The sequence below is a fragment of the Levilactobacillus tujiorum genome (assembly GCF_012641185.1).
Lineage (GTDB): Bacteria > Bacillota > Bacilli > Lactobacillales > Lactobacillaceae > Levilactobacillus > Levilactobacillus tujiorum.
This window is the reverse complement of sequence record NZ_JAAXLK010000001.1, coordinates 57,672-173,014: the sequence shown is the minus strand read 5'-3', so window position 1 is coordinate 173,014 and position 115,343 is coordinate 57,672. Positions and strand designations below refer to the sequence as shown.

The window sequence follows — 115,343 nt, the reverse complement described above, 5'->3', positions numbered from 1 at the left end:
TTTATTGACTGGGTTTTGGTGGTTCAAGGGTCCTTCTGGTTGGACCGGACTTTTGTCTTCAAGCACAAGTCCAATACGCCTTTCCGTGAGATGGGAACCTTTTACAGCACGCGGATTGCGACCTACCTTATTGAATTTGTCCTCCTATGGTTAGGGATTTCTGTGATGGGCGCCAACGGCACGATCACTAAGATCATTGGTCACGCGGTGGCCGTTACCGTTAACTACTTCCTATCAATGAAGGTTGTCTTCAAGCACAAGCCAGCCAAGGAAGCCACCAAGTAAATCAACATAAAGCGGTCATCTCGCTGGAGACGGCCGCTTTTCATTTTAAATAAAGGTTGGAACTACTCATGTCACTCGCACTATTCCTTACCAGTATCGGGATCTTCTTCGTCACCGACACGGATGATTTAATCGTCCTGTTGTTGCTCTGGCTCGCTGCCAAAGGCCGCGCCCAACGCCGTGCCATTATCATCGGCCAGTATTTGGGCATCACGACCTTAATTCTGGCCGCCTGGATTATCAGTCGGGGAATGCTTCATTTTAATATCACCCACTGGACCCACTGGCTGGGGCTGGTGCCCTTCATTCTCGGCCTGACGGGACTGATTAATTGGTGGTCGACGCGGCACCGGCACACGCCCCCACGCCTAACCCAGATCGTCAGCCTACCCGTCGTCTGGTCACTGACCATTGGTAACGGTGGCGACAATCTCAGCATCTATATTCCCTTCTTCACGCGATTAACCCTCACGGAATTTGGGGCCGTCTTGCTGGTCTTTCTAGCAATGATTGGCCTCTGGTTGTGGATCAGCCAGCGGTTGGCCCGCTCCGCGTCAGCGACGGCCTTCTTTGCACGGTTTGGCGCTTGGCTGTCACCGCTGCTCTTTATTCTGGTTGGTCTGATCATTCTCTTTTAAAATGTTTCATGTGAAACAAAACGGTTCGCCCGACAGTCTCATCTGTCGCGGCGAACCGTTATTTTTTATCATGTTTACCAGAACAATTGCCCCGCCTGCCAGAGGAGATAGCCCCCATAGAGCATGACCACAATTCCGGAAAGAATGTTGACCCACAACATTAACTTCTGCGGGAGCCGTTCCTTTAACAAGCCTAGCACCAGCGTGATTCCCGCAAACCAGATCGCCGTGGCCGTCACCACCCCGGTGATAAACGGCAAGACTTCTCCGTCAGCCAAGGTACTGCGCAAGGCGCCAAACATCAGGCTCGTGTCGATGATCGCCTGCGGATTGGCCCAGGTAACTACCCAGGCATTGGCCAGCGACTTGCCCATGGGCATGGCTTGACTGGAACTGGCCAAGCGAAAGCTACTGGCCGAGCGCAGGATGCCAAATCCAATCCACAGGACCAACAGTCCCCCAACCAACATGATCACGAGCTTCACGATTTCGTGGGACCCAATCAAGGCGCCCATCCCAAAGAACGCGGCCAACGTCAATGCCGTGTCGGCAAACCAAACCATCACGGCCACAATACCAGCCCGCGATAGTCGTTGATTAATGGCGTTGTTAAATACGAATAAATTTTGCATCCCGATTGACGAGACTAACGCGATACTTAATAACAGCCCGCGGAAAAACATCGACATAAACTTATATTCCCTTCGTTTCGTTCTATTTTAAGTGCACTATTTAAAGATGATACACCACCTGAATAAAAAAAGCAGCCCCAATGAGCTACTCCTGTCCCACGATTCAGTGTTCGGCCATTACTAAACCCAATCTTGGCCCGTGAAGCCCGTCTTATCCGCTGCTGTGATTGGCCGAATGACTTGGCACGGATTACCCGCCGCAATCACATTTGCCGGAATGCTGTGCGTCACGACGCTATTGGCCCCGATGATGGTGCCATCGCCGATCGTGACGCCGGGCATAACCGCAACGTTAGCCGCCAACCAGCAGCGATTGCCAATCGTAATCGGCTTAGCGATACAGCCACCCGTTTGCCGTTCGACTGGATCAAAGAGGTGATTGCTGGTATACAGCCCCACTCGTGGGCCAAACAAGACGTCATCGCCAATCGTGATCCGGCCACCATCCAACATGGTCACGTCATAATTGGCGTAGAAGTTCTGCCCCACGTGAATGTTCGCGCCGAACTCACAGCGAAAATTAGGGTTGACCACCGGATTGGCCCCGGCACTCCCCACTAAAGCGGCAAAGAGCCGGGCCCGTTCGTCCGAATCATCAGTCGCATTCAAGACATTCGTTTCAGTCGTTGCGCGATCTCGGGCAGCGATCAGCACGGGATCAAGGTCATCATACGGTTTACCCGTTGCCATATAAGCAAACTTTTCTGGTAAGTTCATCAGCGCCACTCCCTTTTACAGCCCATCATACAGGTTCTAAAAAAGCGGCGCAACTCGCCTCACTCTTCCAAAGTCCCCCGTAATACCGCCAATACCTGAGCTTGCGTCGGCGTCAAGACGTGCGAGGTCCGATATGCAATGCTCGAAATAAACTCGGGCTGTTCATCATCCAGCAAATCCAAGCGCACGACATCACTGCGCCGCTGATCGACCAATCCCGTGAGATAAGTCACGCCGACATTTTCCGCCACTAGATTCATAATAATGTGGGTATCTCTGGCGCGAAAGACCACGTCGGGCCGAAAGTGATTGCGCCGCGCTAGCTGATTAAAGGCCGTATCGTGGATAAAGCTGTTATTAAAGAGCACAAACTTTTCGTGGCGTAACTCGCTGAAATAAATCCGTTTGCGCTTCGCTAGGGGATGGCGCGCTGAGACAAAGATATTGAATGGTTTGCGGTCAAATTCCTCGGCGACCAACGTTTGATACGCCAACGGTTCCGTTGACCCCAGCAAGGCCAAATCCACTTGCCCATCGCGCAAAGCATTCCGTAACCAAATAGAGCCGCCATCGATCGTTTCGATATTTTCCAGCATCCCTTGTGCCTGCAAATGAGCGGCCACCCGTGGAAAGTAATGATTCTCAATAATTGGCGGTAACCCCAGGACTGTTCGTCGTTGGGTGAGTCGGTTAATCTCTTGGTGCGCCAAGTCCAGTCGCCTTAGAATTTCAGTGGCGTGAACGGCCAGCTGCTCGCCACTAGCGGTGACCGTGAGATCGTGATGGACGCGATCCCGTAGAAATAATTTAGTCGCAAATTCCGTCTCTAATCGCTTAATCGCCGTGGTAATCGTAGGTTGGGTGACGCCAAATTCTGCAGCAACTTGCGAAAAGTTTTTCAACTTAATTAAGCGGTCAAAATATGCTAAATCTTTGGTGTTCATTTTAAAATCCCCCTATGACGGTCTTGATAGGCCCATTATAAATTATTTTTATAACGACTGCCAGATTTGACTATGCTTTTTATCACCGTCTATAGTATGACTTGTAAAGTTAATCATGACTTGGAGGGATTTCATTTATGACCACAACCACTGCTTCAATCTTAAATAACCCATTTTTAAACAAAGGCACCGCGTTCACTCAGGCGGAACGTCAAGCCCTTGGCTTAGTCGGCACGTTACCTAGTCACGTTCAAACACTAGACGAACAGGCCACTCAAGCCTATGCGCAATTCCAAAACAAACCCAACAACCTCGAAAAGCGGATCTTCCTGATGTCCCTGTTTAATGAAAATCGGACGCTTTTCTTCCGCCTGATGGATGATCACGTGGTAGAATTCATGCCAATCGTCTACGATCCAACCGTAGCTGATTCCATTGAAGAATATAGCCACCTCTTCACTGACCCCCAAAACGCTGCGTTCATCTCCGTTGATGACCCCGACAATATCGAGGCTTCCCTGAAGAACGCCGCTGATGGCCGCGACATTCGTTTAGTTGTCGTTACTGATGCTGAAGGAATCCTTGGCATGGGCGACTGGGGCGTTAACGGTGTCGACATTGCCGTGGGTAAGTTGATGGTGTACACCGCCGCAGCCGGCATTGACCCGGCACAAGTGCTCCCCGTCAGCATCGACGCTGGGACCAACAATGAAAAATTATTGGCAGATCCCCTCTATTTAGGGAATCACCACAAGCGCGTCTCTGGCGATCAATACTACGACGTCATCGACCGCTTCGTTACCGCAGAACAGAAGCTATTTCCGGAATCACTCCTGCACTGGGAAGACTTTGGGCGTTCCAACGCGCAGGTCATCCTCGATAAGTACAAGGATAAAATTGCCACCTTTAACGATGATATCCAGGGAACTGGGATGGTCGTTTTAGCCGGGATTCTCGGTGCTTTGAACATCTCTAAAGAAGACATCAAGGATCAAAAATTCGTCACGTTTGGTGCCGGGACTGCCGGCATGGGAATTGCCAACCAAATCCTAGACGAATTGAAGCGGGCCGGTCTCTCCGAAGACGAAGCTCGCAAGCACTTCTATGCCGTTGACAAGCAAGGCTTGCTCTTCAATGACACGCCAGACTTAACTGCTGCCCAGAAGCCATTTACGCGTGATCGCGCTGAATTCGATAACGCCGACGACTTGACCAATTTGGCCGCGGTCGTTAAAACCGTGCACCCAACCGTATTAATCGGAACGTCCACGCAACCGGGCACCTTCACCGAAGACATCGTCAAGGACATGGCCGCTCACACGGAACGTCCCATCATCTTCCCCCTGTCCAACCCTACCAAGTTAGCCGAAGCAACCGCCGCTGACCTGATCAAGTGGACCGACGGTAAAGCGCTGATCGCGACGGGAATTCCCGCTAGTGACGTTGATTACAAGGGCACCACTTACCACATCGGCCAAGGCAATAACGCGCTGATGTACCCCGGCCTGGGATTCGGCTTGATCGCTGCTAAGGCGAAGGTCTTAAACGGCGAAACGCTCTCTGCCGCTTGCCACGCCTTGGGCGGTATCGTGGATACGACGCAACCAGGCGCCGCTGTTTTACCACCCGTTTCTCAACTGACCGAATTCTCACAAAAGTTAGCTGAAATCGTGGCGCAAAGCGTCGTTGACCAAAAGCTCAACAAGGAACCCATCGCCGACGCCAAGCAGGCTGTCGCTGAGATGAAGTGGGTCCCCGCATACCAAAACATTGATTAACCATTAACCAAAATCACAGTATGATCCTTGTGCCAGCAGGAGTTGGCTCTCTCAATTCCTGCTGGCACAAGTCATTCATAAGCATTGCATCCTATTTAATTGTGTCATTCATTTTAATTAATACTTTACCGTACCAAACATAAGAGAAAGAAGGCTGTCCCTCGTGGCTGTTTTATGGAATTCAATTCAAAGTGTCCTCGTCGTGGTCCTCATCATGATCCTTGGCTTCGTCCTTCGTCGCCAAGGCTGGTTCGATGACCAATTTGGCGGAACAATTTCTAAGTTTATCAAAAATATCGCACTACCCGCATCAATCTTTGTCTCCGTGTTGAGTCGCTTGACCCGCGGACAACTGGTTTCCTTTTCAGGTTACCTCGTCTATGCGTTTCTCGCGGTCATTATTGGCTATATCATTGCCTTCGGTTTAGTCCGAATCATGCACGTCCGGCCCGGGCGCAAAGGGATCTTCATCAACGCCATCGTCAACGCCAACACGATTTTCATTGGTTTACCCTTGAACATTGCGCTCTTCGGCGATCAAAGCATGACGTACTTTCTGGTCTACTATATCGTCAATACCGTCTCGACTTGGGCCTTCGGGGTCTTCTTGATTTCCAACGACGATCCTACCAAGCCGAAGGAAAAGCACCACAACCACATTAATTGGAAGAAAGTCATCCCCATGCCGTTAGTCGGCTTCCTGGTCGCATTAGTCTTCCTGTTGCTCAACATCCCCGTCCTCAAGGTCAGCTTTATTAATTCCACGCTGACTTACGTCGGTGACCTGGTGACGCCACTATCCTTAGTCTACATTGGGATTGTCTTGGCCGACGCCGGCTTGAAGAGTATTCACTTCGATCGCGATACGATCGTTGCCTTGCTGGGCCGATTCGTCCTCTCGCCAATCCTGATGGTCGGAGTCTTACTGGCCGCCGGGCACTTCGGGGCGACGTTCCCAACGATGGCTTCTCAAACGCTGATCGTCCAATCCGCTACGCCAATGTTAGCGGTACTGCCAATCCTTGCCAATGAAGCCCACGGTGATGTCGAGTACGCCACCAATGTGGTCACGACCAGTACCGTCCTGTTCATTGTTGTGGTACCAGTCCTGATGTCGTTGATTCAATTTATCTAGTGACTCACGAACCACTATCGTTAACTTTTAAAGAATAAGATTTTACGAAATAGAACACTTCCTGGCTGACCAAGCCGACGAAGTGTTCTATTTTTATGCGAAAATTCGTGAATCTCACGAGCGCTTTCAGTAACACACAAATAGCGGCGCATCCAACTAAGCCGCGCCGCTATTTGATCACTAAAAAATACTGCTGGCTCCCTTTTAACCTTTTAAGAGGGCTAGCAGTATTTTTGTATCCGATTCAATGACATATTCAACGGCAATTGCTTATAGTTGGTTGCCGCTAGTACTTAGTGTCATGGCTTAAAGTGGTAATAGCCGAAGGTATTTGTAATGGCTCACTTGTTTAACAAGCAACCTAATCCTGTGCGTGGACATCAAATGCACCTAACAGCTGCTCTTCAATGCCTGGTGCATCAGGATTATGGCGGCCTTTTCCTGTATCAAGCAATCGCAATTGATCCATCTCATCCGAGGTTAATTCAAAGTCAAAAATCTCTTGATTGCTTTTAATTCGGGACTCATGCACCGACTTAGGAAAGACGATAATTCCCTCTTGATGCTCAAAGCGTAGAATGACCTGCCCAGCGTCCTTACCATACTTTTCGGCTATGCGCAAAATGGCAGGTTCTTTCAATAAAGCCGTATTTCCCTGTCCAAGCGGGGCCCATGCTTCCAAAGTCACACCATCTGCTGCCATCAGCTTCCGTAACTCATGTTGCTGAAAATAGGGGTTAAATTCAACCTGATTGACTGCCGGTACCGTATCAAAACTGGGAATGACCTGTTGCCAAATCTTAGGCGTCATGTTCGACACACCAATCGAACGAATCTTGCCTACTGTCTTGGCTTCTTCCAGTGCTTGCCAAGCCTCGGTAACTTTACCATAAGGTTGGTGAAGCAAATACAAGTCAAGATAATCTAGTCCTAGTTTCCGTAACGAGTTGTCAATCGCTTTTTGGGCATCTTGATACGCATAGTCTTGTAGCCAAAGCTTTGATGTGACCCAAACCTCATCACGAGCAAGGCCGCTGTCACGAATCGCCTGACCAACTTCTTGCTCATTGAAATAGGCAACAGCTGTATCAATATGCCGGTAACCGGCCGCCAACGCTTTCTTAACCGCCTGATAGGTTGACCCATCGGCTGGAATCTGAAATGTGCCAAATCCAAATGAAGGAATTTCCTGACCATCGTTAAGTTTAAAATTAGGAATGCTTGTTTCGTTCATTTGCTCCATTCTCCTTTATAAAACCTCTTTAAGATTAGCGTTTAAGCATACAAATACATGCGGTCTCTAACGGGATGCTCAATAAGTCGTCACGACGGCCGCCACGATTTGCCACTTACCCTCAACCTTGCTGACCGTCATCACCGTGTTCAACGGCCATTCATGTTGCCGGCTTCCGTGAATGCTGGCCACAACGCGGTTTTGCCCGGTGACTTGCCAGCCATCCGCCGTCGCTTCCATCGTCACATGATCTTCCACCGATGAGAAATAGCGCATCGTGCCTTGTTTGATTTCACGTAACCACTCGGCGCGGGGCTGAACATAGCCCGTCATATGCGTCAACGTAAAGGTTGGTGCCAACAGCTGATCCAACGTCACGGTATCGTCTGCTGCCATCGCCGTATTGAAGGCACGATACAAGTTTAAAATTTCATCGTTCATTCATCGGACTTCCTTTCAGAACATCAAACGCCTCATTATTTCCGGTTAATGCCCAAACTATCACGAGAACCCAACGTCTCATCGTGAGCCAAGCGGACCACGAGATCCGCAATACTCTGGCGTGAAACGTCATGACCACCAAAAGGTTCCCCCTTCTTGGTCACTTGGTAATCCGTGTCACTGCCATTGTCAAACCAGCCCGGACGAATCACGGTGTAGTTGAGATCAGACGCCTCAACGACATCAGCGGCCGCACGATAACCTTGTAACATGGGATTGTTGCGCAGGTTACCACTGGCACCCAGACTTGCTGGAATTTCGTTATAAATTCCCATCGAGGCGATAAACAAGAGGCGTTGTACGCCCGCCACGTCCATGGCAGCTACCAGGCTCTTCGCCATACCAGATAAGTTTCCACTCAACGCTGCGAAAACCACGTCTTGCCCACGCAATGCCGTTTGCAACGTCGCTTCATCGGTCACACTGCCAGCAATTGCCTGTTCACGATCGGATAAACGGCCTAAACGGTCCGTGTTCCGGGCCATTAAAGTCAGCTGATCATCCGTGTGATCCAAGAAATATTGCCGCGTCACACTGCCGACTGACCCCGTTGCACCAATAATTAAAACGTTTGTCATGATTCATTTCCTCCGTTCATTTTTGAATACCGTTAGTATAGCCCCTTGCAGTAACTTCAAGGCAAGGTTTATTTAAAATTAATCTACTTTTTTATTTTGACCGCCGCTCACCCGGTACGATCAGCACGACAGCGGCAATCAGCGCGACCAGCAGTAAACCTGCTCCAACTAATATTGCGTGCTGAAAGCCTTCAACGTGACCACCAAATAGATCTTGGGTCGTCACCAGAATCGACAGGCCAACTGACCCCCCAATCTGATGCATGACGTTAACCACGCCAGAGGCAGCACCCGCGTCGGCTCCTTGGGTATGCGCTACGCCGGCTGCGGTAAAGGGACTTAACGAGAATCCCTGGCCGATTCCAATCACGACCATGGGCGCAGCAATCCCCCACCAGTAGCCAACAGACGAGGTGAACCCGCTTAACCACAACATCCCCACTGCGGTTAACGCAATGCCCGCTACCAGCAAGCCACCATTGCCCCATTTGGCAGTCAGTCTTGCCACCTGTAACGCTACGATAAAGTTAACGATGGTCAATGGGAAGAAGGCCACCCCTGCCATCAACGCACTAAAGCCTAATTGATTCTGCATCAGTTGCGGTGTGATAAACCAAAAGCCCATCATGGCGCCTAAATACAGAAAACGGCCAATATAAGCGCCGATTCGTTCGCGATCAACAAATAGTCGGAGTGGCATGATGGGTTGGGCTGTCCGACGTTCTTGATAAATAAACCCTGCCAAGCTAATCACGGCCACTACCAAGGCAAGTAGCCGCGCCTGATTCCCAATAATGCTGTAAACTAAGGCACTCATCCCCACCAAGGAGCTAAGCGTCCCCCACCAATCCAGGCGGCCGCCCTGGCCATGATCCAACCGTAAATGTTTAGCGGCCAGATAAAACATCCAGATACTAATCGGCACGTTCATGAAGAATCCCACGCGCCAAGTCAATAGACTAGCAAAGACGCCACCAATGACCAGACTAACACTAGCACCAATCCCGGCCATGGCGCCATAGTAAGCAATCGCTTTGACACGTTCGGCCCCTTCATAGGTGTCCATCAAAATTGCCAGGGTTGTCGGTGCTAAAATGGCTGACCCAATCCCTTGAAAAGCTCGTGCTGCGATAATCATGGGGGCATTAACTGCCAGTCCAACTAGCAATGACCCTAAACCAAAGATTATCAATCCCAATTGAAAGACGCGCCGCCGACCAAATAGATCTCCAGCACGACCGCCCAACAATAGGAAACCACCAAAAGTTAGTGAATACGCACTGCTAACCCAGGAAAGTGTCGCCTGGTTAAGTGCCAAGTCATGCGCAATCTTAACGGTTCCCGTAAAGATAATTGAATTATCCAGGAGAATCATAAAGTAGCTCATTAGAATAACCAACAGAATCCAATCAAACCTTTTTCGTTGTGCCATGTCATTACCTCTCGTTCTTCAAGTGAATGATTAGGAGTTTAGACCTTCATCTGTACTTCAAGGCAAGACTTATTTTTCACTTTTTAAAAATACTTGTTAGTTATTAGACGGGCATTAGTTATTAATAATAAAAGAGGATGTTCACCTCACGCAAACATCCCCAGTTATCTTTCAATCTTAAATGTTACCGATCAATCACGAGTAGTGACTTGATCGCTTTCCGCTGATCCATGGCGGCGTAAGCATCTGCCACATGGTCCAAATCAAATCGCTGCGTGAACACCTTCCCGGGGTGAATGTCACCCTTTAAAACGGCCGCCAATAGCACGTCGCGATCATAAGTCGTCACTGAGGCAATGCCGCCGCGTAGGCCAATATTCTTCCAGAAGAGCTGGTTCGTATTCATTTCCGCCTTCTGAGGAACACCGACTCGGCCGACGACCGCACCAGCCCGGGCAACTTTAACGGCCGTGTCCACAGACTGAGCCGTACCAACACATTCCAACACAGCGTCGGCACCCGCACCGTCAGTCAAGTCCATCACGCGTTGAACCGCTTCATCGCCACGCTCAGCTACGATATCCGTGGCGCCAAATTCTTTGGCTAAAGCCTGACGATCCGCATGCCGACTCATGGCAATAATTCGTTTAGCACCACGAAGTTTAGCTGCGATGACGCCGCAAAGGCCCACAGCGCCGTCACCCATGACGACCACCGTATCACCGTCCTTGACTTCAGCAGTTGCCGCTGCGTGGTAACCCGTTGCCATGACGTCAGCCAATGTCAACAGGTCATTGAGTTGTGCATCTGAGTAGTCACTAGGTTGGCCGGGAACCTTAACCAGCGCCCAGTCAGCGTTCTTAAATCGTAAGTATTCGCCTTGGTAGCCAACAATCTCATCATCGGTCCGCGCGTTTTCACAATTCCCATCAAAACCTGCCAAGCAAGCCGCACAGTGACCGCAGCCGTGAGTAAACGGCGCAATCACAAAGTCACCCGGTTTCACATTGGTGACGGCACTACCCACACTTTCGACAATCCCAATGGCTTCGTGCCCCACTGGCGTATTCTTCTGCCGATCATTAATGCCACGGTACCACCACAGATCGGAACCACAAACACAGGCACGGACAATCTTTAACACGGCATCCGTTGAGTTCTTGACCGTTGGTTTAGGTAATTCTTGTGCTTCAACTTTTCCTGGTTCAACAAAGACTGCTGTTTTCATTTCATTAACCTCCACTACTTATTCGATAATTTCTGCCACCACTTGGCCACCGCTTGATCCGCCTGTGCCAGCTCACTAGCCGCGACACCTAAGCCAGTAGCGACCGGTAAATTCGGGACTAACTTCGCAAAATCAGCCTCATACTCACCCGGTGTGCCCGCATCCGTATAGAATGGCGCCACCGTACCGCGATACCCCTGCAATTGCTGCAAGAATGACCGCACTGGCGTCGCGACCTTAGCTGACCATACCGGCCCACCGATTAACAGCAACTGATACTGATCTAGTCGCGGCCACTCACTGGTTAGCGTTGGTAGCTGGTCACTTGCTAGCTGTTGATTCGCAACATCGGCGGTCGCATACATGTCGTTCGGAAACGTTCCTGCCGCCACGGTTAAATCCAGTCGATCTGCGCCAGTCGCCCGTTGGATCGCCGTCGCCAATTGCGCCGTATGGCCAGACCACGAGTAAGCCACGATTAAGACATTTTCTGCCATCTAAATCCCTCCATCACTATTTGCCTCATTAGACCCAGTTTAGACCTTGAAGTGGACTTTAAGGCAAGCTCTTTTTCCAAAATAAAAACACTTGGCCATCTTGGGCACAAGTGCTGATTGATCACCGGTAAACGGGGGTGTCACCATCCGTTCCGGCTTTGGCAATGCCTAAACTACTCCGACTATGAGACGTTGGCTGCTTCACAATCCCGACGATAAGATCGGCAATACTCTTTCGGGAAATCGTCGTTCCCTTAAAGGTTTCCCCTTTCTCCGTCAGCTCATAATCGACTTCATCGTTATTCGTCATATAGCCAGCCCGAATAATCGTGTAATTCAACGGTGATGTTTCGATTAACTTAGCGGCGCGCCGGGTGTCTTCCATCACGTCGTGGCCGATGGATGCTTCCAACCAAGCATCAAATTTAGCGGGCAATTCATGATACAGCCCCAACCCCGTGATGTAGATCAACCGTTGAACACCCGTCTCTTCCATAGCGCGAACAATGTTCTGGGCCATGGGTTCAAAGCGACCACCGAGATCGGCCAATACTAAATCCTGACCGGCCATCGCGGCCTTCAGCGTGGCGTAGTCATTGACATCACCCTCGACCACCGTTTCACGCGCAGCCGTCACATCCTGCAAGCGACTAGCTCGCCGCAGATAGAGGGTTAACGCCGCATCAGTTTCCGTCAATAACCGCGCACGGACCAACTGGGCAATTTGCCCGTGGGCACCAAGAATTAGAATTTTCAAAATAAGACCCTCCTTAAATTATCTAAATCTGAGTCTAAACCTTAGAGTAGACTCGAAGGCAAGCATAAAATGCGTTAGACCATCCGACTATACGGATCAACCACCAAGGCTTCAGACATCAAGACCTCGGTGTAAACGTCATGTAGTAAGGCCACGTCCACGACATGCTGTCGGGCTTGCTCAGTTAAAAACGCCCTTTCACTGGCAAATGCTTGCATCATTGCCCAACGTTGGTCACGACTTTGCAAAAAGTTAATGGCTTCACGGTGACTGATAATTCCTCGCCATCGCCGTAAATACGAGCGTAACGGATTCGTCTTAGTCTGGTCTTGCAGATCATAAACGACTAACCGCTTAACCGCTGCCGGTAAATCCAATTCCTGAACACGCTGAATCCCAACGGCCGTCATTTCTTGTCGAATTCGCGCCAGAATTTCATCTTTGACCAGCGCATCCCCATCTTGAGGCAGCAACCATCTAAATAATATTGTTGGAACCAGCATACTCAGCACAATCACAACCGTTTCCACTAAAATCACTTGACGAAACCAGAACGTTGACACCATGCCAGCAATTGAGAAGGTCATGGCCAGCGTGACTGTCCCATGGACGCCACCCAAAGCAAAGACCCAGCTGTTTAGCCACTGACGTTTCATGGCAAAACCATAAGCGTAGACTAACCGACAGATGAGTAAGCCACCGTATATCATTAAGCCAAGCCACAACCAATCCAACGATTGGAACATTTGCTGATGCTGACTCTGGACAATCCGTTCCAGACTAATTCCCAAGATGACAAAAACGCCACCATTTAGAATTTCAGAACTAAAATTCATGAGCTGCGTCCCCAGATACATTTGCCGGGGTGCCGTGAACCGACTACTATTTGCTTCCCCATTGTGAATGAGGCCCGCCACAACGACCGCAATAATTCCCGAAACATCTAGCCGCTCGGCCACCAAATAAATAATGATCGGCGTTAGTAAATAAACCAGGGTTTGTGACGAAATGACATTTCCTTCCGTACGGACGAGCGCTTGCCGGAAGAGCATAAATGCTACCGCCAAAATACCGCCCACAAAAGCACCGCCCAAAGCTGATACTAAGAGCTTGACTAAATTCTGTCCGAATGAAAATTCACTGGTCTTAACCCAGATTAGTCCCGCCTGTAAGAGGATTAAACCAGTCGCATCATTGAACAATGATTCCATCTTTAACTGGTCGCCCAACCGCTGGCTGATTTTACGGCCAGTAATGACCGACTCGAATGCCGTCGCATCCGTTGGCGTGCTGATAGCGACCATGACTAACGCCAATGGTAGACCTACCGCAAATCCCTGATGAACGCCCACTGTGACAACTATTGCGGACACAATCGCCAAAATAAAGGCCGTGCCGAGAATACTGGGAATCCCCTTGCCAACCTTAACCATCGGCGTTACTTGACCCTCAAAGAACAAGAGTGGCGCTAAAATTAACATCATGAAGATGTCATTTTCAAAAGGTAAAACTAACTGATTTAGACTAGGCATTAAGGCAACGACAATCCCCGCACCTAATGCTAAATAATTCTTTGAAATTGGCACCCACTGCGCCAATAGATTCGCCATTGCAACGGTCACTAACAAAATAAAGGTCGATACAAAAAACGCCATTCTGTTATCCTCCAATTTGTTTACTGAAGACCCAAAGGGAGATCAGCAAGTCTGATCTCCCTTTGCATTCATCCTTATAATGACGGAAGTTCTTTTCAAACACAACGGTTACACGCTATAACTGTTAACGACTCAGTGAATATCCGTCTCATCATTTTTCGCATCGCTTTCACGATCAACCTTCGCTGCATGTTGCTTTTCCAACTCGCGCAGCTCCTCTTCCGTTTCCTGCATATGATCATAGAAATGGTTGAGCTTATAGTTCAAATGGTCAATTGCGGCTTGCAGGTCATCTCGCTTTTCTTCCATTACTGCTAACTGTTCCTGCAACAATGCTTTTTGTTCTTTGGTATTGTCTTCCTGCGCATCGAAGAGCTCAATGTAGCGCCGTAAATTTTCAATACTCATGCCGGCTGCCCGCATCTGCGTGACAAACTTAATTCGCCGGATAATCCGGGTATCAATATCCCGATTACCTACCTCAGTTCGATCGATTGGCGGAATCAAGGATTCCTTTTCATAGTAGCGAATGGCGGCAGAGGATACCCCCGTTTTTTCACTAGCTTCTTTAATATTCATTTCGTTTCACTCCCTAACAAATTAATAGACTGGTCGGGTTTGCCCCTCAGTATCAGGATCTGCTATCCCAATACTATCACGACTGTACTTACTTGGGTCAGCAATAATGGCTAACACAACATCTGCGATACTTTGGCGGGACCCCGAAACACCATCATATGGCTGATTGCGGGTCGTGACGGTATATTTGATGGCCCGATCATTGAGCCACGGCAACCGTAACGTCGTGTAATCTAATCCTGAATCAGCCAATAGCTCATCGGACTTTCGCGCTGGTACCATGCCATCACCGATCATCTCAAGGTTCCAGCGGCCGAATTCACCACCGACTTCATCATACAGGCCTAAAACATTCGTAAAGATCACGCGGGATACTTGATTGGCCTGCATTCCCGCAATAACATTCTTCGTCAACCGATTTTGCCGGTCATGATCGACCACGGCGACAAATACTAAGTCTTGGTCAGCCATCGCAGCACGCACGGCCTCTGGATCAGTAATATCTCCTTCCACCAATGTCACCCGCGGATTGGATTGTAAATCAGCTAACCGCTCAGCATCTCTGAGGAAGAGGGTCAGCGATACATCAGCAAAGCGGTCCTCTGTTAAAATCCGCTGTTCAACAATTCTTGCGATTTGGCCATTCGCTGCTAAAATCATTACTTTTTTTGTCATGACTAAGACTCCTTTGTCTGTGTTAACCAGCGTTTAAAATCACTGGTCGTGTGTTCTAATTCCACATCGTGAATACTATAGTTAGGCAGAATCGTGGTGCTGTCTGGCGTTAGGCGTTCCAATACCTGCTGAGTATCACCCGATCCATACCCAGCATTAGTCGAGAACGACGCAACTCTTTTACCAGCCAACTGATTGCCAAACTGAATTAAAAACTGACGCATTGGGTTAGCCGGCGTCATCGCCCAGATCGGATGGCCCAATAAGATGAGATCATACTGGCTTAAATCTGGGAGGTCAGTCACCCTTAGTGGCGGCCAAACTTGCCGCTCACGTTCCGCCGTTGCCCGTGTAACACTAGCTTGGTAATCGCTAGGATATGGCCGAGCGACCACTAGCTCGTAAAGGTCAGCTTGCAGATAGCGTTGGGCCAATTCTGCCTGTGCTTCTGTATTTCCACTTCGAGAAAAGTAAATAATCAAAGTTTTCGCCGTCGTCGTTAACTGCCGGCTTGGTTGTTGCTCCCGATTGGTATCTTGCCCATCAGACCGAGCTCCACGCCCTTTCGGTAAACGTTTCGTCATGGCTCGTTACTTCCTTTCTGCTCACTCGAATGACCTTAGGTTAAACCTTCATGTACACTTCAAGGCAAGAGAAAAGTGAAAAAAAGATGATTTTAAAAAATATCATCTTGGATAATGCCTTATTCAATTTAGCTTAGTCTGCCGTGAGACCCCCGCCAGGATTAGTGAAATTACCATTAAACTATCTATCACTTTCACTTAAGAAGTCACGGGTTCTTGTTAAGCTATGCGTTCGCAAATAATTTCCCAGGTTATTTTTCTAATTAACCAGCGATTCCTTCTTAACCTTGCTCCCGTAATCCTGCCCAGAATCCCAGTGCGATATCCATCATTTGAGGCAACAAGAGTAAGGTTAGCACAACAACTGCAACCCCCAAAGCCACCCGCGACAAGGGGTAAATATGTTGCCGTTGCCGCTGATAAATTAATCCCGGCAAAACTATCGTTCCCAATAAAATTGGAGTCTGAATCCAATCTGTAACGGTTGTAACTGAAATCCTCACTCCCAATAAAATAAATGCGCCAAGTATCGCTATTCCTAAGCTAATGATGACTACTAATCCCAAAGGACGTACTGGCGGCTGTTCTAAAGACTGCATCAACCGATCATCCCCACGAATCATCTCATCAATCGTTACGCCAAAAACATCACTGAGTAAAATAATATTTGCAAAACTAGGTAACGCACTCCCTTGTTCCCACTTAGAAATTGACTGACGAGAAATATTAAGGTGCTGCGCCAGAATTTGCTGCGACCATCCCCGCTGTTCCCGTTGCTTTTTTAACTGTTCACCGATTGTCATCCAATCCCCTCCTCAACGAATAAATCCAGTCTACTCGATTTAAACACTGGTGGCCCGCATACTTTAGTTGCAACATCCATTTTGACAACTATAACCCGGGTTTATTTCAATATTTTCCACCATCAAAGAACGTTTGTTCGTTTATTTTCGTAGCTATTTCCGGTATACTTAACTCATCTAAATTTCGCAGGAGGCCCGGTTACAGCATGCACAAATTTTCTAAACTTAGCATCGGTCTCATCGCCTTTCTCACCACTCTTTTCGTTGGCACTCGGCCTATTAGCGCGCAAACCGAAAAGCCCAGTGCACTGGTTAAGGTGGGAAACTTCACGGCTAGTACTGACTTTCTCAATCTCAGTCAATATTTTGAAGTCACGCGGACCATTAAAATTAAGGTTAACTATGTCCCTACGCATAAAGTTGCGCACGCCATCAGCCGTGACTTTACGCTGCCGGCCGGTACGATTGTGGCTGGGAATCTTACGAGCACTAAATCTGGTGACTTTCTCGTGCCCACATTACAACTTTATTTAGCACGACTAAGCTACCCACTCATTCATCAAAATGCCCCCGCCGGCTACACCATTGACCCCGGCGCTGGTGCTTACGATCCCCAAGCAACCCTCAAGGCAACGGACAAGCTCACAGCCTTCAAGCGGATTTCAGCACCCAAATTTATGCCGGCCTACAGCCACGGTGATCTCTACTTAGGCGGTGCCAAGGCCGCACTCAGTGCCGAGGAAACGACGACCGCCAGCATTCGCGTTACGCCAGATGGTTACGTAGAATATCTAACGTACGATACCAAAGCTAACGCCGGACTGGGCTTCATGCAAAAGCCCACGGGCATGGCTAAGATCACGAAAACCGATTTTCATGATCCCTACCGCAAGCTATACTTCAGTCAGAAAATTAAGGGATTAACGAACAAACGGGTCAGTCACTCCGGCCCCTATCAATATCAACTCACGCTAAAAAATCTTCACGACCCTCAGCATAACGCCGGTAATGAAGATAATGGAATCGCCGGAACCTTCGACAGCCTCTATCGCATTAGCGGCCAGACGTACTTTACGTTTATCGGATATGACGGCGTGAGCGGCTAACTAAAAACGACGCGTCCAACTGACTGGACACGCCGTTTTTAATCGGCAAACTTCTCCGCAAAGGGGATCATCACCCGATCCAGCAATGCATGATTCAGGGTTTGCGACCACCACTCATCTGGAATAGTCGCGAGCTTATTTTTAGCCACAATTAGGCTTGCGGTCACCGTGGCTATCGTATCAGTATCGCCACCTAAATTAGCCGCTGTTAATATGGCTGTTTTCAAGTCGTCACTGTTGAGCGCTACCCACAATGCCGCCTCCAAAGTATCAACCACATAGCTGGATGACTTAATTTCAGCTACGGGTAGTTGACCAAAGTTCGGTAAAAACAAACGCTGGTAGGCTTCAAGTTCAGCTATAATAGCTGAATCATCCTGAATTTCCCGCACGATGCGGTCGTGTACAATTTCCAGTGCTGACGCAACCGATTGATCCAAAAATAATTCGCGTAAAACTTCTAAGAAGATTAGGCTGCCTAAGACCGACCGTGGATGTCCATGGGTAAGCGCCGTATAATTCCGGGTGATTTGTACTCGTCGCTGAAAATTCGTTTCATTCTGAAGCACCACTGCTAATGGCGCAATTCGCATCAAAGCACCGTTTCCGTTGGCAAACTCGGCAGTATCCCCACATTCTAACGCGGGTAACCGATTAATCGCATGGTTGCGGACCGCGTGAGCGCAGGTACGCCCCACATCAAAAGTCACACCGCGTGGCGTCCAATCGCCATACATCATGTAGGCTTCAAACTTATTAAGCAGGTCATCGTAGCTCCCGCCCTCCACTAAGTTCTGAAGTAAACACAATGTCATCGACGTATCATCTGACCAGCTACCACGAGGCTGTTTCCACGTTCCCTGACCGGTCATTCCTGTCAGCTGAAACGTCCCCCGCTGGCGCATTTCTACCGGAACACCAAGTGCATCGGCAACTGCCGCGGCCCTGAGAAAATTTAAAATCTGTTGCTGAATCATTGCTCATCGTCTCCCAACTATTCTGCGATTAATCGTTCATACTCTGTAATCAACCGCTTTGGCATTCCCCTCAAATCCTGCTATACTCAACCCCAAACACCAAGGGAGGTCCCCATTATTAGAGGAAAGACCATCAAGCTGATTCTAGCGATCATCATTCTCGGCGCCACCGCCAGCATTTGTTTACGTCACTGGGGCACCCGAGCAGAAGCACTGCCGACACCAGCTATCCGCGTCCAACTAGTAGCAAACCAGCCGTAGCCAGCATTTTCTAATTTAAGCCTGAATATCCAATCCCAAGGCGGCAGCAAACGTCACCGCTTGTAAGGGGTCAATCTTACAGCCGCGCACGAGGCCCGGTGTAAAGGTAATCGCCTCAATTTGGCTGGTTCGCAAATCCACCAATTTCAGACGGCTTTCCGTGAAATCGGCGCGATTCAACTCACACCGGTTAAAGTCTAACCGTCGCTTCACGGTCATCATCTGAAAGCTCGCCTCTACCAGCCGGGTTTCGGTGAAGGTAACCCCAGTCAAAACGGCTTCCGCAAAGTTCGCATAGTCTGCCCGCGAATCAGTGATCGTCACATCTTTAAGCCGAGCACTGGTAAAATCACTTCCCAGTAGCTGACACCCCGTAAATTCACAGCGATAGAGATAGCTCTGCTGAAACTCACAGTTCAGAAACTGACAGCCACGAAAGGTACAGTCTAGCCATTCACTGTTCTTAAAATCCGTCTGTTGAAAGCGACATTTCTCAAAACTAACTGCCTCTACGCGGATCTCTTGATTGGAATAAGTCAGTTCACAATTCACATACTGATTTTCTGGCTCCAGCGCATCTAACGACAGGGTTTCATCCGTAATTACTGCCATCTCATCGTCTCCTTCATTTCAATAAACCCAGCATAGCACTAAAGGGACCCCGCCACGGTGATTTACCGTCACAGAGTCCCTTTTGTTTCACATGAAACATCAACGCAACTGATTTTGACGACGCATTCCCCACACATTTGGTAGAATAACCGCGCCAATAATAATGAATACGCCTAGAATTTGTAGGCCATCTACCCGTTCACCTAAGACCAAGAACGCAATGGTAATCGAGGCTGGCAACTCCAACGATGAGAGAATCGGACCAATTCCCAGCTCGAGATATTGCATGAAGATCGAATAGGCCACCAGTGGAAAGACCATCGAGAAAATGGCAATCCAGAAGGCCCACTTAATCGTATCAAACGTGACTGGTGCCGAGACAATCTGTGGTCCCCAGACAACGGAGATCAATAGAAAGGCGCCCACACACAATAGCCAAGTCTTACTTAGCGGGTCCAAATTGTTGCCGAGCATCGCGGTAAACTGAATCGTGCAGGCATACGCGCAAGCCGCCAAGAAAGCCAGAAATAGGCCCCATAACGACAGCGGCTGGGTGATCGGGAAGAGTCCCGCGGCTAGAACCGTCCCCAGTAAAACCAAAATAATACTGATGACCTGCAGTCGTGACGGCCGCCGTTTATGTAAAATACTTCCCAGTAACACTGACAGCCAAACCGCCTGCATCAACATCACCGCCGCAGCCGCAACCGGAATCAACTTCAGCGACTGGATATAAAAGGTATTAGTAAAGCCAGAAGCCGTTCCCGCTGCCATCACCGCCAGCAATTGTTTCCAGTTCGTATGCTGATACCGGAGCCACCGCCGTCGCGCAATGTGAATGACGCCTAGAATGACCACGGCGCTGAGAAACGACCAGAACAATAGTGGCCCATTGACCACGCCCTCACTCCGGGCAATCTTCATCAATGTAGCCGGCACGCCAAAGCTAATCGCGCCCAACGCTACAAAGAATGGTGCTATTTTTCGCAAAAATTTTCACCCCGTTCAATAAGTTTCACCCTTACATTATACGCCTTCTAACCTGGCTCTGCCCACTCCCCCCTGCCACGCTATACAAAACTGACGCGGCCGATCGGTCTTCATCGATCATCCGCGTCAGTCCCCGTTACGCTATCACTTGATCATGTCGATGCCAGTAAAAATACCCCAATGTTCCCAAACTAAAGACGAGTACCATCCCGGCTAAAATTTCACAGACTCCCGTGATGGACCCACCCAATGAAATGGTGTGCCGCAGTCCCGTCATCGCGATGGTCATTGGCAAATATGGATGGAACAGCTGATAAAATGAATTGGTTAATTCAATCGGATAAGTGCCGCCAGAAACACCAATCTGAAAGATCATAAAGATTAACATCAGCCAGGCGCCCGTCAATCCTAACCATAGTCGGAAACAGGTCACCAGACTAAAGAACGCGAGGACAATGAGCAAACAGAGCAGATAGGTCTTCCCCGGTGCCAGCGGCCGTAAGCCATTAATGTACCATACCGCTAACCACATACAGCTTGCCGCTAACAGAACGAAGCCCCACAACATACTCATTTTATCCAGCCAAGCCATCAGAAAGTTACGGTAGTTGCCGCGGCGCTTACCCGCGTCATAGATGATGTTAAGGGTAATACAGCCCACAAACAGTGAAATTACCATGAAATACGGTGCCATCCCCGTCCCGTTATTCGCAATGGGCGCGACGTCATGTTGTTTCAACCGAATCGGCGCCGCCAACGCTCGTAATTGTCGCGGCGTCCGTGACTGGGTCGCTTGATTTCCCCGCACAATTCCCTGAATGATCGCTTCATTCATCGCAGCTGTCGTTGCTGCTGGCACACCCGCCACACTGGCTCGGGTGGTTCGTTCAAGTTGTTGCGTAGCCAGTCCCAACCGCTGCTGAGCGCGCTGAGCTTGGTATTGGGCGGTCGTTAACTCACTTTGAACGACTGCGTGATTCAACTTGGCCTGTAACTTTTGCATCGCCGTATTCCCCATCTTGGCGGCCACCGCACTACGGCCCGCATTCGTCTGATAGGTCACTTGGATCGTCTGCGGGTGCGTTGCCAACCGTGCCAGCTGCCGTGAAGTCGTTGATGGGATCGTCAACACCAGGTAAACCTTGCCCGTCCACAGATCATGCTGGGCTTGATGCGCACCTAGTTGCCGAAAATCCAGCGATTTATTCCGCAATAACTCATGAGTCACCGTCCGTCCCCAGTGAACCGAGGTCGGCCGATCTTGGTTCACGACCGCCATAGGCAACTGCTTAAGCTGCCCGTAAGGATTCCACACCGACGCCAAAAACGTCGCTGCATACACCAACGGAATCACCAAAATACCCAATAGAATTCGCCAAACTGCCGGGTGCTCTCTGATATAGGTCCATTCGTGAAAAGCCATCTTCCCATCTCCCCCTTTTTCAAATGAGCGAACGAATCATTCATTCGAAACTATGCTCAGTGTAGTCGTCCTACCTAGAAAGTCACTTTTGACCTTCTCTGGGTCGGGCGTTGGGGTAGTGAGATAACTTTGGCCCTCACTCATAACTACGTTGAAGCATCTCCCGAACAATCGTAATCATGTGATCGTCTTCGCCGTGGAGCATGTCAGATTCAAAGCTGTCGTAGCGCTTGTGAGCGCACCACCAGAAGATGAGATCGACAATCACTTCCGCGTTACGTTGGGGATCATTCAGTTGCGGGCGGGTCCGTTGCAAGAAACTCCCCACCTGTTGATAAAGCGTCTGACGTTGCTGGCGATACAGGGCGGCTAAGGCGGGATTAACTTGGGGATTATGTTCCAAAATCAAGAAGTATTGCCCATAGCGTTTAAAGGCTGTAAACAAAGCCGTTAACAAGTCCGTAAAGCTCACGACTGACCGTTGGGTTAACTGGTGGTTCCAATCTGCATAGGCGGCTTGCGTACGGTTAACTAATTCTCGTAGATCGACCGGGGCCAGCGGATAGGTGAGCCGCACCTCCTTAGTCGTGGGAAGCGTCGTCAAAAAGACATAGTCCAATAAGGCCGCCTTGCTGGTAAATAACCGGTAGAGCGTCCCCACGGCCACCTGCGCACGCTGGGCAATCATCTGCATTTGCGTTTCGTGATAGCCCGGCTGAATGAATAATTCACTCGCCGCTGTATAAATACGCTGTAACTTTTCCTCGTCCGTCATTTCTGATCACACTCCTTTACCTTTATCTAACCATGTTTGGCCAACTTCTTGCCGAAATTGCCTCTCAGCGTCCGTCTCTGCTGCGCTGACTTTACTAACTCCCTGGCAACCATCGTCACGGTACTCTGGCTTTTCTTAAGCAGCTACGGTATAACTAATGTAGCGCTTACATTAATAGGCGTTGTCGAAACGAGGTGTCTCATTTGCAACTAGACTTACGGTATCTCCAGGCCATCAATGCGCCGGCCATCGTCTTCAAAACTGAGCAATCCCAGTTGGAGATCACCTTTAAACAAGGTAAGATCTTAACGTCGGGCTACGTCACCGTTTTCCACGAAATTCCGAATCGCGATAGCCCGCTAACTATCTTTCAACACAGTCAGAATCTATTCTCGGTTTGCCTACGCCACGCTGACTACTGTTACATTCTGGGGCCGATCTTACTCACCGATGCCACCAGTCCGGCTACGGATACGCCGAATGCCCGGACCATTTACTTGCCACAATTGCTGAGCACCTACGCCATCTCGTGGCAACAATGCTTGAATCAGATTCTCGCGCTCGCTCAGATTATTCAGTTGCCCCTCGATTCGGACGCCGTGACCACCGCTTTCGATCACGCGGTGCCTTCCAACCAATTCAATGACAAGCTCATTCTAGTTAATTTCGAAGACGAGGGTGCCCACGTCAGCTATGCCTATGAAAAAGCCCTCAAGACCGCGGTGGAGCTGGGCAAACCCTCAATGGTCCACGATGCTTTTATCGGCCTCGTGAACTCCGGGCGAATCGGGATTCTCGCCGATGGCAGCGACCTGCGGAACATTAAAAATTGGGGCATTATCAGCGTATCCGTCACGATTCGCGCGGCCATCCATGCTGGCATGGACTTTGATCAAGCGTACTCACTCAACGACCACGACGTCCGGACGCTGGAATCACTGACCACCTACGACGATGTGATGAGTGCCATCGAGAGTATGATTAAAGACATGGCACAACGGGTCCACCAGCTGCACGCCGTCCACCTGTCAGCTCCCGTCCGCCGCGCCTATCAGATCATCATGAACAGCCCGGAAACTACCGTCACGATTGCTCAACTAGCCAATCAGCTGGGCTTGTCGCCACACTATTTATCCGCTCTCTTTCACACGGAAATCGGCGTCACCTTGTCGCGTTTCAAGATTCTAGTCAAGATCAACCGAACCATTGAAATATTGCAAACGACGAACCTACCGCTCTCAGAGATTGCGGCTATTCTCAATTTTGCCGACCAAGCCCATCTGACCCGTGAATTCAAACGCTTCGTCGGCTGCCCGCCTAACAAGGCCCGCAACAATCCCCACCTCACCGAAGACTGGCACCTCTACAACTTCACCAGCATTAACGTTGGCTAATTATTAATAATAAAGGATTGATTAATTGTGATTACTAAACTCACCACCCTGACCGCAGACCAGCAAAACCGGCTCATGACGATCTGGCTCCAGGGTAATTTAGACGCCCATCCCTTTGTGGCCGCGACTTACTGGCACCAGATGGCACCGCTTGTGGCCACTCAACTGGGCGCCGCTACACTTTACGTCGCCACCACGGAACACCAGATCGTAGGCTTTGCTGGGCTGGACGACACCTACATCGCCGGTATTTTCGTAGACAGCGCTTATCGACATCAAGGGTTCGGTCACGCCCTACTCACGCGACTCCAAACTGACTATCGCCAGCTCACTTTGAGCGTATACCCTCAAAACCAACGGGCCGTGGCGTTTTACCAGCAACACGGTTTCACGCTAGGTGAACAAGCCGTGGATCCCGATACCGGTGTGCTGGACCAGGAAATGCACTGGCAGCGTTGAATTCGAACTATTCACCACAACTCAAAAATCGACTTTTTCAGAAATGTAGCCGTTCTGAAAAAGTCGATTTTATTTTGATCATTCGCATAAATGACCGTTCACTAATTAGGCTGGTACATCTCGGCCACTTCTTTAGCCGTGGGGTAGGACTTCTGCGTCCCCCGACGTGTCACCGTGATTGCCGCGTATTCATTCGCGTGGCGTAAGGCCTGCGGAATCGTCTCGCCCTGGGCGAAGTAGTGGGCAAATGAGCCGATGAACGAATCACCCGCACCAGTGGTATCAACCGCCTCAACCTTAACGGCATCAATCAGTTGACTCGTCGTGGCACTTACCCACAGCACCCCGCGGGAGCCAATCGTGACCAAGACATTCTTGACGCCCATATCAACCAGCCGTTGTGCGGCGCGGGAAATCTCGTCCATGGAGGTCGTTGGCAGTCCCGTTAACGTCGCTAACTCCGTTTCGTTCGGCGAGAAGAAGTCCACCCGACGAACGTGTTCCATGTCCAAATGACTATTCGCTGGCGCGGGGTTTAATAGGATGGGAACGCCGTACTGCTTAGCCAGGTCAATGGCGTGATAGTTCGTTTCCAGCGGAATCTCCTGCTGAAGCACGATCAGCTTGGTGTTGCGAATCAAGTCGAGATGCTCATCTAAGACGGCCGGCGTTAATTCGCTATTAGCCCCTTTGACGATGAGAATCCGGTTATCCGCCGTGGGGTCAACAAAGATGGGCGCTGCACCACTACTTTTACGACCTACGCCCACACCAGTAACGTCGATATTGGCCGCCTTAAAGTTACCCAACTGTTGTTTGCCAAAACTATCGTTGCCGACCATGGAAATGAAACTGACCTGAGAGCCCAACCGCGCGGCCGCTACGGCTTGGTTGGCGCCCTTGCCACCGAAGCCCATCGAGAAGTCTTCCGCCTCAACAGTTTCTCCCGCCACGGGCATGCGGTTGATATACGTCATGAGATCAATCATGTTTGACCCGATTACTAACACGTCACTTTTTTTCATACCTGGACACCTCTTTACTTTCTAACCTAACACAATTTCTCACTTATGTAAACGCTTACAAATAAATCCACACTTACGGAAATCGGCGGAGTCGTCACCACTCATTTACCCGCTTTTCATGCCTAACATCATGCTGGTACCCGATTGACTAACATTTTGATTATCAGTATGATGGGATATGTTGTGCAATTTTAATAGAATAGAAGGCCGTTTAATGTCAAAGGAAATTAAGCAATCGTTATTTATCATGGTATTTGGCACTTTCTTCGGCATCCTGTGCTCTACCCTGATGAACGTGGCGCTGCCAACGTTCATGACCGTCTTCCACGTCAACTCATCCACCGTCCAGTGGATCAGCAATGGTTACATGCTGGTGAGTGCGATGATGATCCCGGTGAGTGCCTACCTGATTAAGAAATTCACGTTTCGTCAACTCTTCATCTTATTTTCCGCCATCTTTCTGGCAGGAACTTTACTGGGCAGCATCGCGCAAAGCTTTTGGCTGTTAATCCTCGGCCGCATGATTCAGGCTACTGGATCGGGCGTGATGATGCCGCTAGTGAATATCTTGGCGATTCGCTACGCCGCTCCGACTAAGAAGGGCGCTGTCATGGGGCTGGTCGGACTCGCTTTCAACTTTTCGCCCATCATCGGACCAACCTTATCGGGGGTAATCTTGACGTACCTGTCGTGGCGCTACCTGTTCATCCTCGTCTTACCCTTCATTCTGCTGGACCTCATCTTAGCTTACCTCCTGCTCCCTAGCATCCCGACAAATGAATCCCCGACGCTGGATCGGTGGGGGCTCTTCTTGATTAGCTTTGGGGCACTGGGTCTGCTGTGGAGCTTCTCCAATGTCGGGCAGTACGCGCTCACCTCACCCTTCGTCACCGTCCCATTCGTTATCGGTGCGGTGCTGACCACCATCTTCATTCGGCAACAATTACATAGCCCGAACCCCTTGATTAATCCACGGATTTTCAAAAACGGGCAATTTTCGACCGCGACTAGTCTAAACGCCCTCATCGTCGCCACCATGTATGGGAACACCATCCTACTCCCCTTACTGATCCAGTCGATCATGCATCAAAGTCCGATTATTTCTGGGATTGCGCTGCTGCCCGGTGCGTGTCTGACGGGAATCATGTCCCCGATCAGCGGGCGCCTCTACGATCGGTACCCGGTGCGGCGGATCGTGACGGCCGGGCTGTTAATCGACTGCTTCGGTACCATTATGCAAGCCTTCATTGACGTCAACGCTTCGGTAGCGATGTTGACCCTGGGCCAAACGATTCGCCAGCTGGGACTTGTCTTAATTTTGATTCCGATCCAGACGCACGCTTTGACCCATCTGCCCAACCGGCTCATGGCCGATGGCGTGGCCACGTTCAACACGTTGCGCCAGATCTCCGGGTCATTTGGAACGGCGATTATCATCGCCACGATCAACCTGGCTACTAAATTTTTCACAGCTCACCCGAACGCCCCACAGATAGGAATTCAGGCCGGCTTCACCATGTGCCTCTTCTTCCTAATTATCGCATTAGGCGTGTCGGCCAAACTCATCACGCTCCGCAACGTCGAATAAGGTTGACTTCCCACGGCACCCGTGCGATACTATCCCATGGTGCCAAACCACGGTAAGGGAAAGCGATCGGTGCGCAAGCATTCCGAAGGTCGCCGCACCTTACCACAGCAGTCCCGAGTAGAACGCGGGGCTGCTTTTTTGTGCAGAGAGTGAAGCAAGGCGCTTAGCTTCTGAGCATTAGGGAAATAAGGGGCTTCTGTTCGGCTATGCCGGACAGGAGTCCCTTATTTTGCTAAGCGGAAGAATCTGGCTTGTGGAACGCGTTTCGGAAGCTGCAAAATTCCGATGCATACTGGCGAGAGTAAATCTAACGCCCCAAGCCAGTATAACCACTAACAACCGAGCCGGTGCTTATTGGGGTTAAGCGGAGGGGGCTACCCGAAGGAACGCGTTTCAAAAGCAGCCAAACGCGTCTCCTCAATGACAAGTTCCCCCCTACAGCTCATCATTTGGCTTATAATCCGCCCAATCTGGCCGCGGTGTTCCCTTGATCTCGGCCTGTTTAATAGCCGAGTAAAAGGCAACCTTTTGGGTGATATGACGGTGATACCGCTCCAACTTGGCCAGTTGCTGGGAGACACTGACCTCGTGTTCATTCAGGACCGCTAAGATCTTATCCAAGTCAGGCCCCGTTTCTTGATAACTCAGCAATTCTTGCAGCTCACTCATACTCATACCAGAATTTTTAAAGCAGACGATACTATTTAATTTTTCAAGATTCGCTTCATTGTAGACTCGGTGGTTTCCACGCTGGTGAACATCCGGGATTAGCCCCAGCCGTTCGTAATACCGCAGCGTTGACGGCGCTAGATGATATTGCTGAGCAACCTCTGAAATCGTTAATTCTGTCATACTTGATCAGTCCTATCTTTGCAAATTAAAAACTTTACTTGAAGTACACTTCAAGTGCTATGCTTAAAATAATCAGAAGGGAAGGTTAACCACTATGGAATTTAGAAAGTTGGGAAAAACCGGGTTTAATATCAGCGAGGTATCACTCGGCACTTGGCAATTAGGCGGTAAATGGGGCGCACCCTTTGACGAAAAAGACGCGCTCGATACCTTAGAAGCGGCCTACGATCGTGGCGTTAACTTCTTTGATACCGCCGATGGCTATCAAGATGGCATGAGTGAAAAGGTCGTTGGCCAATTCATCAAACGTCACCCTGACGTCCACTACTCAACCAAGGTTGGACGGAAAGAAATGCCACTGACTGAGGACCATTTCAGCCCGAAGGCCATCAGAAGATACGTTGACGAATCTCTGCAAAATATGCAGGTTGATTCCCTCGACCAAGTCTTACTACACTGTCCCCCAATGAGCATCTATTACCAACCCGAAACGTTTAAGACCTTAGATGATCTTAAAAAGGAAGGTAAAATTGCCAACTACGGTGTCAGTGTTGAACGGGTGGAAGAAGCCATCAAGTCCCTGGACTATGACATCTCCAGTGTTGAAATCATCTTCAACATGTTCCGCCTCCGCCCCGCTAAGCTCTTCTTTGATCTTGCTAAGAAAGCTAACGTCGGCATCCTGGCCCGTGTTCCCTTGGCTAGCGGCTTGTTAACTGGGAAATTCACCGCAGATACTCACTTTGATCCAGCGGACCACCGGATGAACAACCGGGACGGTCAACATTTCAGCAAGGGTGAAACCTTCTCCGGCGTGGATTACTTAACCGGTGTCAAGGCCGCTCAAGAACTGAAGAAACGTCTGGGTACCGACAACTTGGCTGATACGGCCTTGCGGTACATTCTGATGTTTGACGCCGTTTCCGCTGTCATTCCAGGTGCCAGCAACCCTACTCAAATCGAACGTAACACGCACGCCGCTGAACTGAAGCCACTGACCGCCGATCAAATGGCCATCGTGACGGACGTTTACGACAAATATATTAAAGACCCTATTGAATACATGTGGTAAATCCTAAAAGTAGCCGGCAAACGCCAGCTACTTTTTTCGGTCATCATTGTTTCACATGAAACATCACCAAAACACGGTCCAAGGTCCCGCTCTCTCTAACCCAAATAATCCGCCGAATGATGTTCGCGGCGCTGCGTCTTGCGATAGGCACTGGGCGTCAGGCCCGACCATTTCTTAAACTGCTTGCTAAAGCTGGCCTGACTGCTAAACTTCATCTGCATAGCAATCGCTTCAATCGAGTTTTCACCAATCTCTAGCAAAACCTTGGCCCGGCTAAATTGCCGCTCATTGGCGTATTCGCTCGGCGTAACCCCATAAATTCGTTTGAAGATCCGATGACCATACGTCGTACTAACGTTGAGATTGGCACAAACCGTTCGGAAAGTGCGGCGGGCCCACTCATCGTCAAATAGCCCGCTAGCCAACTTTTGTGCCAAGATGACCTCGCGCTCGGAATATTCCTGCACGGTGGTCATCACCGGCTGGGCCTGCGATAGTGCCATCATGAATTTTAGGAAGATGATTTCCACTTGAAACTTACGCGTTTGGCTCTGACCAGGCTCATCTTCGAGGCTAACCATCGCCCGCGTCAACTGGTGCGCCGCCTGACTAACCGCCGAAGTTCGCGGCGCCACCACATTGCCCAAGTTTTTGATAATCTGGGTCTTCAACTCCAGGTCGCCAACGTTAAAGTGGAAACAGAAGAATTGTAGTCGGTCCCCGCTAAAGTTAAAGCTTTCATGCGGCGTCTCGGGGGTAATGATGATGGCTTCCCCCGCTCGGATGACCAAGCGACGTGGCCCCATAAACATGGTGACACTCCCCTGCGTGACCGCGATCAGCTCAAATAACTGGTGCTGTTCCCGGGGGTAATGCCAACTGGGAAAGTTGCGCTGAAAATGCCCCGCGTACAGGTAAATATTCGATTCAACCGTCTGAAATACATATTGTTGGGCCACGTGCTTCGTCTCCTTCGCCACTCATTTACTCCCTCTCAGCCTACCATCTCCTACTAACCACCGCAATCAGTTTTAGTTGCCATTTGGACAAATTCAAGGTAGTAATTGCCATGGACGACTTATCTGTAAGCGGTTACGATGAAAGGGTAGTTAGGGCTTAATTCTTGGACTTTTAGCCCCATTCAGTGTCAATTCCACAACGATTACGTCTAATTGGAGGCAGTTTAGTGATGAGAAAATTTAAGAACGAATTTTGGACCACAACTTCAGGTGATCTGACGCAACGACGGACGCCGCTGACCACCCCAGATTATCAAACCGATAGCGCTGAGGCTAAGAAGATTATCATCGACCCCACCGACAAGCATCAGGACTGGCAAGGGGCCGGCGCAGCAATTACCGATTCCGCGGCCTACCTACTGTGGCAGGTCATGAACGCCCAACAACGGCATGATTTGTTGACAGAACTCTTCGACCCCGAGCAAGGCGGCTTCTCGAGCGTCCGGGTACCACTCGGCTCCTGTGACTTCCAAAGCCAAGAATACTACACCTACGACGATATGCCTTACGGTGAGCACGACAACAAGCTGGAACACTTCTCCATTGGTGAAGGTCAACCCGGCGCACCGGACGCCACCAAAGACTTAAAGAACATCGTACCCGTCCTACAAGAAATCTTACAAATTAATCCTGCGCTGAAAATCATCGCCTCTCCTTGGTCTGGTCCGGCTTGGATGAAGAACACTGGTCACTTGACCCACGGTGGGCACCTGCGTTTTGGCGAATTCACCGGTAATGGCTACACTGAGGAAAACCGGTTTGAGTACATTTATGCCCAATACTTTATTCGTTATATCGAAGAGTATCAAAAACTGGGGATCCCAATTTACGGCCTGACGATTCAAAACGAACCGTCTAACGCCGCCCACTGGCCAGCCATGATCTGGACAGTCCCTGAACTGGCTAATTTTGGGTACAAGTACCTGCGGCCAGCTTTGAACCGGTCATTCCCTGACACCAAACTCTACTTATTAGATGACAGCTTCCACGCGCTGACCAAGCCAATCGAAGAAGAAGTTACGCCCGCCCAAGCAGCGGCCTTTGATGGCTTAGCCGTCCACACCTACTCCGGTCCATTTGAAAATATGTACCACGCCAACCGGACTTACCCGAACTGGGATGTCGTCATGACGGAACGGCGGTGCATGATGACCGACGATCCTGAAGAGGCTGCTCACATCATGTTCGGCGTCATTGGTAATTGGTTAGTTCACAACGGGTTGAGCATGATCACCCTCTGGAACCTCGCCTTAGACGAACGGGGCTTGCCAAACGCGGCCGATTCCACCGGTCGTGAAGGGGTGGTAACGATTGACCACACGACTGGGAAAGTTCAACGGAATTTGGAATACTTCATGCTTCGCAACTTCGGTCAAGACGTCCCAACCGGCGCCAAGGTCATCGGCTCGACCAACTACACCAAGGACGGTTACACGGGGAGCTTAGGTTCCGTGGCCTTCTTAGGCACGAACGGCGATATTGTCGCCCACCTTTACAATCCAACGGGCACGCCGATCAAAGCGGCCATCACGATTAACGGCAACGGCAATCAGTGGCAAGTCGTCTCCGTTCCCGCCTATGGCACCGTGACATTGCATAAATCTGATGACGCCATCAACACCTCCACCATCCCCGCTGATGATGACTTCGCACTGAATCCAACGCCCGCTAACCATGACGACGTTGCGCCTGGTCAAAGCGAAGGCAGTCAATTGGTTCGTTAAATTTTAAGTGATCCGACAAGAACTTGGGAGAAGTCCTGAGTTCTTTTTTTGGTTTATCGCCATGTTCTTTAGCCCGATCACCTCCGTTCTGAGAAACGGCTCTCCGGATTGGTGCCCTCTCTAACCTCTTCCAACAACTTTAGACTCGGCGTAGCAAATCTCCTTAAATACCTGATACGTCAATGTTTAACTAATCGTAATTGATAACAGATATGTAGCCGAGAGTGAGCCAAATTTGGACTCAGCCGTGGGATTTTCAAGCACTCTACTTGAAAATGGCGACTTGAAGACGGGTTCTTCGGCTTCAAGCGAGGGTGGAGACCGGTCTTTGGCTCCAGCCGTCCTCCCCACAGCGTTCCAGTCCAAATTTGGCGAACGGTAAGGCGGACTTATATTATCTACTTGTAGTCATCAATTATGCTATGATTAAAGCCTAATTCTTCCCGAAAGAAGGCCACTTGGACCATGAAAATTATCATCGCTCCCGCTAAAAAGATGGTTGTTGACACCGATACGTTCGCTTGTGAGGGGCGGCCACAGTATCTGGATCGCACCCAGCTCATTCTCGATCGTCTGCGCCAACTGAGTTATCCGGAAGCTAAAGTACTCTGGCACTGTAGCGACAAACTGGCCCAGCCCAACTACGATTGGTTACACCAGCTGGACTTAACTCGCCAGTTGACGCCCACCTTGTTGGCTTTTAGCGGCATTCAATATCAGTACATGGCTCCCGACTTGTTCACGGCACCCGCTCTGAACTACGTCCGCACCAACCTAAGAATTCTCTCCGGTTTTTACGGCATCTTACGGCCGTTTGATGGCGTCGTTCCCTATCGCCTAGAAATGCAATCGCGTTTACCAGTAGCCGACGCCCCCAACCTCTACGCCTTCTGGGGAAGCCAGCTTTACCAGGCGCTCACGCCCACGCCGGAACCCATTATCAACCTGGCCTCACGGGAATACGCCAAGACCATCACGCCTTACTTGGCGCCCAATCAGCCCTTCGTGACGGTAACTTTCGGCAGTCTAGTCGCCGGAAAATTGAAGACTAAAGCTACCCTGGCCAAGATGGCGCGTGGTGAAATGGTGCGTTTCTTAGCGGAACGGCAAGCCCAACACCTTAACGACGTGGCGGCCTTCAACCATCCCGATTGGGCCTACGCACCGGAACGTTCGACACCCGACAATTTCGTCTTTATTTATCAAAAAACAGCTAATTCTCATAGCCCGAAAAATCTCTGATAACCATAAGTGGCGGTGAAGCCTACTGAGAAACCCTCTCGGTGGGCTTTTTACTGGCCCGTTTAGCGAAATGCCGCATATCCCCCTATACTTCTACTAACACCAAATCGGCTGATTTTGTTGCACCCTACCGGAAACTTTTGGCGAATTTAATGCACTACGATGTTTCACATGAAACAAAAGTGAGATGCACCAACCGCCAGTTAGCTGAAATTGCGGAGACGAAAAGGACCTGCGACGGTTGTCCCAGACCCCAACATTTTTCAGTCAATTTTAGCTACGCCGGTTCGCTTGACTGACACGGTGTTCGTGAGATTGTCCATGACTGGACAGGTGTTTTCGGCAAACGTCATAAACCCCTGACACTTTTGCTTGGACTCTTCCGTATCGAAATGAACCGCTACACCAACGACCTTTAATGTCAAACTCAAACACCCACCGCTCTCTGATTTACCAGAAGAAAGCGGTGGGTGTCTTTTTAATCTGCTAAGAATCGGTGAATCCCACACTCAGTCATGCTTTGCCAGCCAGGTCGTCAATCGTGCCAAATAGGCTGCGGGCTCCTCGATAAACGCCATGTGCCGGCTGTGGGCGAATAGCGTCCATTCCACTTGTGGCAAATGATCCACCATCGTCTTCGCCACCAGTGGGGTACAGAGATCGTTAACGCCACTGGTCACCAACGTGGGCACCGTCAGCTTGGTGAGCTGCTCAGTGTACTCGTAGTCGCTGAGAGTCCCAGTCGGACAGTATTCATTGGGCCCCCAAGCAGTGGTGTACGCGGTGGTCCCACTACGCTTCGGCCAGCGAAGAAATTCTGGCGATGCTGCCGTGACGGGCCCCGCAGCATGACGTTCCATAAAGTGTCGATTGGCCGTCACGTAATCGGGTTGGGTAAAGTCACCGGTCGTTTCCGCGTGGGCAATGGCGGCTTGGTCATCGGGCGCCATGAAGCCAATCATTCGATGCTGCTCTTGCGCCCAAAGTTTAGCTGAGGACAACGTGCTAGCCAGCGTCAGGCTCTGAATGCCTTGGGGGCGATGATCACAGAGGTAAATAATGGCGAGCATCCCACCCCATGATTGACCGAGCAAGTGAATTTGCTGCAAGCCTAAATACTGACGTAACGCTTGCAGCTCCGCCATCCACGTTGCCGCGGTCCACAGACTGGGATTGTCTGGCATATCCGATTTGCCACAACCCAGCTGATCATACATTACCACTGGACGCCCCGTCTGCGCCGTGAGCTGGTCGAACGCCTCGAAGTAATTGTGAGTTGACCCCGGGCCGCCGTGAAGGAGAAGGAGTGGTGTTTGACCGTTGTTCAGATCTCCCACCACTCGGTAGTACGTTTGATAGTTTTGAAATGGCATGAAACCTTCTGTAATTTGCATAACTGCACCCCGCTTTTAATCTAGTTTACCAGGAACCGCCATTACTGAAAATGGGTGATGCGGCTGCTGGGCTGTGTGCCTTACGCTCAATGATCCCATAAAAAATGACCAATGCCGGATTAGCATTGGTCATTTAACGATTAATCCTGTTCATCTTCGGTTACGGCGTCAACGGGCTTATCCTGTTCCTTATCTGGAAAGAGCCGCAGCATGATTTGCTTAAAAAAGTCTGACGCATAGCCGATCACAAAGATTCCTAATAGCATCGAGCCGTAGAGCTGAACGACAAAAAGCGACCAGTTATGAACCGTGATGTTGGTAATAATCAGCATCGTGGTTCCCCACGCAATCAACCAAGCTGGTACAATCGTGAATTTCATAATCGTCCCCTGTAAGAACAAGACGACGAAGGTCAGCAAGCCAAACATGATCGCGCTAGGCCACAGCGGTGCAATACTGGGAATTTGCAGAAGCCGAAAAGCAATCAGCCCCCAGAGAATCCCCAGTGCAAAGCTCAACAGAATATTCCACAGCTTATCTTTCGGAAAACCGGCCCCAAAGAAATACGACACGGCAACGAAGGCCGCGGAACCCATCCACAGTGACAGTCCGCCCATAATCAGACTGTAAACCAACGTGAACAAGCCCACGCCAATCGCATCGAACCAGACCTTTTTACTAATTTTCATGAGCTACCCCTTTTACGTTAAAACGTTTGCATAATTTGTGTAATTGTCAGTTTACAGGATTGGTGGAAAGAGCGCAAGGAAAACGGGTAAAACGTTGTAACCTTTTCTCCTAGTTAACTGAGGTAGGTTGCTTATTGTTAATTAGTTATTAATAATAAGGAGGGGAATCGCCTAACTTCCCGGTGATGCCCCTCCTTATTATCTACTTGCTGAATTCAGCGCTACTAGCCTAACGAACCGCGTATTTCCAAGCGTGATAATACGTGTACAGACCAGCTGACGACATATACTTAACGGTCTTTCCTTTGAGCTTCTTGGTGCCCGTGTAGAAAAAGTTAAAATCGTCCTCGTAAGCTGCGTAGAAGCCAAACATCTTTTTACGCTGCAACGTCTGACGGTATACGTAAAGTTTCTTTCCGGTCAGCGTTTGATCGTGATGCCATTTTCCATGCTTATGGGGCTTGGAATACCATTTAACCTGGTGCTTCTTCACGATGATCTTGCTGGCCCCGATATTGCGATCCCAGTTGTACCACGTTCCCCGCGAACGAACTGGGGTTGTCCGCGTGTACTTAACACCACGCAAAGTCTTAGGTGAGCCGTAGGATTTAGCTGCGGCCGGCTGCGTCATGCCCATCACGCCACCCGTCACACCCAAGATAATCAGTGCGCCGAGCCAAGCAACTTTTTTAACCATAACGTCCCTACTTTCCACAATTATGTCTTTTGAACTGGTCGGCCATTGAAGGCGCCTCTCAATTTTTAATTATATCCATTACCCACGACAAATTATGACGTTTCATCGAAAAACGTCGTGATTTTAGTGGTTAAAATCACGACGTTGCTATTTATTACTTAATTATTAAAAGGTTACATGACCGCCCGAACGACCATCATATCAGACGACAGAACTAGTCCGTTTTAAACTTCAAAATCTGATCAGCATATGCCTCAATGTCGTGTTGCGGGTTTTCTTGGTCAATGGTCTTACGCCAAGCTGGATCAATAGCGGCTACCCCATTCTTGGCACCACAGATCGCAGTCGCCATTGCCCCAATCGTATCGGTGTCGCCACCGAGGTTCGCACAGAGCAACGCACACCTCTTCACATCGCGGGTGTAGTAGGCAATAGCCAGGGCCGCTGGAATGCTTTCTGAAATCATCGTGCCAGTTCCCACAACCTCATAAATTGCCTGGCTGAATTTTACTTCATCGTCGCTCAACTCGTGGGCTAACTTTACTCCTAATCGCAGACGGTCATGGGTCTTAGCCGCCCAGGTTGGTTGACCCAATTGATAACCTAAGTCATTAGCCTCAAGAGCATAGGTAATAATGTCATCCCATGAATAATCGGCCATCGCAGCGGTCACCGCACCAGCGATCATACTAGCCCCGCTCACTGCGACATCACTAGAATGGGTAATGCGACTAACCTCATAGACCATCTGAACCAGTTCGTTAATTTGGTCTGGCGTAAATAGCGTTCCAATCGGCGCAATCCGCATTCCGGCACCGTTGGTTAAAGCCGTGGCTGTCACTGGCGCTGGATCTTGTCCAGCTTTGATTGCCTTCAATGCTGCTTTACTACTAGGCCCCAGAATATTATTATCCCAAGCACCTACCGCATCTGCCCAAGCCATCACGTGTTTGACTAAATTTTTCTGATCCGGTTGCCAATTCGTCTCAATTAATGAATCTAAAATAGCTAACGCTTGATTAGTATCATCCGTATATTGCCCTTTAGTAAAGTTCAAGGCAATATCATTGTTCTGTGGACCGTCCAAAAATTTAGTGATTAGGCCACCAAACTGCTGGCGAATCTTTTCAACCGGCCACAGCTCTGAAGGCATCCCCATGGCGTCACCAATAGCCTGCCCATAGATGGTTCCCAACACTTTATCACGATTTCTTTTCATAGAGAACTCCTCCACCCACTAAAAGGATTGACTATTTCATAAAAAACAAGCAGCCATCACCAACATCACGATTACTGCTTGCATGATTCCTTTAATTTAATTTTGCCAACTCAGCCACCGTATACACATAATCCACGTGGGCCATCGCCGGCACGTCATCCCAATGGACTGGATAACCGGCGCCGTGAGCACAGAAGACAGATCCCGGTGTATTCTCCAAATCCCCCACTGGATCGTAGTCTTGCGCGGCGATAACCGCCGTTGCGTTATGACAAGGGCGGTAGCCGTCAATCAAGCACTCCAGCTGACCCTTGCCATGGGTATAGGCATTAACCTCCTGCACGTATCCCTGCATCTCCGCGACTGGCGCAGTACCGGTCAACACCGTCATATCGTCTCCGCCGACCGTGGCGGCATCCGGCGTATCAAATTGACCGTGCATTCGCTGAATATCGGTCATTGCGCGACCAACCTGATCCTGGCCGACCTCTAGTCGGAACCGATACCACGGCTCTAGCAATTGGGCATGGCCCTGCGTTTTTGCCATCATCAGGCCCTGGCGCACTGCCCGCCAAGTCGCCTCACGGAAATCACCACCCACGGAATGTACGATGCTAGCTCGGCCGCTCACCAACGTAATTTTAACGTCAGTTAGCGGTGAGCCTGTCAGCACGCCCAGATGTTCCTTGGCCCGTAAACTCGTCAGGACCTGATGTTGCCAATTTTTACCTAGGACCTCTAGGTCACAGTCCGTTCCGAACGTCACACCACTTCCGCGCGGCGCCGGTTGGATGAGTAAATGAACTTCAGCATAGTGCCGTAACGGTTCGAAGTGCCCAACCCCTTCCACGGCCTGCGTGAGCGTCTCCTTATAGAGAATGCTGCCCGCACCGAAGCCTACGTCCAAGTGGAACCGTTCATGTAAAATCTGCTGGAGAATTTCCAATTGAACGGCCCCCATGATCTGCACCCGAATCTCTTGTAAATGGCTTGACCAAGCGACGTGTAACTGGGGATCTTCATCCTCGAGCTGCCGCAAAATGGTCAGGCATTCGTGTAAATCGTGGTCTTGCGGATCCAACGTATAATTTAATACTGGCTGAATCTCCGGCGTTCTGCCAGCTGACTGGATGCCCAACCCCTGACCGGGATGTGTTCCGGTTAGATTAGGAATAGCACACACCATCCCCGCCGAGACAGCCGGTTGAATGGTGAACTTAGCCCCATTGTAGACGCGAATCTGATTCACCTTTTGCTCGTCAAGAATCGTCGTTTTGTTGGCTAATTTTCCGCCCGTCAGCCGCAACCAGGTTAACCGTTCCCCCTTATCGTCATGGGATATCTTAAAGACCTTTGCGCCAAAATCAGCGGTATACTGCGGTTCTTGCGTCCATTGTTCTAACCCAGCCAAGAGGGTATCCACACCATCAAGCTTTAAGGCCGCGCCAAAGTAACAAGGAAAGATTTCGCGTCGACCAATCATCTGGCGCACCGTCTCATCAGCCACAGTGCCTGAATCCAAGAAGTCTTCCAGCACCGCATCGTTTTGCATGGCAATATCTTCATAGGCCGTCGCTGGAATCTTTCCATCAGCGGTCTGATCATCATTAAAGGCAATGCATCCGGACGAAAAGACCTGCTGGAGCTGATCCAGTACTCGTTCACGATCGGCGGTATCTGCATCCATTTTATTCACAAAGATAATGGTCGGCACCTGATAATGGGCCAGTAAGCGCCATAATGTCCGCGTGTAACCCTGAATACCATCCGTCGCCGAGACGACCAAGACAGCATAGTCCAAGACGCTAAGCACCTGCTCCGTTTGGGAGGCAAAATCCACGTGCCCCGGTGTATCCAGAAGGGTCAGATCTAAATCGTTAACTTGTAAGCTCGCTTGATGCGAGAAAATTGTGATTCCGCGTTGCTTTTCCAAATCATCGGGATCTAGGAAGGCGTCGCCGTTATCGACGCGCCCTAATTGCCGCAACGCACCCGACCGATACAACAGTGCTTCAGATAAGGTCGTCTTCCCAGCATCGACGTGCGCAACGATCCCGGCTACGATATGCTTCATGGTTGGTGTACTCCTTTGGGTTGCATAATTTAAATTAAGTCCATCGACTGGTCAGCGCATTTTGGCACGACCAATCGTTTCTCATAATTAATTATACTATCCCAACCACGATTAACGAAGACTTGCGTACAATCCCACCGGAAGTATCACTCTTACTTACCTTAAGCAGCGGCTCGGTGATGTTTCACATGAAACAAAGCTAGGGACCCAACACCACCGTCCAATCTAGCTTCGTGGTATACCTACCCGGCTGAAAGGCCCCATCGGATACCTTAACGTTCAAATGATCTCCTTGCGCTTCACCAATCGGCGACACCAAAGTCCCCGCTGGCGTAATTCCCACTACCTGATTGGCCGATGACAATGTTTGCGATAGGCCATCACGTTTGGTAAACATCAGTGTGGCCGCCAAATTCGTTGCCCCATTATTCAGCGCCGCCTCCTGTCGCAACTCGACTTGACTGGCCGCCTTAACCCGTCGATGATCGGTCACGTCCAGCAACTCCCCATCTCCTAGTGCCTTACCCGGCAGTTCCTGACCAACGTTAGTCATCGTTAGCTGACCAAAATCCACATCATTTGCCGTTGCACTGAGCTGACCGTCCGTAAAGTTCAAGATCACATCATTTCCCTGATAGGTATCCAACACATGACTCCGACTGGTATCGGCATAGCCCATCAGCTGGACGCCCGTCTTATAGACGAGATTGTTCGTTTTATGGGTCGTAAATTTTATGGAGAAGCTATGCGTCTTAATGTCCGTGAAGCTCTGTCCACTAACGACCACAACTACGTCCATTCCTTGAACCACCGTATAATAATGGGCCGGTTGCCCGTCAACTTTGGCCGTTGTATCCGTCGCATCACCCGGAAGCTTAATCATAAAGTCACCATCGACGAGTCGCGACTGCGCATTCTTATCCGTCACTGCTCCCGTGATGACACAGGTATCCCCGTTAATCACGTTAGTCAGCATCGTTGGCGTATTGCCTTTATCATCCGTCAGATTTCTGACCGTACTCGTCACCGTAACGGCCGGCGTGCGATCCGGAATCACTGTTAATTTTGCCCGCCCCGTCGTCAACACTTGGTCGACATCGTCGCTCACCTTAATCTCTGCATAATAGTTGGCTTGATCGTCAGCCATTGTCGTCGCCGGCGTCGTGTAGCTCAGCTGCGTGGTCCGACTGACAACGGTATCGCGACCATCCGTCGCCACTCGATGCCAGGTAACGAGTGCGGGGGCTTGTTCAAATTTTCCCCGCACCCGAAAAGTTGCTGTCTGCCCTGCCGCTACTCTTTGATCGTCCAGCCCGCCACCAATCGAAATCGACACCGCGGCGGTTACTTGCCGACCATTATCGTTAGTCATCGCCCCCGTGATTTGGACAGTGCCCACCTTGCCCGATTTATTAGCCGTCACGAGTCCCTTCGATGTGACCGTCGCTAAGCTCGGATCTGAGCTCGTCCAATCCAAATTACCGGTCGCATTAACCGGCGTTGGCGTTGCGTGTACATAAGTTTGCTGGGCTCTTTCCTGATTGTTATAGAGATAATCACTGTCCGCAGTTACTGATAGTCCTGTAGCCGGCACGGGGTCCGGTAGCGTCGTTAAAGCGGCCACTCGTGAATAGTACGTGGGTGTCACAAAGGGAATCGGCGAGCCAAAAAAATATTGAAAGCGTTGCTGGTAATACACCGTGCCCACCTTGGTTGGCGTAACCTCCAAGTCGGCCGAGCTGGCACCATTGACATCGGTCCATTGTTTGCCTTCATTTGTGGATTGAGCCCATTGAAAATGATCTGAAGCAAATATATTCACGGCACTCAGCAGTGAATGCACCGTCGATGTCGTTAAAATACGCGGATGGTTCACCGACGTATAGCTATCGTCTGGCTGCAAGTTGAACCCCGTTGTCAGGTAAAAACCTAACATCCCAATTGGGGCGTCGCTCTGAGTACCTTTCCCTGGAATCGTTGTCGCCGCCTGAGCGACCAGCCCCTTCCCCGTTCTAAATTGTTGATAAAAATCAGCTATCAGTAACGTTGCCAGTACGATTGTTAGCCATCGTACCCCCTTACTTCCTAGCAAGATTAAGCCTTCTTTCACAATCCTCGAGTTAGTATATAGCTCATCTCATTATCAGCCGCATTAGACGTTAGCTGGCCGCAGATAATGTCACTACTACTTTATGTGCCCTAGTCACTTCATCGATAGAATCGGTAAAGCTTAAACAAACGCGATTTATTTCATGACCTTAGTATAAGGGTAGTTGCACCCGAATACCATCATAACGGTTTATAATTTTAATTATAAAGTAACATCAAAAAAGAGACCCAGGGACAAAACCCCTGGGCCCCTTCTCGCTTCAACTATGAACCGCACTCATATTGTCTATTTGGGCTCTGCCACAATTCCCAAATCCAACATTGACTGTGCCGTCGCGATAATGGCCGCTCTGGCAGATCGCGGATGCCAATCTAGCATGCGAACCGCCTTGGCATTACTGGTGCCCGCATACTCACCAACGATGGACGCAATCATCCGCAGCTCCGGCTTTACCAACGCTGCCAATTTGACCACGCTGTTCGGGATCGTCTTCGTTGGTAGCTTAGCCGCAAATTGTGGGAAATTTTCTCGTACCACGTTGGCTACATCCAACATCGACAAGGTTTCACCCGTCGTCGCTAAGAAACGTTCCCCCGCTGCTTGCGGCGACGTCATAGCTAAAATGTGAAGACTGGCAACGTCCCGGACATCCACGTATCCCGAATCTACCTTAGGCACAGCCTTAAGTTGACCTTCCAGCAATTGACGAACCTGCACATTTGAATGCGAGTAATCGCTGGCCAGCACTGGTCCCATCACACCAACCGGATTGACTGCCGCTAATTCCAGGCCATTCCCCTGCTCGCGAACAAACTGCCACGCGGCCCGTTCTGCCAATGTTTTGGACTTCTGATAAGCGTGAACCTTTTTGACCGTGACGTCTGACCAATCCGCCTCGGTATAAGGTGTTGTATGATGCTTATGCCCAGCAAATACGGCACCATAGGCAGAAGTCAACACGACCCGCTTTACCCCTGCATCCCGCGCTGCCCGTAAGACCCGCAACACACCGTCGACGGCTGGTTGAATCATCTCATTTTCGTCCTTAAACACCCGATTGGGAGTAGGCGAAGCCACGTGAATGGCATACGTAGCCCCTTGTAAGGCCTCCGTCCAATGCGTATCATGCGTCAAATCCGCCTCAACAAAACTTAAATCACTGAAGTTCGTCACGCCGCCATTGGCAAGCATATCCCTGATCAACCCAGCCTTTCGTAAAGAACGCACCGTGGTTCTCACTACAAACCCCTGCTGCAACAACTGTAAAATAATATGCACCGCGATAAAGCCACTTCCACCGGTAACCACGACTAACTGCTTCTTCATTTTTATTCGCACTCGCTTTCGTTTCACTTGTAACGTCTGTGGAAGTAGCATACAATGACAGCAGTACCGATTCAAGCAAATCTCAAGCATCTCTGACAGAATGGAGCAAATGTAATGGCAGCGACAAATCATGCACAGGCAATCAAACAAGACTCACAAAATTATTTGGCCACTGCCCTGTTGCAGCTTTTAGAAAACAAGGATCTCAGCGATATAACCGTCACGGCAGTGGTTAATCGTGCCGGTGTCAGTCGGATGGCGTTCTACCGTAATTTCACCACGCTCACAGATGTGCTAACTGCCTACTTCGAACCGATCATCACTGCTCAGTTCGATGACGTTCTGGCTCACGTGCCTCAAAACCAAAAGCTAGCGGCACTGGGCAAGTTCTTTCAAACGTTAGCACCGACGCTTCAGCTCTCAGTCGATCGTGGCTTCGAAGGGGTCTTTCAACAACTCTTTGAGCAAAACATGCGGCGATTTTACACGGTAACCACCGCCTGGACTGACGTGACTGCTACTCAACAAAAATATTGGACACAATTTATGACTGCCGGTATCTATCGTATTTGGCGGGAGTGGCTACTTGGTGGTCAATCAGAATCGTTGGCTGAAATTCACGAACTGATTGCGACCTTTCAAACGGCAACCATGACTGCGCTCAAATCTCAATCAAGCCGTTAGCTCCTTATTCAGAGTCGTCAAAAAAGGCAACGCCTCCCTTCATATCAGAAGGACGGTGTTGCCTTAATTTGTCTTAATTAGCGATTGAAATCTCCCAAATACCAGGCCAACTTTTAGCCCTAAAATGGGACAGAATCGCGAATTAGCTCAGACACGTATCTTGTGGTAGCTTCAACAATTGTGGTTTACTAAAGTAGTAGCCTTGCTTTAATCGAATACCCAACTTTTTGCTCAAACGATTATCAGCTTGATCCTCAATTCCTTCGAGTACCAAGCGTAAATCATATTCGGCGCTGATTGCGTGCCAGAAGTGTAATTTCTGCAAAATGTGTGGGTCTTTGAAATCTCGATTGAAGTTTTGCAGCGCAAATTTAATCTCTGAGGCTAACGGCAATAGCTCCTGGACGTCCTTGAAATAATTATCACCAGTACCGACATCGTCCAGGGACAATTCCATCCCCTGATCGATGAAGCGCTTCAACTGGGGCAATAATTCCGCGGTCGTGTATTTCTGCGGGCCATCATCTTCCGTTAACTCCACCACTAATTTCGTCGGATAGAGTTGTTCCTGACTCTTAATAATGGCGTTGGTAATCGGCGTCGTCATCAACTGTTCTCGACTCACGTTAACTGAACAATAGCGCACCTTGAGGGATAAGACCTTGGTGGTATCAACTAACAGGTCCGCAATGATTTGTGGATCAATCGCCGAAAAGGATTCTGGCAAGCGCCAGCCAGCCGGGGTGAGTTGTTTCATCAGCAATTCGTAGCCAAAGACAGATTTAGTTGCGGTATCAATTTGTGGCTGAACAAAGTAACGGTAAGTAGTTTTCAAAAAAACACCCCCCTAAACGGATAGTTTGCATTAACTATAACAACAGTATACTATAAAAGACTGAAATAAGTTAAAAAAGAAAGGGTTTATAGAAATGAAAGTCGTCGTTATTGGTTGCACTCACGCCGGCATCGCCGCCGTGAAGCAAATTCTTAAATATTATCCAGAAGCAGACGTGACTGTCTATGAACGGCAGGCTAACATTTCCTACCTTTCATGTGCCACGTATTTACATATTAAAGGGACTGTTCGGGCCCTTTCAGACGCTCAATATCAAGACCCCCAAGACTTCATCAAACGCGGGGTCGATTTACAACTCAATCATGACGTCATTCGTATCGATGCCCACGCCCACACCCTACTGGTTCAGGACCTCAAAACCAAGGACAAGACGTCGACGACCTACGATAAATTGATCATGGCAACCGGCTCAATTACAGCAATTCCCGCAATTCCGGGTGTCGAAAATCCTAAGGTCTTACTCTGCAAGACTTACAGTCAGGCCAACAACATCTGTGAGTACTCGGCCCCTAAACAAAAAGTTGCCATCATTGGGGGCGGGTACGTAGGGATCGAACTGGCCGAAGGATACATTGCCTCGGGCCACGAAGTCCTGCTGATCCAACAGCCCCACGATCTGTTGGACCAATACGTCGAACCGGTGATTGCCGATAAAATTACCAAGGTGCTCACGGATAAAGGCGTCCAAGTCCTGACGGATACGCGGGTTACCGGTTTTAAGGATACTGATGATGGCAAACTGCTATTAAGCTCCGAAGCCGGTGATCTCAAGGTCGATATCGCCGCAATCAGTGCCGGGATTATTCCGCAAACGGAACTGCTACAAGGACAGGTCGCCATGACCGCTAATGGCGCCATCATTACTGACGATTACATGCAATCCTCCGATCCAGATATTCTAGCCGCCGGAGATTCCGCCGTCAGCCACTACAATCCCACTAAGACGGTCACCTACGCCCCGCTAGTCTCCCACGCGATTCGGCAAGGCGCACTGGCTGGTATCAATGTGTTCGAACGGCGGCTACGCACCATTGGAACCCAAATTACAACGGGTATGCAAATGTTTGATTACACGGTCGCTTGTACCGGCTTAACTATGAGCCGCACGCGCCAAGCCAAGCTCAATGCCACCAGCGTAACGTACACGGCCCCTTACCGGCCTAGTTTCATGCCTAACGCCTATCCAATTACCGTCGTGTTAATCTACGATCGTAATACCCGCAAGGTTCTCGGCGCTCAGCTCATGTGTGAGCACGATGTTTCGCAAGCGGCCAATACCGTCTCCGCCCTCATGCAAAATGGCGGGACCATCGACCAATTGGCCATGCTCGATACACTCTTCTCACCTAACTTCAACGACACGTTTAATTACCTCAACTTGGCTGCTCAAAAAGCCGTTGAACAGGAGCACGGTTACCTACGAACTTAATCATTCTCTACTAAAAACACACCGTCAGTCGCTTTTGACTGATGGTGTGTTTTGTTATTGTTATTGCGCTAGGCTGATTGCGTCAGTACCTGTTGCCACTGGCCAATGATGCGGGGCATTTGGAAATCCTTGGCCCGTTCCAACGAGCGCTGCGCATAGCGTTGCCGCAACATCGGATTCTCAATCAACAGATCCACAGCTTGCCAGAGTGCCGCCACGTCTTGCGCCGCCGTTAATAGTCCATGCTGACCGCGCTGCAGGTACTCGGCCGAGCCCGTATTTTCCATTGCTGCTACCGGCAGTCCGAACCCCATGGCCTCGCCCATGACGAGGGGCAGGCCCTCCCAGCGCGACGTCATCACGAAAATGGAGGCGCGTTGATAATGGCGACGCAACGCCTGATCCTGTAGGGCCCCGCGATAGATAATTCGGTGGCTGACCCCCAGTTCTCGCTGTAACCATTTGAAGGTCGCCATATCCGCCGGCTTCCCGTGACCCGCAATCGTCAGTTGCCAATCGCGCGGTAGCCACCGGGCCAGCTCAAGCAGATAATCAATCCCCTTATGTTGAATATCAATTCGCCCCGTAAACGCAATTGTATGGCTTTGCAGGTCAGCGCGTTGTCCCGCCGCTCCTAGTGTTTGCGGATTATAAATTTTGACGGTGTGGGGATTGAACTGGGCATAATTAGCCAGATCGGAATCCGTCAACACCACGACGGTATCGGCAGCCGCCAACCCCGCCCGTAACTCCGGCAGCATCTGGACATAATACTGTTCAAAATACGTCTTGAAGTTATTGTGAATCCAAGCGATCACATTTAGTTGCGGCAACTGCGCCTTAATGACCGGCGCAAAACTAATCAACAAGCCGCCAGGTAAAATAACACTATCATACCGCCCCGCCGTCAGCGTCTGCAGGAGATCCGTCAACTGGGGCTGATAGGTCTCCAGTGGGCGGTCACCAAAATAGTTCGTGACTCTGGGTGAAATTGGTTGCGATGTCACCAACAGTGGCGCACGTAACGCATAAAATGCTGGCGTTTCTGCCAAAGAATAGTAGGTCACGTCCATCTGCCGGGCCAACTCGTTGCCAACGACGGTAGTCACGCGTTTGAGCCCACCCATGATTAAATTTTCAACGACGATCAGCACTTTCATCCCCGTCACACTCCTTTTAGTGGGATTGAGCTGATTATACGGGGTGCCCCACCAATCGCCTGACAAAAGGGCTAGGAAGGGGCGGTGAACTTCCTAATTTCAGAAAATTAGTCTTATAATTGAGACAAGTCAAAAAGGAGGAATTGACCTTGATTACTTATCACTTACTCACCCCACAAAGTTCCGCATGGGCAACCGCAGCTAGCCAGATAGGTGCCATCGACTGGCCCGCTGGTGGCCACTTAGCCAAGCTCATGCAAACGGCAACGTGGCAGCCGTGGGAACGCGTCGTCTATGCGACTGACAACGGCCAACTAGTGGGCTGTTGCGCGCTAATGGCAGAAGATATTGTCCCAGATACCCCCTATTCTCCATTCGTCAGTACCGTCTACGTCAACCCGGATTATCGCGGTCAGGGGATTAGTCTGCGCTTAGTCCAAGAAGCAGAAACGGCCGCTCAAGCAGCGGACATCGACAAACTGTACATTGTCACCCGGCACGTCGGTCTCTATGAGCACCTCGACTACGAGTTGATTGATCAGCGAAACGATCAATTTGGCCGTCTGAATCGGATTCTTTACAAACAACTGTAAGCATGCGTGAAACTAGGCGTGATTAGCCGACAAACCGCAAAAAAGGGACTGGCAATTTCTCCAGTCCCTTACGCATCGTTATGTTTCACATGAAACATTGCCGCCTCAATACTTTTCATCCAACTGGACAAAGGCCGTGTGTCCTAGGCCGCCACCAACTTGCATGACGCTCCCGCCATGTCGTAGTTTCCCCAGATTGACGGGACGGAAGTTGAGGGGCTTCACCAACGCGGCAAAGATCTTCTTCGCCTCACGGTTATCGCCGGCATAAAACAGGACGCGGCGGCCAGGCCCGTCAACTTTTCCGGTCATTAATTCGTGGGGGAGCGTATTGAATGCCTTGATCACCCGCGCGTTAGGCGCCGCGGCAGCGATCACTTCACTACCCGTCAACGGCCGTGTGTCAATCTTCTGGAAATCTGCGGTAAATTGATTGGTGACATCGACCACAATTCGCTGCTGGTAGTCGGCCACCTGATGCATCACCGCTGGGGCTACTTCGAATGGTACCGCTACAATGACCAACGGCTGTTGTAACGCCGCCGTGACCTCATCGAAGCTGACATTTTCCGCAAATTCTGCGCGTCGATTCAACAGACTGGCCACACCACTCGCATGGCTGAGCAAGATCTGGTTGTCTCCTCGACTAAATGTTTGGGCCAGAATTGTCCCGACTGTTCCGGACCCCACAATTCCAATTTTCATCTGAATCACCCTTCCTGATACAACTTATAAGGCTAGTCTACGAGAGTTGGAAAATGAAGAGAAGTGATTTGCTTCTTTACATCTTTAAGGCAGACCGCATTTGAACTACCAACGGGCCCTCGTATACTAAAATTATTAAGGAGGGGAACCATTTATGACACATTTAAAAAGCAAATCAGCCCTTGCTCTGGTGGCCGTTGCGGGTGGTCTACTGGGGCTAGCCAATACGTCGGCCAGCGCTAAAAATATTTGGATATTCGGGAAGCATGACCGTTCAATCCAAACCGCACCGAAGGCCATTCGGGGAACTTGGTATGGCTATCAAGATATTTATGACGATCATCCCAGCAAATTAGTCATTCACAAAAAGGGATTCAAAGTTGCCATCAGCGGCAAGGCCAAGGCACGATCTTTGAAATACGCCAAATCATGGAAAACCGCGTACCGCCAGAACCACCCATCTAATATTGACCTTAGAAAGTCTCAGCATGGTTGGTATTATTTTGCCGTCAACTTAAAACCTAATCTAGATCTCTCTGATCGCTCGTTCTATTACGGCCAGGTTCTGCCCGTCAAGTACCACAAGCAACACGCACTCGCCTATGTTCCAGCCGTTAATCAGAAAAAATCCAGAGTTCTCATCTTGACTAAAAAGAAGGTCAATCATCCACTTTACAAATCTACTAAGGGCATGAAGGTGATCAACTTCTACGGTGGTAAGTGATGAGCCATCAGCCAAAAAGACAGCGTCGCCGCTGCCTTTTTTTACGCTAAATTTTGAATCAATAGCCGCGCAACCGCCTTGGCTGAGAAGGGATTCTGCCCCGTAATCAACTGGCCGTCCTGAATGGCATACTCCCGGTAGGCCCGGCGTTTTTTGAAGTGGGCTCCACGCTGCTCGGCGACCGTTTGATTAAAGAATGGGACCACTGACTTCTTGCCTGCTAGCTACTCCTCACTCTTGGTAAAGCCCGTGATGTCACGCCCAGCAATCAAATAACTGCCATCCGCCGTTCGAATATTCAAGAGCCCTGCAATCCCATGACACACGGACGTGATAAAGCCCCCGCTGGCGTAAATGCTTGCCGCAATCTGCTGCAGCGGCTGATTATCGGGAAAGTCCCACATCACCCCATGACCGCCTGCATAATAAATTGCGATATAGTCAGCCGGATTCACCTGACTGGGAGCTAAGGAGGCCGTTAACGCCCGCTGCTGAAAGTCTGCCGTTTCGTAAAACGCCATAATTTCTTCATCAGTGTATTTCATGCTCCGCGGATCAAGTGGGACAAAGCCCCCGTTAGGACTGACGTAGTCGACGCGGTATCCCGCTTCCTGAACGAGCTGGGCAAACTCGGTCGCCTCACCCAACCATAAACCAGTTGGATCGGCGGTCTTCCCGTAGCGCGTCGTGTTGGTCAACACAATTAGAACTTTTTTCTTCATCGTTGCTGATTGCATGCCATAACCTCCGTAATGTGATCTAAGAGCGTCTTCAACTGGTCAATGGCCTTGGTCTGATGCGTCAAATAGTAAAAGTTTTTCGTGCCCTCTCGCCGATAGTCGACAATTTTGGCTTCCTTGAGAATCTTCAAATGATGGGAAACTGCTGGCCGCGACAGCCCCGTCACCCCGACCAAATCTGTCACCTGTAACCCCTGGTGAATGACTTTTTCATCCAGTAGAGCAATCATGATTTTCTGGCGAGTCTGATCACCGATCGCAATGAGAAAATCACTGGAACGCGTAAATTCATGTTTTAATCTCGTTAAATTCGCCAATTTCCGTCACCTATCCGTTCGTTATTTTAAACCATTAAACCACATGGAAGAACTCGTGTCAAACTTGCTTACTCAACATTTAGCGCAGAATTCAATCGTTGACATTTTTAAACCAAAGGTCTAACATTCAGCTTATTCGTTTAAAAATATCGACGGAAAGAAGCGTACTTTTATGACAAATACGATGCAAGCCGCACAAATTAATCACTATCACCAGAACCAGCTCGTCATCCAGCCAACATCACTCCCCAGACTGCAAGCCAACGACGTGTTGGTCAAAATTATGGCGGCCAGTATCAATCCCCTCGACCTCAAAATCATGGCGGGCGGACTCAAACTGATTCTCCCCTACCAGATGCCTTTGACCCTCGGCAATGATTTTGCCGGCGAAGTCGTCGCTGTGGGGCCTAACGTGACCCAATTCAAGGTCGGGGACGCCGTCTATGGGCGCCCCCGCAAAAATCGTATCGGGACCTTCGCCGAATATTTGGCCGTAAATGCGGAAGACATTGCGCTAAAACCACAAAATCTGGATTACCAGCAAGCTGCCGCATTGCCCTTGGTCGGTCTCACCAGCTATCAAGCGCTCCATGACCTCATGGACCTTCACCCCGGCCAAAAAGTGTTGATTCAGGGCGGCGCTGGTGGCATTGGAACCCTAGCTATTCAATTGGCGAAATCCATGGGCGCCTTCGTGGCAACGACCGCTAGCCGTAAAAATTTTGAGTTGGTCACCGCATTAGGCGCCGACCGGGTCATTGACTACCACACGGAAAATTTTGCAGAAGTCTTATCCGATTACGACGCGGTCTTTGATACCCGTGGTGGTCACACCTTAGAACAGGCCTTTCGTGTGGTTAAACCCGGCGGCCACGTCGTCAGTATTTCTGGATTGCCAACTGCGCAGTTTGCCAAAGATTACGGCCTACCACGTTGGAAGCAGGCACTCTTTGGCCTCGCCTCACACCGGCTCATGCGCTTGGCCCGGCAGTCCCAGGCCACCTATCACTTCTTATTCATGTGGCCCAGTGGTCAAGAATTACAATTGCTGACCAACCTCGTCGAACGCCAAACCTTGCGCCCCCTCATCGACCGCGTCTTCACCTTTGATCACCTAAACCAAGCACTGGATTATTCACGGAAAGGCCACGCTCGCGGAAAAATTGTGATTAATATTGGTGAACGTTAACCTGCCTCCATCTTATTATTAATAACAAAAAGGATCGATAATTATCGATCCTTTTTGTCCTGCGGCATACTAATATTATCCCAGTCTAATCGCTGATAGTCCGCCATGAAGCGTTCGAGGTAGTCACTGGCATAAAAGTCGAGCAAGCGCATCCCTATCTCAGATATGTAAACCTCTGGCGTTTGATTATCTTTTTGATAATTAGAGATTAGGCCCGTAGCAAATAATTTACGCAACACTTGGTTCGTCTCTTCATCAAATCCACCAGCTGCGGTACGCTTATTCCTAAACGAAGCGCGGATTTGATAAAAGACCATAGCTTCCTTTTCTGCCGAGAAAATACTATAGAGATCATCAATCTGAATACGGATGTGGTGCCGTCGACTGTGTTTAACCACCGCCAAAACGAAGAAATCCGCATATCGGAAGTCCAGCCAACTCGCCTTAGGAAAATACTCATTTAACTCGTCTTCAAAGACATGGCGTTTCGCCATTGCAAAGGTGGGAATCGAAAGAAACCCACTCTTGGCCGCATGGTAGCTCACACGAAAAGTTAAATACTGTCTTTGGCGATTGATCAAGCAAAGATACATGGTTTCACTCTTCCTTGCCTGCGTTAAACACAGCAACCGCATCGTCTCGTCCATCGCTGCAAGCGTCACTTGTTGGACATATAAATCCTGATCTTTAGCCACGTCTGCCCACCCCTAATTACAATTTTTTGATTTTATCAAGCCGACACCACTTATTTTAATCATGGTACCACGCCAGCTAATGACCTAAAAATCATTGATTCCCAAATTTTGTTTCCCATGAAACATTTCAAAATTCGCCTCAATCACTGAATAACGCCTCCCGTAACTGCTATAATGAATACTAGTTTTTTCGTGAACGTTAAAAATACCGACTAGCATAGGAGTTACAAGATGAATAAAATTTTACAAGCACAGTTTTTCGTCGACGATCTGTCTGACGATCAAAAAGCGGTGATCACCAATATCAACGACTACATCACACAAGGTCTCACCGGCAAACAGTCTTCCGTCGCCATCATCGAAGGTGCCGCCGGAACTGGTAAATCCGTAGTTCTGATGGAATTGGTACGCCAATACATGACCGACAAGCGCTACAAGACCTCGCTGGTGGTCAACCATCCCGAATTGTACAAAGCTTATCAGGATATCGCTGAATCCATCCCGAACATGAAGGTCAAGGACATCCGCCGGCCAACCTCGCTCATCAACTACGCTCAGAAGAATCATAAGCAATACGACATCATTTTTGTGGATGAAGCCCACTTGTTATATTCCAAATCAGAGCCCTACGCTCATTACCGCGGGCAAAATCAACTGACTGACTTGATGAACTTGGCCAAAGTGGTGGTCGTCGTGTACGATTTCGATCAGGTCTTCCAGTCTAAGATGTACTGGGATAAGGACTTACTCTACAAAACTATCGGTAATCATCCGCACAAGTTGTTTAATATGAACTTCCAATACCGGATGGTCGCGAGTGATAATCAGGTGGCCTGGATGGACGATCTGACGGCTGAAAAGCCACTGAAGTCCTTCCCCGACGACAGCGATTTCGAATTCAAAATGTTCGATACCGCTGGCGAACTCTTTGAGAATATCAAAAAACGTAACAAAGAATTCGGGATGAGCCGCGTCGTCGCCACCTCTGGTTTCCCGCGGATTGACGGCCGCCACAACGTAGAAATGGACTCATTCAGTCTGCCTTGGGACGAGTGGGACCCCCAACGGACGCACTGGGCCAAGCGTGAGGGCTCGATTACGCAGGTCGGGACGATCTACACGCTGCAAGGCTTCGACCTGAACTACGTGGGGATGATCATCGGCCCTTCATTTGGCTACGATCCTCAGACCGATACCATGACGGTCATTCCCGAAAAGTACTCTCACAAGGAAGTCTTCAAGAAGCGTAAGGATATGAAATTCACCCGGGATGAGTACAAAGCCTTTATCGCCAACGTTCTGAACGTCCTCATCAAGCGGGGCAAGTACGGTCTGTACCTGACCGCCTACGATGATGCGCTACGTCATCGACTATTGGAATTGAATCAGGAAAAATAACTAGCCACACAAATAAGCCTAATTGCGATCCAATTCGCAATTAGGCTTATTTGGTTACCCGTTATTATTTTTGAATGATTAAGGTCTTGTTCGAGGTGACATAACGACCATTGGTCAACTGTAACCGCGTCGTCAGGTGATAACGCGCCAGCTTCTTCACGTGAAGGACCGCGCCACGTTTGTAGTGCTTCGCATTACCTTTCAAATCAAGATGACGATAGGCGTCGACGCCCTTAGCGGCAATGACCTTTACCGTCTTAGGCGTGGCCTGGTAGTAAGTGTGGACCGTAAAGGCTTTTCGAGCTGTGATGTAGCCGGTCTTACCGTACCGCTTAGAGTTAGGGGTGACGTCCCGGACCAGGTAACGCTTCGTCCCGTTCTTTGATTGCGCAACCCCGGTGATCACAAACTGCGGCCGCTTAATCCGCGTCTGTTTAGTATAGTAGAACTGACGCGTCTTCTGACTAAAGTTCGGCGTGCGGTATAAGCCCAGCTTCTTCACCGCAGTGATGGCCAGGTCTTTGTTAGCAGGCAGTTTAGGCTTCACTTGATCGCTCTCAGAGGAACTGACCGCGCTACTTGAAGTGGCTGCGGAAGATGTCGCCGAACTAGCCGTATTCGTGCCCGGCGTCACCGGCGCTTGTTTCTTATAGGCCAACGTTACCGTCTGAGGGTCCGCCGTGTACGTTCCCTTCAAGCTACCATCCAGGACTTTTACGAACTGGTAGCCGGAAATGTTAGCTGGCGTGACGGTATAGGCCGTCCCTAGGCCACCTTGCAACTGAGCCGTCTTAAGAATCTGTTGCGGATTATCTTGATCGACGTAATTAACCGTAATCGGCTTGCCCGGCGTGACGACTGGTTCCCAGATATAAGTCTCATCGCCGGCGAACCCTGAATCACCATTGTACTTTGCTATCAGATCGGGCGTTTTGTAGATTGTCTTGTTGCCAGCTACGTATTGGTCTTTGATGTTTTCCCAGTTACCGGTGTATTTTTTCGAATCCGCACCATTACTGATATCGGCACCTAATAATTTCGAATCTGTAAGATTATCTTGTGGGCTCAAGGTGAGTTGCGTTACATTTGTTGAATTAGATCCCCGAAAGATCCCTGTTAGTGGCGCATTAGGCTGCCACTTACCAATATTAATGCTCTTGGCGGTCACTCCGCCCAACATCCCATCGAAGTTGTAAAGCTCAACCGTATCGCCATAATCATCTATATCGGTACCCTTGACTTGACTCACCTGGTAGTGCGAGAGATCAATAGTCCCATTGGGGTCATCACCAAACCGTGCAAACATACTTTGGAAATTTGTGACTTTGCTGGTATCGAAGTTTTCATATCCCACAACTTTAGCCGTTACACCGTCAAACATTTCTTCCATCGTTGTCGCATTCGATGTATCAAAATGAGAAACATCAATATTTTTCTGTCCAGAAGACATGAACATTTCAGAAAAATTCTCGGTTTGACTGGTATCGATATTTTGCCAATTACGAAATTGCGGGTAATCATCACTATTGTCATTAATAGTAAATAACTTAAACAGGGCGGCAGAATTCCGCAGTGTCTGCATTTTATCATCAAAGGAAATCACTTTTATATCGGTCGACGTTTCCTCTAGTTGAATAGATTGAAACGGGCTCCGCCAATTTGCAGGCCAATTGGGATTTGTCTCTATATTCGTAGATTCCGGCAAAACCGCGCCCTGAGTCCCTTTGCCAATATGTAAGACTCCGTCCGCCGTGAGCTTCCAAGACCAAGTGTCCATCGTCTTTTCTGCCACAACCAAACTGCTGTCATCCGCATGGGCGACCACTGTCGGCGCCCAATTGGCTATCCGTGGTGAATTCTCTAATGCCGTTACCCCACCAACGACTAAGGCTGCGGTTAATGCAAAACTAACGACTCCACGCTTCATCATACAAGACCTCCCCAACAATTTATGGCCACAAGTATTAGTAGCTGATGCACAGTACCCGAGACAAACTTAACCGCTCATTCATTGACGCTTGATATTGTCATTCGGCGGGGTTGCCACATTAACTCATCCCCGCATTGGCCTGACAACCGCAACGCAACCGTGCAGCGCCCAATTTTGCCAACTGTTCAATCGGCTAATCATCTACTAACTAAGTGATGATCTCTATACTTATGTTTTACCACTAATTGAATTTTTTGACACAAAATAAGACAAATTGTGACTTGTTCCACAATTTGCCTTATTCTGTCTACTTCTGAATGATTAAGTTCTTATTCGCAGTCAGGTAAGCACCATTAGTCAACTGTAACCGCGTGGTTAAATTATGTCGTTTGATCGCCTTAACCCGCAGCACTGTGCCCCGCTTGTAATGTTTAACCTTCCCTTTCAAGGATACACTCCGATAGGCATTGACACCCTTCGCGCCGATCACTTTCACCGTCTTAGGCGTTGATTGATAGTAAGTATGCACCGTAAAGGCCTTACGCGCCGTAATATACCCGGTCTTCCCGTATCGCTTAGAGTTAGCCGTAACGTCCCGCACGACATAACGTTTCGTACCATTCTTTGATTGCGCCACGCCCGTAATCACAAACTGAGGGCGCTTGGTCCGCGTTTGTTTAGCGTAATAGAATTGACGGGTCTTCTTACTAAAGTCTGGCGTCCGGTATAGGCCCAGCTTCTTCACCGCAGTAATGGCGCGATCTTTACGCGCAACTGGCAGGCTGTTCGCTTCATCGGGACTCGTCTCACTTTCACTAGAACTGTCGCTCGACGAATCGGTAGATGTTCCTGGCGTCGTTGGTGTAACCGGTGGCGTTGGCAATAATTTGTAAATTAAGGTAACCTCACGCGAATCCGTGGCACTATACTTTCCCGTAAGCTGAACATCCGGATCCTCAACATACTCGTAACCCTTAATCTCTGGTGGGGTAATCGTGTAAGGTTCCTCAGCATCCCCCGTTAAGATCAGGTCCGCCTGCAAAGTCGTCCCTGCCTCATCCATATAATGGACCGTGACGGGCTTTCCTTGAATTGGCAATACTTCTGGCTCCCAGATATAAGTCCGATTACCCTGAGGTCGTTTGCTGGCATCACTTCCATACTTAGCCATCAAGTCAGCTGAGCTATAAGTTTCCTTATCACTGTGGTAGCGGTCGTCCATATTTTCCCAGTTACCCGTGTAAGTTGGATTTTCTTCGGTCGGGTCCGTGTAAATTTCCGCTAACCCAGCATTAGACAAGTCGAGATTGCCGTTTAATGTCAATTGACTCGGACAATCGCCATATAGACTGCCAGAAAAAATACTATCCAGCGGTACTTGGGGGTGCCAATTTGAAAAATTAACCGCAAGTTGAGCATTCGCCACTGGACTAAGCATACCATTAAAGCCCCCCGGCTCGATCTGACCAACGTCAAAGCCTGATAGATCTAGAGTGAGCTGGAATGAATCATTTCCCACCGCATAAAACATGGACGTCATGTTGGTCACATGGCTGGTGTCAAATTTTCCACTGTTCAACCCAATAATATTACCAGTCAGGTTTTCATTGCTTCTGAACATCTCAGACATATTCGTAACCTGCGACGTGTCGAAAGCCGAGACATCAATCGTCTGTTGACCTGAATCCCTAAGCATCCCGGCCATATTTGTCGTCTGACTAGTGTCTAAATTCTGCCAATTTCTAATCTGCGGTGCGGCACTGGGATTCTTACCGCTATTACTTGTAGAGAGATTAATGAAAAGATAAGACGCATCTGGCGGCGTTTGCACCTTGCCATCAAACGAAATGGCTTTGACTGCAGTAGGAACACCGTATATCAGTGGAAAAAAGGGCGATACTTTAGGATACATGGGGTTGACCCCCGTATCTTTGGCCGCTTCTGGCAAGGTTCCCGCCCCAATGTGCAAGACCCCATCGGACAACGTATAGTCACAGCTGCCCAATTTTCCCGACTGCGGCGTATCCGCATGAGCCACTATCATGGGCGTCCAGCTAGCGACTCCGGGCGAATTCTCTAACAGCACCACGCCACCTAAAGCCAATGACGTTGCCAATACCACACTCACTATCCCACGTTTCATGAGCTAAACCCTCCTAAATGTTTTATACCACAAAGTATCAAGCAAAATTAAGGTTGATTATCCGATTAAAATGACCGCCTGTGAAAGCGCTCACATTTAACTGTATGCATAGTATACCAAACAATTGCCACCTAGTGCTATCCCAATTTGTCCGCCCCGTAGTTGGTAGGAAGATTAACCCTATTTCCCGCTTAATGCGCCGACATCATTTTAATCATCGAAATTGTTCAACTTTGCACTTCAAATGTACAATTAACCTTATAAACAAACTACCCATCATGGGACTTACCTTCCTTGCTTATTTAGTGTAAAAATTTATACTGAATCTCGAAACAAAATTAATCAAGGGGGTTATGATCATGAAAATTGGGATTCCTAAGGAGATCAAGAACAACGAAAATCGGGTGGGGATTACCCCAGCTGGCGTTGTTAGTCTCGTTCACGCAGGTCACCAAGTACTCGTTGAAGCTCATGCGGGAGAAGCAGCGGGTTATCCTGATGCCGCCTACCAAGAAGCTGGCGCTGAACTTTGCGATGCCGCAGCGGCTTGGTCTTGCGACATGGTCATTAAGGTTAAGGAACCGATCGCAACGGAATATCACTACTTCCATGAAGGACTCATTCTCTATACGTATCTACACCTCGCACCAGACCGCAAGCTCACCGAAGCTTTACTGGACGCCAAGGTTACCGGCGTCGCTTACGAAACCATGGTGGGCGCACACGGTGGCCTCCCACTCCTCGTACCTATGAGTGAGGTGGCGGGCCGGATGGCCGTACAATTAGGCGCCCACTTCCTTGAAGAAAATCATGGCGGTAAGGGCGTGCTGCTCGCCGGCGTGCCCGGTGTCGCCAAGGGTAACGTCGTCATCGTCGGTGGCGGGACCGTGGGCTTCAACGCGGCTAAGATTGCCCTTGGCCTCGGCGCTCACGTTACGCTACTGGACATCAACGCTGCTCGCTTAGCGGAAATTGATGACTTATTTAGCGGCGCGGTCCAAACACTCATTTCCAATCCATTTAACTTGGCCCAGGCGATCAAACACGCCGACCTCGTGATTGGTGCCGTCCTGATTCCAGGCCATACTGCGCCTAAACTAGTCAGTGAAGCGATGATTCAGTCGATGGAACCGGGGTCGGTGGTGGTCGACATCCCCGTTGACCAAGGTGGTATCTTCGCCACAACGGATCATGCGACGACCCACGACGATCCAACGTTTGTTAAGGACGGGGTCGTTCACTACGCCGTTGCCAACATTCCTGGCGCTGTGCCGAAGACGGCGACCGCAGCGTTAACCAACGTGACCATCCCTTACGCCGTGATCATGGCTAACCTCGGCCTTGCGGAAGCTGCCCGGCAGAACTCGACCATTTTAACCGGGATTAACACCTACGCCGGTCACCTCACGGAAGCAGCGGTGGCGGCCAGTCAAGGTGTCGACGCTCAAGATTTCTTAAGTTTAGTCTAGCCCCGCAGCGCGAAAGGAGGCGGTGAGCATGGCCAATGAACCATCTGAGTTAGCCCGCAATTTAAAAAACCGGCACGTTCAGTTGATCGCGATCGGCGGTACGATCGGTACTGGCCTGTTCTTGGGTTCTGGTAAATCAATCCAGCAGGCGGGCCCGGCCATTTTAATCGGCTATCTCATCGTGGGGGCCGCTTGCTTCCTACTGATGCGGGCCCTAGGTGAATTGCTTCTCTCGAATACCAGTTATCGCTCATTTGATGACTTTGTGACGGAATATTTAGGTGAAAAATTAGGCTTTGTGGTCGGCTGGACCTATTGGATCTGCTGGATTACGATCGCGATGGCGGAAATCACGGCGATCGGCATTTACATTCGTTTCTGGTTCCCCAGCGTTCCGCAGTGGGTCCCCGGCCTGGTCGTGCTAGCCATTCTGCTAGGCCTCAACCTGATTACGGTCGGGGCGTTTGGCGAGGTTGAATTCTGGTTCGCGCTAATCAAGATTGTCGCCATCATTGGCCTGATCGTTGCCGGAATCGTCATGTTATTCATGCGATTTAAGACGCCGGTTGGCCACGCATCCCTCACGAATTTAGTGGCTTTCGGCGGCTTCTTCCCTAAGGGGATCTCGGGGTTCTTGCTCTCGCTGCAAATGGTCGTCTTCAGCTTTATTGGTATTGAAATGGTGGGGATGACCGCAGCTGAAACGCGCGATCCAGAAAAGGTCCTACCGAAGGCCATTAACGATATTCCGCTGCGAATCATCCTGTTCTACGTGGGGGCCCTCTTCATTATCATGGCCATCTACCCTTGGCAAGATGTCTTGCCGAACCAAAGTCCATTCGTCATGGTCTTTAAGAATGTTGGGATTGGTGCAGCCGCTGATATCATTAATTTCGTGGTCATTACGGCGGCCGCTTCGGCTTGCAACAGTTCTATTTTCACCACGGGCCGGATGCTCTCGTCACTAACCAAGGATGCCAAACGACCGTTGACGATGCGTCTTAACAAGCTTTCCAAGCACCAAGTACCGGGTAACGCGTTGAATTTCTCGGCACTGGTCATCACCCTCGCCGTCGTGCTGAACTTCCTGATTCCTAGCATGGTCTTCAGTTTGGTCTCCAGCGTGGCAACGACGTGTTTCCTCTTCATTTGGGCCAGCATTATTCTGACCCACTTAAAATTCCGGCGCTCAGCAGCCGCCGAAATCAGTCAATTCAAGGCGCCCTGGTTCCCGATCGCGGATTATGCCGTACTAGCGCTTCTGGCAATTGTCGCCATAATCCTCTGCTTCCAGTTGGAAACGGCCATCGCCTTGGTACTCTCGCTGGTCTGGCTAGTCGCCCTGTACCTCGTCAAACGGGGACAGGAACGCAAGGCAGCCTAGCTTGATAAAGCCCACTACTCAGCCATTTTGGTGGTTGAGTAGTGGGTTTTTAGATGTTTCATGTGGAACATTTGGCGACTATACCACAACAACACGTATTACCTTTAATAAACACAAACTCAGTCCCCCTAAGCATAGGGGAATACATAACGCCACCAGCCGCGATGACCATCAGCACCGGATCACCCCCACATTTGTGGGGAATTACCTGCCATTAAGCTAGGCTCATAACGTAGTCCACCAACATCCATAAAAAACTAAGCGTGACTACCCCTACAATTAAAAGCGTGACACAGCCGCAGCCATCGTGATCATAATCTGGCACTCATCCTACCCCCAAGTTCATATTTTTGGTCAATACGTTCCGCAAATATATTGGGAACCCCCATGTACGTGGGGAATACGAAGTCTAACGGAAGCGGGTTTCCTTTCTTCGGGGAGCACCCCCATATGCATGGGGAATACGAATTGGGGAAAGTTCGACAAATCTTTCAGCTGGGATCACCCCCATACACATGGGGAATACAAGCTCTTTGAATGCCAGTCCAGCTTGACGTTAGGATCACCCCCATACACATGGGGAATACTCAAGGGGCTTAGGATTGAATTTGGCGACCTCAGGATCACCCCCATACACATGGGAATACTTTCATTGATGCGGCGACAACGCCTAAGAAGTAGGATCACCCCCATACACATGGGGAATACCTCGATCCGATTAGCTAACTGCATCTGTTTCAAGGATCACCCCCATACACATGGGGAATACGGTAGCTGCAGCCCGTTGTTCTTCTGCATATTGGGATCACCCCCATACACATGGGGAATACTAAACAAATACCGTCATATCAAGGTTCTCAAATTTCCAAAACCCCGTTTTCATTTAACTTGTTCGCCAGTCCAAATGTTGCCGTGGCATCTGACAACGCATGATGCGGCGTTTTATTTTCGATATCATACTCAGCTAATACCGTCTGCAACCGATAATTATCTAAAAACTTATTTGCCTTTTTAACCACAGGCATCAGGTCGACCTGCTTGTTAGCTAACATTGATTGCCCCACCTTTTGACAACCGCTCGTTAGAAACGCCATATCAAAATGCAAATTGTAACCCACAATCGCAGCTTCACCTATAAAATCTTTCAACAATTGCAGTCCCTCAGCTAGCGCCACCCCCTGCGTCGCCAACATTTCGGAGGTAATCTTAGTTAGTGCTGTAATCTTTGTCGGAATCTCGTGGTCAATTCTGATCAAACAGTAAAAATGGTCTTCTTGACCATCTTCTAACCGTTTTAAAGCCCCCATCGAGATAATATCATCCGCTACTACATCTAACCCCGTCGTTTCCAGATCCAACGTCACAAAGGGGGTGGGACCTGTCCGCTGTCGTCGATGATCACGATGCCGCGTCATCACTCGGGCCCGATGAAATTTTGCGGCATCACTGAAGCCATGCTTTACCGTTCCTGTCGAAACAGTCAAGTGTTTCATCAACGGAATGCCATCGAAATCAACGACTGCTCGGTCCTGCCGGGTGGTTCTAAATTGATAACCCAACTCGTTGTTGGTGTTATAGACCATCGTCGCCTCACCATGGCCGATGTTCTTCATAATCCGATCCCATAGCAAATCACGAATCCGGGCACTCACATTGCCAACGTAGACGCCCGTCTGAATTTCCTGATACCATTTTGTTAAGTCCCCTTGCAGCGACTTGGGAACCTTCGTTAACGTGATGACAATCATTAGCGCTCATCTTCCTGTAGATCATGATATTGAACACCGAATTTCTGCAATCCCAATCGGTCATCCCACAGACTGACCACGTCCACTTCGCTATCCGCATCGGCCATACCTAGCAAGGATTTCAAATCCTTCACCATCCGCGCCAGTAGCTTGCCATCAGCAAACGCATCACGCATTGCCAATCGCGTTTTCGAGCCAATATCCGGATCATTACCAAATTTAGCGGTCACACTAAAGGCCACTGGAATTGAAAAATCCGCCTTGTATAAGTCAGCAAAATCATAGACAAAGGACAAATCATACCCCGTATGCACAAAACCTAAACCAGCCGACGCACCCAACGCCGTGATGACACTGTAGCTTAGTCCATACAGTGCCTGATGTGCTGCCGTTAACGCCTTATTAATCGGCGTTCCCGATTCAAAATCATCTGGATTATACTCCCGACGTGCCCAAGCAACCCCGGTACGTTCTGACTGATCAAGGTAGACCCGTCGGACCCGTGCGCCTTCCTTCCCTCGCAACTGTTGCATCGTTAGCTGTGAGACATCATCGTTTGGAAAGCGCATTTGATACATCTGTCGTGCTACAGCTAACCGCGATCGCTGATGAGAAACTAAGCGTGCTTGGGCTTCTAGCAAGGCTGAAGAGTGATTCAGCGCCCGACCACTCGCATACTGCCGAACGCCCCGTTCACCAACCCAGACAACGCTTAACCCTGACTCACCGATCAATTCCATCGCCCGGTGAGTCACATCAACACCTAGTCCCAACATTAGCACGCTGAGAATCGCCGCGGGTACGTACACCACACCTCGCTCATCTACCACCTGAATTGCACTATTTTTCCGATTTAACTTTGCGTGTTCCAAGTATAGAAAAGTCACACGGTCCCGGGCCCGACCCAACTCATAACGGTCTGGCTTCTTAGCACCAACCTGTTTCGCCATCTTCCTACGCCTCCGGAATAACTGTCAATAAGCCCATACCAAAAGCCTTTTCGCGACCGACACCTTTCACTAAGGTCTGCTTAAATATTGACACATCATTAATCCGTAACAAGCCTTCAAAGGTGACCCGACTCAGGCGAACACCACGGTTAGCTTTACGATGTAGCATAACCCACTCACGCCCCACAATATCAAACGCCCAAGTGGTCTGATCATCAACTAGACCGGTCTGTTTAATCAACTGAAAGCCTAACTTTTCAGCTCGATCTATCAGCCATTGACGCTGTTGCTCAACCGTGATGTGGGGAACTACCCGACCTTGACGTTTACCTGGCACAGTGATGGTATGTACCGGATTAGCCGTTAATCGAAATTGCAAAACCTGACCTTGCTGAAGCCGATTAAGCAGCTGATCATATGATTTAACGATCGCCGTTCCCGGTACACCGTAAACTTCAAGACCGTCGATGGTTGGACGCTCTGCACTTAAAACCAGCAGGTAGCGTTTGCCTGCCAGCTGGTCAATTCGCCATAAATGCCGCTGACGTTGACCTGCGCTCACTTCTTCAGGGAAACTCTGTTCAACCCAATTATGATAGGCGCCAAGATGGGTTAAATCCTTCGTTTTAGCCCGATTTTGACTATCAATTTCTACTCTCGATAAGTACATGCTTACTCCTCTCCAAGTGACTTGATGACATCGTGAGCGGTGTCCATCTCACTCTGAGTATTTAACCGATTCAAGGCTACGGCCGTTCGAGCAATCGCCCGGAAACCATACCGGCGATTCCGTTGATCAAAGGATTGAACCCGGTCTTTGACCATTGCACTGGGCTTATCCCCAATAAGCTGGGCATCCGCCATGATTTCCAACGAACTCGACCGAGATTTTCGTTGATACCAAGGTGCCGCTTGCCAACTCAATTGCTGCAATGCCGCAACTGGTGAGGTCTCACTAAATTCATGCAACCTTAAAACGCCGGCTGGAGCATTCGCGCGCCGACCCAAGAACAGCTGAAACTTCGGATGTTTAAGAGCTACCTTGATCTCATCCATCAATGAGTCATCATCACTGCCTAAGGCAACGACGAACACCGCGTCTTGAATATAGTCACGGTACGTGATCTTTCGGGTATCCTGCTTCCACTCAACCGTTTGATAATCGGTCAGACCACGACCAGCTTGATCAATTCTGACAGCGAAGTTCAAGTCGTTCAACGCTAGAATCCGCCGATCTGTCCGGCGATACCCTAAAGCCGCCGCTACCATGCCAATCACGGCACTCTTGGTGGGAAATGTATTCGTTGTTCGCCGCTCAAAAGTCGCTTCATTCCCGTACGATTGGAGCGGCGCTGTTAATTTAATCGTCAGAGTTTTCATCTTGAACCGCCTTCGATAACGCCGTCGTGACCTGCTCTAAGAGTTCCGTTAAGTTTGCCACATTGTCACCAATCTGCGAATCAGTTTTACCTAACACCAAGTTAACCACGGGCTGGTCAACAAATTCTTCCGTCCGCGCGTACTCAGTTTCTAACTTTTCAATTGATGGTTTAACGTAACCGTTCCGTGACGTGACCGGTTCTTCAAAGGCCGAAACCAGGTTGACCGGCGTATCCGTCCGCACCGTAACCATAACGTAGCTAGGCAACGTCTTATTAGCAAACGTATTCTGCTTCCCTGTTGGCATGGAGAGCAAGAAATCCTTGATAAAGCTGGTCGTTCCTTTAATGGCATCTTTAGTATTTAGGTTGTGCGCCAACTCATTTACATTCACATTGGCGTAGCGGTAAAGCGTTGCTGAGTTAAAGTCGATCGCCCCTAGCATCGCTGCACCAGCCGTATCCTCGCCTTGCTCGTCATCCAAAGCGGTAAAGTAATCATACTCTGGAACAACTTCATGCGTGGAAACTGCGTGGGCCACTTGCGCTGAAGCATCGACGTTTAATTCTGGATTGTCCGCAACCATACGACCAAACAGAGCCAAGTCTAGAGACTGATCACCCTTCAAGACCTTTTTGACCTCTTTTTTATCTAACTCTTCATTATCAATCGCGTATTGGGCTAGCTTGTCGAGTTGACCTTGGCTGACCAGTAACAACGCACCCGTTTCGCGGTCCTTGTTCAGTTTAATGCTGGCAGCTTTGAAAATGGCATCGACCTTATCAGTCACCGCATCATCATCTAACGACTCATCGTGGGCCTTGATTGCCTTCGCTAATAAGTCTGCGGCCTTCTTCGTTCGCGTCCCTACAGACACATTGTCTAACCGAAAGGCATCACGAACGGCTTTCTTCCAGCTTTGTGAAGAGACCCGTGCCCGCGAGACACCCCCATAAAGCGCAGTTTTAGGGGCACCCGTGTCATCCCGATTAATGTTAGAGGATGGCACCGTCTGTAAGACACTCAAATCAACGTATAAATTTTGGTTAGTCATGGTTTTCTTCTCCTTTAGTTGTTTGTGTTGGCTTTACCCAGAAATATTGCTGACCCCAGCGTAACCGAACCTGACTGGAGCGTTCATAACTTTCCTGCAACTCATACAGGTCCTCAGCCAGACTCGCGTAATCAATCTTTTGCGCTCGATCATTAGCTTTTAAGATACTGACCAAGTGTGACAGGTCATTGATAACACCCGCAGCCGTTGTCGTTGCCAATAACGGTTGTACACGCCGATCCATCGCTGTTCGCAAATCTTCATTTCCACGGAGCTTAGCCAAAGCTGTAAAGAATAGTGTGCCCTCCGCTTGTTCGCCGCGTGAAGATGCATAAACTTGCTCGATATTTTGACCCTGCTGATGAATGGCATAGAATCTGATTGCGGTGTAAACGGCCACTTCTGCTGACGTTGGCTTTCCATTCTTACTGAGTTGCCATTGCTCTAAATTCGCCATTAAAATTGGCCAAACGGTTTGAGCCCGTTGACTCGTTATTGTGGGCGCATTACGTAAGCTAGCCAGCATGGCCTTATCCGGATGGCCATCCCGATACAGCGCTAAAATAATCCGACCCGTAATTTCTCTAATTTGACTTGCCATCGGTCTTCGTCACTCCTTTTTTAAGATCCAGATGGGTCCGAACGTTGTACATCAAATGATTCTTAGCCGTGAAGATGTTTAAAGGACCTTTCTTACCCGCAATTCCGGCAATATCTCGCGGTGAACTTGCCTGCATAACGTCATCAACCGTTGCGATGACAATGCGTTCGAGCTGCTGTTTCCATTGGCTAATCTTGGTATCCCGATCATCATCACTGGACAGTCCAGCTAGCCATTCCTTGAAGGGTTCGTTCAAACGATCATAGAATTTGGCACTCATCCCACCGGCAAACGTTCGCACATCCAAGTTGCGAATTTGACCAATATCACTCGCAAAATGGTAATAATCGGTGCCGACGGTTTGTGTCACTGTAATGGCCTCCTCGATTCGTACGGGCCACCTATCTTCCTGATCAAATAAAACATCCGTCTGCAATTGCATGTCATCCGCAACTTCAGCAGCCGGTGACTGCGAAGTGGCATTTCCATCGCTAATTAGCGCCACATTATCCAGAATCAAGGGTGCATCCGCCGCAATTAACTTTTCGTGCTTCAGTCGCCGGAGCCATACCACAATGCCCGGCTCATGAACATCGTCTGCCCGCCGAACATTGACGTATTGCCCAAAGTTCCGCCACATCGCAATCCCCAATGAACGAAGGCCTTTGACTGCCGGTCGATATTCGGTCGTCTTTTTATCAAAGCGCCACGTCGTCATGGGTTCAATCAATGCATTTTCACTGCCATACATTGGCACGCCGGCACTAAAGATTCGGACACCAGATGTTCCCCACTCGATGTGTAGAATTCGTGACCAAGCCGTGTACAATTCGGGTAAATTGTCTGGTAAGATCTGGGCTTTCCGGTGCGCAATGTACGCCTGAACCGATTTAAATTCCCAGACTGGCTTGGGCGCAGCATAGACCACATCATCTTGCCAATCGTTCACGAGAACTAGGTTCAACATCAGCGTTTTAAAGAGCGAATTGCCCTTCGCAAAAACTGGGTTAAGTCGGTACACCCAACCAGCTGGATTAGAAAACTTTTCATCAGTTTCAATTTTGGTCTTATCCGTGACGCCCGCGTAATTCTGATAAGTAATGACCCAGCGCACGAGTTCATCCAAGGCTAACTTGCTCTTAGCCTCTCCCGTCTTGGGGGCAAAGATTGAAGGCGTATTCGCACTTTCCGACACACGTCGGTTCAACTGTTTGACCAGCACCTGCCCTTTACCCGCGGCAATCTGCTTATTCTTAGGCACCAAGGCATCGTAGTCCGTAGCCGTGACCTGATAAAATGGTCGGTCACCAAAGAAATTAAAGTCATCAGTATGATCCTTTAAATACTGCGTGACGGCTGAAGAGAAATGACCTGCTTGCTGCAAATCCTGCCAAGTCGTCAACAAATCCCGCTCACTATTATCGTCACCGTCATCAAATTCGTCGTCATCCTCAACCGGATTATCCAGCCACGAATAAGGATGATCGGTGGCATCAACGCGTAAATAAACGGTCGTCAGAATCGCTAGGAGCAGACGTAAGATGGCTAAATCTTGGCTACGCATATCTCCGGCCAACTGACGATAATCTTGTGCATTTTCAAATAGCTCAATCAAGGACACCTTTTTTTCTTGATTGGAGCCAGCTTCAATCACTTTAATCCACGGATCAGTCGTTAAATTAAAGCTCTTATTTTCCACGTTTATCATCTTCTTTCGTATATTCAAGTCCCAGTGTTGGTGAATACGTCAGCTGCCATCCTTCAAAAACAGCTTGTAAGTTCGCATCTAAGGGCAAGGCCAGCGCTCCCCTCAACCAGACGCTTTCTTGCCAACCTGAGAAGTAACGACCAGTCAACGTTTCCAAGTCTTTGATGGCCTGCTCCAATTGCTGCGGGACCGGCGTAAGGATTGCTGGCAATCTGATCACTTGCTGCGCAACTACTCGAGGCGAAACGTCAGCCAAAGACCGACCATCGACTAAGAAATTGCCCTCACTCGTGTGTTGCACCAGCACAACCTCAAGAGTTTCCTTGATATCACGAACCGCTGCACTGGCCTTCTGTTCGTCCTGAGAAACATCAGCAACATCTCGCTTCAACCAGCCATGAATGGTCTTTCCCGGCGTCAATTGCGGGTTACCCACCTGAAAGACACGCGCCTTTTTCTTTTCCTTGGTCAGAGTCGCTGTAAACTTTGCCTGAGCGTCCTCAATGCCAGGAACCTCCTCATCCGTAGCGGGGTCATAAACCTGCTGGACCAACGGTGAGATATCGTCCGGTAATCGCAGCGTATCTTTAAGGAAGTGATCAGTCTTCATCAACAAATACTGCCCATAGACGTGCTGACTCCCACTTTCATAGGTATTCGAGCCTTCGATCCCCATAATAAATAGTTGCGGTGCCCGTAACGCCACTGGGCGGGTGATCTGATGACGATGCAGTCGCCCAGCCCGTTGGAGAACCAAATCCACCGGGGCAATATCCGTGTACAAAACATCAAAGTCAATATCCAACGACTGTTCCAATACCTGCGTTCCGATGACAATCATCTTGTCTGGGCGTTTGCCATGCTTACCAATGGCCGCCTGAAGTGCCGTCTCTTGGGCCATCCGATCCGTGGCTAAAAACGCCGAATGCAATACCATCAGCTTGATATCCGCTGGGACCAATGCTGCCAGGGACTGCGCCCGTTTAACGGTATTCACGATGATCCCCGCCACACCGCCATCGCTAATCTTAGCGGCAACGTGTGCCATCAACTCTTCGTCCGTTGCCGCTAACCGCTGGACCTGTACGGTTGTCGCCCGCTGGTCACTTTGGCCAGGAAACGTCGTGACTTGTTTAAGCTGGCGACCATCTAGCAGACTTAGTAAGGGATACGCTTGCGTTTCTTGCCAGCCGTCAGGGGCCACTAAGCCTTGCAAATAATTACGGCCGTACTTTCCTCGCAAATAAGCCTTCAGTAAGGTATTACGCTTAGCTTTAGGCAAGGTGGCGGAAAGCACGACGACTGGTACGTGATAGGTCCCCAGCCAGATCAAAGCTTTAACAAGATACTGATTCATGTAACTGTCATATGCGTGTACTTCATCAATCACGACGACCTTGCCACTAAGGCCTAGATGCCGGAGAAACAGATGCTTTTGCTTCAATCCCATCAGTAGCAGGTGGTCAATGGTCCCTACGGTAAACTTGGTCAGGATGGATTTCTTCCCGCCAAACCAGCTGTTCACCACAACCTCACCTAGCTTATCCTCATCGTAGACTACCGAAGCTTGTGGTAAAGCACGATATTCAGGATTAAACTGTGCCTTGCTGTGCATCAGTTTAGCTGGGAAATTCTCATCTTGCTGTTCTGCAAGGAACTTCAGCCAGTGCTCTACTCGCGTGAACATCGCATTGGTCGTTGCCTGCGTCGGTAATCCGAAGAACACTCCATCGTGACCAGTCGTATACGCCAATTGCTCAGCCGCTAGCAAGGCAATCTCAGTTTTCCCAATTCCCATTGGGGCCTCAATGATTGCCATCCCTGGGTCCAGCGCCGCACCGATCGCTTGCGTCATCGCCGCCTGCACCGGACGAGGTGAAAATTGCCAGCGGTCCTGATAAGCTTGCTGCAAGTCAACCTGTTGGGGATTCCATTCACCACCCAAGTCCCAGTTCAAAATAGCTTGCTGAAACCGCTCAGTTAAATCGAGATCCTGCCACGTTTGATCGAGCGAAATCAATGGAAACAGCGGCGTTTGCTGATCTGACCCCAGGTATTCACTGGATGCTAACCAATCAGCCATGATTAACAGTCCTTCTAAGACGACAGCCTGTGGTTGCGCAACATCAGGAATCTCTTTGACTGACTGATAGCCTGAAGAAGTTAACGCATACTCGAATAGCTCCCGCTGAACATCCCGCCAAGGCTGTTGCAGGGTTGGGTCATTATCACTTTGATAGTAATTCGCCGTATAAGCCTTGATTTGCTCTACCGGTTCTTCATCAGCGGGTTTTCCATGATGCCCACCGATAATCGCACCGATCGACGCTGGCACGTTCAACTTCTCGAGAATGGCTTCACCAGCTAACGCATGCGGCGATGATTTTACCGATGATAAATTGATCTCATCCAACTTCAAAAAGCCATTTCGTAACAGTCGGTCTCGTAGGTCACTATCCAGCGCATCATCACGATCATAGGACTGCTTTGTCTGAAAGGCCGCAGTGGCCTTCCCCGCGTCGTGGCTAAACCCGACGAATTTAATCAATCGCTGAGTCTCTTCTTCTGTGAGTGTTCCCATCAACAGTCGTCGTTGCCCCGGACTCAGCCAATGTGTAAACAGCCAATTGATCACGTTCTGCGTATCCGTCAAATGGACAACTAGCGGTAACCAAAATTGTTGACCGTCTACTGACCGCTTCTTTGCCCACAAGGAAGTTGCCTGTCTAGATAGCTTTGTTGCCATATCGATCGTCCCTTTTCTGTTAGCGTTTTAATAAGCCCGACAATATTAATTCATGGTATTCACTTTATAGTCATTCACAATACAGATGAATAATCTTCAGGTCAATCAAGTCGTCTTACAAAATAATCTATACTGTTATTTATACCACAAAATTAATGTTAGCGTTTCCATTTATAACAAACTAACAAGGTTAGCCTGCCTCATCAGCTACACATGCCACCCTGTAACGCTACTCACAAGACCCCACAAATGTAGGGAATACAATTAAAATTTGCCCCAATCTCTACCGGCAGTAATTCCTTCCGCATTGGGAATACTTGAACGACCGGTGGGCAGGTAACGCAAGCGAAGGATCACCCCCATATACATGGGGAATACCAGCCATCTTAATCACTCCTGTTTTTTATTCAATGATGAGGTTCGCGGCACCAACGATTGCAATCGCGATGAGTAACGCGTCTATTATCATTTCTTTGCGAGCTATTTTCTTTTCAATTTCTTTTTGCTTTTTTTTACTAGCCATGAGTACACCTCGTGTTTTTTATGGGTGGGGGGTGGTAGCCCCGTGACTTACTTGATTAGCTTTTCTAAAAATTTTAGTACAAGAATGGCAAGCCCGACAATTTCATTTTTAATAATTAAATTTAAAATCCGATAGGTAGCTTCAACGTCCGGTGAAACAGTTGAATGAGATTTTTTCCTGGCTATCAAACGGTGCACTATTTCATCCCCCTTTCTTAGCATATCTCTATAATACATGGGCAATACGCAGATTCCAGTACCGCGCGAGCCTGTATACAGGGATCATCCCCGTATACATGGGGAATACAGACCGCCCTGTCTAAAGAGTGGTCGTGACACGGGATCACCCCCATATGCATGGGGAATACGTCTATCACTTCGGGGGATGGTTGGGCGAAGTAGGATCACCCCCATATGCATGGGGAATACTAAGACCGGGCATCTTGTACTGTAAGGCACGTGGGATCACCCCCATATGCATGGGGAATACACTAAACAAACGTTGTTATACCGCGATTCTAAAATCGTCAATGCCTATATTTTATTTAACTTGTCCCGAAAAAATGCTACGTCAGAACCGTATTACTATTCCACTAGCTATAGTCTTTATTATGCTGTGTACAGCAGACAATAGCAACCATTTTCTGAAAACTAACTAATTATCATCAGAACTATATTCATTTTCAGAAAACTCTTGACTCTATCTGCAATATCATACATTATGAATTTATACCAACAAGAGAGGGCACTCATATGAGCAAGAAACAAAAGGAACCTTCAACCAGCACAAGTTTAGCATCTCATAAACAGTTTCTCTACCTGATCATGGCGCTTGATTTATTCGTATTGCTAGATGTTCTTAAACAACTTATCAAAATGTGATCAGTTGCTATATGAAATTCAAATATGTAAATAACTATGATGGGGTGAGAATATGTCCACTAAGAAAGAGGATAAACTCAATCGTCAAATTATGCGCTATAAGTTTTATTGTACATTGGCTTCTACTATAGGCGTGGCACTGATTCTATTAGATATTTGGCTCAGGATTAAATAACCATTCTATTACCCATCATGTGTATAATTTTGCAAAAGGAAGGGATAATTTAAATGCCAGTTCAACCGTATACCGCCGCGAAACGCGCAGCTAACAAAAGATGGGACGAAGCTCATCGCGAACGAAAAAATTACATCAGTGCACGTGCCACTGCCCGTAGTTTTATTAGAAAAAAAGCGACACAAGAGGATCTGAAAGAATTATTAAGTATTATTAATGAGAAATTCAGCAACGACTAAAATACATCCCCTTTATCTTGAGTGTTATCTTATCAAACATTATTGGCCAAAAACTGCTTTCAAAATTACTAGCCCCACCAAAAAGCGTCATTAATACTCACTACTAGTGAATATTTAATGACGTCTTTTTATGACACGCTTATGAAATCTGAAAAAACAAACTCTCGTTTTATTATCATTTCGCATAATAATATCTGCATTGCACGACAATAACTGCATCACATAATATACCAGCCTCATCAACACATCGTGCCCAATCCACCTGATATTTTCAGGCTACGGTTTACCAATTATCTTAACCGGAGATCTGGGATGTCATCAATCAGTTTATTGATGGTTTTCAACGTTTTGCGACCTTACAACGGTCAGTATCGATATTCATTCTAGTCCTGCTCAGTAAAAGCAACTCTCTCAATCTTCCTTTACAGCCGGCTGCCAATCTTCAAATGATAAAGTCTTTACATGACTACCATTCATCTGATCAATCGACTTATCAAGTGCCTTACGATTTTCATCAGAACCTAAGATATAAAGCGTCTCTTACCACGATTGAAATTCCGACTCTGACATTAAAACAACATTTCTATTTTGAGGCTTGGTAATAATAATATATTCATTGTAATCTACTACGTCATCAGTCAAACTCTTTAGATTTTTTGAGCGTCTGCAATGTTGATCGCTGTCGTCACCATAGATGTATCCCGCCTTTTCTTAAGTCACTGTCGTTATATTAAGAAAAGTGCAAAAAATGTACACTTTTATATTTTTGTACAAATTAAAGCGAATTCAGATCGAATACAACCTTCAACTATCGAAAATCAGCGACATTAATATTAACCCTCGTATACACGGAGAATACGTAAATGGCAAAACCTAAAAAAACACCCACCAAGGAGTGCAGTCAGTTTATCGTTTAATTTTGCCCAATTTTATATCGGACCGGATTTCAGCAAGAGCCTGTTCATAAGGAATACTCAAAATATCAGCTATCTCTCGGGCGCCCTCCTCAGGTGTAACCCTTTCTGTCACTTTAACAAACGGAGTTTCATCTTGTACATCAATAGGAAGTGGACACTCTTTCTGTAGCTCTTGTATTTCTGAATGGGTCATTGCTAAAACCTCCTAACTTTAACTCCATACTTCTTACCAAGTTTAGTATAAATCGTGTCTATAGCATCATCAATGGAATAGCCCACTTTTGGTTCTGTTTGGATAAGCTTAGGATCACCCCCGTATACACGGGGAATACCCGTGGCTCCCCAGTAACCGTTGCCGCTTCCAAGGATCACCCCCGTACATACGGGGAATACACTAAACAAATCCCGTCAGACCGCACTTTAAAAATCACCAAAACCCAGTTTTCATTTAACTTACTCCCTTAGCATACATCAGCATCCGGCCACCGACAATCTCCAATTTAACGCAATTTATTCATAAGTCCTTCCCACTGAAAAACAGGCAACACCCCATCAGACCAAGTCTCCGAGGTATCACCTATTTTTTACTCTCATCCCCGCACCGTCGCCCGCGTAACGGATTGGAGTTTGCCCTGAACGACCAGTCGCTTAGGTTCATTGCGTTTAGCCGAAGCACAGGTCACCAGTGTCACCAACTTCTGACCGGGAACATCGTCAATCACTGCCGTCTGGTGGCGATCAACCACCCGCACGCTGGTCACGCGGTAGCGGTAAACCTGCTGCTGATTCGACAAGTAGACGTGGTCACCCTGCTGTGCCCGCTCTAGTGGAGAAAATAACAACTGCCGCGCCGTCATATAGTGCCCCGCCAAGGCATAATTGCCCTGACCCATCCGCTGATCGGCCTTAAGCGTACCCGCTCCACGAACCAAAACAGTGTTACTGACCCCAATCCCAATCGGCAAATCTAAGCCGACCGCCGGAACTCGCAACTGACCGACAGCCTCATACTGCCGACTGCCCGCCAGCTCCTGCAGGCTATACCCCGCAACCGACAAGGGATTTAGCTGACTCGTCTTCGTATAGTCAAATGGTGCCGTCTTGCCTTTAGCCGCTCGCGTGGCGCGTTGGACGCTCTCCGTCGTCATTTCACGCACCGCTTTTTTACTAAGTTGAGTCACCGAGAAGCTCTGCGTCAGCGCTAGCAAGACCAGACCACTCCCGATGAGAAAGACCACCAGCAACCACCAGGAAGCTTGGCGACGATGTTTACGTGCTGTCATTTAACTTCCCTCCCTTGAACGGCGATAGCGCCGGTAGCCAGCCCAACTGCCACCGACAATGAGTAATCCCGCGAGCACCACCAGCCCAATCTTATACCAATCCCAGACAAATCTGCCGCGGGGGATCGTCTGCGTGTCGTTAGGGATCCGCTGGCCCGTCACCAGCAGCCGGTGCGTGTTGATCATATACGGCGTGCACGTCATTAACGTGACCTGATTTTTTCCCGCCGTCCGCGCCACCGGTTGTTGCGCGTTGGCTTTTACCGTCCGCAGCGTCGTGACCTCATAGGTCATCAGACCATACGCGTTCTTCAGGTAGAACCGGTCGCCTTGCTTGAGCCGCGGAAGATCAGTGAACAGCTGTGCGCCGGGCAAGCCACGGTGGGTCGTGATCAGACTATGCTGATCCGTTTTACCCTGGGGGCTATCCGTCCCGCGAACCAGCCCCGCATACTTCTGTAAAATCCGATCATTCGTCCCAGCAAACACGGGCAACTCAACGTTAATCTTAGGAATGGCGACCAGCGCCACCGGTGTCTCCTCAACGAACCGCTTATTTTTACTCTGAAATGGATCCTGGACCGCCGTGCGATTAGCCGTCGTCTGCCGCTGTAACGCCTGGCGCAGCGCCTTTAGCTGAGTCGCACTCGCCGTATCCAATTGCCGCTTATACGCTGTGAGGACTCCCTGCTGGCGCCAACCAGTCACCATATTACTTACGGCCGGGTAGCCAATCAGGCCGAGGCCTAAGCAAAATAGTAAGATGATTAGCCATTTTCGCATGTGGCGGTCCTCCCTTCGTTAAGCTAGCTGTTTTGTCGCCGCTGCCGGTAGTACAGGTAACCTGCGCCGCCCATCAGAAGCAGACCCACGATGAGGAACAGCCAGATGCCCATGCCCCCGGTAATCGGTAAGGCATACCGCTCGTTTTTAATCGTCACGAGCTTCGTTGCTGAATTAATTTCAAAGGCCGTCGCTTCCTTTAATAACGCGTAACCAGCTGGCGCCTGCGTTTCGATCAGGTTGTACGTCACCTTGCCATCCCGCCGGTCATACACGTAAGGAACGCCCGTGAAATCAAAGGTTCCATCCGCTTTCGACACTAATTCCGTGGCCACTTCTTCGCTGGCCACCCATTTAACAAACGTCCGACCATCAAAGACTGCCCAGTAACGATCACCTTTCGAATCAACCTTTTGAACTTTAAATTTCGCGCCGGCTAAGCCCTTGGTTGGATCCTGTCCATCGACCTTTTTAAATTCAGCACCACCGAGAATCAAGTGATTCAGAATCCCAATCCGCGTGCCGTTAATCTTAAAGTAAGAGCTATCCGGCTTCATGCTCGTCGGCGTCACGTTGCCTTCCTTATCCACCGTAAATCTCAGCTCGATCTTGCCACTAGTCACGTCGTCTTGGTTATACCACGGGTGTTTAGCAATTGAGGATTCCGTCAACACGTATTCCGTTTTAACATCCAGATTACCGAATGCAATGTCTCCCTGATCGTCAGTCGTCAACTCGACCACCTTGCCAGTTCCATCTGCCCGGCGTAGTTCAAACTCGACGCCACCTAAGGCCACGTAGTCCTCGCTAGTCGGCGCCGTAGGATCAACCCCCACCTTATGAATCTCGGGATCAATGTTTCCGGCAATCACGTTCTTCGGGTACAGGTGAATGGTTGCCTTATCGCCCAAGGGTAAGCCAATGATCATAGGCGCTGACAACGCCGTTAGGTAGTCTGCGGGGGCCTGTGTTTCCATGATCAGGTAGAAGCCGCGGTTCGACAGGTCCGGGAAAGTTAACAGACCACTGTTGTCCGTCAGCGTCTGGCTCGCTACGTCTTTCAAATTGTACTTGTTCACAAAAGCTGTTTGGGCGTCCAGGACTTTTGCTGGGTCCGTCTGACCATCCAGCATCTCCGCAATCAGCTGGTCCCGTTTTTCCTTAAACGTCTGGGCATCCGTCTGCCCGCTGACCACACCCCGGTCTTTCAACACGGCCGTCACATCGTAAATACTGTACGTGACGTCACCATATTTGCTGGCGTCATATGGGGTAATGCCCTCGGGGAGCGTGACTTCATCCCCCGTGTTTTGAATCGTCTTATCTGATTTATTTTCCATCTTGTGCAGTTTCATGGTAACGGTATCCGGTGCAGCACTAGCAGCTTGGGCGGTGGCGTGGCCGCCTAAGGCAAGACCACAGATGGCAAAGGCCGCAACGGCGAATTGACGTAAATTTGTGAATTTCATGGGGTTATCCTCCTCTAGGGTGAGTGCGCCAAATGGCGAGTGACGATAGGGTGAGTATGAGCCCTACAACAATGAACCAGATGATGCCCTGTCCACCGGTAACGGGTAGACTGTACGGGTCGTTTTTAATCTGGTCGGGGGTCGTTTGTGCTTGGTCGGAAATGGTAAAGTCATGCGTGGCGCCGAGCGTGTAGCCGTCTGGCGCCTTGGTCTCAATCAACTGATAGTTGCCGTGGGGTAATCCGGTGACCTTGAAGGCCCCAGCCGTGTCGCCCGTGAGCTGCGTCGCCTGCTCTCGCTGATCCACCGCCCCCGTCAGTTGGCCGTTGCCGTCAAACGTCAGATACTGCCCATCCGCATTTCGAATGATGAACTCAGCGCCAGCCAGGTTCTTATGGGTCGTCCCATCAATCTTCTGGAAGCGGTAGTCCCCGCGTTTAAGCTGGTTGGTTACTGTGATCACCTGGCTGCTCGCATCGTTGGTCAGGTTGACCTGGTCCGCGTTACCGGCGATTTCCCAGCGTTTGTCCGCCGCGTTGTACGCTAACGTAAAGCTATCGCGTGCGGCATAACCGGCCGGAATTGCTTCGGTAACTGTGTAGGTCTGGCTCCGATCGAGATCACTCAGGATGAGTTCGCCCTGCTGATCCGTCGTCCGCGTGAATGCCAGCCCATCTGCCCCCTTGAAGGTAAAGGCCACATTATTCAGGGGGACGTTGGCCGCGGCATCCCACGGCAGATCGCCCAGTTTCTTCAGCGTCAACGCCATCGGGTCACGGACGAAGTGGGTGACCACTTCATTCGTATCCTTTTTCCAGGTATAGTTTTCTCCCGAATCAAAGGTCACCGTGGCTTGATTCTTAAAGATGCCGATGAATTGGTCGTCAAACGTTACCTTCATTTGAAAGGCAAAGGGATTGCCGTCAAACGTTAACGTCTCGATTTCCTTGTTGGACAGCTCATAAGTCACGTGGCCGTCCGGCGTAATCGTCACCTGGCCCCGATCCTCAACCGAGATCGGCTGACCGTCCGTGTTGCGGAGCTGAATGTCGGCTGCCTTGACCGTCATCCCCGTGGGGAGTTGATCGGTCAGGATAATCTTGTCCGGCTTGGCGATTGACTCGTCTGGAATACTGTACGTCGGTTGGTAAATGGTGTAATAGAAGCTGCTCATATTTTCACGATCACGGTCGATCGTCACTTTATCGAGGTTATTGTGCGCCACCCCGAAGTCAGCGGTACGATGGACCGTCTTCTGTGGTGCTTCGGGCTCTAGTGGTACCACGTAGCCGCTGGAAAACGACTGCCAAGTAAAGCCAGACTCACTCTTCAACATGAATTTATGAGTCGTTCCCTCCAGTGGGAAGGAAACCGCACCCCGTTCATAGTTGGTGGAGCCTAGGAAGTCTCCCCACTGATTATCACCCGTGTAGGGCTGACCGGCCTCCCAAACACCGACGCCAATGCCTTCGTACCAACCGTTGTTGTGGTCTTGGACCAGCGACTCAACGGATCGTTTTCCAGGCAGACCTGATCGTGTCCCCGCCCATTCGTGTTCGCCCGGCTCGTTACCATTAAGTGAGCCAAAGGTGAAGTATGAGCTGTGTTCCTTACCGTCAGTTGGCGCCAGGAAGTTCAAGGCTTGCGTGCCATCCGCCGTCGTAAACGTGATGTCGATGTCGAAGCTCTCGATCCCGTTGTAAACGATGCCGGAGTAGAAGTTGTTGGAGAAATCAATGTAGCGGTCGTCCCCAGCCGGCGTGCCCGAGTTGTAAACAATATTAGAAATCGTCACGAGCGCCCCCATCTGTTGATCTGGCTTCTCTAGCGTAGTGGAGGTGGTGTAAGCCCCCACGTTACGGTAGAAAATTTCGATGGTGTCCGTCTTGGCTGACTTTTCTCTGAACACTACGGCATAGGCTTTAGCCGCTTTATCCTGTTGGTAGGAGTAGTAGTACTGGTCCCCGTAGGAGTTGTTCCAGTAGGTGTTGCCATCCGCGTGGGCTTGCTTAGGTCCGACCTGTTCGGCCTTGGGGTTATCACCTTCTAAGAGCGTGCCGCCTAGCGCCAGTTCTGAAGACCAGCTACCGATCTGGATCTGGCCGCGGTGAATATTGATCGGCTTACCCGTCAGATTGTCACTAGGATTAGCGGCGGGTGCGACCCGGCTGATCTTAGTCTGCGGGGTCGCCTGGGCCTCCGCTTCATCGTCAGTCGCTGAGGTTGCTGACTGACGAGACGCCGTGGCCTGTTGCGATCGCGTTGACCGTGACCGCTGCTGCGTTGATTGCGACCGTTGACTCACGGTCGTTTGTGAGCTAACTTGTGACGATGACTGTGACGGATTGGAACTGCTGCTATTGTTATGCTGACTGCCAGTCGTCGCAGATTCTTCCGTTGCATCTTCAGCCGTTACCGTCACCTTGGGAAGCTTGAACGTTTCGGCCGTGTCCACCACCTGGAGTTCAAGTTGTAGTTTAGCGATGAGGAGAGGATCGGTGACTTTTAGGGGAACCACCACGTTCACCGTCAGCGGTTGATCTTGGTCATTCTTGAAAATCAAATGCCGGTCCCGATCAACTTCGGCAGTCACGGCTTGGGCCGGCTTCAAATCGGTGACTTTGCCAGGAACCAAATCGGCGTGCGTTTGATCCTTCAGCGTAATCGCCGTCTCGCCCGTGGGTAGCGCCACCATCAGTGCCAGTTGTAGATCCCCCGGCTGATGGCTGGCGAGCGTTTGAACCGCTTGACCACCTCGATCTTGGAGGATCGCTGTTTCAATGACACTTGCTCGCTTTTGAGCATTGATGTGCAACAAAGGCGTCAAGCCAATGAGACAGCCTAGTAATAAGAAAATTCGTAGCCAGTTTTTCATGGGGAATACCTCCATATCGAAGCGGGTTGCGCGCTGTTTTTAAATTTCTAGCTCAGAATAGCAGTGAAATTTGAAAAAATTATGAACATCATATGTATTTTGTAATATTATTAATCTTATTAGTGTGTTACACAGTGAATGGATTGTTGCGCCAAGTAAATTGTTTTATGGTTGCGGGGCGGCCTTTTTACTATAGTGATAACGTGAAGATTGATCGTCCACACCCTATTCGAAGAACCTTTTTAACGGGGAGCAAGTCGCGTACGGATCTAGTCAGCGTTAACGGGGCGTGCTATTCTGTAAAGAGATGGGAGGAATCAGAGATGAAAAAGGTTAGATTGATTCAGGGACTGGTCATCTTAGGCGCGGGTATCGGACTATTAGGTACGGGGAGCCTGTCCGCAGCGGCTAGTAGCCAGTACTCGGCTGCGCGATCTAAAAATGTGCGGTTAGTTTGGCGAAAAAGTATGAAGCAACATGCCTATCGGGCCACTGCGGGTGCGCGGTATTCTAGACATTTAGCCATTCGTTACAGCTACAATCAGGCCACGGCCAAGGTGACCTGGTACACTGATGCTCACGAGAAAATGTACAAGAAGCATCAGGGGCACTCGACAATCTATTATCACGTCAAGAGCACCGACGGAAAGTTGCAGGGCTGGATCTGGCGGGGATATTTGAAACCCGTAAAAGCCCAAATGCCAGTAGTAGACAAGTTAGCCGTGACCGCGAAGACCGATCCGAATGATCCCGGGGAACTTGCGCCCATTGCTAATGAACGATTGCTGGACCAAGAAATTCTCAGTCTGTTCCCTGGAACGATCGAGGATAAGGCTTTGAACGCCCAAGCTGGTAGCGTAGTTTACACCAGCGATGGTGAGAAATCCCCCACTGTTAAGCCAGGGCAAGTCTACATTCGCTTATACAACGCCTCTAACGTGATGGATACTGAGAATTACGCTAACCTATTGACCAAGGCAGGCTATCCCGCGACTAAACGCAATCAATACCGTGGCTGGCATATTGGTGTACGCGCCCAGACCGACGACGGCTATGGCGAAGGCGTCAATCAGGGGGATGCGGCGATTTTCTTGGTACGGGGGAATAGGTAGGTGACGATACTTACCGCTTCTGACATTAAGGAAGAATTTGGAATACTTAAGCATTTCGAATAGACAACCTTTGAAAGAGAGCTACCCGAAACATTGGGTGGCTTTTTCATTTCTATCTGATCTCCACTCCAACAGTTAGGCGTGCTTTGTGAGAGCTGGTGCCATGAGTATTTTAACGGATTATTGATTTCATCATGACTTACTCTCTCTGGAGGCACTTAAATGATGGCAATGTTTCACATGAAACATTGCTGGCGACTGTTGCACTTCAATTAACAATTCGTCATACTAAAATTACTTCGTGATAATGGTGTTCAGTCTAACTTGAACCCAGTTGGCGATAAGAATTCATTATCAATTAGGTTCAACTCACCATCTATTTATTTTGAATTTGCAATTTATCTTTAAGGTATTCAACCAAAAGGAGTGCATTTGAAATGCAGACGAAAAATTATTTTTTAGGATGTAATTATATTATCGATTTAGTCGATGGCAAATGGAAACCGTCCATTATTTGCTCGCTCGGTTTGGGCGATAAACGATTTGGTGAGCTTCGTCAGTACTTTATGCGTCTTTACGGCGTGGCTCCGGCCGAAAAAGTCTTGAGTGAACAACTTCATCAACTAATTGATCACAAGATCGTTAAGCGAACCAGTTATAACGTCATGCCGATGAAAGTTATTTATTCATTAACCGACGAAGGCAGAGCTTTAAAAGTCCTATTAATTCAGATGACCCAATTTGCAGAATCTATGCAGGATGATTCTGTCCATTTCAAATATAGTTCCAAAGCCATGTTGGGATTAGTCGACCTGGATTTACAAGAAAACTTGGCTGATTAGGAATCCTCCCTCGCCGTAAAATGCCTTACCCTACCTGTGCCGTATTACTTACTTCTAAGTAAGCAGCTTACAAAGAAGTGCCTACTATTCGTAAGTGAGGTGCCGGGTTATACTTAATGTGTGAAGTAATAAACAAAAAGGAGTTTTCAACTATGAGTAGCTTAAATGATCCGCTAACATTTCGTCATGGCGCAACTGTTGATAACCGATTCGTCCTCCCACCGATGCTGACCAACAGTGGTGAAGACGGTTATATTACTCCAGACACTCTTGATTATTATCATGCTCGTGCTAAATCTGGCGGTCTGGTCATGACTGAGTACATGTATGTCACAGAAACTGGTGGACCGGCGATGACTTGGAAACGCGGCCGAGAACAATTAGCCGCCTATGACGACAAGTTTCTGCCACAACTGAAGAAGCTGGCTCAGGCAATGAAGTATTCCGGTAGCAAAGCCATTATGCAAATTGCCCATACAGGCCGGGAAGCCAACTATCGTGCCATGCAAGGGGAAAAAGTTTACGCACCAACCGGCTTAGAAGACGGCAGCGATTTTCCATTTCTTGATTACAAGGTTCATTCACTATCAGATGACCAAATTAAAGAAATAATTGCCGGCTTTGGCCAAGCCGCTAAACGGGCCATTGACGCCGGATTCGATGGTGTCGAAATCCATGGTGCCAATCATTACCTTATTCAGCAATTTGTATCCGCTTACTCAAACCAGCGTACTGATCACTGGGGCGGCTCGGCTGAGAAACGCATGAATTTCCCATTAGCGGTGGTTAAAACCGTCATGGAAACCGTCAAAAAGTATGCGCCCAAGGATTTCATTGTTGGCTACCGCATTTCACCAGAAGAAATCCATGGCAAAAACGTCGGTTATACTTGGCATGAATCCACTCAGTTAATCAATGAAATCACTAAGCAATTCGATTTAGACTACATTCACCTGTCAATGTTGAACTTCGATGCAAAGCCTGGTGATAATTTATTACTGGATACTGATGGCGAGGCCGACAAGAAGTTTAGAGACTCTGATAAGCCATTCGCAACCCTCTTCAAACCATACTTAAACGGCAGTAAAGAGATTATCGTTGGTGGGATTGATAGCAAAGACAAGGCCGAATCAGCTTTAGCATTGGCTGACTTAGTCGCTGTTGGCCGAGAAAATATTATTGATCCGCAGTTTGCCGAAAAGATCTTAAATCATCAAGAAGACCAAATCGTCACTTCATTATCCATTGAACAGACTAAGAAGAACCATATGACGCCAGGAATGATTGATACCTTCTCGGCTTCGAATACGGCAATTCCACTACCGGGTGCTGAAAACATCCAACCCCTACATCAAGGATTTGGTGGCTGGACTGAAATGAAATATCCAGACAATAGTGAAACTAAGTAATTATATGGAGCACTCGTAGAAAAGTAAGAACTAGACTTATCAATCTCATCGTTTTTAAACCCTCGCTCAGCTGATTAGCTAGCGAGGGCTTTTTGAATAGAATTTTAATTTCCTGAATCTTTACTGAACTCCCACTGGATGCTTACTTGTCTAATAGAAATGCTGTTTCACATGAAACATCTATCAATTCTAAATCAGCACCCAGGAATATTTACCGACCATACCGATATATCGTACCAGCCGCTATAACTATGACGTTTTCTTCTTCGATTAAAGTCTTTAGCCTTAGAAATTTCTCAAAAAAAGCCCAATTCAAAAATGAACTGAGCCTTTCAACACATTAATTACGCTTCCGAAATACTAACGTACCCAAACTTCCAAGCAACACTGCCAGTCCTACCACCGGCGAAACAGACTTATCGCCGGTCTGCGGCAAGGTTGTGGCCTGATTATCTGACTTGGCAACCTGTTTAGCTGGTGTATTCCTGGTAGCCTTGGCAGCTTGACCATTAGTCTTCAATACCGCCGGCTTAACTGCTGGCTTGGTCGCTACTTTGTCGCCAGTATTATCGCTGGATTTTTCAGGGGTGGTTGGATCGGCCGGGGTAACCGTTGCGCCGTCACCATCGTTAATGACCTTCGTATAAGTAAAAGTGACCGTTTGATCATTAGTAGTGAAGCTCCCTGTAGCATTGACCTCACCAACCGCTTGATAACCATCGATCGTCGGTGCAGCAATATCGTATCTGTCGCCGACCTTCCCGGATTTAACAAATTGATCTAAGACATTGCCGTCCTTATCAACGCTCACGACCGTTACAGTCCCTACTGCATCAGGCACTGGATCAATTGGTGTAATCGGCTTAGCATCCGCTGTATAAACGTAAGTAACGTCAATTGGCGTCTTGGATAAGATTCCCTTAGCATTCTCCGGCGTGGTCTTCAGCTTGTAGCTATCAATCGCCAGCGGCACCGTCGCATAGGCATCACCCACTAGGCCATTCACTTGGGTGTCGTCATGAATCGTAACACCTGTGTCATCAACATAATGAACAGTAACAGGAGCTGCCGTGGTCGCCATTTCATACGGTTGAATGATTTGGAAATAGTTGTAATTGTCCTTAGATTGAACCTTCGCCGTCAAATAATATTTGTCAGCCAATGGCGCTACTCTGAGATTTTGATATGTGGTTACGCCAGGTTCTTGAGCCTTGATGTCGGTGTACGTCAGGCTACCATCGGCATTGGCTACTGGCGTTCCGCCCTGATAATAAATGTTGAACATATCTGGTAACCCATCATTATAGTTCGATTCATTGATACACAGGACCTTGTTAGGGATTTGAAGCGCATCATGTTCTCCATTTTTGGTCACAACCTTAACGTTGACGGTGGCCGTCGGATTGTTTGGATCAATCTTAATCGTCGGCAAGACTAGCACTTGATTAAAATCGCCAAATGTTACGGGCGTTGCCGCAAACGAACGACCAATAATCGGTGAGAAGTCCATAATGCTATTATAGTTTAAATAAACAGATTTTAGCCCTGTCATGGTGACTAGTGGCGTGATATCTTGGATTCGATTATGCTGTAAATCTAAGTCAGTCACATTGGTTAAATGGGCTAATGGAGAAATATCTACAATATCACCACGATACTTACTGGACCCCAAACCAAACGTTGTTTTCAAGTTGATGGTGTTGAGTCCAGTGGCATACTGTAAGCCATCCAATGAAAATGCAGTCTTACCATCAATATAAGTATCTAACTTGTTCGTTTGATTACCACCAACTGCTTCCAACTTACTCAATTGTTTAATATTATCCTGCGTTATTTGATCAACGCTCGTCAAATTCAACTCTGGGAATTCACGTTGCAAATTATAGAGGACAATCCATTGTAGTTGCTTATTAGGCATCCACTCATCAATCGATTGGTCCGCTTTGACAATCGGTGTCGGTGCTGGCGTCTTAACAGCTGGCATAGCAGCCGGTGCATAAGATCTGTAAGATTGCTTAGGAGGCGTCGTCTCCTCTTCAACCTTATCAGGAACTTTATTAGGAATCTTATCAGAACCCGTAACAGGACTGGATTGAGTATTCTCATCTGTATCATTAATACTCTGCGTCGTCTTAGCAACCGGATTGACTGGCTCAGAATCCGTCTTCTCTTCATCATTTGACGACATATTTTCGCTACTCTCTTCCGCAACAGAAGCGTCAGGTTGCTTCGAGACGGTATCCTTTTGTACGACCTGCGGCTGATCAATAGTCTCGCTGGTATCCGCGCAGGCCGTCATAGGCATAGCCAAGGCGAGTGTAGCGCTTACAATCCCGGCAAACGCCCAAAATTTCCCCTGCTTATACATCTTATAGTGACGTTTACTATCATTTACATGCTTCACTACTTTTCACTCCTCACTAGTACTTCTAGCCTTCATTTGTGATTGATTATGTAATGGTTCATGGCAGCTACTATCAGTATAACGGCTAAGTCAGAAAAATACTAGATTATACCTAAAAACTTTTCTCCGGTGGCACATTTTAGATTTAAGTATATTCGATCGTTTAATCGTTTAATTGACAGCATTTAATTCAAAATCAGTTTTAATTTTTCATCAAAGATCCTCAAATATATTGCATTCACACATGCACTGTTGTGGTTAACTCAATGATAAATGAAGCTGCAATTGAAGAGACACCTAATTCTAACGAGATTGGATACGCAAACCACCGATGCTTAAATTTACGTTTGATTTCAACAACCACTCTTCGTGGCAATCGCACTATCAGTGGTAAAATGCTATTATTCAAACTACAAGCGTGTGTATTTGAAGAAGACACTGCATCGGATTGGTAAAGGAGTATTATGCGAGTTGATACTATTTTTTCAATAATTTACTTTGCTCTATTTGTCGTATTTTACATAATCGCCATACCTAAGATTTTTGTAATCATCTATTTTATTCTTGGCGTTGTCGGATTTATCTACTTCGATCATTACCAAAAAACGAAGAAAAAATAGGCTTTAGTGCCCAGTAAAGAACGGCCTTAGAAGTCTGTAAAGTGACCCCCTAGAATTGGAGTAAATCCAACTCGAGGGGGCCTTCTATGCTTTCAACCAAAATCAGACAACAAGTCTTAATTAAATACTTCCGCGGGAATTGATTCAGAAGTACCGGATAAAAGGCTATGAGACAGCAATCGCCTAATACCACCCGATAAAAACAAAATTGGCCAGCATATTTTCGGTAAAATACCGGGAACATGCTGGCCAATTAGTAGCTTAGCAAGTCACTCCAATTTATGGGGGTCACTTCACTTCGCTGAATAACTAAGTCTCATTCTATCTATTCTGAATTGAAATTATTTTCCAGGCATTAAAGCTACATAAATAGTCGGATAACCAACTTCCAGGTCTCGGGTATCATTCGATGATACCGTCGCAACGCCAATGTGCCAACCCTTAAACTGATTGTAGGTCACTGGCGCTGGTTGTGCCGGATAGCCGCTTTCCTTGTAAGGAATTGGGGCACCTTTGCTCATAGCGATCTTTGAGAAGTAGTCCTTAAGCGTTAACTTCCCTGCCTTATAGGCATCGGTCAGAGCATCGCCTTCAACCGAACCATCGGCCGAATTGATCAGGTGGATTCGTTGCGCTTCCTTAGGTGAGAAGCCATCATCTTCAACACAGGCCTCCCAGCTTTGATAATAAGTTTCGGTGTCGTTATTAGCGACCACAAAGTCCTGGACCAACTTCGTCAACCGCTTGTCGGTCTTAGTACCCGGGAATAACTTGGCGACTTTCCTGGATTGAGCGGCTTCTGTCTTGACGTAAGCCGGTGTGACTTTAGGCGCAACCGGTTTCGGAACCGGCTTGAGGTACCCACGCCAAATCCAGCCTTGCATCATGCCGTTACCGCTACGCACATGGTAGTAGATGGCGTAGTTATGACGATTCTTCTGATAAAGCTTTTCGTGTGCATCGGTAAACCAGGTCGTGGCACTGACCGAAGAATTTCGTTCATAACGAACCGTTAAGTGCCTAGAATAGCGATACCCCCGGTTGGCCGTAAATTGGTGCTGCTTCATCGGCTTCCGCCAGATCAAACGAACCGAGTTACCACGTTTAGCCGAGTATTGCTTCGCCGAGGCAGTCGTGGGCGCGGCCAGCCATAAACCTAACCCCAGACTTAACGCCAACATCCCCTGAATAAATCTTTTCATATGTAGTTTCCTCCTAACTATGGGGTAAGCTTAGCACTTTGCCGGAGGGTTGGCCAGTTGTTTCGGCAAACCAATGGTAGTCATAATTATTACGTTCACAACATAATTTAGCTCTGTCTTGGTCACTACTGATTGGGTTCAGAAAATACTACTTACACAACAAACCACTAGTTTAACTTAAAATTCGGCCTAAAAAAGTACCCTCCTCGCAAGAGCACCTTTTGTCTACCCAGCCGTTTTGGCGATGCCAGGCCTTAATCTGTTCCAAGCATTCTTTGAACCGCCGCTCACTGAATTTCTCAACATAAAATACTCAATTATCAAGGTGTCAATAGCTTTCATATTCAATAATAGTACCATTATCAATCAAGTGTTGTACTTGATCCTCTTGCTTAGAAATTATCCGACTCCTTACTCGTAGATAGATGGCTAAATCTGCACAGTTTTTCCGCGACAATGTAATTGTCAAAGAATGGCTTGTTATCTCGCCATTCTCGTTCGCTAAAGGTATCTTTAAATAGGCAACACCATCCTGATTATCAAATACCACTTGAAGGTCATTTTCACCATCCAAATCCGTGTACACGGAAGTAAATGATTCTGCTCGTCGGTCTAATGAGAAATCTAAACAACTGGTTGCTAATGCCTTAATATCTGGCCACCCCCAGCTACTTGAATACTTCACACCTACCTTATTCCCCCACAAAAAGCGAATCGAGAACCCTACTAATCTGTCAAAATATTCTTCATCCTCCACACGCAATCGATTTGCCACAACACTCGTCTTGAAGTGGAGATAACAGCCTTCCAAGTTCAATAATAATTCCATCTCAATCTATCCAATCTTTTCAATACACCACGGAATCTCACTCAGATACAAGATACAGACTTTACATGACGAGAAACCCCTACCGCTTAATACTAGCTGCCTTCAAATTGTGTCATGAATTCCCAATAACACCCTCACACTCAGCAATTAAATCTAAGAAAAACCGCATCACTTATGATACGGACTTCCGTAACTCCCCACTTAGCGGTCAATCCCAAGAAAAACCGCATCACTTATGATACGGTGAACCGTATCAGACTAACCTACGATTACGTTAATCACACGTGTCACGTAGCATTATCCTCGCTTACGCACTGCCAACCAGATCTCAGTTGTCCGATTATCGGCTGGCCGAGAATAATCGATGTGACTGATCTGCGGTGCCGCCACTAGTTCATAACCGCTATCTGGCAGCCACTGGCTGGCTGTCGCTGCCCAAGTGGCCTGCATTGTCTCCGGAAACGGGCCACGACTGGTAAAGATTGCCCAAGTCAAAGCTGGGACCGCAATCACCGTCAAACCTGCTTCTGCCTCACGGTGCGTGGAACGTACCCCAATCATATGAATCAGTTGACTGTCTTCTTTGGTATAGTCTTCAGCGTCGAAGTCAGCATTGATTATCCCATGTGGCTCCAAGTCAGCGTAAATGTGCATCGCATTCTGCTGATCCACCGTTATGCTTTTGGCGAGTTCAGTAATTGCAGGGTTTTCACCTTCAAATTGTAGGGGCACTCGTGCGGTGACACCCATCAAGTTAAAGGCGGGTAGTTCTTTAAGTTGGTATTCCATACTAGTTTCTCCCTTGATAGTAAGTTGAAAGCGAAACGAAGGAGCCGTCTTTACTGCATCTTGACTAGCAACTACAGAAGGCATCATCCCGTGCCACTCTTGGTAGGCGCGTGAAAAGCCCTCGGCCGATTGATAACCAGCGTCCATTGCCACTGCTAATACTGTTTTACCGTTCCGTAGCTGCTCGTTGGCTCGCGCGAGACGATGCCACTTCAAATATACAGTCAAGCTGGTACCGGCCAAGTAACCGAACATATGCCGGAAATGATAGGCGCTGGTACCAGCGATCCGAGCGATTGCCGAATCAGCTGGATCGTCCAAGTGATGTTCTAAATAAATCAGCAGTTCATTAAAATGCTGCATTGACTACCCCTCCATTTCGAAATCCAGTATACCTCCACGCATAAAGTTCTACCTGACCATTTACGCTCAAAAAATATCTGTGCGCAAATCTGAAATACTCAGGCCTGACTCGCTTAGCACATTTGCTAAGTCATTCTCCACAATAAACTTTTCCATTTCGTTCACCACCCATCTAAATCATATACGATGAGTTAGATTTTGCATATCACAGTAAAAATATTTACAGGGGGTTACAAGCTAAGATTCCTAAAGTTGGCCACTACTGCCTAAACTTCTCCAAACGATACAATTGTTCTTCGTCAACAGCGTCACGACCATCTTTGAAGTCATAACCCATATGCTGATAGAATTCGAGTCCCGTTATCGATGCCGGTATTTCAACCCGTTTTGCTCGCTGGAAATATGTATCTTTTTCGAGTGTCTCAATAATCAGCCGACCAATCCCTTGTCCTTGATAAGCTGGCAAGACAAAGATATCAAAGAGACTAAATTCAGTAGTACTCCCCCAATATGAACCGATAGCACCAGTACCAATGATTTTTTGGTGCTCACAAAAAACATAGAAATGGGTTTGCTTTGCCTTAGAAACAAAAAATTCAGCGGGCATTTGGCGAATTTCATTCTCAATGTATTCCTGAGAGTAATCCCTACTATTTGACTCTCGAAGAGTTTGTGCCACGACACTAGCTACCATTTCAGCATCGTTGGCTTTGAATTTTCTGACACTGATGTGCATTGAATCACCTTCAACTTTTACTTAGTCATATCAATTGTGGAACAAATTTTCATAGCAAAAACAAACTAAAGAACTGCATCGTTACATGATGTAACTTTACTTGCCCCGATTAAAACAAATAATACTTGAAATAATTTTCACCAGGAAACGGCTTATAACTATTATCATAGTTGCTAAAGAAAAAATGACAAACAACTACAACTATCCCTTCTTCAAATACCACTACACTAAGTATCAAGCAATCACTTATGATACGGAGACCCCTCATTAATCATAAACGCCCGATAAACCTGCTCCGTCAACACCAACCGCATCAACTGGTGCGGCAACGTAAACCGACCGAACGAGATCTGCGTGTCCGCACGCTTTAGGACCGCTGGCGTTAGCCCCAACGAGCCGCCAATGACAAACGTGATATCTGAGTGGCCGTAGGTGGTCAGGTCCTTAATCTCCTTGGCAAACTCCTCGGACGAGCGCTCCTTGCCCAGAATGGCCAACGCGTAGACGTATTCCTTGTCCTTGATCTTACTCAAGATCCGTTCGCCCTCCGCGGCCATGACTTGGTCCATCTCCGCCTGCGACATACTTTCTGGTGCCTTTTCATCGGGCACCTCTACGATGCTGAATTTACAGAAACGTGAGAGGCGTTTGGCATATTCCGCAATTCCCTGCTTGAAATACTTTTCCTTCAATTTACCGACAACGACAAACTTGATGTTCATAAATATCCTCCTGTACACAGACTATCCACAAAGTTATCCACAGGTGGATAGTCTGCTTTCCTAGATGTTGGGGGTAAATCATGTCTCACCTACGACATCTATTTTTTGCTAAAATGTCAATCCTTATTTAGTTATCCACCGTTCAAATCCGAAACGGACGTTCGGCGTCTCCGCTTACAATCCGCATGGTATCAACGTTCATGTCACGTTTTCCGGCGATCAACTTTTTCTTTCCACAGTTATCCCCAACGCCTGTGGATAACTTTTGCACCGCTATCATTGCTGTCCTAGTCCTGTTCATAACTTTTCCACTGGTCCACTGGCGAACTTGTCCCCCAAGTTATCCACAACTATAATTTTCGTAATTATGACGACTGAATTACCGTAGGGGCTGGCGGTTAGTTCGTTCGGCCAGCCAACCACCGGGTACGTTTTCATTCCGAATTAGATGTCTCTAAACTTCGGCTTTTCACTCAATAGTTTATCATACGCAAAAAGCGGCCGCTGGAAAAATCCAACGACCGCTTTCATTTTGCTTAACTTTCTGAGTTTTCCGTCGTATTCGTTGTGCTCTTCAACTGCGAACTACTCTCAGTCAACTTAACCTTCGTCGTCTGCTTCTTACCATTGTGGTAATACGTCATCGACACGGTATCATTCAACTTATACTTGTACAGGATATCCCGCAGCGTCGACTGGTTAGAGATCTTGTGACCACCCAACTCAGTGATGACATCGTACTTGGACAAGCCCGCCTTCTTAGCCGGTGATCCTGACGAAGCGCTCATGACCACGACCCCAGCGTCCACACTAGATGGCAGCTTCAACACTGACTTCTGTTGGGAACTGGAAACGTTGGCCAGATCCACGTAAGTGATGCCCAACGCTGGCCGGACAACCTTGCCCTTCTTGACCAGCTGATTGATGATGTTGACCACTTCGTTCGACGGAATGGCAAAGCCCATCCCCTCGACACTCGTTCCTTCAGCATCACTGGCAATCTTCGATGAGGTAATCCCCACGACCTGACCGCCGACGTTAATCAGCGCCCCACCAGAGTTCCCGGGGTTAATGGCAGCATCGGTTTGGATAACCGTGGCGTTCCCCGTTTGCGTTCCAGCCGAGTTCGTCGTTTCAATCGTCCGTTTCTTAGCGGAAATGATCCCTTCTGTCAGCGAGGTCGCGTACTGGCTACCCAGCGGTGACCCGATAGCCAAGGCCGTTTCGCCCACCTTAATCTTATCGGAGTCGCCAAACGACGCCACCGTCTTCAGATCAGCGCCGTTGACCTTCAACACGGCCAAGTCGGTCACTGCATCCTTACCCACTAACTTCGCTTGCAATTGCTTACCGGAACTCGTTACCACGCGCAGTGCGGATGAACCAGAGACCACGTGGTTGTTCGTCACGATATACGCCGTGTTGCCATCCTTCTTGTAAACCACCCCGGAACCTTCTGACGCTTCTTCCAGTTCGGATTTCGACTTACTATTATTAGAAGAAGACTGGTCACCGAACAGCTGGCCCAGCGTATTGCTACTGCTATTTTGATTCTGCAAGTTCACCACGGAGACCATGGCGCCCTTCACCTTGTTGAACGCCTTGGTGGATTGGGTCGACACATTGACCGTCACGTTAGACGTCTTCGTATTCCCGTTAGAACTACTACCACTCGGGACTGCCGTATCATTAATACCACTATTATTAATATAATTAATACCACCGTAGGCCACGCCACCACCGAGTAGCCCGGCGACCGCTGCCGTCACCGCAACTTTGGTTAAGGTCAAGTTGCCCCGCCGCTTACGTGGTTGGGGTTCTGGCGTTGGTGTTGCTTGGTTATTATCATTAGCTTGATTGTTTTGATTATTATTATCCATAGCATTGCGCAGAAACGCGCTAACCCTCCTCATTCGTCGGCCGGGGATCCTAGGACCACCAACCGTCATTTTTGATAACTCTTATAATAACTGGATTGTGTGAATTTTTTTTGACAAATACTTGCCGAAGTCCTAAAGTTTACAATTTCTTTATAAAGCCACCAGTGGCGTCGCTTCCTCCGGATTGGTATCAATCAACTGGAAATCATGGCCCACGCCAAAATCACGATTCTCCATCATGGACGCCACGGTCAGGTGACACAGCGACTGCATATTATTGTGCAGGCTCCGGTGACCTAGATAAATCTTCTTGGTCCGATTGCCCAACACATCCATCAACGCATCGGCACCTTCCTCATTGGACAAGTGCCCCTTATCGCCTAAGATCCGCTGCTTCAATGGCCAAGAATATTCGCCCATCCGCAGCATTTCCACGTCATGGTTACATTCCAACAGGTAGGCGTCGGCATCGGCGATCACCCCTTCTACGTGCTCGGAGACGTACCCCGTATCCGTCAAGATCACGAAGGTCTTGCCATGATAATGGATCGCGTAGAACTGAGGCTCCGCTGCGTCATGCGACACGGAGAAGCTTTCCACATCAATATCGCCAAACGTTTGCACCGTATCTGGCGCGAACAGGTGCTTCTGGGCCAGATCGACCTTGCCAATCTTACTGCTCATCGCATCCCAGGTACCCTGATTTGCGTACACGTTGAGTTGCTCGTAGCGTCGCGCCAAAATCCCCACGGCCTGGCGGTGATCCGAGTGTTCGTGGGTGACCAACAGGGCGTTAACGTCCTTCATATTCCGGTTAATGTCACCCATTAACTTCTCAATTTTCTTCCCGCTTAACCCGGCGTCAATCATGATTCGCTCGTTCGGGCTTTCGACGTAGCACACATTTCCCGTGCTCCCGCTGGATAACACACTGATCCGCAAGTCATCCGCTGTTGCTGTTTTCGTCCGCAAATCCATTCGACCTCTCCTTAAATTCAATACCGTTATGATACCGCATTTCACGGCACTTGTAACTTATTATCCACACTTTACTCGCAATTAAAAAAGCGGCCGAGGCCGCCCTTTAATTACTGGTTGTCGTGGTCCCACTGACCGTCTTCACATTACTATCCGACGTCAGGATCGCCCCCGTAAAGGCATTGACGTGTTTCAGCTGTAAGACGCCAGCGTTACTGCCACTATTCGCTTTAACCGCAATGACCCAAGTTGGAATGTACACGCTACTGTTCTTCAAATTGAAGTACCGGGTGTACGCCAACTTCGTCCACATGATCTTGGTGTTGTTCGCAATCTGATTGTACTGATACAACCAGATCAGCGCCTTTTGTTCGGAAATGGTTTCCGTCTTTTCCCGCAAGGTCGTGACGTTGGTCAAGTACCCCTGCGTATAGCCGGACACGGTTCCCGTATTGGTAAGGCTAAACCGAATTTCACCAAACTTCGAATAAATCTGACCATCCGTCACGCGTTGCGTATAGACCACCGTGTTCTGGCTGGACAGTTGTCGATTATATTTATACTGACTCCCATTTAGAATCAGCGCGGGGTTGGCCACCACCGTATCCAACGTCTTGTCAGGATGCTGGCCATCCACGTCTGTAATGGGGGTCTTAAAGGTCGATGTAAACGTCCCATCGGTCTGATAATGAACCGTCTGATCGGACAGCGACGTCAGGCTACTCTTGACGCTATCGTTATTACTGGTAGAGACGTAATAGCCCTCACTGCTCTTCTTAGACGGCGTCCCAAATTTGATATCGTCCGTCCGCATTTCTTTCACGATCGTGGTATCACTATCCGCCGAACGACTGGAGGTGGTATCCGTCTGACCCGTCGTATCGTGTTGAAACGCCGCAAACAAGAAAATGTCAATTGCGATAAACGCGACTAAGAATAGCCACTCAATGCGCCGAAAATCCATGCCGAATCCCCCTCCTTTTCACCAGGCTACTGCTGCTGTTTCAGCATCTGCGTATACGTCTTCCAGCTGCCGTTGTAGTGCACGTACCAGGTTGGCGTCAGGTTGACCACCTTATCCGATGACGATGACGTCAACCACTGGTAGCCCACCTGCAAACTGCTAATCTTCGACTGACTGTAACCAGCCGCGACCAGCTGTTTAATCACCGCCTGAGTTCCTGGCAACGTTACCGACTTCTTATCTGTCGGCACTGGCACTTGCAAACTATACCGCGAGAAGTTATACCGCCGAACGCCTTGCGATAACATTTGAATCCGCGCAGCGCCATAGTCACTCTGGTTAAAAATTGGGAATCCTTCGACAAAGCTCCGGTAGGTCACTGTGGAATTGGCCGCACTATATCCGTAATACCGCAAGTTCTCCATCGGAATGCCGATGGTCTTCACGGCCGAATAGCTGGCCTTCAACGCCTGACTAAAACTCAGTGAGGATTGCAACGCACTGTAATCTTCAAACAACGCAGTGCCTTGCTTGTGATATACCGTCAATTGCCGCGATGCCCCATCGCTATAAATCGTATTGTCTTTATTCTTCTTGGCCGACACATTGGTCGACTCTCCTTTGTTCAACAGGCGCGACGTAAAGTAGTCGGTGGACTGTTGATTTACCAAATAACTGTAAGATGGCACCGTCACGCTCGACGTCACGTAGGCCGTCGCCGCTTGACTCAGCCATTTCATCTTCACATCAATCCGGAACAGGTTCTCCTTCATAATCTTACGAATGGCCTTAGCGTCCGCTGACTTCACGGTCACCTCATAGACATCTTGCTTCCGGTCATCCAATAGATAAATGTGATCCTGCTTATCCAGCGGGACTAAGATCCGGGAAAACTGCGTCGTTTGACTATTTAACTGACTGCCGAATACCGTGTTGAACATTCTCACGTTGATCGGGCTGGCGTACGACAGCAATAAGCTACTCTTACGCGTTAAGTACCGCATATAAGCCGCCTTAGATGACACCCGAACGTTGTTAACCCGGCCAAATTGCCACTTATTCAGCACCTCACGCAATTCAGTTGTCAGGTTAACTTTACGGTTGTTCAATAGTTCTTGGTTGCCATTACCGTCGCTATAAACCACCTGCGTCGGCAGATAAACATCCCGTTGCGGCCGCGTACTCAGTTCCGTGGTCGTGGTGTTCGAGCTGCGCTGGCGGTTCCGCTCATACTGCGCCGGGTTGGTCCAGATCATGGCCGACAGCACCACGCTGACAGTCACGGCTACGGCTAATCCCAGTGGTAAGAAGGCTTTAGTTATCTTCATCCCAAAGATCCTCCTCTTCGTACGGCTTATAAGGTAGTGAAATGTAGAACGTTGAGCCACGCCCTTCGCGACTGTCGACCCAGATCCGGCCACCCAGGAGTTGTACGACTTCTCTGGAAATTGCTAAGCCCAGACCAGTCCCACCTTGGGCCCGTGAACGCGCCTTATCAACCCGATAGAAGCGGTCAAAAATGCGTGGAATATCTGCTCGCGGAATCCCCAGGCCTTGGTCAGACACACTTAAAATAACGTTGTTGTGCGTCTCCAACAACCGGCAGGTAATGACCCCACCATCCGGCGAATACTTAATCGCATTGTTCATCAAATTATCGAGCACTTGCGTGAAGCGATCGGTGTCAATTTCTACCCAGAGATCGCGCTTCGTAAAGTCACGCTTGATCGTGTAGGTCTTCTCTGGCTGATCATCTTGCTTCAACATCATATCGAAGCGATCCAAGACATAGTTAAACAGCTCGTTTAAGTTGACCATTTCCATATCAACCTTCTGCGTTCCGGAATCCATCCGCGACAGCGTTAGCAGGTCATTAATCATCCGAATCATCCGGTCAGTCTCTTCTTGCGTCACCTTCAGAAATTGTGGTGCCACCTCAGGGTCCTTCCAGGCCCCTTCAGACAGCGACTCGATGTAAGCCCGCACACTGGTTAATGGCGTCCGCAATTCATGGGAAACGTTTGACACGAATTGTTTCCGATCCTGATCAATCTTCTGCTGTTCCGTGACGTCATGTAAGACACAGACTAACCCGGAAATAAAGCCCGACTCACGCTGAATGAGTGAGAAGTAGGCTTGCAGAATCAGATCATGATCCTTCTTTGAAAAGTCCAAAACTAAATCATCCGGGTCCTCTAAGAGCTCGCGTAACGTATAGTCATCACGAATGGCTAAGAGATCCAGAATTGATTTGCCCACGGCGCTATCCGTCTCCGTATCCAGGAAACTAGCCGCCGTTTCGTTAATAATGGTGACATTCCCCCGGCGATCCGTCGCAATAACCCCATCGGTCATATGCGACATCACGGAATCTAGCCGCCGGCGTTCAGACTCAGTGGACTCCTGTGCCTCTTCAACCCGCACAGAAAGGTTATTGACGGCACTGGCCAATTGGCCCAGCTCATCCGTCCCATAGACCTGAACGTGCCCGGAGTAGTCCCCTCGCGCAATTCGAAGCGTTTGTTTCTTCATTTCATCAATTGGTCGAGTAATTGCCCGGGAAATAATGATGGCCATCACGAGGCCTAAGATAATCGCGACAAACGCCGCGGAGACGTAGATCAGCGTGATTTGATTAATATTTTGATAGACCGAGTCAAGACTCGACCGCATATAAACAACCCCAACTAATTCGCTGTTATTTCCCTGAGTGCGAATCAGTCGCGTGATCGTCGTATAGTACCGACTATTATTTTGCGAATTGTACGTCGTTCGCACCACATCGCGGTTGTTATAGATAGAATTCTTAATGTTATTGTCTGTCGTCTTCTGACCAACAATCCCCTGGTTATCGACTTCATTGGTCCCACGAATGGTTCCCTTGTTATCAATGACCCGAATCTGGGCATTATTCGTGTTGTTAATCTCCGACAGCGTCGACTTAATTTGTTTGTCGGCCTTAGTGGTGTTGGTCGTCGACAACTCATCTGACAAGCGGTTTGTAATATAGGTTTGCACCACCTGCTGCGATTTGAACGTATTTAAGTTTTGCCGTTCCAGTTGGCGGACGAACACCGCACCCACGATCTCCAGCGTTAGTAATAGGAGTAGCGCGAAGACCAGCGCGATTTTAAAATGAATCGACTGGAAAAATTTAATTTTGCTATTCACGAAGTCACATACTCCTCCAATGCGAGATTTAGCGGCTAACCGCTAGCTAGGCCTGATCAGAATCCGGGTTGCGCAAGTAGTAACCGACACCCCGCCGCGTGACTAACCACGTTGGGTGACTAGGGCTATCTTCAATCTTTTCTCTGAGCCGACGCACCGTCACATCCACGGTCCGCACGTCACCGAAGTAGTCATAACCCCAGACCGTCTGTAGCAAATGTTCCCGGGTCATGACTTGCCCAATATGTTGGGCAAGATAATGTAGCAATTCGAATTCACGGTGGGTCAATTCGATGCTTGAGCCCCGCTTAGAGACAGAGTAAGCCTCAGGGTGGATGGTCAAATCACCAATTTCAATATCCTGATTCTCTGGCTCTTCTGGCTGGGCGTGAGCCGCCGTATTCTGTCGCCGCAAGTTGGCCTTGACCCGGGCAACCAATTCCCGGTTAGAGAATGGCTTCGTTACGTAGTCGTCGGCCCCTAATTCCAGTCCGAGTACCTTGTCCAGTTCAGAATCCTTGGCCGTCACCATGATGATCGGCATGTCATGCTTCTTCCGGATTTCACGAGCCACTTCTAGCCCATCAACCTTAGGTAACATTAAATCCAAGATAACGAGGTCAGGATCACCGTCTTCAACCTGTTGAATGGCGGCTTCGCCATCATAGGCAACGTCCACTTCGTATCCTTCTTTTTCCAAATTAAACTTCATAATATCAGTAATAGGCTTTTCGTCATCGACAACTAGAATTTTTTTAGGCATAATTAAAAATTTCCTCCTTAAAGGGAAATACAGTCTGATCCGGTAATTGCAGGATTACCGGCAGGCCTGCCATTGGATGTCATAGAACCATCGACAATGGGGCCACTACAATTAATGTTCATTTTTTTCATCGTTTAAAGTCAAGGAATAGTGGATGGGGCGTCATGACCCCATCCGATTTTTTCAGGTGCGCTGACCGTCCTGATAAGTTTCCAGTGACGGGAAAGCAACGCTACCTGAATTATAACACATCCTAAAATTTCTTTCAGTTCAGACCGCTGTAAGGGTTAAGCTACTGTTAATTTTACATTTCCCAGGAAATGATCCGAAGTGATAGACATTTTAATGAATTTTGTCCGTTTTATATTTTTGGACATTTTTTATCGGCCGCGATCCCCCGAATAATGGCGTCTTTTACGCAATTTCCAAAAAAAATTTTATTTTTGGCCGATCCGTAAAATTCCCGGTAAATTAGGAATTGTGACGTCCGTATAACCAATTTTTTGAATAAAAATCAACTTTTTTTCAAAAAGGGGTTGCACACCCCCTATCCTCATGATATGATAGTTCTCGTTGATATGTGAGACACACACAACAACTTAATCACATGGGCAGTTAGCTCAGCTGGCAGAGCAACGGACTCTTAATCCGTGGGTCCAGGGTTCGATCCCCTGACTGCCCATAACTACTAATCAGCTTTCACGAAGACGTCTTCGTGGTTGCTGATTTTTTTGTGCCTTCAAGTAATAAATATCCGTTTTGTTTATGTTTATTCAATTCGCTCGAACGACCAATCTTTTCTACCTAAAATAGCAAATCCAATTTTGTCAGTGCTCATTATTTTTTCTCCCCCACCGAGCAGGTTAGTGCTTGTATGCCCGCTTTGGCTGGGATCAGCCGCCTTTTTATAAGGCTTTTTTTATTCAGTTGCATGTATAAAGCTGATAAACGTTGACTAGTTAGGGGATTTTCCGTAGTGTGGAGGCTAAATAGGAGGTCGATTATGAATAAACTAATTCTGGGAACCATCACGGCCTTAGCGCTGGGTGGAACCGGAACCGTCTTCGCCATCAGACACTTCACCGCCCCGATCCCGTTCACCGTGACAAAGGTTCAGTACAATGGCCGGACGCACAAGCTCTTGTTGAAAACCAAATCATCCCAGCCCCAAGCCCTAAAAGTCACGTACAAAGGGCAAACCCTAGCCGAATCCACCCGTGCCTTAAAGCACCATCGCTTTAACGTGAAATTTCGGGGCTATGGGACGGTTAAAGTGACCAATGGCCATCTGACCAAAAAGATCCCGGCGAAGCGCTACGCTACCACTAAGCCGGTCTTACTGTCCGGAAAAGCTCCCGCTCGGCAAACCTTTTGGCAACCGACCGTCAAAGTTCCAGTCCACAGCACCGTCACGGCTAAATTTCGAGGCAAGACCTATCACGTCACTTCTCAGGGCAACCACACTCAGGTTAGTTTAAAGCTTCCCGTCAGAACGCGTCCATCCGATCAAGCCTTTCGCCAGGAAACCGTGGCTATCACTGCTAAACAGCCGCACAAAAAAACGAGCAAACCGCTTCAACGCAAGATTGGCCTCGATTTTCCCGGTTAAAAAAAGACGACCACTCCTTTGTGGAGTCGCCGTCAGCTGTTCAGCGCGACCGGTAACGCCGCACCGCCTCGAATAAATCAATTACCGCGAACAGCCCGATAAAGCCACCCACGCTCTTGAGAAATAAAATGGCATAACTTAACCAGAATAATTGCCCCTGTGACAGAAAATCGATTGCACCCTTGGTTAAAATCACCGGTACCATCAAACATAGAAAAATTTCTAATAAGTCAACCGTTTGCACAACTTGATCTCGCAATATTTTTTGAAAACTCACTGCGCAGCCTCCTCTAGGTTAGACCTGCCCCAATTCGCCTGTCATTTGCCGTCAGTTTTCACCAACGTTCCCCCAAATGATCAACCGAAACGGTTCCCCGCGATCTTCCATATTTTCATAGTAACATAAACTAATCGCTGACTGATTAGTTTTCTGGTGCAACTATTAATTCTCGCCAAGCCTCGCAAAAAAAAGCCGCCCACATTTCTGCGGTACGGCTTCCGGGGTTGGTTGTGAGACATGCGGTGAGTGCGGTCTCTCTGGGCGCACACTCACAGGTTATTTCCAATAAGCATACTTATATTGGGCATCCGTCGTCATGGTGTACTTCAAGCCACCGACTTGATCAGAAACGAGATGGGCCTTGGCTTGCTGGTAGAGGGGCACTAACCCCGCCTGTTGCGTCACGTATTTATCGGCCTGCTTCATTAAATTCCACCGTTGCTGCGTTGAATGGGCGGACGTGTCGTCAATCTGCTTCATCAGATTCGTGAAGTGCGCATTATCCCACTTCGTAAAGTTAACTGAGCTAGTGCCATCGGCCATCTGCAAGAAATCAGAAGGGTCCCGCCAATCCGTGGTCCAGCCGTCTAAGTCAATGTCGAAGTTCCCTGCCGATCCCTTCGCAATCTGTTGGGCCAATGGCATCGACTTGATGGTTAATGTCAATCCTGGCATGTACTTCTGAGCCTGTTGCTGCAAATACTGAGCCGCATGCTTCTGCTCATCCGTATCCGCCGTCAACAATTCTAGGTTGGCTTTCTTGATGCCCAGTTCTGCTTTAGCCGCCGTCCACAACTGTGTCGCCTTTTGTGGATTGTAGCTCAACATGTTGCCGACCTCTTCTGAGAAATCCTTTCCGGTGGTCGGGTTATTACCATCACCATACGGGATCAGGTTCTTGGCCGCGGCTGAACCATCCTGCAGAACGTTCTTAGTCAACGCCGTCCGGTCCACGACATAGGAGAAGGCCTGCCGCACCTTAGTGTTGTGGGTAATCGTCTTTTTATCGTTGAACTCTAAAAACCGCATCGAGCTGTTCAAAGTCGTCTTTAACTCTGGATTATTCGCATTCTGTTTGATGTATTGCCCCGCCAGCACGGTCTCTTGCACCTTACCCGACTTAAACAGACTTGCCGAGGTGCCGGGATCCTTGACAACCTGAACGTTGACCTGATCAAGTTTAACGTTCTTGGCGTTCCAGTAATGCGGGTTCTTAACGTAGGACCAACTATCCGTCGTGCCGCTCCAGTCCTTTAGTTTATAGGCCCCTTCGGACATCGTTTTAGTTGAAGTTGTCCCATATTTACTCCCGTACTTCTTAAATAAATCTGTCTTCATGGGATATTCTGCCGTGGCTAAAATATCAGCCAGCCACGGTTGGGGCTTGGAAAGCGTCAGTTGTAAGGTCGACTTGTCGAGCGCCTTAACCCCTAGCGCCGATACCGGTTGCTTCCCTGCTTGTACGGCATCATAGTTCTTCAAGAACTTTAATTTATTGGCAACTTGCGATTTGGATTGGGGGTTAACTTGCCACTGGAACGACGTCACAAAATCTTGCGCCGTGACGGGATCGCCATTCGACCACTTGGCCGCTTGCTTAATTTTAAACGTATAAACCGTGTCGTTGTGCGTCGGTTTAACCACTTTCTCAGCCACACCGGCGACCACTTTGCCGTCCTTATTCAGCGTATACAGACCTTCTTGCGTCTGCGCAATCATGCTGGAGCTGTTCGAGTCACCCGAAATGGCGGGATTGGCCGTCGCCGGATTCCCAACCATGGTGACGTTCAATGCTTTATCAGCGCTACTCTTGGCCTGCGTTGTGCCACAACCAGCCAACGCCGCAATTGCCAGTAATCCAAAACTTAACCCTACTATTTTCTTCATATCCAATCCCTCATTTCGTTTAACTAAAAAAGTCATCCGTCCCCGTTGGTTTCTTCAAACCAACAAGGGCGAATGACATCGCGGTACCACCTTGTTTTCTCTCTCATGATGCCTCTGATGGGCATCCGTGCGGTAATGGGCACGATCCAGGGGTGGCTACTCATTTCACCATCTCAACGCTCCGATGCGCTTCACCTTAACTGATTGATCCGGCTTCCATCGTCCCGGACTCGCTTAGCAACTGCGTTAAGGCTACTCTTCATTGCTTGGTCTCATATATTGATATTAAATTTATCATTATTCATTATTGCTGTCAATATAATTATAAACATTCATTTTTGTGTATATTTTATGAATAATTGGGTAAAAAAAGAGCTAACCCTTATCCCTATCGGTTAGCTCAACTGTATATTCGCGTTAAATCTGCAAAATTCCCCTAAAAACAACTAAAATATTCATTTCAACGATGTGGCCGACTCTGTTGTTGCCGCACTGGCGAAGTGGTCGTCGTCTGGCGACTCACCGTCTTGCCTTCTTGGCTAGTCGTCGTCTGCGTCTTAATCTCGACATGACCGCGCCCGGTCGTATTCGTCACCTGCACCGCAGTCTGCCCAGAAGTAGGCTTGACCACGGAGTCAGTAATGGTCGACTGGTTACGTGGTGGTTGCGCAAACAGCAACAGACCAACGATGATCCCAATCAGCAGGCCACAAATTCCCCTAATCTTTTTTTTCATGTGCTTTCCCCTGATTTCCCTAATAATCCAGATAGTTACCTGAGTTTATTATACACCATTCCCCGAGAAACTCATTTAAAAGTTTCCACACGGTGTTGGTTGCCGGTGATGATCGCCCCGTTGAGCGCCAAGATGAGCAAGTTAGCGACCGCGGCGACGATAAACAGTAAGGTGTACGATGAATGATCGATTACGATCCCGCCAAACAGCGGCCCTACCGCTTTACCGACCGATGCCCAAGCATTCGCCATTCCTTGGTACTTACCTTTAACGGCCGTGGGTGTCAGATTGTTGACAATCGCTGGAATCGCTGGAAAAGCCGTCGCTTCACCCATCGTGAGGATCACCATGGCAATGACAAAGTGTAAATAGTCCTTGGCGAAGATCAGGGTGACAAAGGAAACTGCCACGAAGAAGATCCCGGCATAGACTTGTAAGTATAAATTGCTGAAGTAATGTGAGAACCAATTAATCAGCGCCTGAAAGGCCACAATCAGTCCTGCATTTAGTGTCCACAAGAGGCTGTAATCCTTCATCGGAATACCCATTCCGGTCATATAAACGGACAGATTCGAAACCCACTGTTCATACATGATCCAGATGACCACCAGTGAAATGAAGAATCCCGCCATGATCCGCCGATTAGGTAGCGCGATCTTTACCTGCTGACTCTGTTGCTTTGACACTTGCCGATGCATGACTGCTGGGGCGTGGTAACAGAGAATGGCCACTACGAGGAAGAGCACAAACAAACTCGTCGCAATGCCGAAGAGTAGCGTCACACTGGTGTTGTAGACGTATCCTACCATTGCTGTTCCCAGCACAATCCCCAAATTTTGCGCAAAATACAACATGTTAAATATGTAGCGACCATCGCGGCTGTGAATCGTCGTCCCCAGTGAGTTCACCATCGTTAGGGTCCACCCTGAAGCCAATCCCAAAAAGATCAGTGAGATGGGGAACGCTGGCCAGCCATGATTGACGACCAGCCCACCCAAGGTCACTAGTGAGACGCTGACCCCACCAATGGTTAAATAATATGGGTTTAACCGATCAAAGAGGCGACCGCCCAACACACTCCCCACCACATTAGCCAGTGAATAGAAGAGGAGGATAATCCCGACCTCCGTTAATGACGTGCCCAGTTGATTATGCATGTAAATCGTGGTCAGCGGCCAAATAAAACTCATGCCAATACTGCTAAATAATGCTCCTAACAATAACCAACGGAGCCGAATTTCTTGTTGCATAGCGTTCCTCCTTTCCCAAAAGTACGTTAAGCTACATTCTAGCACTAGCGCTTAGACAATAACCACCCGTTATTTTCAAGAAACCGTTGCCAATTCGATGTTGTCGCCACCCTAAAAATTACGAAGGAGTTGTTTACTTATGACGATCCTCTTTATCAACGGCAGTCCGCGCCGTCACGGAAACACCGCCACGCTTGGCGAGCGCATCTTGCAGGACTGTCCACACGTCACCCGCCATCTGGCCGATTACCAGCTGAACTTTGAACAGGACCAGCGGGCAACCCACCAGCCCCAACGCGACCTAACCGACGACTACGAGCGTCTGATGCGCACGGACTTTGCCGGTGCCACCGATATCGTGCTGGGCACGCCCGTCTACTGGTACGATATGTCCGGCCAGCTGAAAGTCTTCATGGATCGCTGGTTTGACAGCTACAGTCACGACTTTCCCTTTGCCGGCAAACGGCTCTACCTGTTGATTGTCGGTGCCGATCAACCCGCTACTAAAGCAGTCGGCATTACCACCGCCGTCAGCCAATCCTGTGACTGGTTGAAGATGTCGTTCCAAGGCACGGGGGTGGTAACCGCGGATGGTCCCAGCGACGTTGCCGCCTTAGCCACATTACCGCCGAGTTGCCTGGCATTGCGCCAAAAGATTCTCGTGGTTACTAAATAATGTTTCATGTGAAACATATCAACTACCCCAGCGAAAAACGGCTGACTGCCAGTCCCTCCCGTAGAGACGCCAAAACGGCCAGAAACGTGTCCTGGCCGTACTGAGTTTAACTTATGTCGCGGATTTACCCATCTAAACATCGACTTTTAGACAAAGAAAAAACCACCGCTCGGGGAAAGCGATGGTCATCGGAGTAGGGGTAACGTCATTATAACAATGACGTTAACTATTTTTTCATTATTCCAGGGGAGGAGGAGTACATGAAAAAAGATTGTTAATCTTTGGTAGAAGCAACCGATTGGTTAACTTCTATGATTCACATCATAAGCTGAAAATATGACGAAAATGTGAACTTTCTAGCACAACCCTATGAATTTTACGCCCAATCACCATTTATCCGTTAATTTTCCCAATTAACGCAATAATTATGGGGCGCAATTTGATTAATATCAATTTGTTTGGACCAATTTTATTCATCTGACCTGCTGCCGAGAATGAACCTGAGAACTCCCAGGCAATAACCTTATCTAACCAAAAGCGTGGATCAAAGGCAATCGCCCTTGACCCACGCTTTTATTTCTATTACGCGCCCTTAATTTCCCTGTTCAGGGGTATAGGCAACTGAAGAGAATTTATTGAACGATTTTACGAAAAGTAACTTAACGGTTCCCCGCGGACCCGACCGGTTCTTCTCAATGATGACTTCAACTTCGCCGACATCTTGGTCGCCCTCATCACGCGGATCGCTGTCGTTATCGCCACCGTCTGCGTCGTCGCCTTCCCGTTCATAGTAATCATCCCGGTAAAGGAACGAGACAATATCCGCATCTTGTTCAATCGAACCCGATTCACGAATATCAGACAGCACAGGCCGTTTGTCCTGCCGCTGTTCCACGCCCCGAGATAGCTGGGAAAGGGCAATGACTGGCACGTGCAATTCCTTAGCTAACTTTTTAAGTTGCCGTGAAATATCCGAAACTTCTTGTTGCCGACTTTCGTGGTTCGTCCCTTCGATCAGTTGCAGGTAATCGATCACGATCAGGCCTAAGTTGCCCTTTTCCTTGGCTAAGCGCCGACACTTCGCCCGGATTTCCGTAATCTTATTACCAGCCGTATCATCAATGTAAATGCTGGCTTTGGCGAGACTACCCATCGCCACGATCAGGTTTTGCCACTCGTCTTCGGAGAGTTGCCCCGTCCGCAAATGATTGGCATCAATGGACCCTTCCGCACACAGCATCCGGTTAACCAACGATTCCGCACTCATTTCCAGACTGAAGATCGCGACCGTCTTATCCGTCTTAGTTCCCACATTTTGGGCAATATTCAACGCAAAGGCGGTCTTCCCCACGGCTGGCCGCGCTGCCAAAATCATGAGTTCATCGTCATGCAGCCCCGTCGTCATCTTATCTAGTTCAGCATACCCCGTCGACAACCCGGTGATCACATCACCTTGTTCGGACAACTTATTGATCTCTTCAAAGGACGTGTTCAACACGTCGCGGATGGGTTTGAATCCAGATTGGCTCCGAGTTTCGGCCACACTCATGATGTCGCGTTCCGCATTATCTAGCAGATCGGAGACGTCTTCATCCTGTTGATAGCCCTGTGTCGCAATGTTCGTAGCAGTTTGAATCAACCGCCGTAAAATTGCCTTTTCCTGGACAATCTTTGCGTAGTACGTGGCGTTAGCTGCCGTGGGCACTGCGCCCGCCAATTCGGCGATATAGGTAATGCCACCCACGTCATCCAATTCATTCTTAGCCGTCAACCGATCCGTGATGGTCACCACATCGATGGCTTCATCGCGGTCGTTTAAGTCGATCATGGCCTGAAAAATAATCTGATGTTCCCGGCGATAAAAGTCCTCTGGTGCCAGGTATTCCAGCGCATCAACCAACGCATCGGTGCTCAAAAAGATCGCCCCGAGGACGGCCTTCTCGGCATCGAGGTTCTGTGGTGGTGTGTGGTCTGTTAATACGTTATTATCCATGCTTAACTCATTACCTCTTCACTGGCTGTGAGACATCCTACAAATACATCAACTTCGCCGCGGCCACTCAACATCCGTCGCGGGCCAACCAGCAATTCTATTAAGACACCCATTTTACCATGTAACCACCGACTAGGTAAACTTCCCCGGCTTGAATCCGACCATACTCTAGCACAAACGCCGTCAGGCCACTATTTCCACCAAAAAAGATCGCCACCACAACGTGACGATCCTTCATTTTCATTATTTTTGTTTAGCGGCCACGTGCACGCGAATCTTGGCGGTCACATCGCTATGGAGCTTCACCGGCACATTGGTGTAACCCAATGACCGGATCGGTTCTGGGAGTTCAACCTTGCGCTTATCAATCTTTAAATCAAATTGCTTCTGCAAGGCTTGAACGATTTGCTTACTAGGAATGGACCCAAACAAGCGACCATCTTCCCCAGCCTTCGCAACGATCTCAACGACCGTCTTATCGTTTTCCAAGTGCTTTTGCAGGTCTTTCGCTTCGGCCAAATTCTCAGCCTCACGCCGTTCTTCGGCTTTGCGTTCACCCTTCAACTGGCTCATCGCCGCCTGATTGGCTTCCTTAGCCAATCCGCGCTTGATCAGGAAGTTTTGGGCGTAGCCATCAGGAACATTCTTGATTTCACCGCGTTTACCCTTACCGCGGACATCCTTCATAAAAATGACTTTCACGTCGGTCACTCCTCACTTATAATTCAATGCTATCTTCAATCCTACGCCGAAACACCAGTAGAAGCAATTAACTATTTGTCAGCTTCAACCGGTTCGTCGGCCGAATTGAGAATGTCTAACAATTGCTGCTTAACTTCGGCGACCGATTTATCACTGATTTGTGTGGCCGCATTGGACAGGTGACCACCGCCACCCATGTCTTCCATGACCAATTGGACGTTAATCTCGCCCAACGACCGCGCGGAGATTCCAACACGCCCATCGGCCCGTCGTGTAATGACAAATGATGCGTCCACACCGGACATATTCAGGAGATCATCGGCTGCCTGGGCCGCCGTCACGGGATCATAGGTCTGATCTTCCTCACCAGCAATCAAGGCCATGTCTTCATTAACGAACTCAACCATCTCAATCAGGTGATTGCGTTGCAGGTAACTATCGACATTTTCCTTCATGTACTGCTGCATCTCAATGGAATCGGCGCCGGCTGACCGCAAGTAACTAGCGGCATCGAACGTCCGCGTCCCGGTCCGCAGTGAGAAGTGCTTCGTATCCACGAAGATCCCCGTCAGCATGGCCGTTGCTTCCAACTTGTTGATCGGTTCGCCCTCTTGGGACTGGTATTCAAACATTTCCGTAATCAACTCACACGTTGAGCTAGCGTACGGTTCAATGTAGACCAGTAACGGATTCTCGGGAAATTCTTCCCCCCGCCGGTGATGATCAATGATCATGACCCGGTTCTCCAAGCGGTGGTACAGCTCAGCAGAAATTGAAATGGACGGCTTCGAGTGGTCCACCATCAACAGCATACTCTGGGCGGTCGCCTTCTCCAAAGCTTCTTGGGGCGAAATAATCGCCGCATCAATATCCGGATAATCTTTTAAGTTATCCAGCAACCGTTGCACGTCGGAGTGGACGGTCTCTTTATCCAAGACGATCCAACAGGTCTTATGATTCATCTTGGCAATCCGGCGAATCCCCAGGCAAGCCCCTAACGAGTCCATATCTGGTTGGGTGTGCCCCTGAACAAAGATCTGATCGGACTCGTTCATCAATTCTTGTAGCGCCTGCGAAATCATCCGCGCCCGCACCCGCGTCCGTTTCTCCATCGGGTTGGTCTTCCCGCCATAGTACCGGGCCTCTTGATCAGCGGCCTTCACCACGACCTGGTCCCCACCACGACCGAGCGCCAGATCCAAGTTACTCTGCGCTTGATCCGCCAACTTATTCAGATTAGGGTCGCCATAAGCAATCCCAATACTCAATGTCAGCGGGAAGTTCTGCTTTGAGGTGGTCTCCCGAATGGTGTCCAGGATCTTAAACTTATCCGCTTCGATCGCCGCTAACGACTTGGCATAGGCCAGCACGAAGTAATGGTCATCATCCAACTGCTTTAAGTACATATCAAACTGCTGAACCCAGGCCGATAACTCATTGGTCACGTAATTCCGCAGATTGGAAATATCTTGGTCGGTCATTGATTGTGTCACTTCATCATAGTTATCCAAGAAGACTTGTCCGATGGCAATCTTTTCATTGTCATACTGCTCTTGAATCAACTGATAATGCGTGATGTCGTAGAGGTAAACGGCATGAAAATCCGGCTCCACAAACAGCGTAAACCGCTTGTCACGCCACTTCACCGTCGTCATCGTCTTCGGCGTCGTATCGTTAATCAATTTAGCCAGCTCGGCATCCACGTCATTGATCGACCGACTGAGTACGTCGGTATCACCAAAGTAGTGTTGTAGGTAAGGATTAACCCATTCCACCTGATCACTATCGCCCAGAATCATGACGCCCGGTGGCATCCGCAACAGGGCTTCCTGTTCTCCCTGTTGAATCCGAAAGGACAGATCGGAAATGTACTGCGTCGTATCGTCGCCAATTTCTGCCATAGTATTGAACACCATGAGCGTGGCGATCCCGACCAGAACCAGGACCACAATCCCAAAGACCCAGTTCAGCAAAAACGACAGGACAATTCCAAGAATGGCCAGAGCAGCCGTCATGATAGCGATGCCGCGCAGACGTCGGTTCTGTAAGAACTCGGGTATGTTGGCTCGCGAAAATATTTTTTTCATTTTGCTCCTCATCTGATTCATCTGGAAAAATTCGTTTTGGCACCGCCAGCACGGCCTTACCGTGGACGAGTCAAAAGTGACAAATAATACCTATATTTTATCACACTACCCGTTAATCACAAAATATGCTTGCCGCAAGAAACCGCGACACGGCGCGGTTGTCTAGTATTTATGAGGTTCCATCATCTCAATTTTCAACATCTGTGGTAAAGCGCTGCCATTTCAAACTAAGGACTTGACCTTGACGTAACGAGAACCCTTATAGTAAGTTCTAAGCAAGAAAGGAGGCAATTGCCGTGGCCTACAGCATCCAAGAATTGGCCAAACTCGCCGGCGTCAGTACGCGAACGCTCCGCTATTATGATCAAATTGGGTTGCTTCCCGCACAACGCCAGGCGGAAAATGGCTACCGAACCTATTCCCCAGCCGCTGTCGATCAGCTGCAGTTTATTCGCTACTTCCAGGAATTCGGTTTTAGTCTTACCCAGATTCGAGACTTACTATCGCAGCCTCAAGCCGAACAACTCGAAGCATTAACTGAACAACGCAGGCAATTGCAGGCCCAACGCGATCACCTCACTGACTTGCTGAATACCCTGGACCGCACCCTAGCGGCCCATCACGGAGGTCCTAGTATGTCAGATACCGAAAAATTTGCCGCTTTCAAGCAGCAACAACTCACCGCTAATGAACAGCAGTTTGGCGCAGAAGTTCGCCAACGCTACGGTCAAGAAGCGTTTGAAACCAGCCAACAAAAATTTGCCAATCTCAGCTTAACCGACTATCAGGCGATGCAGGCGACCGAACAGCAGCTGTTCGCCCGACTCAAAGCGGTCGCCGATTCTGGTGATATTGATCAACCACTCGCCCAAGAAGTCTATGAGCTCCACCGGCGCTGGTTGTGTTTCACGTGGAACAATTACTCGGCAAAGACGCACCGGGGCCTCGCCCAACTATATTTGGCCGACGAGCGCTTTGCCAACTACTACAACGAACACGTCGGTCGCACGAATGCGGCTACAACCTTAGTGGCCATCATTCAACGATACGCCCATTAAGGGACTCGGAGCGCCGGGAACTTTCCCGGCGCTCTTTTTACGTTTCAATCGATACTATTCAAAAGGGCACTCCATCTCTGGCGTGTCCTTCATTACTATCTGTTAGTCCAAGCCCCATTCGGCAGACCCAGCGAAGTATGGTTTCGCATTAATCGTATAGTTCACCCAGGAAGCCGCCGTATCGTAAGTATCGTCAATCGGTGTGTAATTCTGTTGTTGTCTTCCCAGTTGCTTAATCGTCAGCCGGTAGTGATGCTTACCTATCTTCCGATCTGCGAAGCCCTTCAGTGGCCGCTTGTAATCAATCGTATAGGTGGTCCCCCGCTTAGTCAATTTAGAAATCTTGACTGTATCTGTGGGCTTAACCTTCGCAAAATCTCCGTCAGCCGTCGGAAGCATCCAATGCTCGTCGATCTTCGCCAACTTCGCCTTGCTGTAGGTCTGCAGATAGTTGTCCAAGGTTACCAGTATCACTGGCGAGTAGGTCGGCCGATTTATCCACGCCGTTGACATTACAAAGCCCTTGCCTTGCCGCAAAAGCTGCGTTCGAATTGGTGCCCGCAACGTCTTAATGTATTTGAAATTCTTAGTGTTAAATCGAATAAACTTCCGGCTATAGGTGACCCGCTTCACCTTCGCATAGTGCACGTCCCCCAACGTAAAGGTGGCATACTCCTTAAAAGTCTTGCCCCGCGTCTCAGTCTCATTCACCGCCAGTAGCCGGTTTTTCTTGATATGAATCGTCTTGTACCCCGTCTTGGTCTTTTCCTTGGCGCCAATCGTCATGGCCCGTTTGGTACGGACATAGGTCGTGTACTCCGGCAAATCCTTAGTCTTCGTTGCCGCCTGAGCCGTCGTGAAACCGCTGATGACAGCGATAAGCGCGATAGTTAGACTTAGTCCCCACTTCGTTAGTCTTTTCATATGATCTCCTCCTACCGCCATTTTATACTTCTATTCGCTGGAAGGAAACCACCGCTAAATAAATTGAATCCTTAACTGTTTATGTGTCTTTTGAGCAATATCTGCCAATGTCTTATTACTAGCCGTCACGGTTCCCGCCTCAATCCTAGCAACCGTTGACTGTGGCTTATCGATCAATTCCGTAAACGCTCGTTGTGAAAGACCTAAGCTATCCCGTAAGCTTTTGATGGCAACGGCAATTTCCAAATCAACCTCGGCTTGATCATAAGCTTGTGCAAACGTTGAACTCGTTGTTTTTCTGGCTTGAATATAATCGTCGATACGCTTTAAAGTCATTAGTGATCATTCCTTCTAGTTCTATTAAAGAAAAATAGCTCATCAGTGGTTATTCTTACGTTGACTATCACGCCAGCGAATCACGTTACAAGATAATCCTAAATATCAGGCCAGTAATATAAAATATTCTATATCCATAAATACATTGACGGTTAATCTCTTCCTATGTCATACTCCTGTTAAGATGATACCAGTATCCTCGATTCATCCCCAAAACGAGAAGGACTGATTGGTCTGTGGAAAACTTAGCAGTACTGCCTCTAATCATCATACTAATTGCTTGGATGTTCAGGCGTAAGGTAAACAACTTTTACATGAAACACCGGTCCTTTTTCAATAATATCTGGGTAAACATCGTCACTTTTGGAATATGTACCACTACCCTGATGCTCGTCCAATTCAGGATCAATCTTTTCAGTGTAGCAACGCTACTCACCATAAATATCCTGGTTGATACTTGGCTGATTCTCAAACCACAAGATCATGAAAAGTCATAGTTCTACTCGCGGTACCACCTAACATACCGGTCGAGCATAACCTAGTTTACGTTTAGCTACTTCCACTCAAAAGCCGATCTTTTTCAGAATTGCATTAAGTTCTGAAAAGGCCGACTTTTTTGTCATTATAGTACTAAAGCGTAAGGCACAAGGCCGTCTATTACGTTTAACTGGGAACTAAGCAACTTACGCATTAGGATCCTGTATCTGACTCCACGGCATCACATGCAACATCCACGAGATCCCATATTTATCGGTGAAGTGGCCCATCTTGCCGCCCCAAAATTGCTGTTCAAACGGCATATCAATCGCGACCGTTCCGGATTCACTGACCCGTTGGTAGAAGTCTTCGGCCGCTTGGGCACTAGCTGAATCATCCGCATTGATATCCAAGATCATGTCGATCTGATTCGTCGGTTCTGGCTTGCCACGAAAGGCATCAGCACACTGAAAACTCATCCCGAGAATGCTAAATCCAGCGTGGATAGTGATGTCGTCGAGCGCTACGTCTGCCGGCAAGCCAAACTGCTTTGCTTGCGCTTGATCGGGACTAAAGCGATAAATATCAGTGGCGCCAAAGACCTCTTGATAATAGGTCAATGCTTCTTTGGTGTTCTCAAATGAAATGCTAGGAATCAATCGCGATTGCATGGTCAACCATCTCCCTGATTTGAATAGCCTAAGTGTACCAAGCGCGACGCTAAACTACCAACAGTTACCCTCAATTTCAAAAATGTTTCATGTGAAACACTAAGATTGGCCCGATCCACCAAACATTTTTTTAATTTTACCGTTGACATTCCCATTTTCAGTGCTAAACTAGCAATCATTAACAATTGATTAGAAAATTAAAAAGTGATGATGAAGTCCAGTAGCGCAGGTCAATCCTTGTTAGCGAACCCGGTCCAGTGCAAGCGGGTCAAGGTTGCCAGCGCGAACATCCCTTCGGAGCTGTTTGCTGAAATCAAAGTAAGTCTATACCGGTAGCAACCGTTATCAATGCAGTGAATCGCGAGTGTGAGCCGTCTTTCAGAGAACCTAGACTCTGGAACCGTCCCTCTAGGAAGCTCGCCGTTCATGGATAGCGCTACTTTTTGAGTAGCAAAAATAAGGTGGTACCGTGCAGACTGCGCCCTTACGGAGAATTTTTTCCGTGAGGGCGCATTTTTTATTTCAGGGTATTTCTAATCAATTGATGATCTAGGAGGTTTGTCTATGAAACATCTTGCTTTAACCGCACCGCTAGCCCTACTCTTACTCGTCACACTGAGTGGCTGCGGCAATGCTGCCGGTAACACCACGAAAAACCGTACCCTCAACGTCACTTTGCCTAGCGAACCCGCGACGGCCGACCCTAACAAGTCGACAGACACCAACAGCGGCAACGTCATTTCCCAGACGATGGAGGGACTGTACACCTACGATCGCAGCGGCAAAATTGTCGCTGGCGTCGCCACTAAGGTGGTTAAGCCGTCTAATCACGGCAAGACCTACACCTTTAACCTGCGGCACAACGCTAAATGGGCCAACGGGCAGGCCGTCACCGCCCAAGACTTCGTGACCTCCCTGCGCCGGTGGGTCGACCCTAAGACCAAGGCACAGTACGCCAATAAGCTTTCCGCCATCAAAGGATACGCTGCCATCCAGAACGGCAAGGCTGCTACATCAACATTTGGCGTCAAGGCGCTCAGCAAGACCAAGCTTCAGATCACCCTGAGTAAAGCCGTTCCCTATTTCAACGACCTCGTTTCCGACTACTACCCCTTAAACACCGCAACTGTGAAAAAATATGGTCAGAAATACGGGTCCAGCGCTGAAAAAACGATAAGCAACGGCGCCTACAAGCTCGTGGGTTGGACCGGCAGTAATTCATCCTGGACTTACGTGAAGAATCCTCATTATTGGCACGCCAAGAGCGTCAAAATCAAGCGCGTCAAGGTCAACGTAACCAAGGACGAGAATACCGCCGCCAACCTGTTCAAGAGCGGTAAAATCCAAGAAACCACGGTCAGCAGTCAATACGTCCGGGCTAATGCCAACGATCAAGAACTTCATAAAACCTTGCAGGGGCGCCTGCAATACCTCTACGTGAACAGCAAGAAGACGACCACTAACTCTGAGGATCTGCGGCAGGCCATTTCCTACGTCACCAACCGCGAGACGTTGACTAGTAAAGTCCTTCAGGATGGCTCTAAGCCCGCTCTTAGCGCCGTACCACGCGGTGATCAAGCCAACCCTAAGACTGGCGAGGACATGGCGACTCAACTGGGAAATCTGTTGCCAACCGATGAAGCCAAGGCCAAAGCTTATTGGGCCAAATATCTAAAATCAACTGGTCAAACTAAAGTCACTCTGAATCTACTGACCGACGACACCGATGATGACAAACATGTCGGCGCCTATCTCCAATCTGTAATGGAGAAGAATTTCAAAGGTTTGACGGTCACCACCACGTCCATTCCCCACGCACAACACGTGGCTCGCGACTTCGCCGGCACTTTCGAACTCAACCTGACCGGCTGGTCGACCAACTTGTTAGATGCTTCAGACTTCTTAAATCTCGCCGCCAAAGGCAACACGGTCAACTTTACCGGTTGGCAGGACGAGCCGTTTAACACGCTGCTTGCCAAGGCCGAAACGCAGACTGGCTTAGCGCGCTACAACACCTTAATGGACGCCAACCGGCGACTCATGGCAGTCAAGGGCTACATTCCACTCTACCAGCCTTCCCAAGCCAAACTTGTCAGCAAAGACGTTGGTGGGCTAAAAGACACGTTACTCCACGCCGCCCAGTATAAGTACGCGTACTGGAAGTAAAGAGTGGAGCTAGCCGGTTAGATTCTGAGCATTAACGTTATCAGACGATCCATTTTCCAACGATTTCTAATCTCACGACAACAAATCATAAACTCATACAAATTCAGGAGGTATTCTTATGACCAAAACCACTTTCTTTAATTTCACACTATTCGATGGCACTAACGACCAGAATCAGCCTGATGCCTGGTTCACTGTTGATGATGCTTCGGGCAAGTT

Annotated in this window: 101 protein-coding genes, 1 tRNA gene and 1 pseudogene (2 of these 103 cut by a window edge); 29 read left to right on the top strand and 74 right to left on the bottom strand. The window is 48.8% G+C overall.

Features of this window, described 5'->3' with window-relative positions:
* Positions 1 to 285, top strand: partial view of a GtrA family protein gene (locus HF569_RS00755; protein WP_168900956.1) — the 3' portion only. 243 nt of this gene lie to the left of the window's left edge; only the last 285 of its 528 coding nucleotides appear in the window; its start codon lies beyond the left edge, outside the window; the stop codon is at positions 283 to 285.
* A gap of 68 nt (positions 286 to 353) precedes the next feature.
* Positions 354 to 923 (top strand): cadmium resistance transporter, encoded by a 570-nt coding sequence (locus tag HF569_RS00750; protein ID WP_168900955.1) that lies wholly within the window; start codon positions 354 to 356, stop codon positions 921 to 923.
* Positions 924 to 997: 74 nt separating this feature from the next.
* Here the strand turns inward: HF569_RS00750 and HF569_RS00745 are convergent, their stop codons facing one another.
* The 3 genes from HF569_RS00745 to HF569_RS00735 all read right to left on the bottom strand — a co-directional run bounded on the left by HF569_RS00745 (position 998) and on the right by HF569_RS00735 (position 3,276).
* On the bottom strand, positions 998 to 1,612 hold the full coding sequence (locus HF569_RS00745) for a LysE/ArgO family amino acid transporter (protein ID WP_168900954.1): 615 nt from the start codon (positions 1,610 to 1,612) through the stop codon (positions 998 to 1,000).
* Between the two features lie 123 nt (positions 1,613 to 1,735).
* Positions 1,736 to 2,332, bottom strand: coding sequence for a sugar O-acetyltransferase (locus tag HF569_RS00740; RefSeq protein ID WP_168900953.1), 597 nt, complete (start codon positions 2,330 to 2,332; stop codon positions 1,736 to 1,738).
* 59 nt (positions 2,333 to 2,391) lie between these two features.
* On the bottom strand, positions 2,392 to 3,276 hold the full coding sequence (locus HF569_RS00735; RefSeq protein WP_168900952.1) for a LysR family transcriptional regulator: 885 nt from the start codon (positions 3,274 to 3,276) through the stop codon (positions 2,392 to 2,394).
* Between the two features lie 137 nt (positions 3,277 to 3,413).
* Between HF569_RS00735 and HF569_RS00730 the strand changes: the two genes are divergently transcribed.
* Complete coding sequence (locus HF569_RS00730; protein ID WP_168900951.1) at positions 3,414 to 5,054, top strand: malolactic enzyme; 1,641 nt, start codon at positions 3,414 to 3,416, stop codon at positions 5,052 to 5,054.
* Between the two features lie 163 nt (positions 5,055 to 5,217).
* Positions 5,218 to 6,189, top strand: a complete 972-nt coding sequence (locus HF569_RS00725; RefSeq protein ID WP_168900950.1) for an AEC family transporter — start codon at positions 5,218 to 5,220, stop codon at positions 6,187 to 6,189.
* 361 nt (positions 6,190 to 6,550) lie between these two features.
* On the opposite strand, the gene HF569_RS00720 is transcribed toward HF569_RS00725, so the two are convergent.
* The 12 genes from HF569_RS00720 to HF569_RS00665 all read right to left on the bottom strand — a co-directional run bounded on the left by HF569_RS00720 (position 6,551) and on the right by HF569_RS00665 (position 16,712).
* Positions 6,551 to 7,423, bottom strand: a complete 873-nt coding sequence (locus HF569_RS00720; protein WP_168900949.1) for an aldo/keto reductase — start codon at positions 7,421 to 7,423, stop codon at positions 6,551 to 6,553.
* 78 nt (positions 7,424 to 7,501) lie between these two features.
* Positions 7,502 to 7,864, bottom strand: a complete 363-nt coding sequence (locus tag HF569_RS00715) for a nuclear transport factor 2 family protein (protein ID WP_168900948.1) — start codon at positions 7,862 to 7,864, stop codon at positions 7,502 to 7,504.
* Between the two features lie 35 nt (positions 7,865 to 7,899).
* Positions 7,900 to 8,502 carry an NAD(P)H-binding protein gene (locus HF569_RS00710; protein WP_168900947.1) on the bottom strand — a complete coding sequence of 201 codons (603 nt, stop codon included), beginning with the start codon at positions 8,500 to 8,502 and terminating at the stop codon, positions 7,900 to 7,902.
* 91 nt (positions 8,503 to 8,593) lie between these two features.
* Entirely contained in the window at positions 8,594 to 9,934 is a 1,341-nt protein-coding gene (locus HF569_RS00705) for an MFS transporter (protein ID WP_168900946.1), read from the bottom strand.
* 184 nt (positions 9,935 to 10,118) lie between these two features.
* Positions 10,119 to 11,162 (bottom strand): zinc-dependent alcohol dehydrogenase family protein, encoded by a 1,044-nt coding sequence (locus tag HF569_RS00700; protein ID WP_168900945.1) that lies wholly within the window; start codon positions 11,160 to 11,162, stop codon positions 10,119 to 10,121.
* A 14-nt stretch (positions 11,163 to 11,176) separates the two neighbouring features.
* Entirely contained in the window at positions 11,177 to 11,659 is a 483-nt protein-coding gene (locus HF569_RS00695; protein ID WP_168900944.1) for a flavodoxin family protein, read from the bottom strand.
* A gap of 121 nt (positions 11,660 to 11,780) precedes the next feature.
* Positions 11,781 to 12,419, bottom strand: coding sequence for an NAD(P)H-binding protein (locus HF569_RS00690; RefSeq protein ID WP_168900983.1), 639 nt, complete (start codon positions 12,417 to 12,419; stop codon positions 11,781 to 11,783).
* A 71-nt stretch (positions 12,420 to 12,490) separates the two neighbouring features.
* A complete protein-coding gene (locus HF569_RS00685; RefSeq protein ID WP_168900943.1) occupies positions 12,491 to 14,071 on the bottom strand; it encodes a cation:proton antiporter in 1,581 nt (526 codons plus the stop codon).
* 132 nt (positions 14,072 to 14,203) lie between these two features.
* Positions 14,204 to 14,650 (bottom strand): MerR family transcriptional regulator, encoded by a 447-nt coding sequence (locus HF569_RS00680; protein ID WP_168900942.1) that lies wholly within the window; start codon positions 14,648 to 14,650, stop codon positions 14,204 to 14,206.
* Positions 14,651 to 14,671: 21 nt separating this feature from the next.
* On the bottom strand, positions 14,672 to 15,325 hold the full coding sequence (locus HF569_RS00675) for an NAD(P)H-binding protein (protein WP_168900941.1): 654 nt from the start codon (positions 15,323 to 15,325) through the stop codon (positions 14,672 to 14,674).
* Positions 15,326 to 15,327: 2 nt separating this feature from the next.
* Positions 15,328 to 15,909 (bottom strand): flavodoxin family protein, encoded by a 582-nt coding sequence (locus HF569_RS00670; protein WP_168900940.1) that lies wholly within the window; start codon positions 15,907 to 15,909, stop codon positions 15,328 to 15,330.
* A gap of 281 nt (positions 15,910 to 16,190) precedes the next feature.
* Positions 16,191 to 16,712, bottom strand: a complete 522-nt coding sequence (locus tag HF569_RS00665) for a helix-turn-helix domain-containing protein (RefSeq protein WP_168900939.1) — start codon at positions 16,710 to 16,712, stop codon at positions 16,191 to 16,193.
* 206 nt (positions 16,713 to 16,918) lie between these two features.
* Between HF569_RS00665 and HF569_RS00660 the strand changes: the two genes are divergently transcribed.
* A complete protein-coding gene (locus tag HF569_RS00660; RefSeq protein ID WP_168900938.1) occupies positions 16,919 to 17,818 on the top strand; it encodes a hypothetical protein in 900 nt (299 codons plus the stop codon).
* Between the two features lie 38 nt (positions 17,819 to 17,856).
* Here HF569_RS00660 and HF569_RS00655 read toward each other — a convergent pair whose 3' ends face one another.
* The 5 genes from HF569_RS00655 to HF569_RS00635 all read right to left on the bottom strand — a co-directional run bounded on the left by HF569_RS00655 (position 17,857) and on the right by HF569_RS00635 (position 22,856).
* Positions 17,857 to 18,795 carry an ADP-ribosylglycohydrolase family protein gene (locus HF569_RS00655; protein ID WP_168900937.1) on the bottom strand — a complete coding sequence of 313 codons (939 nt, stop codon included), beginning with the start codon at positions 18,793 to 18,795 and terminating at the stop codon, positions 17,857 to 17,859.
* Between the two features lie 276 nt (positions 18,796 to 19,071).
* A complete protein-coding gene (locus HF569_RS00650; protein WP_168900936.1) occupies positions 19,072 to 19,668 on the bottom strand; it encodes a pentapeptide repeat-containing protein in 597 nt (198 codons plus the stop codon).
* A 99-nt stretch (positions 19,669 to 19,767) separates the two neighbouring features.
* Positions 19,768 to 20,658 (bottom strand): EamA family transporter, encoded by an 891-nt coding sequence (locus HF569_RS00645; protein ID WP_168849602.1) that lies wholly within the window; start codon positions 20,656 to 20,658, stop codon positions 19,768 to 19,770.
* Between the two features lie 136 nt (positions 20,659 to 20,794).
* Positions 20,795 to 22,081, bottom strand: coding sequence for a YhgE/Pip domain-containing protein (locus HF569_RS00640; protein ID WP_168900935.1), 1,287 nt, complete (start codon positions 22,079 to 22,081; stop codon positions 20,795 to 20,797).
* Between the two features lie 136 nt (positions 22,082 to 22,217).
* Positions 22,218 to 22,856, bottom strand: coding sequence for a TetR/AcrR family transcriptional regulator (locus HF569_RS00635; RefSeq protein ID WP_168900934.1), 639 nt, complete (start codon positions 22,854 to 22,856; stop codon positions 22,218 to 22,220).
* 203 nt (positions 22,857 to 23,059) lie between these two features.
* Between HF569_RS00635 and HF569_RS00630 the strand changes: the two genes are divergently transcribed.
* Together HF569_RS00630 and HF569_RS00625 are read left to right on the top strand one after the other, a co-directional pair.
* The gene (locus HF569_RS00630; RefSeq protein ID WP_168900933.1) at positions 23,060 to 24,250 is read left to right on the top strand and encodes a helix-turn-helix domain-containing protein; all 1,191 of its coding nucleotides are present in this window, start codon (positions 23,060 to 23,062) and stop codon (positions 24,248 to 24,250) included.
* 27 nt (positions 24,251 to 24,277) lie between these two features.
* Positions 24,278 to 24,709, top strand: coding sequence for a GNAT family N-acetyltransferase (locus tag HF569_RS00625; protein WP_332870945.1), 432 nt, complete (start codon positions 24,278 to 24,280; stop codon positions 24,707 to 24,709).
* 101 nt (positions 24,710 to 24,810) lie between these two features.
* On the opposite strand, the gene rbsK is transcribed toward HF569_RS00625, so the two are convergent.
* Positions 24,811 to 25,734: a ribokinase gene (gene rbsK / locus HF569_RS00620; protein WP_168900932.1), complete on the bottom strand. Its 924-nt coding sequence runs from the start codon at positions 25,732 to 25,734 to the stop codon at positions 24,811 to 24,813.
* A gap of 214 nt (positions 25,735 to 25,948) precedes the next feature.
* Here rbsK and HF569_RS00615 point away from each other — a divergent pair, with 214 nt between their 5' ends.
* Positions 25,949 to 27,322 carry a DHA2 family efflux MFS transporter permease subunit gene (locus HF569_RS00615; RefSeq protein ID WP_168900931.1) on the top strand — a complete coding sequence of 458 codons (1,374 nt, stop codon included), beginning with the start codon at positions 25,949 to 25,951 and terminating at the stop codon, positions 27,320 to 27,322.
* Between the two features lie 435 nt (positions 27,323 to 27,757).
* On the opposite strand, the gene HF569_RS00610 is transcribed toward HF569_RS00615, so the two are convergent.
* Positions 27,758 to 28,174 carry a MerR family transcriptional regulator gene (locus tag HF569_RS00610; RefSeq protein WP_168849594.1) on the bottom strand — a complete coding sequence of 139 codons (417 nt, stop codon included), beginning with the start codon at positions 28,172 to 28,174 and terminating at the stop codon, positions 27,758 to 27,760.
* Positions 28,175 to 28,268: 94 nt separating this feature from the next.
* On the opposite strand from HF569_RS00610, the gene HF569_RS00605 reads away from it, so the two are divergent.
* Positions 28,269 to 29,246 (top strand): aldo/keto reductase, encoded by a 978-nt coding sequence (locus HF569_RS00605; protein WP_168900930.1) that lies wholly within the window; start codon positions 28,269 to 28,271, stop codon positions 29,244 to 29,246.
* Between the two features lie 95 nt (positions 29,247 to 29,341).
* Here the strand turns inward: HF569_RS00605 and HF569_RS00600 are convergent, their stop codons facing one another.
* A complete protein-coding gene (locus tag HF569_RS00600; protein WP_332870944.1) occupies positions 29,342 to 30,226 on the bottom strand; it encodes a helix-turn-helix domain-containing protein in 885 nt (294 codons plus the stop codon).
* Positions 30,227 to 30,435: 209 nt separating this feature from the next.
* Here HF569_RS00600 and HF569_RS00595 point away from each other — a divergent pair, with 209 nt between their 5' ends.
* Entirely contained in the window at positions 30,436 to 31,989 is a 1,554-nt protein-coding gene (locus HF569_RS00595) for a glycoside hydrolase family 30 protein (protein ID WP_168900929.1), read from the top strand.
* 465 nt (positions 31,990 to 32,454) lie between these two features.
* The gene (yaaA, locus tag HF569_RS00590) at positions 32,455 to 33,231 is read left to right on the top strand and encodes a peroxide stress protein YaaA (protein ID WP_168900928.1); all 777 of its coding nucleotides are present in this window, start codon (positions 32,455 to 32,457) and stop codon (positions 33,229 to 33,231) included.
* A 509-nt stretch (positions 33,232 to 33,740) separates the two neighbouring features.
* Here the strand turns inward: yaaA and pepI are convergent.
* The 7 genes from pepI to HF569_RS00555 form a co-directional block, all read right to left on the bottom strand.
* Positions 33,741 to 34,625, bottom strand: coding sequence for a proline iminopeptidase (pepI, locus tag HF569_RS00585; protein WP_168900927.1), 885 nt, complete (start codon positions 34,623 to 34,625; stop codon positions 33,741 to 33,743).
* Between the two features lie 140 nt (positions 34,626 to 34,765).
* Positions 34,766 to 35,314 (bottom strand): DUF1097 domain-containing protein, encoded by a 549-nt coding sequence (locus HF569_RS00580; protein ID WP_168900926.1) that lies wholly within the window; start codon positions 35,312 to 35,314, stop codon positions 34,766 to 34,768.
* A gap of 229 nt (positions 35,315 to 35,543) precedes the next feature.
* Positions 35,544 to 36,011, bottom strand: coding sequence for a hypothetical protein (locus HF569_RS00575; protein WP_168900925.1), 468 nt, complete (start codon positions 36,009 to 36,011; stop codon positions 35,544 to 35,546).
* 214 nt (positions 36,012 to 36,225) lie between these two features.
* On the bottom strand, positions 36,226 to 37,230 hold the full coding sequence (locus tag HF569_RS00570) for an ADP-ribosylglycohydrolase family protein (protein ID WP_168900924.1): 1,005 nt from the start codon (positions 37,228 to 37,230) through the stop codon (positions 36,226 to 36,228).
* A gap of 91 nt (positions 37,231 to 37,321) precedes the next feature.
* On the bottom strand, positions 37,322 to 39,304 hold the full coding sequence (locus tag HF569_RS00565) for an elongation factor G (protein WP_168900923.1): 1,983 nt from the start codon (positions 39,302 to 39,304) through the stop codon (positions 37,322 to 37,324).
* Positions 39,305 to 39,503: 199 nt separating this feature from the next.
* Positions 39,504 to 41,396, bottom strand: a complete 1,893-nt coding sequence (locus HF569_RS00560; protein WP_168900922.1) for an Ig-like domain-containing protein — start codon at positions 41,394 to 41,396, stop codon at positions 39,504 to 39,506.
* A 303-nt stretch (positions 41,397 to 41,699) separates the two neighbouring features.
* Positions 41,700 to 42,740 (bottom strand): SDR family oxidoreductase, encoded by a 1,041-nt coding sequence (locus HF569_RS00555; protein WP_168900921.1) that lies wholly within the window; start codon positions 42,738 to 42,740, stop codon positions 41,700 to 41,702.
* Positions 42,741 to 42,854: 114 nt separating this feature from the next.
* Between HF569_RS00555 and HF569_RS00550 the strand changes: the two genes are divergently transcribed.
* Positions 42,855 to 43,424: a TetR/AcrR family transcriptional regulator gene (locus tag HF569_RS00550; protein ID WP_168900920.1), complete on the top strand. Its 570-nt coding sequence runs from the start codon at positions 42,855 to 42,857 to the stop codon at positions 43,422 to 43,424.
* A gap of 142 nt (positions 43,425 to 43,566) precedes the next feature.
* Here the strand turns inward: HF569_RS00550 and HF569_RS00545 are convergent, their stop codons facing one another.
* Positions 43,567 to 44,259 carry an EAL domain-containing protein gene (locus HF569_RS00545; protein WP_168900919.1) on the bottom strand — a complete coding sequence of 231 codons (693 nt, stop codon included), beginning with the start codon at positions 44,257 to 44,259 and terminating at the stop codon, positions 43,567 to 43,569.
* A 94-nt stretch (positions 44,260 to 44,353) separates the two neighbouring features.
* On the opposite strand from HF569_RS00545, the gene HF569_RS00540 reads away from it, so the two are divergent.
* Positions 44,354 to 45,709 (top strand): FAD-dependent oxidoreductase, encoded by a 1,356-nt coding sequence (locus HF569_RS00540; protein WP_211089571.1) that lies wholly within the window; start codon positions 44,354 to 44,356, stop codon positions 45,707 to 45,709.
* 68 nt (positions 45,710 to 45,777) lie between these two features.
* Here HF569_RS00540 and HF569_RS00535 read toward each other — a convergent pair whose 3' ends face one another.
* Positions 45,778 to 46,869 (bottom strand): glycosyltransferase, encoded by a 1,092-nt coding sequence (locus tag HF569_RS00535; RefSeq protein WP_168900918.1) that lies wholly within the window; start codon positions 46,867 to 46,869, stop codon positions 45,778 to 45,780.
* Between the two features lie 149 nt (positions 46,870 to 47,018).
* Here HF569_RS00535 and HF569_RS00530 point away from each other — a divergent pair, with 149 nt between their 5' ends.
* A complete protein-coding gene (locus tag HF569_RS00530) occupies positions 47,019 to 47,462 on the top strand; it encodes a GNAT family N-acetyltransferase (RefSeq protein WP_168900917.1) in 444 nt (147 codons plus the stop codon).
* A 105-nt stretch (positions 47,463 to 47,567) separates the two neighbouring features.
* On the opposite strand, the gene HF569_RS00525 is transcribed toward HF569_RS00530, so the two are convergent.
* The gene (locus tag HF569_RS00525) at positions 47,568 to 48,167 is read right to left on the bottom strand and encodes an NADPH-dependent F420 reductase (protein WP_168900916.1); all 600 of its coding nucleotides are present in this window, start codon (positions 48,165 to 48,167) and stop codon (positions 47,568 to 47,570) included.
* A 154-nt stretch (positions 48,168 to 48,321) separates the two neighbouring features.
* On the opposite strand from HF569_RS00525, the gene HF569_RS00520 reads away from it, so the two are divergent.
* Positions 48,322 to 48,891, top strand: a complete 570-nt coding sequence (locus tag HF569_RS00520) for a hypothetical protein (protein ID WP_168900915.1) — start codon at positions 48,322 to 48,324, stop codon at positions 48,889 to 48,891.
* 41 nt (positions 48,892 to 48,932) lie between these two features.
* Here the strand turns inward: HF569_RS00520 and HF569_RS00515 are convergent.
* Positions 48,933 to 49,613, bottom strand: a pseudogene (locus HF569_RS00515) (type 1 glutamine amidotransferase domain-containing protein).
* Positions 49,610 to 49,948, bottom strand: coding sequence for an ArsR/SmtB family transcription factor (locus tag HF569_RS00510; protein ID WP_168849575.1), 339 nt, complete (start codon positions 49,946 to 49,948; stop codon positions 49,610 to 49,612). The pseudogene HF569_RS00515 and the gene HF569_RS00510 overlap by 4 nt, the downstream one beginning before the upstream one ends.
* Positions 49,949 to 50,120: 172 nt before the next feature.
* On the opposite strand from HF569_RS00510, the gene HF569_RS00505 reads away from it, so the two are divergent.
* Positions 50,121 to 51,137 carry an NADP-dependent oxidoreductase gene (locus tag HF569_RS00505; RefSeq protein WP_168900914.1) on the top strand — a complete coding sequence of 339 codons (1,017 nt, stop codon included), beginning with the start codon at positions 50,121 to 50,123 and terminating at the stop codon, positions 51,135 to 51,137.
* 41 nt (positions 51,138 to 51,178) lie between these two features.
* Here HF569_RS00505 and HF569_RS00500 read toward each other — a convergent pair whose 3' ends face one another.
* Entirely contained in the window at positions 51,179 to 51,832 is a 654-nt protein-coding gene (locus HF569_RS00500; RefSeq protein ID WP_168900913.1) for a hypothetical protein, read from the bottom strand.
* A gap of 231 nt (positions 51,833 to 52,063) precedes the next feature.
* On the opposite strand from HF569_RS00500, the gene HF569_RS00495 reads away from it, so the two are divergent.
* Positions 52,064 to 53,230 carry a DUF2075 domain-containing protein gene (locus HF569_RS00495; RefSeq protein WP_168900912.1) on the top strand — a complete coding sequence of 389 codons (1,167 nt, stop codon included), beginning with the start codon at positions 52,064 to 52,066 and terminating at the stop codon, positions 53,228 to 53,230.
* Positions 53,231 to 53,294: 64 nt separating this feature from the next.
* Here HF569_RS00495 and HF569_RS00490 read toward each other — a convergent pair whose 3' ends face one another.
* On the bottom strand, positions 53,295 to 55,160 hold the full coding sequence (locus tag HF569_RS00490) for a DUF5776 domain-containing protein (protein WP_168900911.1): 1,866 nt from the start codon (positions 55,158 to 55,160) through the stop codon (positions 53,295 to 53,297).
* 307 nt (positions 55,161 to 55,467) lie between these two features.
* Positions 55,468 to 57,303 (bottom strand): DUF5776 domain-containing protein, encoded by a 1,836-nt coding sequence (locus HF569_RS00485; RefSeq protein ID WP_168900910.1) that lies wholly within the window; start codon positions 57,301 to 57,303, stop codon positions 55,468 to 55,470.
* Between the two features lie 359 nt (positions 57,304 to 57,662).
* Between HF569_RS00485 and ald the strand changes: the two genes are divergently transcribed.
* Entirely contained in the window at positions 57,663 to 58,772 is a 1,110-nt protein-coding gene (gene ald, locus HF569_RS00480; RefSeq protein ID WP_168900909.1) for an alanine dehydrogenase, read from the top strand.
* A gap of 28 nt (positions 58,773 to 58,800) precedes the next feature.
* On the top strand, positions 58,801 to 60,156 hold the full coding sequence (locus HF569_RS00475) for an amino acid permease (RefSeq protein WP_168900908.1): 1,356 nt from the start codon (positions 58,801 to 58,803) through the stop codon (positions 60,154 to 60,156).
* Positions 60,157 to 61,013: 857 nt separating this feature from the next.
* Here HF569_RS00475 and cas2e read toward each other — a convergent pair.
* The 8 genes from cas2e to cas3 are packed head-to-tail and all read right to left on the bottom strand — an operon-like array spanning position 61,014 to position 70,343.
* Positions 61,014 to 61,904, bottom strand: a complete 891-nt coding sequence (cas2e, locus tag HF569_RS00470; protein ID WP_168900907.1) for a type I-E CRISPR-associated endoribonuclease Cas2e — start codon at positions 61,902 to 61,904, stop codon at positions 61,014 to 61,016.
* Positions 61,904 to 62,854, bottom strand: a complete 951-nt coding sequence (gene cas1e, locus HF569_RS00465) for a type I-E CRISPR-associated endonuclease Cas1e (RefSeq protein WP_168900906.1) — start codon at positions 62,852 to 62,854, stop codon at positions 61,904 to 61,906. The genes cas2e and cas1e overlap by 1 nt, the downstream gene beginning before the upstream one ends.
* 4 nt (positions 62,855 to 62,858) lie before the next feature.
* Positions 62,859 to 63,524, bottom strand: a complete 666-nt coding sequence (cas6e, locus tag HF569_RS00460; RefSeq protein ID WP_168900905.1) for a type I-E CRISPR-associated protein Cas6/Cse3/CasE — start codon at positions 63,522 to 63,524, stop codon at positions 62,859 to 62,861.
* 2 nt (positions 63,525 to 63,526) lie between these two features.
* Positions 63,527 to 64,234: a type I-E CRISPR-associated protein Cas5/CasD gene (cas5e, locus tag HF569_RS00455; protein WP_168900904.1), complete on the bottom strand. Its 708-nt coding sequence runs from the start codon at positions 64,232 to 64,234 to the stop codon at positions 63,527 to 63,529.
* A complete protein-coding gene (gene cas7e, locus HF569_RS00450; RefSeq protein WP_168900903.1) occupies positions 64,215 to 65,288 on the bottom strand; it encodes a type I-E CRISPR-associated protein Cas7/Cse4/CasC in 1,074 nt (357 codons plus the stop codon). Before cas7e ends, cas5e begins: the two co-directional genes overlap by 20 nt.
* On the bottom strand, positions 65,281 to 65,889 hold the full coding sequence (casB, locus tag HF569_RS00445) for a type I-E CRISPR-associated protein Cse2/CasB (RefSeq protein ID WP_168900902.1): 609 nt from the start codon (positions 65,887 to 65,889) through the stop codon (positions 65,281 to 65,283). The genes cas7e and casB overlap by 8 nt, the downstream gene beginning before the upstream one ends.
* Positions 65,873 to 67,597 (bottom strand): type I-E CRISPR-associated protein Cse1/CasA, encoded by a 1,725-nt coding sequence (locus HF569_RS00440; RefSeq protein WP_211089570.1) that lies wholly within the window; start codon positions 67,595 to 67,597, stop codon positions 65,873 to 65,875. Before HF569_RS00440 ends, casB begins: the two co-directional genes overlap by 17 nt.
* Complete coding sequence (gene cas3 / locus HF569_RS00435) at positions 67,578 to 70,343, bottom strand: CRISPR-associated helicase Cas3' (RefSeq protein ID WP_168900900.1); 2,766 nt, start codon at positions 70,341 to 70,343, stop codon at positions 67,578 to 67,580. The genes HF569_RS00440 and cas3 overlap by 20 nt, the downstream gene beginning before the upstream one ends.
* Before the next feature lie 1,632 nt (positions 70,344 to 71,975).
* Here cas3 and HF569_RS00430 point away from each other — a divergent pair.
* Positions 71,976 to 72,161, top strand: a complete 186-nt coding sequence (locus HF569_RS00430; RefSeq protein WP_168900899.1) for a hypothetical protein — start codon at positions 71,976 to 71,978, stop codon at positions 72,159 to 72,161.
* A gap of 906 nt (positions 72,162 to 73,067) precedes the next feature.
* Here HF569_RS00430 and HF569_RS00425 read toward each other — a convergent pair.
* The 5 genes from HF569_RS00425 to HF569_RS00405 form a co-directional block, all read right to left on the bottom strand.
* The gene (locus tag HF569_RS00425) at positions 73,068 to 73,271 is read right to left on the bottom strand and encodes a hypothetical protein (protein ID WP_168900898.1); all 204 of its coding nucleotides are present in this window, start codon (positions 73,269 to 73,271) and stop codon (positions 73,068 to 73,070) included.
* Between the two features lie 397 nt (positions 73,272 to 73,668).
* On the bottom strand, positions 73,669 to 74,361 hold the full coding sequence (locus HF569_RS00420) for a class A sortase (RefSeq protein ID WP_168900897.1): 693 nt from the start codon (positions 74,359 to 74,361) through the stop codon (positions 73,669 to 73,671).
* A complete protein-coding gene (locus HF569_RS00415) occupies positions 74,362 to 75,144 on the bottom strand; it encodes a class C sortase (RefSeq protein WP_168900896.1) in 783 nt (260 codons plus the stop codon).
* A gap of 23 nt (positions 75,145 to 75,167) precedes the next feature.
* Complete coding sequence (locus HF569_RS00410) at positions 75,168 to 76,613, bottom strand: SpaA isopeptide-forming pilin-related protein (RefSeq protein WP_168900895.1); 1,446 nt, start codon at positions 76,611 to 76,613, stop codon at positions 75,168 to 75,170.
* Between the two features lie 4 nt (positions 76,614 to 76,617).
* Positions 76,618 to 79,488, bottom strand: coding sequence for an MSCRAMM family protein (locus HF569_RS00405; protein WP_168900894.1), 2,871 nt, complete (start codon positions 79,486 to 79,488; stop codon positions 76,618 to 76,620).
* A gap of 323 nt (positions 79,489 to 79,811) precedes the next feature.
* On the opposite strand from HF569_RS00405, the gene HF569_RS00400 reads away from it, so the two are divergent.
* From HF569_RS00400 to HF569_RS00390, 3 genes are all read left to right on the top strand, one after another.
* Positions 79,812 to 80,600, top strand: coding sequence for a hypothetical protein (locus HF569_RS00400; protein WP_168900893.1), 789 nt, complete (start codon positions 79,812 to 79,814; stop codon positions 80,598 to 80,600).
* A gap of 437 nt (positions 80,601 to 81,037) precedes the next feature.
* Positions 81,038 to 81,442, top strand: coding sequence for a winged helix-turn-helix transcriptional regulator (locus HF569_RS00395; RefSeq protein WP_168900892.1), 405 nt, complete (start codon positions 81,038 to 81,040; stop codon positions 81,440 to 81,442).
* 152 nt (positions 81,443 to 81,594) lie between these two features.
* On the top strand, positions 81,595 to 82,851 hold the full coding sequence (locus HF569_RS00390; RefSeq protein ID WP_168900891.1) for an oxidoreductase: 1,257 nt from the start codon (positions 81,595 to 81,597) through the stop codon (positions 82,849 to 82,851).
* Positions 82,852 to 83,191: 340 nt separating this feature from the next.
* Here HF569_RS00390 and HF569_RS12585 read toward each other — a convergent pair whose 3' ends face one another.
* The 12 genes from HF569_RS12585 to yycF form a co-directional block, all read right to left on the bottom strand.
* The gene (locus HF569_RS12585; RefSeq protein ID WP_168900890.1) at positions 83,192 to 85,255 is read right to left on the bottom strand and encodes a MucBP domain-containing protein; all 2,064 of its coding nucleotides are present in this window, start codon (positions 85,253 to 85,255) and stop codon (positions 83,192 to 83,194) included.
* Between the two features lie 961 nt (positions 85,256 to 86,216).
* A complete protein-coding gene (locus tag HF569_RS00380; protein ID WP_168900889.1) occupies positions 86,217 to 87,077 on the bottom strand; it encodes a hypothetical protein in 861 nt (286 codons plus the stop codon).
* Between the two features lie 328 nt (positions 87,078 to 87,405).
* A complete protein-coding gene (locus HF569_RS00375; RefSeq protein ID WP_168900888.1) occupies positions 87,406 to 87,906 on the bottom strand; it encodes a hypothetical protein in 501 nt (166 codons plus the stop codon).
* A 297-nt stretch (positions 87,907 to 88,203) separates the two neighbouring features.
* Complete coding sequence (locus HF569_RS00370) at positions 88,204 to 89,058, bottom strand: AraC family transcriptional regulator (protein ID WP_168900887.1); 855 nt, start codon at positions 89,056 to 89,058, stop codon at positions 88,204 to 88,206.
* Between the two features lie 259 nt (positions 89,059 to 89,317).
* Positions 89,318 to 89,794, bottom strand: coding sequence for a GNAT family N-acetyltransferase (locus HF569_RS00365; protein WP_168900886.1), 477 nt, complete (start codon positions 89,792 to 89,794; stop codon positions 89,318 to 89,320).
* Positions 89,795 to 90,036: 242 nt separating this feature from the next.
* Positions 90,037 to 90,516 carry a 23S rRNA (pseudouridine(1915)-N(3))-methyltransferase RlmH gene (rlmH, locus tag HF569_RS00360; RefSeq protein WP_143463757.1) on the bottom strand — a complete coding sequence of 160 codons (480 nt, stop codon included), beginning with the start codon at positions 90,514 to 90,516 and terminating at the stop codon, positions 90,037 to 90,039.
* A gap of 536 nt (positions 90,517 to 91,052) precedes the next feature.
* Complete coding sequence (locus HF569_RS00355) at positions 91,053 to 92,396, bottom strand: S1C family serine protease (protein WP_232842520.1); 1,344 nt, start codon at positions 92,394 to 92,396, stop codon at positions 91,053 to 91,055.
* A gap of 150 nt (positions 92,397 to 92,546) precedes the next feature.
* A complete protein-coding gene (locus HF569_RS00350; RefSeq protein WP_168850380.1) occupies positions 92,547 to 93,374 on the bottom strand; it encodes an MBL fold metallo-hydrolase in 828 nt (275 codons plus the stop codon).
* Between the two features lie 106 nt (positions 93,375 to 93,480).
* Positions 93,481 to 94,338 (bottom strand): two-component system regulatory protein YycI, encoded by an 858-nt coding sequence (locus HF569_RS00345; RefSeq protein ID WP_168900885.1) that lies wholly within the window; start codon positions 94,336 to 94,338, stop codon positions 93,481 to 93,483.
* A gap of 26 nt (positions 94,339 to 94,364) precedes the next feature.
* On the bottom strand, positions 94,365 to 95,666 hold the full coding sequence (locus HF569_RS00340) for a YycH family regulatory protein (RefSeq protein ID WP_168900884.1): 1,302 nt from the start codon (positions 95,664 to 95,666) through the stop codon (positions 94,365 to 94,367).
* Positions 95,653 to 97,509: a cell wall metabolism sensor histidine kinase WalK gene (walK, locus tag HF569_RS00335; RefSeq protein ID WP_168850377.1), complete on the bottom strand. Its 1,857-nt coding sequence runs from the start codon at positions 97,507 to 97,509 to the stop codon at positions 95,653 to 95,655. Before walK ends, HF569_RS00340 begins: the two co-directional genes overlap by 14 nt.
* Positions 97,510 to 97,555: 46 nt before the next feature.
* Complete coding sequence (yycF, locus tag HF569_RS00330) at positions 97,556 to 98,272, bottom strand: response regulator YycF (protein ID WP_168900883.1); 717 nt, start codon at positions 98,270 to 98,272, stop codon at positions 97,556 to 97,558.
* Between the two features lie 609 nt (positions 98,273 to 98,881).
* Between yycF and HF569_RS00325 the strand changes: the two genes are divergently transcribed.
* Together HF569_RS00325 and HF569_RS00320 are read left to right on the top strand one after the other, a co-directional pair.
* Positions 98,882 to 98,954, top strand: a tRNA-Lys gene (locus HF569_RS00325).
* A gap of 321 nt (positions 98,955 to 99,275) precedes the next feature.
* Positions 99,276 to 99,881 carry a hypothetical protein gene (locus tag HF569_RS00320; protein ID WP_168900882.1) on the top strand — a complete coding sequence of 202 codons (606 nt, stop codon included), beginning with the start codon at positions 99,276 to 99,278 and terminating at the stop codon, positions 99,879 to 99,881.
* A 40-nt stretch (positions 99,882 to 99,921) separates the two neighbouring features.
* Here the strand turns inward: HF569_RS00320 and HF569_RS00315 are convergent, their stop codons facing one another.
* The 4 genes from HF569_RS00315 to HF569_RS00300 all read right to left on the bottom strand — a co-directional run bounded on the left by HF569_RS00315 (position 99,922) and on the right by HF569_RS00300 (position 104,034).
* Positions 99,922 to 100,158 carry a hypothetical protein gene (locus tag HF569_RS00315; protein ID WP_168900881.1) on the bottom strand — a complete coding sequence of 79 codons (237 nt, stop codon included), beginning with the start codon at positions 100,156 to 100,158 and terminating at the stop codon, positions 99,922 to 99,924.
* A 279-nt stretch (positions 100,159 to 100,437) separates the two neighbouring features.
* Positions 100,438 to 102,048, bottom strand: a complete 1,611-nt coding sequence (locus HF569_RS00310; protein WP_168900880.1) for a peptide ABC transporter substrate-binding protein — start codon at positions 102,046 to 102,048, stop codon at positions 100,438 to 100,440.
* Between the two features lie 460 nt (positions 102,049 to 102,508).
* Positions 102,509 to 102,784, bottom strand: a complete 276-nt coding sequence (locus tag HF569_RS00305) for a hypothetical protein (RefSeq protein WP_168900879.1) — start codon at positions 102,782 to 102,784, stop codon at positions 102,509 to 102,511.
* 71 nt (positions 102,785 to 102,855) lie between these two features.
* On the bottom strand, positions 102,856 to 104,034 hold the full coding sequence (locus HF569_RS00300) for an MDR family MFS transporter (RefSeq protein WP_168900878.1): 1,179 nt from the start codon (positions 104,032 to 104,034) through the stop codon (positions 102,856 to 102,858).
* Positions 104,035 to 104,173: 139 nt separating this feature from the next.
* Between HF569_RS00300 and HF569_RS00295 the strand changes: the two genes are divergently transcribed.
* Positions 104,174 to 104,710, top strand: coding sequence for a flavodoxin family protein (locus HF569_RS00295; protein WP_168900877.1), 537 nt, complete (start codon positions 104,174 to 104,176; stop codon positions 104,708 to 104,710).
* Positions 104,711 to 105,302: 592 nt separating this feature from the next.
* On the opposite strand, the gene dnaB is transcribed toward HF569_RS00295, so the two are convergent.
* The 4 genes from dnaB to HF569_RS00275 all read right to left on the bottom strand — a co-directional run bounded on the left by dnaB (position 105,303) and on the right by HF569_RS00275 (position 109,492).
* A complete protein-coding gene (dnaB, locus tag HF569_RS00290; RefSeq protein ID WP_168850369.1) occupies positions 105,303 to 106,703 on the bottom strand; it encodes a replicative DNA helicase in 1,401 nt (466 codons plus the stop codon).
* Positions 106,704 to 106,803: 100 nt separating this feature from the next.
* The gene (locus tag HF569_RS00285) at positions 106,804 to 106,941 is read right to left on the bottom strand and encodes a hypothetical protein (RefSeq protein ID WP_168900876.1); all 138 of its coding nucleotides are present in this window, start codon (positions 106,939 to 106,941) and stop codon (positions 106,804 to 106,806) included.
* Positions 106,942 to 106,946: 5 nt separating this feature from the next.
* Positions 106,947 to 107,405 carry a 50S ribosomal protein L9 gene (gene rplI, locus HF569_RS00280; RefSeq protein WP_168850349.1) on the bottom strand — a complete coding sequence of 153 codons (459 nt, stop codon included), beginning with the start codon at positions 107,403 to 107,405 and terminating at the stop codon, positions 106,947 to 106,949.
* Positions 107,406 to 107,476: 71 nt separating this feature from the next.
* Positions 107,477 to 109,492, bottom strand: a complete 2,016-nt coding sequence (locus HF569_RS00275; protein ID WP_168900875.1) for a DHH family phosphoesterase — start codon at positions 109,490 to 109,492, stop codon at positions 107,477 to 107,479.
* 296 nt (positions 109,493 to 109,788) lie between these two features.
* Here HF569_RS00275 and HF569_RS12580 point away from each other — a divergent pair, with 296 nt between their 5' ends.
* Positions 109,789 to 110,550, top strand: coding sequence for a MerR family transcriptional regulator (locus HF569_RS12580; protein WP_168900874.1), 762 nt, complete (start codon positions 109,789 to 109,791; stop codon positions 110,548 to 110,550).
* Positions 110,551 to 110,652: 102 nt separating this feature from the next.
* On the opposite strand, the gene HF569_RS00265 is transcribed toward HF569_RS12580, so the two are convergent.
* From HF569_RS00265 to HF569_RS00255, 3 genes are all read right to left on the bottom strand, one after another.
* A complete protein-coding gene (locus HF569_RS00265) occupies positions 110,653 to 111,474 on the bottom strand; it encodes a hypothetical protein (protein WP_232842516.1) in 822 nt (273 codons plus the stop codon).
* 54 nt (positions 111,475 to 111,528) lie between these two features.
* Positions 111,529 to 111,810, bottom strand: coding sequence for a helix-turn-helix domain-containing protein (locus HF569_RS00260; protein WP_168900873.1), 282 nt, complete (start codon positions 111,808 to 111,810; stop codon positions 111,529 to 111,531).
* A gap of 683 nt (positions 111,811 to 112,493) precedes the next feature.
* Positions 112,494 to 112,958, bottom strand: a complete 465-nt coding sequence (locus tag HF569_RS00255) for a VOC family protein (RefSeq protein WP_168900872.1) — start codon at positions 112,956 to 112,958, stop codon at positions 112,494 to 112,496.
* Positions 112,959 to 113,522: 564 nt separating this feature from the next.
* Here HF569_RS00255 and HF569_RS00250 point away from each other — a divergent pair.
* A complete protein-coding gene (locus HF569_RS00250) occupies positions 113,523 to 115,124 on the top strand; it encodes a peptide ABC transporter substrate-binding protein (RefSeq protein ID WP_168900871.1) in 1,602 nt (533 codons plus the stop codon).
* A gap of 118 nt (positions 115,125 to 115,242) precedes the next feature.
* Positions 115,243 to 115,343, top strand: the 5' portion of a protein-coding gene (locus HF569_RS00245; RefSeq protein ID WP_168900870.1) for a metal-dependent hydrolase family protein. It continues 1,084 nt past the right edge of the window; only the first 101 of its 1,185 coding nucleotides appear in the window; its start codon is at positions 115,243 to 115,245; its stop codon lies off the right edge, out of view.

What these genes read in the sequence shown, in the direction of transcription:
- yycF (WP_168900883.1), bottom strand. Translation starts at nt 98,272, where the DNA reads ATGCCTAAAAAAATTCTAGTTGTCGATGACGAAAAGCCTATTACTGAT.
- HF569_RS00745 (WP_168900954.1), bottom strand. Translation starts at nt 1,612, where the DNA reads ATGTCGATGTTTTTCCGCGGGCTGTTATTAAGTATCGCGTTAGTCTCG.
- HF569_RS00665 (WP_168900939.1), bottom strand. Translation starts at nt 16,712, where the DNA reads ATGACAATCGGTGAACAGTTAAAAAAGCAACGGGAACAGCGGGGATGG.
- dnaB (WP_168850369.1), bottom strand. Translation starts at nt 106,703, where the DNA reads ATGGATAATAACGTATTAACAGACCACACACCACCACAGAACCTCGAT.
- HF569_RS00250 (WP_168900871.1), top strand. Translation starts at nt 113,523, where the DNA reads ATGAAACATCTTGCTTTAACCGCACCGCTAGCCCTACTCTTACTCGTC.
- HF569_RS00380 (WP_168900889.1), bottom strand. Translation starts at nt 87,077, where the DNA reads ATGAAAAGATTTATTCAGGGGATGTTGGCGTTAAGTCTGGGGTTAGGT.
- HF569_RS00700 (WP_168900945.1), bottom strand. Translation starts at nt 11,162, where the DNA reads ATGAAAACAGCAGTCTTTGTTGAACCAGGAAAAGTTGAAGCACAAGAA.
- HF569_RS00735 (WP_168900952.1), bottom strand. Translation starts at nt 3,276, where the DNA reads ATGAACACCAAAGATTTAGCATATTTTGACCGCTTAATTAAGTTGAAA.
- ald (WP_168900909.1), top strand. Translation starts at nt 57,663, where the DNA reads ATGAAAATTGGGATTCCTAAGGAGATCAAGAACAACGAAAATCGGGTG.
- HF569_RS00675 (WP_168900941.1), bottom strand. Translation starts at nt 15,325, where the DNA reads ATGACAAAAAAAGTAATGATTTTAGCAGCGAATGGCCAAATCGCAAGA.
- HF569_RS00420 (WP_168900897.1), bottom strand. Translation starts at nt 74,361, where the DNA reads ATGACAGCACGTAAACATCGTCGCCAAGCTTCCTGGTGGTTGCTGGTG.
- HF569_RS00305 (WP_168900879.1), bottom strand. Translation starts at nt 102,784, where the DNA reads ATGAAAAAAAAGATTAGGGGAATTTGTGGCCTGCTGATTGGGATCATC.
- HF569_RS00390 (WP_168900891.1), top strand. Translation starts at nt 81,595, where the DNA reads ATGAGTAGCTTAAATGATCCGCTAACATTTCGTCATGGCGCAACTGTT.
- casB (WP_168900902.1), bottom strand. Translation starts at nt 65,889, where the DNA reads ATGGCAAGTCAAATTAGAGAAATTACGGGTCGGATTATTTTAGCGCTG.
- HF569_RS00490 (WP_168900911.1), bottom strand. Translation starts at nt 55,160, where the DNA reads ATGATGAAGCGTGGAGTCGTTAGTTTTGCATTAACCGCAGCCTTAGTC.
- cas2e (WP_168900907.1), bottom strand. Translation starts at nt 61,904, where the DNA reads ATGATTGTCATCACGTTAACGAAGGTTCCCAAGTCGCTGCAAGGGGAC.
- HF569_RS00295 (WP_168900877.1), top strand. Translation starts at nt 104,174, where the DNA reads ATGACGATCCTCTTTATCAACGGCAGTCCGCGCCGTCACGGAAACACC.
- HF569_RS00285 (WP_168900876.1), bottom strand. Translation starts at nt 106,941, where the DNA reads ATGAAGGATCGTCACGTTGTGGTGGCGATCTTTTTTGGTGGAAATAGT.
- HF569_RS00740 (WP_168900953.1), bottom strand. Translation starts at nt 2,332, where the DNA reads ATGAACTTACCAGAAAAGTTTGCTTATATGGCAACGGGTAAACCGTAT.
- HF569_RS00475 (WP_168900908.1), top strand. Translation starts at nt 58,801, where the DNA reads ATGGCCAATGAACCATCTGAGTTAGCCCGCAATTTAAAAAACCGGCAC.
- HF569_RS00350 (WP_168850380.1), bottom strand. Translation starts at nt 93,374, where the DNA reads ATGGATTTGCGGACGAAAACAGCAACAGCGGATGACTTGCGGATCAGT.
- HF569_RS00565 (WP_168900923.1), bottom strand. Translation starts at nt 39,304, where the DNA reads ATGAAGCATATCGTAGCCGGGATCGTTGCGCACGTCGATGCTGGGAAG.
- cas6e (WP_168900905.1), bottom strand. Translation starts at nt 63,524, where the DNA reads ATGTACTTATCGAGAGTAGAAATTGATAGTCAAAATCGGGCTAAAACG.
- cas1e (WP_168900906.1), bottom strand. Translation starts at nt 62,854, where the DNA reads ATGGCGAAACAGGTTGGTGCTAAGAAGCCAGACCGTTATGAGTTGGGT.
- HF569_RS00580 (WP_168900926.1), bottom strand. Translation starts at nt 35,314, where the DNA reads ATGAAAATTAGTAAAAAGGTCTGGTTCGATGCGATTGGCGTGGGCTTG.
- HF569_RS00485 (WP_168900910.1), bottom strand. Translation starts at nt 57,303, where the DNA reads ATGAAACGTGGGATAGTGAGTGTGGTATTGGCAACGTCATTGGCTTTA.
- rlmH (WP_143463757.1), bottom strand. Translation starts at nt 90,516, where the DNA reads ATGAACATCAAGTTTGTCGTTGTCGGTAAATTGAAGGAAAAGTATTTC.
- cas3 (WP_168900900.1), bottom strand. Translation starts at nt 70,343, where the DNA reads ATGGCAACAAAGCTATCTAGACAGGCAACTTCCTTGTGGGCAAAGAAG.
- HF569_RS00660 (WP_168900938.1), top strand. Translation starts at nt 16,919, where the DNA reads ATGCACAAATTTTCTAAACTTAGCATCGGTCTCATCGCCTTTCTCACC.
- HF569_RS00635 (WP_168900934.1), bottom strand. Translation starts at nt 22,856, where the DNA reads ATGACGGACGAGGAAAAGTTACAGCGTATTTATACAGCGGCGAGTGAA.
- HF569_RS00670 (WP_168900940.1), bottom strand. Translation starts at nt 15,909, where the DNA reads ATGACGAAACGTTTACCGAAAGGGCGTGGAGCTCGGTCTGATGGGCAA.
- HF569_RS00375 (WP_168900888.1), bottom strand. Translation starts at nt 87,906, where the DNA reads ATGGAATTATTATTGAACTTGGAAGGCTGTTATCTCCACTTCAAGACG.
- HF569_RS00610 (WP_168849594.1), bottom strand. Translation starts at nt 28,174, where the DNA reads ATGACAGAATTAACGATTTCAGAGGTTGCTCAGCAATATCATCTAGCG.
- HF569_RS00405 (WP_168900894.1), bottom strand. Translation starts at nt 79,488, where the DNA reads ATGAAAAACTGGCTACGAATTTTCTTATTACTAGGCTGTCTCATTGGC.
- HF569_RS00575 (WP_168900925.1), bottom strand. Translation starts at nt 36,011, where the DNA reads ATGGTTAAAAAAGTTGCTTGGCTCGGCGCACTGATTATCTTGGGTGTG.
- HF569_RS00440 (WP_211089570.1), bottom strand. Translation starts at nt 67,597, where the DNA reads ATGATAAACGTGGAAAATAAGAGCTTTAATTTAACGACTGATCCGTGG.
- pepI (WP_168900927.1), bottom strand. Translation starts at nt 34,625, where the DNA reads ATGCAAATTACAGAAGGTTTCATGCCATTTCAAAACTATCAAACGTAC.
- HF569_RS00410 (WP_168900895.1), bottom strand. Translation starts at nt 76,613, where the DNA reads ATGAAATTCACAAATTTACGTCAATTCGCCGTTGCGGCCTTTGCCATC.
- HF569_RS00750 (WP_168900955.1), top strand. Translation starts at nt 354, where the DNA reads ATGTCACTCGCACTATTCCTTACCAGTATCGGGATCTTCTTCGTCACC.
- HF569_RS00550 (WP_168900920.1), top strand. Translation starts at nt 42,855, where the DNA reads ATGGCAGCGACAAATCATGCACAGGCAATCAAACAAGACTCACAAAAT.
- HF569_RS00370 (WP_168900887.1), bottom strand. Translation starts at nt 89,058, where the DNA reads ATGCAGCATTTTAATGAACTGCTGATTTATTTAGAACATCACTTGGAC.
- HF569_RS00265 (WP_232842516.1), bottom strand. Translation starts at nt 111,474, where the DNA reads ATGAAAAGACTAACGAAGTGGGGACTAAGTCTAACTATCGCGCTTATC.
- HF569_RS00555 (WP_168900921.1), bottom strand. Translation starts at nt 42,740, where the DNA reads ATGAAGAAGCAGTTAGTCGTGGTTACCGGTGGAAGTGGCTTTATCGCG.
- HF569_RS00680 (WP_168900942.1), bottom strand. Translation starts at nt 14,650, where the DNA reads ATGAATATTAAAGAAGCTAGTGAAAAAACGGGGGTATCCTCTGCCGCC.
- HF569_RS00430 (WP_168900899.1), top strand. Translation starts at nt 71,976, where the DNA reads ATGCCAGTTCAACCGTATACCGCCGCGAAACGCGCAGCTAACAAAAGA.
- HF569_RS00615 (WP_168900931.1), top strand. Translation starts at nt 25,949, where the DNA reads ATGTCAAAGGAAATTAAGCAATCGTTATTTATCATGGTATTTGGCACT.
- cas5e (WP_168900904.1), bottom strand. Translation starts at nt 64,234, where the DNA reads ATGAAAACTCTGACGATTAAATTAACAGCGCCGCTCCAATCGTACGGG.
- HF569_RS00495 (WP_168900912.1), top strand. Translation starts at nt 52,064, where the DNA reads ATGAATAAAATTTTACAAGCACAGTTTTTCGTCGACGATCTGTCTGAC.
- HF569_RS00520 (WP_168900915.1), top strand. Translation starts at nt 48,322, where the DNA reads ATGACACATTTAAAAAGCAAATCAGCCCTTGCTCTGGTGGCCGTTGCG.
- HF569_RS00425 (WP_168900898.1), bottom strand. Translation starts at nt 73,271, where the DNA reads ATGACCCATTCAGAAATACAAGAGCTACAGAAAGAGTGTCCACTTCCT.
- HF569_RS00685 (WP_168900943.1), bottom strand. Translation starts at nt 14,071, where the DNA reads ATGGCGTTTTTTGTATCGACCTTTATTTTGTTAGTGACCGTTGCAATG.
- yaaA (WP_168900928.1), top strand. Translation starts at nt 32,455, where the DNA reads ATGAAAATTATCATCGCTCCCGCTAAAAAGATGGTTGTTGACACCGAT.
- HF569_RS00720 (WP_168900949.1), bottom strand. Translation starts at nt 7,423, where the DNA reads ATGAACGAAACAAGCATTCCTAATTTTAAACTTAACGATGGTCAGGAA.
- HF569_RS00505 (WP_168900914.1), top strand. Translation starts at nt 50,121, where the DNA reads ATGACAAATACGATGCAAGCCGCACAAATTAATCACTATCACCAGAAC.
- HF569_RS00345 (WP_168900885.1), bottom strand. Translation starts at nt 94,338, where the DNA reads ATGGATTTTCGGCGCATTGAGTGGCTATTCTTAGTCGCGTTTATCGCA.
- HF569_RS00595 (WP_168900929.1), top strand. Translation starts at nt 30,436, where the DNA reads ATGAGAAAATTTAAGAACGAATTTTGGACCACAACTTCAGGTGATCTG.
- HF569_RS00310 (WP_168900880.1), bottom strand. Translation starts at nt 102,048, where the DNA reads ATGAAGAAAATAGTAGGGTTAAGTTTTGGATTACTGGCAATTGCGGCG.
- HF569_RS00640 (WP_168900935.1), bottom strand. Translation starts at nt 22,081, where the DNA reads ATGGCTTTTCACGAATGGACCTATATCAGAGAGCACCCGGCAGTTTGG.
- HF569_RS00355 (WP_232842520.1), bottom strand. Translation starts at nt 92,396, where the DNA reads ATGGATAATAATAATCAAAACAATCAAGCTAATGATAATAACCAAGCA.
- HF569_RS00400 (WP_168900893.1), top strand. Translation starts at nt 79,812, where the DNA reads ATGAAAAAGGTTAGATTGATTCAGGGACTGGTCATCTTAGGCGCGGGT.
- HF569_RS00540 (WP_211089571.1), top strand. Translation starts at nt 44,354, where the DNA reads ATGAAAGTCGTCGTTATTGGTTGCACTCACGCCGGCATCGCCGCCGTG.
- HF569_RS00655 (WP_168900937.1), bottom strand. Translation starts at nt 18,795, where the DNA reads ATGATTCAGCAACAGATTTTAAATTTTCTCAGGGCCGCGGCAGTTGCC.
- HF569_RS00535 (WP_168900918.1), bottom strand. Translation starts at nt 46,869, where the DNA reads ATGAAAGTGCTGATCGTCGTTGAAAATTTAATCATGGGTGGGCTCAAA.
- HF569_RS00260 (WP_168900873.1), bottom strand. Translation starts at nt 111,810, where the DNA reads ATGACTTTAAAGCGTATCGACGATTATATTCAAGCCAGAAAAACAACG.
- HF569_RS00525 (WP_168900916.1), bottom strand. Translation starts at nt 48,167, where the DNA reads ATGAAAATTGGAATTGTGGGGTCCGGAACAGTCGGGACAATTCTGGCC.
- HF569_RS00730 (WP_168900951.1), top strand. Translation starts at nt 3,414, where the DNA reads ATGACCACAACCACTGCTTCAATCTTAAATAACCCATTTTTAAACAAA.
- HF569_RS00415 (WP_168900896.1), bottom strand. Translation starts at nt 75,144, where the DNA reads ATGCGAAAATGGCTAATCATCTTACTATTTTGCTTAGGCCTCGGCCTG.
- HF569_RS00275 (WP_168900875.1), bottom strand. Translation starts at nt 109,492, where the DNA reads ATGAAAAAAATATTTTCGCGAGCCAACATACCCGAGTTCTTACAGAAC.
- HF569_RS00705 (WP_168900946.1), bottom strand. Translation starts at nt 9,934, where the DNA reads ATGGCACAACGAAAAAGGTTTGATTGGATTCTGTTGGTTATTCTAATG.
- cas7e (WP_168900903.1), bottom strand. Translation starts at nt 65,288, where the DNA reads ATGACTAACCAAAATTTATACGTTGATTTGAGTGTCTTACAGACGGTG.
- HF569_RS00255 (WP_168900872.1), bottom strand. Translation starts at nt 112,958, where the DNA reads ATGCAATCGCGATTGATTCCTAGCATTTCATTTGAGAACACCAAAGAA.
- HF569_RS00570 (WP_168900924.1), bottom strand. Translation starts at nt 37,230, where the DNA reads ATGAAAAGAAATCGTGATAAAGTGTTGGGAACCATCTATGGGCAGGCT.
- HF569_RS00395 (WP_168900892.1), top strand. Translation starts at nt 81,038, where the DNA reads ATGCAGACGAAAAATTATTTTTTAGGATGTAATTATATTATCGATTTA.
- HF569_RS00340 (WP_168900884.1), bottom strand. Translation starts at nt 95,666, where the DNA reads ATGAAGATAACTAAAGCCTTCTTACCACTGGGATTAGCCGTAGCCGTG.
- HF569_RS00365 (WP_168900886.1), bottom strand. Translation starts at nt 89,794, where the DNA reads ATGCACATCAGTGTCAGAAAATTCAAAGCCAACGATGCTGAAATGGTA.
- HF569_RS00320 (WP_168900882.1), top strand. Translation starts at nt 99,276, where the DNA reads ATGAATAAACTAATTCTGGGAACCATCACGGCCTTAGCGCTGGGTGGA.
- HF569_RS00605 (WP_168900930.1), top strand. Translation starts at nt 28,269, where the DNA reads ATGGAATTTAGAAAGTTGGGAAAAACCGGGTTTAATATCAGCGAGGTA.
- HF569_RS00300 (WP_168900878.1), bottom strand. Translation starts at nt 104,034, where the DNA reads ATGCAACAAGAAATTCGGCTCCGTTGGTTATTGTTAGGAGCATTATTT.
- HF569_RS00695 (WP_168900944.1), bottom strand. Translation starts at nt 11,659, where the DNA reads ATGGCAGAAAATGTCTTAATCGTGGCTTACTCGTGGTCTGGCCATACG.
- HF569_RS00710 (WP_168900947.1), bottom strand. Translation starts at nt 8,502, where the DNA reads ATGACAAACGTTTTAATTATTGGTGCAACGGGGTCAGTCGGCAGTGTG.
- rbsK (WP_168900932.1), bottom strand. Translation starts at nt 25,734, where the DNA reads ATGAAAAAAAGTGACGTGTTAGTAATCGGGTCAAACATGATTGATCTC.
- HF569_RS00650 (WP_168900936.1), bottom strand. Translation starts at nt 19,668, where the DNA reads ATGGCAGTAATTACGGATGAAACCCTGTCGTTAGATGCGCTGGAGCCA.
- HF569_RS00715 (WP_168900948.1), bottom strand. Translation starts at nt 7,864, where the DNA reads ATGAACGATGAAATTTTAAACTTGTATCGTGCCTTCAATACGGCGATG.